The following is a 113481-nucleotide window of genomic DNA, read 5'->3' as shown; positions in this document are numbered from 1 at the left end:
CCGGCCTCCGCCCGCATTCTGCGTAATCTGGGGTTTCAGCGTGAAGAGGACGCAATGGTGCCCTCGCTTGGCCGGGATGCCGCCGCTGCCGCCGGGATATATCGCTGGCGCCGAAAGCGTTGACCGGCCTGGGGTTAAGTTCACAGCTTGTCGGAATCGGTCAGTGACGATGGATGCAGGATCCTGCCGCCCGGGATAACCGGTGTGAACTTCGTTCCGGTCAGGTCAAGGCGCTGTGGCCTCGTGCCGCCTGTTCCTTTCATGACCAGACAGCCAAGCGCCCGAGTCACATCGTCCAGATCGGATCGGAGCGGCAGCAGCAGCATGCTTCCTTTCATACCCGGCCTCTCTTCGGCGGGGGAGGATAGTTTCAGCTTGGCGATCTGCGGGGCCCGGAACACGGTTTCCGTTACATGGCACATCCGCTTGCGCGAATCCCGGTTTAGCAGGGAGCATAACGGCATTCCGCGCAGTTCCATCCCCATCAGGTCGATCAGATGCTGCCCCACCAGTCGGAACCGGGCCATTCCCGGCGCGAGCCGCTCGACGAGAAATGCGTATTCCAGCAGCGTCGGAATATCGTCTGCCGAGACATCCGCACGCAGCGGGACCGACCCGTTCCGGCGCAGGCTTTGCCAGTAGTTGCGCAATTCCCCGATGATGTGGTCGGCACTGGGGCGCGTCGAATTAACTATATACAGGACATTGCCCGTCCGTGTGACGCGATGCGTGGTTGTTGGTGTTTTCACGTCGAAGCTGTCCGACATGCGATATCCCCGATAAGCAGATGGCCGTTGCGTAGCTCGGCGCGCCGTTGTCATTGAATACATCATCAGGTTATGCCGATGATCGTTCCCCGCCGAGTCATTTCCTAATAAGTGGTTAAGGGATGTTCCGGGGCTTGACCCCCCGGAAACGCTGGTCCATCCCGTCCGCAAAGCTGATCTCAGAGGATAGTGCCGATGGACCGCACCGGATTGCTGATCATCCTGTCATCGCCTTCCGGTGCCGGGAAATCCACGCTGGCGCGGCGCTTGATGGAGTGGGACCCGGCGCTCGGCTTTTCGGTCTCTGCCACGACACGTTCTCCGCGACCGGGAGAGGTGGATGGCCAGCATTACCATTTCACCTCCCAGCAGGAGTTCCGTGCCATGGTCGAGGCGGGGCAAATGCTGGAACATGCCGAGGTCTTCGGTAATTTCTACGGTAGCCCGAGAGCTCCGGTCGAGACGGCGATGCGCGAGGGGCGCGACACGCTTTTCGATGTTGATTGGCAGGGCGGTCAGCAGATACGCGCTTCCGCGCTTGGCGGCCATGTCGTTTCGATCTTCGTGCTGCCGCCTTCCCTGTCCGAGCTGGAACGGCGGCTTCGCGCCCGGGGGCAGGACAGCGCCGAGGTGATCGAGGGGCGCATGGAGAAAAGCCGGGCCGAGATCAGCCATTGGGCCGAATACGATTATGTGCTGGTCAATGACGATCTGGACGAGACCGAGGCCCGGCTGCGTGCCATCCTGACCGCGGAACGATTGCGCCGCGACCGGCAGGGTGGGCTGGGAACATTCGTCAAGAGGCTGATGGAGGAGGATCGCCGATGATCTGGGAACTGGATGGAATTGCCCCGGAACTGGCCGGAAACGCGTGGGCCGCCCCCGATGCGCAACTGATGGGCCGCGTGGTGCTGGAGGAGGAAGCCTCGGTCTGGTGGGGGGCGGTGCTGCGTGGCGACAACGAGGAAATCCGGATCGGGCGCGGCAGCAATGTGCAGGATCTCTGCGTCTTTCATACCGATCCCGGTTTTCCCTTGCTGGTGGGGCCGGATTGCACGATCGGCCACCGGGCGATCCTGCATGGCTGTGAGATCGGCGAGGGCGCGCTGATCGGCATGGGCGCCACCGTGCTGAACGGGGCGAAGATCGGGGCAGGGGCCCTGATCGGCGCTGGCGCTCTGGTTACGGAGGGCAAGGAAATCCCGCCCGGTGCCCTGGTCATGGGCGCACCGGGCAAGGTGGTCCGGATGCTGGATGACGAGGCGCAGGAAGGGCTGCGCGCCACGGCTGCACGCTATCGGGCCAATGCAGCACGCTTTCATGCGGGATTACGGCGGATCGAATGAACGCAGAGACGCAAAGGCGCGTGGCCGCGCTGCTGGACGGCATTCCCATAGCCGTGATGGCAGTGGATGGCCGCGCCCGGATGATCGGCGCCAATCAACCCGCCGAGGCATTGTTCGGCACGGATCTGCTGGATCGGCCCTTTGTCACCGTCGTGCGTCATCCCGCAGTCGTGCAGGCCCTGGATTGGGTGTTGCAGCCCGAGGAACATGATGCCCCGTCGCCCGATCCCGCCTTGCCGACGCCACCCGACGGTGTTGCGACATTGCGGGCAAGCCTTGCCGCCGATGGGCGCGATATCGCTGCGGAAGTGACCGTTTCGCCGCTTCCCGCGGGAATCGGGCGGGGGGCGCTGATCGCGGTGTTGGATCAGTCCGTCGCCGAAGAGGCGGAACAGATGCGCCGCGATTTCGTGGCCAATGTCAGTCACGAACTACGCACGCCCCTGACAGCGATGATCGGCTTTATCGAAACCCTGCGCGGCCCGGCCCGTGACGACGCAAATGCGCGTGACCGTTTCCTCGACATCATGGAGCGAGAGGCGAACCGGATGAACCGCCTGGTCCATGATCTGCTTTCGCTCAGCCGAGTGCAATCCGAGGAACGCCGCCGGCCCTCGGCCGAGGTCGATCTGCCGGGGTTGCTGCGTAGCGTTCTGGCGACGATGCAGCATAGTGCCGACGAGGTGGGGGTCGCGCTGGAGACGGCAGGACTGGACATCGAACTCAGCCTGCCCGGCGATGCCGATCAACTTGTGCAGGTGTTCCAGAACCTGATTGAGAACGCGATCAAATACGGTGCATCGGGTGAACGGGTCCGCATCAGCTTGCAGCGAATCGATCATGAGCCATTGCTGCGCGGTCCCGGTTGGGCGATACGAGTCGAGGATTTCGGCGAAGGTATCGACGAGATGCACCTGCCGCGGCTCACCGAGCGCTTCTATCGTGTCGACACGCATCGTTCGCGCTCACAGGGCGGCACCGGGCTGGGGCTTGCCATCGTCAAGCATATCATCAACCGCCATCGTGGCCGGTTGCGTATCGCCAGCCGCAAGGGCGAGGGAAGCTGTTTTACCGTGATTCTGCCCGAGACTCTGCAACGGAACTAAACTGTCGCAGGAGGGGCGGGGGCCCTCGCTCTCGGGCGGCGCATCGCATATATACTTCGTGAACCGAATACAGGAGAGCCGGATGTCCGATCCAGATCCCGCCAAACTGGCTGCCTCGCGCGCCGCAATCGAACTGGTCCGCGATGGCATGCGGGTGGGGTTGGGCACCGGCTCGACCGCCAGCGTCATGGTCCGTGAACTGGCCGCGAAAGTGCATGCCGAAGGACTGACTCTGCGTTGTGCCGCGACCTCGAAGGCGACGGCGGAGCTGGCCGAGAGCCTTGGGCTGCGAATCGAGAGCCTCGATCAGATCGGCTGGCTGGATATGACCATCGACGGCGCCGATGAGGTCGATCCCGACCTGAACCTGATCAAGGGCGGCGGCGGTGCGCATCTGCGTGAAAAAATCGTCGCCATGGCCAGCGACCGGATGGTGGTGGTCGCCGATCCCGGCAAGGTGGTCGAACAGCTCGGTGCCTTCCATCTGCCGGTCGAGGTGCTCGCTTTCGGTTTTGAATCGACGCGGGAACTGATCTGCCGTGCGCTGGAGGATCTCGATCTGGGCGGACGGCCGATCAATCAGCGCCTGCGCGAGGGTAAGCCCGTTCTGACCGACGAGGGCAATTTCATCCTTGACCTAGCGCTAGAGGCGATACCGGACGCTCCGGCACTGGCCCGTGCCCTGACGGCGATTCCCGGGGTCGTTGAGCATGGGCTGTTTCTCGGCATCTGCGATCTGGCGATCATCGGGCGGGCCGATGGCAGCGTGGTGGAGTTGCGCCGCGAAGGCGACGAAGGGGCGGCGTGATGGGTTTCGATTATGATTTGTTTGTCATTGGCGGCGGTTCGGGCGGGGTGCGCGCGGCGCGGATCGCGGCGGGGCAGCATGGCGCCAAGGTCGGGCTGGCCGAGGAAAGCCGCATGGGCGGCACCTGCGTCATTCGGGGCTGCGTGCCGAAAAAGCTGATGATCTTCGCCTCGAACGCCCCGCTGATGGCCGAGGAAATGCGCGGCTATGGCTGGTCCGATGCGGCGGCGGGCGATTTCAGCTGGCGTGATTTCCGTGCCAAGCTGGATGCCGAGCTGAACCGGCTGGAGGCGGCCTATACCTCGGGCCTGAACAATGCCGGGGTCGAGATTCACCATCAGCGCGCCCGGATCGCCGATCACCACACGGTCGAACTGGCCGACGGCACGCGCATGACCGCCAAGCATATCCTGATCGCGGTGGGCGGACGTCCTGCCAGACCCGAGTTCCCCGGGGCGGAATTGGGGCTAATCTCGGACGACCTGTTCCTGTTGGACGAGTTGCCGAAACGTGCCCTGCTGATCGGCGGCGGCTTCATCGCCTGCGAATTCGCCACGATCCTGAACGGGTTGGGGGTCGAGACCGTGCAGGCCTATCGCGGCGATGCGGTGCTGCGCGGCTTCGATCGCGAAGCGCGCGAGATGGCGACGGCTCAGCTGAAGGATATCGGCGTCGATCTGCGACTGGGACTGTCGCCGGCGGGGCTGGAAAAGACCGGAGACCGGATCACCGCGCGTTTCGACGACGGCAGCGCGGATGAATTCGACGCGGTGTTCCTTGCGACGGGGCGCGCGCCCTATACTTGGGGGCTGGGGCTCGAGAATACCGGCGTTCGCCTCAAGGATAACGGTGCCATCGCGGTCGATGAGTGGTCGCAAAGCTCGGTGCCGTCGATCTTTGCCGTGGGGGACGTGACCGACCGGGTCAACCTGACCCCGGTGGCGATCCGCGAAGGTCATTCCTTCGCCGACACGGTGTTCGGTGACAAGGCCCGGCAAGTGAACCATGATCTGGTCGCCAGCGCCGTCTATCTGCGCCCGCATGAACTGGGCAGCATCGGCCTGACCGAGGAACAGGCGGCAGCGCGGGGCCCGGTCGATGTCTATTCGGCGGTGTTCCGGCCAATGCGCTCCATGTTCGCGGGCTCGGATGCACGGACCATGATGAAATTGCTGGTCGAGCCGCAAAGTGACCGGGTACTGGGCTGCCATATCTTCGGCCCCGATGCCGGCGAGATGATCCAGCTGGCCGCGATCCCCATCACGATGGGCGCGACAAAGGCCGATTTCGACGCGGCCATGGCTGTTCATCCGACCGCGGCGGAGGAACTGGTGACAATGCGCAGCATCACCCGACGCCATGGCGGCGAGGAATGAAACCCGGAGGGGCAGGGTTGACATTTGCCCCCTCGCCCCCAGTTTGCGACTAACGGAATTGACAGGGAAGGAAGGTCGACCACATGGCAAATCAGGGCCCCTGGGGCGGCGGCGGTAAAGGTGGCGGAGACGATGGCGGTCGTGGAGACGACCGCGGCAAGCGCCCGTCGAACCAGCCTTGGGGTGGTCAGAAGCCTCAGAATGATCCCGGTCAGCACGGCGAACAGATGCCCGAGATCGAGGAACTGATGAAAAAGGGGCAGGAGCGTCTACGTGTGCTGATGGGGGGACGCGGCGGCGGAGGCGGCAGGAATGGCGGCGGGCGTGGACCCTCTGGACCGGGTTTCGGCTTCAACCGCACCACCGTGGCCATCGTGGCGCTGGTTGCCATCGGTATCTGGGCCTTCTCCAGCTTTTACCGTGTGCAGACCAACGAAAAAAGCGTCGAATTCCTGTTCGGCCGTGCCGTGGCGGTGGGCACCGAGGGCCTGAATTTTGCCCCCTGGCCCTTCGTGACCGCCGAAGTCGTGCCGGTCACCAACGAACGTGTGACCGAGATCGGCACCGGGCGTTCGGGACCGCTGGATAACGGGCTGATGCTGACCAGCGATCAGAATATCGTGGACATGGAATACCAGGTGGTCTGGAACATTGCCGATCCCGAGAAATACCTGTTCAACCTTGCCGATCCCGCCGATACGATCCGTGCGGTGTCCGAATCGGCTATGCGCGACATCATCGCCCGCAGCGAACTCGCGCCGATCCTCAACCGCGACCGGGGCGCCATTGCCAGCGATCTCAAGGATGCGGTGCAGCACACGCTGGACGCCTACCAGTCGGGCATCAACGTGGTTCGTGTGAACCTTGACCGGGCCGATCCGCCGGAAGAGGTGATCGATGCATTCCGAGAGGTGCAGGCCGCGCAGCAGGAACGTGACCGGCTGGAAAAGGAGGCCGACGCCTATGCCAACCGCGTGCTTGCCGAGGCACGGGGTGAGGCAGCGGCGCGCGTGGAAGAGGCCGAGGGCTATCGCGCGCAGGCCGTCAACACGGCCGAGGGCGAGGCGGCGCGCTTCAATTCGATCTACGAGGAATATGTCAAGGCGCCGGAAGTGACCCGTCGCCGCATGTATCTGGAGACCATGGAGAAAGTTCTGGGCGGCGTCGACAAGATCATCCTGGATGAAGGTGGCGAAGGCTCGAATGTCGTGCCCTATCTGCCGTTGGATCAACTGCGCCGTTCGGGCGGTGACAGCAACAGCAACCCGACCGGAGGGACGAACTGATGGCTGCCCGCAACATAGCTTTGTCCGCTCTTGCGGTTCCCGTCGCCATCGCGGTCGCCGTTGTCGGCCTGTCTGCGCTGTTCATTGTCGACGAACGCGAGAAGGCGCTCGTTTTGCGATTGGGCCGCGTGGTCGCGGTCCAGGAGCAGCCGGGGCTGGGTGTCAAGGTGCCGTTTCTCGACAATGTCGTGAAATATGACGACCGGATCCTCGGCTTGCCGACCACGCCGCTGGAGGTGACGCCTCTGGATGACCGCCGGCTGATGGTCGATGCGTTCGCGCGCTGGCGCATTACCGACCCGGTTGGCTTTCGTCAGGCAGTCGGGGATGGCGGTGTCGAGATCGCGCAGGGCCGGCTGGAACCGATCGTGAATGCCGCGATCCGCGAGGTTCTGGGTTCGGTTCCCTCGACCGACGTGTTGTCGGACGATCGAACGGCGTTGATGAACCAGATTCGTGATGAAGCGCGTAGCAATTCATCCGGGCTGGGGGTCGAGATTATCGATGTGCGCCTGACCCGCACCGACCTGCCCGAGCAGAACCTGAACGCCACCTATGCCCGGATGCGGGCCGAGCGTGAACGTGAAGCGGCGGATGAGCGCGCAAGGGGCGGAGAGGCCGCGCAACGCGTTCGCGCCGCAGCCGACCGGACGGTGGTCGAGCTGCTGTCTGAGGCCCAAAGACGCGCAGAGATCATTCGCGGTGAGGCCGATGCCGTGCGCAACGCGATCTATGCCGATGCTTTCGGCCGCGATCCGGAATTCTTTGCCTTTACCCGTTCGATGACCTCGTATGAGCGGGCACTTAGGGGTGAAAACAGTCAGTTGGTTATCCATCCCGACGGTGATTTCTTCACCTATCTGACCGCGGACGGTTCCAAGACGGCCAAACCGGCATCGGAGCCGGTGCCGCCCGGCTCCCGCGCTTCCGAAGCCCAAAGTCAGAAAGTGCCGGGGCAGGGTGATCAGGAACTGGTGACGCCGCAGGTGACCGATCGCGAGGGCAAGCCCTTGGGTGAATCGGCCGGAGTGACACTGACACCGGTTCCGGAAAGTCTGGTGACACCGCCCGAGGAACCCTCCGCCGTCGTCCCGCCGCCCGCCGAAGAGCAGCAGCCCGCGGAAGGTGATCCGGAATCCGGGCAGCAGGAAGCTGCGGATGAAGATGCCGATGCGGCGGATGAAACCCCGCAAGAGCAGCCTCCGGCGGAAGAGGCCGCACCAACGGATGAGCAGAACCAGAATTGAGACAAGGGCGGGTGGAAACAGGGTTTTCCGCCCGTCTTGCAATAAAAGTCACGATCAGTTCACTCACTGCGAGCGTGGTTTATTTGCAACGAGTTGCGAAATCCGTTTCTTATCAAACCCGTCCCGGCTGCGACCAAGCCGTCGAAATTCTAATCAAATATGAGGACATCCAGCATGAAACCGCTATCTCCTCGGCACCTTGTCACCGCTTCGGTTCTGGCCGTGAGCGTTGGCCTCGGCTTCGCCGCCGCACAGCAGACCAACCCCGGTGTCTCGCCGGAAATCAGTCAACAGGCGCAGGAGGCGGCGAATAACAACGAGCCGCTGAGCGCACCGAAATCCGCTCAATCCGGCCCCGGCGTGATGCCGCAAAGCTTCGCCGATCTGGTCGAGCAGGTCGCGCCTGCAGTCGTGAACATCACCACGACCGCGGTTGTTTCGCAGCCTACCCAGGGCCCGGGCCCGGTTTTTCCCGAGGGCAGCCCGTTCGAGGATCTGTTCCGCGACTTTGGATTTCCCGGGATGCCGGGGCAGAACATGCCTCAGCGATCGAACGCGTTGGGTTCGGGTTTCGTGATCTCGGCGGATGGTTACATCGTGACCAACAACCACGTCATCGAAGGCGCGGACGAGATCGAGATCGAGTTCTATTCGGGCGATACGCTGCCTGCCACGGTCGTCGGCACCGATCCGAAAACCGATGTCGCCCTGCTGAAGGTGGAAAGCAAGGATCCGATCCCCTTCGTGAAGTTCGGCGATTCCGACACTGCGCGCGTGGGCGATTGGGTGCTGGCTCTAGGCAACCCGCTTGGGCAGGGCTTCTCGGCCAGTTCGGGGATCGTGTCGGCCCGCAATCGCGAATTGTCGGGCACATATGACGATTACCTGCAGACCGACGCAGCCATCAATCGCGGCAACTCGGGAGGCCCGCTGTTCAATCTTGAGGGCGAGGTGGTCGGTGTGAACACCGCCATCCTGTCGCCCAATGGCGGTTCGATCGGGATCGGTTTCTCGATGGCTTCCAATGTTGTCTCGAAAGTGGTCGATCAGCTTCGTGAATTTGGCGAAACCCGGCGCGGCTGGCTGGGTGTCAAGATCCAGGACGTGACCCCCGACATGTCCGAGGCCCTGGGGCTGGCGACCGAGGGTGGCGCAATGGTGACCGATGTTCCTGACGGTCCGGCCAAGGATGCCGGAATGCAGGCGGGTGATGTCATCACCGGTTTCGACGGCGGCGAGGTCAAGGATATCCGCGAACTGGTGCAGCGCGTCGCCGATGCGCCGGCCGGTGAGCCGGTCGAGGTGACCGTGCAGCGTGATGGCCAGCCGGTAACGCTGACGGTGACGCTTGGCCGCCGCGAGGTTGCCGAGGGTACCGCCGATCCGCAGGACAGGACGCCTCCGGCCCCCGGCGAAGATCAACTGCTGGGGATGACAATTGCCACGCTGACTCCGCAGGTAGCCGCCGAACTGGGCCTGCCCAATGGCACCGAGGGGCTGGTGGTCCGGGAAGTCGATCCCGAGGGCGCGGCCGCCGACAAGGGCCTCATGCCCGGAGATCTCATCACGGAGGCGGGGCAGCAGCCGGTCACGTCGCTTGCCGATCTGAATGCCCGTATCGAGGAGGCGCGCGAAGCCGGGCGCAAATCGCTGCTGGTTCTGATCCGCCGCGAGGGAGAGCCACGCTTCGTTGCGCTGCCCGTTGACGAACCGTCCGAATAGGACCCGCCTGACACGGCAACAAGAGAGGCGGGCCAGCCGGTCCGCCTCTTTTCATTGCGTTGGCGATGTCTTATTTCCGGCGCAGCAAAGGAAAGCGAGCAAATGGCCAAAATCACCTATATCGAGCATAACGGCACTCGCCATGAGGTCGATGTCACCCCCGGCATGACCGTGATGGAAGGTGCGCGCGACAATGGAATCCCGGGCATCGATGCCGATTGCGGTGGTGCCTGCGCCTGCTCGACCTGTCATGTCTATGTGGACCCGGAATGGATCGACCGCCTGCCTCCGCGTGATCCGATGGAAGAGGACATGCTCGACTTCGCCTATGAACCCGATCCGGAACGCTCGCGCCTGACCTGCCAGCTGAAGGTGACCGACGAGTTGGACGGTCTGGTGGTGCAAATGCCCGAGCGCCAGATCTGACGCCCGGGAAACCTGCCGGTCAGCCTGACACCTCAGCCGCACGGCGGTGATGGAGCGTGAGCCAGACCAGCGCCAGGCCGGCCAGCGCCAGGAACGGCAGCATTGCCAGATTGACCGCATTCCAGCCGGCCTGCGGCGACCCTCCAAGGCAGTTCATCAGCCCGCCCGATGACAGCGAGGCGATGAATACACCGGTGAAGACCACGAAATCGTTCATGCCCTGAACGCGGCCCCGCTCGGCCGGGCTGTGGGATCGGGCGAGCATCGCGGTGGCGCCGATGAAACCGAAATTCCAGCCCAGTCCCAGCAGGATCAGCGCGCCGAAGAAATTCGTCAGTTCCACTCCGGTCAGCGCGACGCCTCCGGCCAGCGCCAGCAGGATCAGCCCCAATCCAACGATGCGGGTTGTCCCAAAGCGATTGATCAGGGGGCCGGTGATGAAACTGGGCGCATACATGGCCAGCACATGCGCACTGACGATATCGGCGGCGTTATTGGCGGCGAAGCCGCAGCCGACCACGGCAAGCGGAGTGGAGGTCATCACAAGGTTCATCAGCGCATAGGAGACCATGGCGCAGATCATCGCCACGACGATGGCCGGCTGGCGCAAAAGCTGTGACAGGGAACGCCCCTGATCCTCACCCTCCTGCGCAACCGGGGGCTTGGGGATGTCCAGGAACATGAACAAGGCCAACCCCAGCAGATTGACCGCGATCACGGCGATATAGCTGCCGAGGAAGGGGATCGTACCCATATCGTTGGTCATGCGTGCGATTGCCGGGCCGATGATGGCCGCCGCCAAACCCCCGGCCATGACCCAGCTGATCGCGCGGGCCTCGAATTCCGGGGGCGCGGTGTCGGTGGCGGCAAAGCGATAGAAACCCTGCGCCGACATGTAGATGCCGGTCATCAGCCCGCCCGCCATGAACAGCCAGAAACTGCCAAGCCAAAGGGCGAGCGCGGAAATCACCGCTCCGAACGCGCCGGCCAGAACCGCCGCCATGAAGCCCGCCCGGCGCCCATGCCGTTGCATGAAACGGGCCAATGGCCGGGCTGTCAGGGCCGATCCAAGGATGATCATCGACAGGGGCAGGGTGGCGAGGCAGGCATTGGGCGCCAATGTCTGCCCAGCCAGACCGCCGAGAATGAAGTTCACTGGCATCTGCGCGCCAAGCAGGGCCTGCGCGGCAACCAGCACCACGACATTGCGCCGGGCGCGGGTCATGGTTTGGGTGGTGTTCAACCGCGTGGCAGGGCTGCGGCGGTCCGCGCCCGGTCCTCGATGGCCTGCCAGTTGCCTGCCTCCATGTCGGCATCGCTTACGATCCAGCTGCCGCCGACGCAGACGACATTGGGCAGGCTCAGGTAATCGCCCGCGTTCGAGGGGGAGACACCCCCCGTCGGGCAAAAACTGATCTTCGGCAGGGGGCCGGCCAGCGATTTCAGGGCCGACGCGCCGCCCACCGCTTCGGCGGGAAAGAATTTCAGCATGTCGAATCCGGCATCCGCCGCCCGCATCACCTCAGAGGCGGTGACGGCGCCGGGCAGCAGTGGCAATTCCAGTTCGGCGCAGGCCATGATCAGTTTGCCCGTCGCCCCCGGCGACACGGCAAATTCCGCCCCGGCATCCTTCGCCCGCTTGGCGTCATCCGGCGTCAGCACGGTGCCTGCGCCGACATGACCGCCCTCGACTGCCGACATCGCCCGGATCGCATCCAGCGCGGCATCCGAGCGCAAGGTGACTTCCAGCACCGGCAATCCACCGGTTACCAGTGCCCGCGCCAGGTCAGCGGCCTTGCCGGCATCCTTGATGACGATCACCGGCACGACCGGGGCCAATTGGCACAACGCGCGGGTTTTCTGCGATTGGAGTTCTGGGGTCATGGCGTCACCTTGGTGCTGGAGATCGCCTGCAAACTGACCCCAATACCACGGCAATGCAAGCAGCTTGCCGTGATTTTATGAATGATGGAGCCGGTCAGTGTGCTGTTGCCCTTATAGCCAGTCGCCGGCGCCGCTGCCCGTCAGTTCGGACAGGGTCAGTCTTTCGCGGGCAAGCCGGGCGTCCAGTTCCTCAGCGATCCGGGTGGCAAGCGAAAAGCCTTCATAGATCAGCGCGGAATAAAGCTGGATCGCCGAGGCCCCGGCGCGGAGCTTGTCCCAGGCCTGTTGCGCAGAGCCGATACCACCGACGCCGATCAGGGGAATCCCGCCTCCGGTTTCGCGGTGAAGGCGGGCGAGGATGGTAGTCGAGCGTTGGAACAGGGGCGCGCCGGAAAGGCCGCCGCTTTCGGACCTGTGCGGATCGCTCAGCCCGTCGCGCGAGAGCGTGGTATTGGTGGCGATGATCGCGTCGATGCGGGCGTTACGGGCGACCGCGGCGATATCCGAGAGCGCGGCATCGTCGAGATCGGGGGCGATCTTGATGAAGACGGGCACGCGCCGGGGCAGGGCGTCGCGGGCGGTCATCACGCCGTCGAGCAGGGCGGCCAGCGCCTCGGCACCCTGCAGGTCCCGCAGTTTCTCGGTATTGGGGGAAGAAACGTTGACGGTCAGGAAATCGGCGGAGCTGCCAGCGATGCGGGTGACCTCGGCGAAATCGGCGGCCCGATCGGTGCTGTCCTTGTTGGCACCGATATTGAGACCCACGGGAATGCCTTTGGGGCGGGCCGCGAGGCGGGCGGCGATGGCCTGCGCACCGTCATTGTTGAAGCCGAAGCGGTTGATGATCGCCCGGTCCGGGGGGAGGCGGAACAGGCGCGGTTTCGGATTACCCGGCTGTGGGCGTGGCGTGGCGGCGCCAAGCTCGACAAAGCCGAAGCCCGCGCGCATCAGCGGGGCGACTGCGCGGGCGTTCTTGTCGTAGCCTGCCGCCAGCCCGACCGGGTTGGGCAGGCTCAGCCCGGCCAGTTCGCTGCGCAGTCTGTCCGAGGTGACGGGCGCGCCGGGCAGGGGGACGAGACCCATGGCGAGCGCCCGGATCGACAGATCATGCGCCTGTTCGGGGTCGAGGCAGTGCAGGGCGCGGAGGCCGAGTTTCTCGATCAGGCTCATTCCAGCGGTCCCGTCTCGTGGCCATCTGTGCCGCGCGTGATCTCGCGGGTCCAGCGGATGTCGGTCATGTCGAGCGGGCGGTAGAGATGCGGGAAGAGGTCGCCGCCGCGCGAGGGTTCCCACCGCAGGTCACCGCCGAGGGCTTGGGCCTCGCAGGCCAGCAGGGTGAGGTGGTCCTCACCCGCGAAATGTTTTGCCAGCGTGCCGGGAAGCTGGGCGGCGGTCGAGAAATGCACGAAGCCGTCGGCGATATCGACCGGGGCGCCGGTTGTGCGGCCTTGCGCCCGCAGCGCGGCCCATTCGGATGCACGGAGGATTTTATAGATCAGCATGAGGGCATTTGCCGCGTGCGGAGGGGCGGGGTCAAGATGCCGGGCGCAATGGCGACGCGTTTATGCGAAGCGGTTTGTCGTATCCCTGTTACGACCGGAGGCTAACCCGCATTCTGGGTTTGACCGCCTGTCGGGCTTGGGTCAATCTGCCCGAGGGTTATCAACAGGGTAGAAGGGAAACAGGAATGGGTATTCGCGTTCTCACGGCGGCTTCGGTCATGGCGTTGTTCGCCGGGGCGGCCCAGGCCGAGACGGTGCTGCATATCCTGCACACCAATGATCTGCACAGCCGGATCGAGCCGATCAACAAATATGACAGCACCTGCGATGCCGAGACCCGCGAGGCCGGGGAATGCTTTGGCGGCGTGGCGCGGGTGGCCACCAAGATCAGGGAATTGCGCGACCAGATTACCGCCGAGGGCGGCAATGTGCTGGTTTTGGATGCGGGGGACCAGTATCAGGGCTCGTTGTTCTACACGACCTACAAGGGCAAGGACGTGGCCGAGTTCATGACCGGGATCGGCTATGACGCGATGGCGCTTGGCAACCACGAATTCGATGACGGCCCGGAAGGGGCGGTGGTGCTGGCCGATGGGGTCGAGTTCCCGGTAATCTCGGGCAACCTGGATCTGTCGCAGTCGAATATCCTCAAGGACAAGATCGGCGACACGCTGACGCTGGAAGTCGGCGGCGAAAAGATCGGGATCGTCTCGGCCCTGGCCATGGACACGCCCGAGACCGCTTCCCCCGGTCCGAATGTCATCTTCATGGACGATATCGAGAGCCTTAAGGGCGATGTGCAGGAACTGACCGATGCGGGCGTGAACAAGATCATCGCGCTGACCCATGTGGGCTATCTGCGCGACCAGGATTTTGCCGCCGAGGTGGCGGGGATCGATGCGATCATCGGTGGCCATTCGCATACGCTGCTGGGCGACATGGAGGGGGCAGAGGGGCCTTATCCGACCATGGTCGAAGGGCCGGAGGGCGCAGAGGTGCCAGTGGCGACGGCCTATGCCTATTCGAAATATCTGGGGCACCTGATCCTGACCTTTGATGACGAAGGTAACCTGACCAAGGCTGAGGGCGAACCGATCCTGCTGGACAATTCGGTGCCCGAGGACGAGGCGATCGCCGCCCGTGTCGAGGAGATGGCCGCGCCGATCGAGGAATTGCGGCAGAAGGTGGTGGCCGAGACCTCGGCCCCGATTGGCGGGGACCGCGTGAATTGTCGCGCAAAGGAATGCGAGATGGGCACGCTGGTAGCCGATGCGATGCTGGATCGGGTCAAGGATCAGGGCGTGACCATCGCGATTGCCAATGGCGGAGGATTGCGCGCCTCGATCGACGCGGGGCCGATCACCATGGGCGAGGTCTATACCGTGCTGCCTTTCCAGAACACGCTGGCGACCTTCGAACTGAAAGGCGCCGATGTGGTGGCTGCGCTGGAGAACGGTGCCAGCCAGTATGAGGAAGGCGCGGGCCGTTTCGCGCAGGTGGCCGGGTTGAAATACACGGTCGATCCCGCCGCCGAGGTCGGGAGCAGGATCAGCGAGGTGATGGTTGCGCAGGATGGCGATTGGGTGCCCATCGACCCGGAGGCGGTCTATGGCGTGGTGTCCAACAATTATATGCGCGGAGGCGGGGACGGCTATGACGTCTTCGCGAACAACGCACAGAACGCCTATGATTTCGGTCCCGACCTGGCCGAGGTGCTGGCCGATTACCTGGCCGCGCAGGGGCCGGATTACGCGCCCGTGCTGGATGGGCGGATCACGGTCAGGTAAACCTGCCGCACCGCCGGGCGGAAAAGCCGGTCACAGGGGCTGACCGACCTTCCGGCCATCCTATGCCCGTTCTGCCGTCTGTGCGATCTCGGCGCCGACTTCGGCCACGCGGCGGGCGCGGGCGCCGTCGGCTTCCGGATCGGCGCTACTGCTGCTGACATTTCCGCGGGCCGCGCGGGCTGCCACGCCCTGCACGATGGCGGCATAGCGGAAACAGGCGAAGGCCAGGAAAACCGGCCAGTCCTCGATGCCGGAAAGCCCGGCCTTGTCGCAATAGCGTGCCAGAATCTCGCTTTCCGCCGGCAACCCCGCACCCACGAGATCGTGGGAGCCGGGCAGATCCGGCGGCAGGCGGTATTGCAGGCAAAGATAGGCGAGGTCGGCGATCGGATGCCCTATCGTCGAAAGCTCCCAGTCCAGCACGGAAATGACCCGGGGCTCGGTGGGATGAAGGATCACGTTGCCAAGGCGGAAATCGCCATGCGCGATGGCGCTGGAATCGGCCACGCCCGCATGCTCGATCAGCCAGTCGCGCAGCCAGTCCATCCGGGAATAGTCGAAATCGGCCGGAAGGTCGGATTTCGCGCCTTCATATTGCGCGGACCAGCGCAGGGTCTGGCGCGTCAGATATCCTTCGGGCCGGCCGAAATTTTCCAGCCCCACGGTACGCCAGTCGATCCGGTGCAGATCCGCCAGCCTGTCCACGAGGTCGAACATTACGGCCGGGCGCTGCGCGCGCGGGATCGGTCCCATGGCCGGATCGGGGACGATCCGCCCATCAACGAAGCGCATCACGAAGAACTCTGCCCCGATGACATCGGGATCGTCGCAATAGGCCACCATCTCGGGCACCGGGACAGCGGTCGGTCCCAATGCATTCATCACCCTGTATTCGCGATCCACGGCATGGGCCTTGGGCAGCAGCTTGCCCGGAGGCTTCTTGCGCAGCACGAAACGCGCGCCGGAAAGGCAGGTCAGCATGAAGGTCGGGTTGGACATGCCGCCCTGGAATTGCTGGACCTCGATCCCGCTCGCGGCTTCCGGCAATCTTGGCGCCAGCCAGTCGCGCAGGTCGGAAATGTCGAATTCATGGTTCGGCATCGGCGCGATCAGCACAGGTCCCGAGATGTTTTTTCCTGCCGTCATCGCACCCGGTCCACGTCAATTGCTCCTGAAGTCAATCCTGTCCTCCCGCTCCGATCGGGTTGCCCGCGCCGGGACTGTTCGCGGATCCCCTGTGTTGTCCGGCAAAATGTCTCCGATCTTGGGCTTGGTGAGCATTTCACCATTTTCCTGACGTTTGTCAGTAATGTTTAAATACAGTGGATGGCCAGGTCAATCGGTCGATTGGAAGATTCTCGGAAATTGCAATTCTACTGTTTCGGGACTTGACCTGATTACTGGCCGCACCCTATTACTGACAACTGTCAGTTTTCTGAATTCCTCACTGAAGTGAGTGGGAGGCGATGGGGAAGTGATGGGCGGGAAGATGAATTCAAACAGCTTCTCTCGGTTGGCCGGTTGAGGGCGTGGTGAGGCATGCTGGAGGTCCGGCCGCCGGATATCCGTCATTGACCGGTTGGGAACTATCCGAGGCTCGCAGATGCGGAACCCGGTTGCCGCTTGGATTTGCCCGGTAAGACGAGACGACACACGGAACAGGATCATTCGAGGTAATCAGCATGACACAGGCGAATCCGCATGACGATCTTCACAACCTGGCGATGTCCGAGGCGGCAAGACCCCTGCTTGAAAAGGTCGTCAGACATATCCGGGACAACTGCGATCCCGCGCTGGCCGAATACGAAAGGCTTGGCAAGGATCGCGCAGAGCGGTTTGCCTTTGCGCCGGGTCAGCTGGAGATCATCGAGGATCTCAAGGCCAAGGCGAAGGCGGCCGGATTGTGGAATTTCTTCCTGCCGGATGCCGAGACCGGCGAGGGGCTGTCCAATCTCGATTACGCCTATATCGCCTTTGAGCTGGGGAAGAACCCGCTCGCTCCGCAATCGATGAACTGCGCGGCGCCCGATACCGGCAATATGGAAGTGCTGGAGCGGGTCGGCACCCGCGAACAGAAAGAGCAATGGCTCAAGCCCCTGCTCAATGGTGAAATCCGTTCGGCATTTGCCATGACCGAGCCGGATGTCGCGTCATCGGATGCCAGGAATATCAGCACCCGCGCCGTGCTGGAGAACGGCCAATGGGTCATCAATGGCGAGAAATACTATATCTCGGGGGCAGGGGATCCGCGCTGCAAGATCATGATCGTCATGGTCAAGACCTCGCCCGATGCCGAGCCGTTCCGGCAGCAAAGCCAGATCCTTGTCCCGATCGACACGCCGGGCGTCGAGATTCTGGGGCCGATGAACGTGTTCGGGCATGACGATGCCCCGCATGGCCATATGCATATCCGGTTCACCGATGTCCGGGTGCCCGAGGAAAACATCCTGTGGGGAGAGGGGCGCGGCTTCGAGATCAGCCAGCTCAGGCTGGGGCCGGGCCGGATTCATCATTGCATGCGATCCATCGGTGCGGCGGAGAAGGCGCTTGACCTGATGATCCACCGCGGATTGACGCGCGAGGCATTCGGCAAGAAGATCATCGACCTGGGCAAGAACATGGAGACCATCTCGCGCAGCCGGATCGAGATCGACGCGATGCGGCTGATGGTTCTCAAGGCCGCCAAGGCGATGGATGTGCTGGGCAACAAGGAGGCCCGGATATGGGTGTCCAAGGCCAAGGCCATGGTGCCGGAGAAATGCTGCAAGATCATCGACGACGCGATGCAGATGCACGGGGCCACGGGGATCAGCCAGTGGTCGGAACTGCCCGAGATGTATATGAAGCAGCGCACCCTGCGCTTTGCTGACGGGCCCGACGAGGTGCATCATCATGTCATCGCCCGCGCCGAACGGCAGGCTTTCGAAAACTCGAATGACCGTCAGGCCGCGATCCGAGTCCGGGGCGGAAGGGGATAGTCATGGAGGTCAGGGGCCGCATCGTCGTCGTAACCGGCGCCGCCGGAGGGATCGGACGATCCCTGGCGCTCCGGTTCCACGAGGCCGGGGCAAGGCGGGTGATCTGCGCCGATCGGAACGAAGACGGGGTAATGAAAACCGCGCGAGAGATCGGCGGGATAGGGCGCCGGGTCGACGTGACCGTCGAGGACGATATCAAGGCGCTTGTCGAAGAGGTGGAGGCCCGGCATGGCCCGATCGACCTGTTCTGCTGTAATGCCGGGATCTCGCTGCGCGGCGGTCCCGAGGTGCCGGATGAGCAATGGCAGAACATATGGGAGATCAATGTCATGTCCCATATCTGGACTGCGCGTCATCTGGTGCCCCGCATGATCGAACGCGGTGGCGGGTATTTCCTGAATACCGCCTCGGCTGCCGGGTTGCTCAGCCAGGTCGGCTCTGCTCCTTACGCGGTCACCAAGCATGCGGCTGTCGCATTCGCCGAATGGCTGGCCCTGACCTACGGCGATGACGGGATCAAGGTATCGGTCCTTTGCCCGCAGGCGGTCAATACCGACATGATCAGGGGCAAGGAGGATGGCGTCGCCAGCGTCAACGGCCTGCTGGAGCCCGATGTCGTCGCCGCGGAATGCCTGAAGGCGATCGAGGCCGAGACATTCCTGGTGCTTCCCCATAAGGAGGTGCTGGAATACATGCGCCGCAAGACGGATGACTATGATCGCTGGATCGGCGGAATGCGGCGGCTGAACCGAAAATACAACCCGATGAACCGAAAGGCCTGATCGACCGGGAATTGCTTCGAGAGGGCAATTTCGGCAGGTCGGCGATGACAATGCGGAAAGTTCCGGCAAATGTCGCTTCCACAACCTGAAGCCTCCGTCATTTCCCCCGTCCCCCGCGCGGCCGCCGCCAGCTTGAAACGGGCGGCCCGCACGCGCCTGTTCCTTGAGGGGCCGGTGGGATCGACATTGGCAAGGCTCGCGGCGCCCAATGTCATCGCGATGTCCGTTCAAAGCGCCATGAGCGTCTCGGAGGCCTATTTCGCGGGACGGATGAGCGTGACGGCCCTTGCCGGACTGGCACTGGTGTTTCCGCTGGTCATGCTGACGCAGATGCTGTCCGCCGGGGCGATGGGAGGTGCCATCTCTTCCGCGGTCGCCAGGGCCCTGGGTGCGGGGAATACAGAACGGGCCGGGGGGCTGGTGGTGGCTGCGTGGTTGCTGGCCTTGGCCATTGCCATGCTATCGGCGCTGCTCATGGCGCTGTTCGGGCGGGAAATCTTCGCCCTGCTGGGCGGCGAGGGCGGTGCAGTCCAGGCCGCCATGACCTATGCCGCGGTGTATTTTCCCGGCTGCGTTTCCCTGTGGGTCTGCCATTCTACCCTCAGCGTCATCCGTGGCACCGGCAATATGGCAACCCCTGGCCTCGTGCTCGTGCTGGTCTCGATGGGGGCCATTCCGCTTTCCGGGGCGCTTGGCCTCGGGTGGGGGCCGTTTCCGGCGCTCGGATTGCCGGGGCTGGCGCTTGGCATGGTGCTGGCCTACGGCATCGGAGCGCTCGCGGCACTTTGCTACGTGTTGACAGGGCAGGCGGGCCTGTCGCTGCGTGATCGTCCCGCCCGGCTGGATCCCGGCCTGTTCGCCGATATCCTCAAGGTCGGGCTGTCGGCCTCCTTCAACTCTGTCCTGACAGCCCTCACGATCGTGATGATGGTCGGGATCGTCGGCCGCTTCGGCGAGGCGGCGCTGGCAGGCTACGGCCTTGGCGCGCGGCTGGAATTCCTGATGATCCCGGTCGTCTTCGGCATCGGCTCGGCGATGACCAGCATGGTCGGGGCGAATATCGGCGCCGGACAGAGAGACCGGGCGCTCCGCATCGCCTGGACCGGTTCGCTGAGCGCCGCCACGATCATCGGTGGAATCGGTATCGTTCTGGCATTCATGCCGGATCTTTGGCTGCGCATCTTCCTTGATCCCGAGCAGGCCGATGCGCTCGGGATTGGCCGTGCCTATATGCGAACCGTCGCCCCGTTCTATTTCTTCTTCGGCCTGGGGCTTGCGCTTTACTTTGCCTGCCAGGGAGCCGGGCGCATGAGATGGCCGGTCATCGGCAGCATCTGCCGCCTCGGGTTCGCGATCGGCGGCGCGCTGATTCTTATCAGCCAGACCGATCTTGGCGTTCGCGGGGTGTTCATCGCTATTGCCGCCGCGATGCTGGTTTATGGCACTGTGACCGGCATTGCCGTCAGGCTGACGCGCTGGCGCTGACGAAATCGCATCCTGACAGTTGTCATTCGCGCTGACCTCTGCGATGAACGGTATGATTTCAAAGGACTGCTCCGATGACAGATGCTGCGCGCAAGCTTCTTGATCTGCTCGATATCGAAAGGCTCGAGGTCGATTTGTTCCGTGGCATCGGCTATCGGGGACAAGGGGCCGCACGGATATTCGGAGGTCATGTCATCGCGCAGGCGCTGATGGCGGCATACCGGACCGTGGCCGACCGGGCCTGCCACTCTCTTCATGCCTATTTCATCAGGCCGGGGGATCCCGAGATCCCCGTCATCTATCAGGTCGACCGCGCCCGCGACGGCGGCAGCTTCACCACCCGCCGCGTCGTTGCCATCCAGCACGGCCAGCAGATCCTGAACCTGTCCGCGTCGTTCCAGATCGCGGAAGAGGGCTGGGATTACCAACACCCGATGCCAAAGGTGGAGGATCCGGAAAACCTGGTCGACCAACACGAGCTGCGCGCCGCCTATGCGGACCGGATTCCCAGGAACAAGCTGCCGGATTTCCTGCGCGAGCAGCCGATCGATATTCGCGAGGTCGCGCCTCGCGATCTGGTCGATCCGCCCAAGACCGACGACCGGAATTACCTGTGGTTCCGGATGTCCGGCGCCAAGGGGCAGCCGCCCGAGATGCAGCATTGCCTGCTGGCCTATGCCTCGGACATGAGCCTTCTCGGCTCGTCGCTGCGCCCGCATGGCCTGACATGGCTGCAAGGCACGGTCATGAGCGCCAGCCTCGATCACGCCATGTGGTTTCACGCGCCGATCCAGATCGAGGATTGGCACCTCTATGCGCTGGACGCTCCGTTTACCGGGGGTGCGCGGGGCTTCAACCGAGGGCTGATCTATGACCGGGCCGGGCGTCTGGTCGCCAGCGTCGCCCAGGAAGGGCTGGTGCGTCCGCTGAAACGCAAAAGGTAAGGCACTTGCCGTCGCCGGACACAGGATCTGTCACAAGGAACAATCCGGCAAAGCCGCATTTTCCGCAAATCCGGGCCCGCGCGCATTGCGGCAGGGCAGATCACGAAATATCCATCTTCCGGGGCGCCCGCGATATTCCCTAGCCGAAATTTTCCGGTTATCGCAGGGATATGGACATCGTTCTTCTGACCACCATCGCAGCTTCGCTTTTCGTCGTCATCGGGCTGGCCGAGCCCCTGGCGGCGCGATTAGCCTTGCCCTACAGCGTGATTCTCGCCGTGCTGGGCACGCTGATCGGGGCAGGGGCGATCTTCTTTCTGCGCACCGAGCTGACCGATGCGCTGAACCCGGTGGCCGAGGCGATACTGTCGCTGCCGATCCGTTCGAACGTGTTCCTGTATGTGTTCCTGCCGACGCTGATCTTTCAGGCGACACTGGGGATGAATGTCAGGCGGATGGTCGATGACTGGGTGCCGATCCTCACGCTGGCGGTGGTGGCGGTCTTTGTCGCCACGGTGACCATTGGCTATGCTCTGTCATGGGTCAGCGGGCTGCCGCTGGTGGTATGCCTGCTGGTCGGCTCGATCGTTTCCACGACGGATCCTTCTGCGGTGGTGGGGATCTTCCGCTCTCTCTCGGCCCCGCGCCGGCTGGCAAGGATCATCGAGGGCGAAAGCCTCTTGAACGACGCTGCCGCCATCGCGCTGTTCGGCCTGTTCATGGGCTTCGTGATGCTGGGCCTGCCCGATCCCGGTCTGGGCGAGGCGATCAGCGGTTTTCCCATGCTATTTGCTGGTGGAACCGCCGCGGGCTGGCTGACCGCGCGCATCGCCGTGGCAATGATGGTCCTGTTCGCTCGCTTCGAGCTGGCGCAGATCTCGGTTTCGGTTGCGGTGCCTTACCTGGCCTATATCATTTCGGAGCAGCTTTTCGGAGCCTCCGGCGTGATCGGTGTGGTGGTCGCCGGGCTGACCATGAACATCATCGGACCCGGTCGGCTGTCGCCAGCCTTCTGGGCCAATCTGCGCGAGGTCTGGGACCTGCTGGCGCATTGGGCCGGAGCGCTGATCTTCATCCTTGCCGCGCTGTTGATTCCCCGCCTTCTGGGCGAAACGCGGCCCGGCGATTTCGCACTCGTTCTGGTGGTCATCGGTGCGGCGATGTTTGCCCGCGCCGTCGTGCTGTTCGGCCTGATGCCCCTTTTGTCGGCACTGCGTGTTTCTCCGCATGTGGACGGGCGCTATCGCGTCGCGATCCTGTGGGGCGGCCTGCGCGGGGCGGTCACGCTGGCGCTGGCGCTGGCGGTGACGGAAAGCCTGCGCGTGCCGGTCGAAACCAAGCGGCTGGTGGGTATTCTGGCGACCGGTTTCACCCTGTTCACGCTGCTGGTGCAGGGCACGAGCCTGCGTTGGGTAATCGGCAGGCTGGGGCTGGACAAGCTGTCTCCGCTGGACGTGGCCCTGTCCAACCAGGTAATTGCCGTTTCCCTGCAGACAGTGCGTGAAGAGGTCGCCGAGACCACCGAGAATTACGAACTGACGCGGGAGACCGTCCGGTCCGAGGCCAAGCGCTTTGCCGAACGGCTGGACGAGGCGGTGGAGCGCGCCGAGGCCGAGGACAATACCGAGATACTCGACCGTGACCGCATCACCCTCGGGCTGATTGCGCTGGCGGGCTATGAGCGCGGGGTGATCCTCGAACGTTTTCGCGAACGCGCCATCAGTGCCCGGCTGTCCGAACAGATGCTGTTCGATGCTGACAGGCTGATCGAAGCGGCGCGAACCGGTGGACGAACCGGCTATCAGCGGGCGGCAAGGCGCAGCCTGCGTTACGGCACCGATTTCCGGCTGGCGGCGTTCCTGCGCAACCGGTTGCGGATATCCCGGCCATTGGCGCGGATGACGGCGGATCGTTTCGAGATGCTGTTGGCCAAGCGGCTGATCCTGCGCGATCTGCATGGCTTTATCGATCATCGCATTCGCCGCATTCATGGCCGACGGGTAGCGGAATTGCTGCATGAGCTGCTGAACCGCCGGGTCGAGGCCGTGGGCACGGCGATCGAGGGGCTGAGGCTGCAATATCCCGGCTATGCCGAAAAGCTGGAGCGCCGGTTCATCCGCCGCACGGCGCTGCGGCTGGAAGAGGGCGAATACAATGCCATGCGCGAGGACGGGTTGATCGGGGCCGAGCTGCACACCGCCCTGATGCAGGATATCAGCCGCCGCCGCACGGAAACCGAGGGTCGCCCGCATCTGGATCTTGCGTTGCGCAAGGAGGAACTGGTGCGGCAATTTCCGCTTTTCGCAGATCTGGACGAGGCAGAGCTGCGCCGGCTCGGTCGCGCCTTGCGCACCCGCTATGTCAACGCGGGCAAGATCATTTCGCGCAAGGACAGCCCGTCCCGCAGCGTGTTCTTTGTGGCTTCCGGTGCTGTCGAACAGGAGGTTGCCGGTCAGACCACGCGCCTTGGGCGCGGTGACATGTTCGGCCAGATCGGAGTCCTGACCGGCAGACCGCGGCGCGCCGAGGTCAGGGCGATCACGCCGACCAGCCTGCTGGAACTCAACGAGACCAGTTTCCGCAGGGTGCTGAAACGTTCCCGCGCCTTGCGCGAGGCGGTGCGTGACAGCGTGGGCGACAAGGCCCTGAAGGAGGAGGCGGCGAATATGCCGGAGTTGCAGCTTGATTAGGTGCTTGGCGCGGATGCCCGGCAGGGCTAAGACTTCGATCCCGGAATGAGAGAGGATCATATGGACTCAGCCCAACGCATCGCCCGCATCATCGCCACCGAGATCAATGCCAGCCCTGCGCAGGTGACGGCGGCGGCCGAATTGCTGGACGGCGGGGCGACGGTTCCCTTTGTTGCGCGTTACCGCAAGGAGGTGACGGGTGGACTGGACGACACGCAGTTGCGGAACCTTTCCGACCGGCTGGCCTATCTGCGCGAGATGGAGGCGCGGCGCGAGACGATCCTTGCTTCGATCCGCGAGCAGGGCAAGCTGACCGACGAATTGGCCGGCGCCATCGCCGGAGCCGGGACCAAGGCCGCGCTCGAGGACATTTACCTGCCCTTCAAGCCCAAGCGCCGCACCAAGGCGATGATAGCCCGCGAGAACGGACTGGAACCCCTGCTGCGCGCAATCCAGAACGAGCGCGCGGCCGATCCGCAGGCGCTGGCGCAGGGCTATGTGACCGGGGCGGTGCCGGACGTGAAAGCGGCGCTGGATGGCGCCCGCGACATTCTGGTCGAGGAACTGTCCGAGAATGCCGCGCTGCTGGGGGCCTTGCGCGACTTCATGCGGGCGGAAGCCCATATCGCCGCCAAGGTCGTCGCGGGCAAGGAGGAGGCGGGGGCGAAGTTCTCGGATTACTTCGACCATCGCGAGAAATGGGCCGATATTCCCGCGCACCGGGCCCTGGCGATCCTGCGGGCCGCCAAGGAAGAGGTCGTGACCATCGACATCTCGCCCGATCCCGACACCGGTGCGGCGCGGGCCGAGGGGATCGTCGTGCAAGCCATGGGCAGGCTGGGCGATCAGCCGGGGGATCAATGGCTGCGGCAGGTGGCGGGCTGGACATGGCGGGTGCGGCTGTCCAACACCATGTATATCGACCTGCTGACCGAGCTGCGGCACCGCGCCCATGACGAAGCGATCCGGGTTTTCGGCCGCAACCTGCGGGATTTGCTGCTGGCCGCGCCCGCCGGGGCCAGGGCGACCATCGGACTCGATCCCGGCATCCGCACCGGCGTCAAGCTGGCCGTGGTGGATGCGACCGGAAAGCTGTTGGATACCGCGACGCTGTATCCCTTTCCGCCCAGGAAAGATGTCGCGGGGGCCGAGGCCACGCTGCTAGCGCTGATCGCGCGCCACGATGTCGATCTGATCGCCATCGGCAACGGCACCGCCAGCCGCGAGACCGAACGGCTGGTTGCCGATATGCTGAAACGCCTGCCCAAGAGTGTGAAGGCGCCGACCAAGGTGGTTGTGTCCGAAGCGGGGGCCTCGGTCTATTCCGCCTCGGAGCTGGCGGCGAAGGAATTCCCCGACCTGGACGTGTCGCTGCGCGGCGCGGTCTCGATTGCCCGGCGCTTGCAGGATCCGCTGGCGGAACTGGTTAAGGTGCCGCCCGAATCCATCGGCGTGGGGCAGTATCAGCATGACGTGGACCAGCGGCAGTTGACCAAGGCACTGGAAGCGGTCGTCGAGGATGCGGTGAACGCGGTCGGCGTCGATCTGAATACGGCGTCGAGCGCCTTGCTCGCCCATGTGGCCGGGCTGGGGCCGCGGCTTGCCGAGTCCATCGTGGCGCATCGCGACGGCAATGGCGCGTTCCGCTCGCGCGCGGCGCTGAAGGATGTGGCGGGCCTTGGCCCCCGCGCATATGAACAATGCGCCGGTTTCCTGCGCATCCGGGAAGGCGACGAGCCGCTGGATGCCTCGGCTGTTCATCCCGAGGCTTACGGTGTGGCCCGCCGGATCGTGAACGCCTGCGGGCGCGATATCCGTGCGATCATGGGCGATGGTTCGGCACTGAAGGGCCTCAGGGCCGAGGATTTCGTGGATGCGCATTTCGGCCTGCCTACCATCCGCGATATCCTGACCGAGCTGGAAAAGCCGGGCCGGGATCCGCGCCCCAGCTTTGTCACCGCGTCATTCGCTGACGGGGTCGAGGATATCAAGGATCTGCGTCCGGGCATGTCGCTGGAGGGCACCGTGACCAATGTCGCGGCCTTCGGGGCCTTTGTCGATATCGGGGTGCATCAGGATGGGTTGGTGCATATCAGCCAGCTTGCCAACCGCTTCGTCAAGGACCCGGGAGAGGTCGTCAAGGTCGGTGATGTGGTGAAGGTGCGCGTGACCGAGGTGGATATTCCGCGCAAGCGCATCGGGCTGACCATGCGCAAGGATGGCGGCGGGCAGACGGAACGTGGAGGTCCGGCGAAGAAGGGCGCCCCCATGCAGAACGGCAAGCCGGGGCGGGGCGGGCCAAAGGGTGGAAAAGCGGCCCCGCGAGCCGAAAATGGCGGGCAGGGCTCTTTCGGTGCCGCGCTCATGGACGCCATGCGCAAACGTTGAATATGGAGGAACGGATGACCGACGGACCCGGTAATGCCGAGGCGCAAACCCATTGGCTGGAGGATCCGGCTCATCGTGCCTGGCTGGTCCGGGACGCGCATCTCGCGCTGGATTTCTTCGATTCCAGCCCACGTGACGGTGGCGGCTTTCATACGCTGGATCTGGCAGGCAAACCGCTGGCCGGGGATGTGCAGGAGTTGCATACCACGACGCGGCTGGTGCATTCCTATGCCCTGGCGCGGATGGCCGGGCGCGAGGACCGCGCCGGGATCATCGACCGGGGCATGGACTTCCTGTGGAACGGGCATCGCGATCTGCAGCATGGCGGCTATCTCTGGTCGGTGGATGGGGATGGAGCGGCGGATGGCATTAAGCTGGCTTACGGCCATGTCTTCGTGCTGCTGGCCGCGTCCAGCGCGAAAATGGCAGGCCATCCGGATGCCGACCGGCTGCTGGCCGATATCGCCGAAGTGCTGGACCGGCACTACTGGGACGAGGAGCAGGGACTGTTCCGCGACGAGTTCACCCGCGAATGGCAACCCTTTTCGACCTATCGCGGCATGAACGCCAATATGCACGGGGTCGAAGCGCTGCTGACCGCCCATGAGGCGACGGGCGAGGGGGAATATCTGGCCCGCGCCGGGCGTATCCTTGATTTCTTCATTGCCGGGCAGGCGGCCGCAGAGGATTGGCGCATTCCCGAGCATTATGACCAGAATTGGCGGCCTGATCGCGGCTATGCGGGCAATCCGATGTTCCGGCCCGCCGGGACCACTCCGGGCCATTCATTCGAGATGGCGCGGTTACTGCTGCAATACTGGGACCTCGCGGGGCGGCCTGACGGGCAGGCGCCTGCGCGGGCTCGGGCGCTGGTCGAACGTGCCCTCGCGGATGCGTGGGACGAGGAAAGGCAGGGCTTCGCCTATACGCTGAAATTCGGCGGAGAGGTCGATAACCCGGCGCGTTACTGGTGGCCGGTGACCGAAGCTATCGGGGCGTTGGCCGTGCTGATCAAGCTGGAACGGCGGGATGACGACGAGGGCTGGTATCGGCGGCTCTGGACATTCGCCGATGCATATCTGGTCGATCACCGGCACGGCGGCTGGTTCCCCGAACTGGACGATGCCAATCGCCCGACGGCGACGCAATTCGCGGGCAAGCCGGACATCTACCACGCGCTGCAGGCGGATCTGCTGCCATTGGCACCCGGTCTGTCGCGAGCGGCAGAGGCATTGCAGGCGGAACGGCCTTTGGAACGCGCCGGATCCTGACGGAAACAACCGGGCGTCACGTTCATTCTTGACCGCTATGAGCCTTGGCCCATGGCGCTGAATTGACGCGGCAAGCCCGCGTCATCGCCTACGCCCGTTCGGAGAGCAGAGACCGCGCTGCTGTCAGCCTGCGACCCCGGCAGATCACCCGGGTGATTTCCAGCCAGGCCCGGTATGGCAGCACGGTCAGATAGCGCCATCGCGGCAGCTTGCAGGCACGGATGGTGGATTGTATCTGCGTCATGTGATCGGATCGTTGCGTCGCTGGCAGCGGATCGACAAAGCAGGCGCGCAGCCCATGCAGATATTCCAGGTCGAACGCGATATCAAAGGCAAGCCGCATCGGCATCATGTCCGATATGAACCATCGGCCTGCGGTTCTGTCGATCACATATGCCCCGGCCCCCTTTTCACGGGTCAACGCAATCGCCAGAAAATGCCCGTTGCCCAGGTTGCGCACACGAAACTTGCGCCCCTTGTTGACGGTGGTCAGACGCAGCAGATTCCATTGATCCCTGTGCTGTGCCGCGCGATCCAGGCATTCCAGGAAATCACCGTCAAAAGATACGTCGTCCTCTAGGATCAGCGCCAGATCCGCATTGCTGCGAAGAAACTCCTTCGCGCATTCGATATGGCTGAGATAACAGCCGATCTCGGCGGGAGATGTCCGGCGGCCATGCAGCAGCCGGTAGGATCGTTCGCAGAATTCGGGGATCGGGAATTTCAGATTTCGTCCGTCGATCCCCCGGATACGCTGAAAAGCCAGCCCCGCTTGATCCAGCTTGCGCTGCATCGCGATCCGCCGTTCGTCAGCGCCGTCCATGTTGATCAGGTAGACCGCGAGCCTCTGACGGCTCTCCGGCAGCACCACCAGCTCCGGCCCGGTCATTGTCGGCCTGCCTCCGGGGCCGCCTTTTGCAATGCGATTTCGTGATCAGCCATCGCAACACCTCGAATAAACACAGACCCGGCCCTTGCCGGGCCGCGCTTCAGACAACGTAAACAAGCCAGATCACAGCGGGTTCCGTCCGCCGCATAACTCAACCTAAAATTGAATATTCCTTGCAGTCAATCCCTGTTTTCATGACCTCCCACAACCGGGTGGGAATGGCGGCGGACTCAAGGGGATCAGGTTTCACGATTGCCGGGAACGGCTCGATCCATCAAGGCGGCATGGCTGTGCTGCGGGGCGGCAAAGAAATCCCCGGCGCCCCCAAATCGGCAATCGTTCCAGGAAAATGGTGCGGTCGAGAAGACTCGAACTTCCACTCCGGTTAGGGAACAGCGACCTCAACGCTGCGCGTCTACCAATTCCGCCACGACCGCATCCGGGCAGTGCCGCGGGTCATAGCCGAGAGCGCCGGAAATGGGAAGAGGGATTTTTGCATAACCTGCCGTTCGTGGCGTGGATGCGATTTGCCCCGCGACCGGAGCTGCCATGCATGCGCCGGGTTGACGTCGCCGCTGCTTCGGTTCAGATCGCAACATGGTGGAATGGATCATCAGCAGCGGCCTGACCGGCTATGAAGAAGCCGTGGAGTTCATGGAGACGCGAGTCGCCGCGATCCATGCCGGAACAGCGGACGAAGCGATATGGCTGGTCGAACACCCGCCTCTCTATACCGCCGGAACCAGTGCCAGGGCTGCCGATCTGCTGCAGGCCCGCTTTCCGGTGTTCGAGACCGGGCGCGGCGGGCAATATACCTATCACGGTCCGGGGCAGCGGGTTGTCTATGTGATGCTGGATCTCAATCGCCGCGGCCGTGATATCAGGCGCTTCGTGGCCGGGCTGGAGGCATGGGTGATCGCGGCGCTGGCCGAGTTCGGTGTAACTGGTGAAATCAGGAAGGGGCGTGTCGGGGTCTGGGTTCCGCGCCCCGAAAAACCGCCCTTGCCCGATGGCACTCCGCGAGAGGACAAGATTGCCGCCATTGGAATCAAGCTGCGCCGCTGGATCAGCTTTCACGGCATCTCGATCAATCTCGAACCCGACCTGTCGCATTACGACGGCATCGTCCCTTGCGGCATCAGCGGGCACGGTGTCACCAGCCTTGTGGACCTGGGCCTGCCGGTGACCATGACGGATCTCGATTCCGCGCTGAAGGCCACGTTTCCCGCGCGTTTCGGCCTGGACGAGGTCAGAAACATTCCTTCTGGGGGCGAATGAAAGGGTAGATTTGCTTGGGCACTTCGTCCCAGGGCAGGAAAGCGGGCATGCGCGCCGCTTCCAGCATGCCCGGCAGACCGCCCTCCACCTTCATGACGAGGCAGCGGGTGATCCGGTTTCCGAATTCCTGTTCGCTGCGGGCCAGTACCGAAATGCCTGTCGCAGCAGACATCAGCCCCAATTCGATGGTGCGAAGGTGCATCAGTGAAATGGCCCGGGACGGTTCGCTATGGAAAAACAGTATCGTATAGCCTTCGCGCTGCCGCAGCACCATTCCGCGAAACTCGCGTTTCCGTCCGAACCCGCGAAGATGGCGCGGGCTCAGATCGCGCGAGGTATAACCCCGCACCACCCGCGCCGCAGCAAGCGTGTGCACGCGCATCAGCAATTGCGTCGCACAGTCGCGGCGTGAATTCGCGCCACGCCATATCTGGTAAATTCCGTCGGGAAACTCGTTGCTGCCGTGAAAATAGTCCTGATCCGGCGCGCAGAAACCAACCGCCTCCTGCATGGCGGCGATTTCCGGCGGCATCGTCGCGGTCTTATAGAGCCCTGCCGAGATCAGTTCGAGCTGCGCGGGCGTCAGAAGATCTGTCAGGATCCGTGCGTCCACGCCGAAATAGTCGCATATCTTCCGAAGGACATTTGGCTTAGGGAAGGATTCCGAGCGCAGGTAGCGCTGAAACTGGATGCGATTGATATCCAGATCCTGCGCGATCGAGGTCTGAGACCCCCGGAGGGCCGTCAAATTCCGCAAGTTCTGGCCAAATACTTCAAGAACAGACATTATACCACTGCTGGCACGACTGGTTATCGCGCCAGCATGGCATATCTGCCGTGTCTCGGCTAGTGTTAACCAATTAAACAAGCCGGAACGGTCTGCCCATCCGTCCCGGCCTAGTTGCATCGGCCATGAGCGAACCAGAGAGGATGCCTCGTATTCCTCATGAGCGATACGTGACAGAACCATGCGTGTTCTTTGGGGGAGCATTGGAAGTATTCTGATCGCTGGCCTGCTCTGTTATGGTTATCTCCTGCTGGTCGTGATTCATCCTCCTTTCTCGTTCATGCCCGTATACAGAAGTTCTGGATTCGGGCTGCAAGTTCCATCAACTCGCCTGTCCGCCCTGCCGGGATACGGTCTGCGACCGCGAAGGCCACCGCTTCGATCTGCCGGCCCGCATCGTCAAGAACACGTTGTTCAAGCTCAAGCGGCGCATGCAGGACATAGGCGTTCCATGATCGTCGGCCGCGGCCATTGGAATTCCGTTGCGACTTGGCGCTATCGATACTATTCAATTTGTACACCATAGGTTTTTTTGCTTGTCGCCATCTCGGCGGTCATTGAGTAATATTAACCAATTAACCAACCTTTTTGCAGACTCGCATTTGTGGCGGTCTGTTACGGAATTGTCGCAGACAAGATATTTTATATACCGTTATGCGGCGTGTCCGGCTCGGAGGGGGCGCGAAACCGGCAAATGCCGCTTAGCCCGCCTCCAGCCCATCCTGCCATGGCGGAGATTCGGCAAAGGCATTGGCCAGATGATCGATGAACAGCCTTACCTTGCGGGGCATCGGTTTGACCGGCGGCCAGACCACGCTGACCGGCAGCGGCTCTTGCGGCAATTCGGGCAGCACCCGGATCAGCCGCCTTTCGCGCAGCGCGTCATGCACGATGAACAGCGGCAAAAGCGCCAGCCCCAACCCGCCAATGGCCAGATCCCGCATGGCCTCGCCGTTATTCGCAGCGATCCGGCCCAAGCGCGGCAGGGGAATACCGGGGCCAAAGGGCCATATTTCGCCAAGGCGCGCATTCAGATAGCCGATCACCTCGTGCCGGGGCAGGTCTGCTGGATCGCTCAGCGGGCCGTGCATCGCCAGGTAATCGGGACTGGCAACCAGGGCGCGCGGGTCTTCGCAGAGGCGGCGGGCCATCAATGTGCTGTCCTTCAGATGTCCGATCCGCAGGCCGACATCGAAACCCGAGCGCCCCAGATCGGTCAGCTGGTCGTCATATTCCAGCACGATCTCCAGACCCGGATGGGCGCGTGCGAAACCGGCGATCACCGGCCCCAGGTGGCGGATGCCGAAACTCATCGGCGCGGCTATGGCCAGCCGCCCGCGCAGTTCGACCTCTGGCCCGGCGACGCTCTCGGTCGCGGCGATCAGCTCGGCCAGCGCGGGGCGCAACCGTTCGGCCAGCGCAAAGGCGCTGTCGGTCGGTGTGATCCGCCCGGCATGACGCGTGAACAGGGGCACGCCCAGGGACGCCTCGAAATCGCTGATCCGCTTGCTGACGACGGATTTGGACAGATCGGCACGCGCCGCCGCGCCCGAGATGCTGCCCGCATCCAGAACCGCCAGAAATGTCTCGATATCACTGATCGACCAGCCCATAATCAGGACAATAGCCCAGTTGTCGCCGTTCGCAATATCCGAACGCCGCTTTGCATAGGCGCCGGGTGCCGCGAACGGCGGCGCTGCGCCATATTGCGTTCGGACAAGGGAAAGGAGCCGCATCATGCAGCTGACAGGAATCCACCATCTGACCGCGATCACCGCCGATGCACCGGAAAACAACCGTTTCTATACCGATACGCTCGGCCTGCGGCGGGTGAAAAAGACCGTCAACCAGGACGATACATCCGCCTATCACCTGTTCTTCGCCGATGGCGCGGGCAGCCCGGGCACCGATATCACCTTCTTCGACTGGCCGGTGGCCCGCGAGCGCCGGGGCACGCATTCGATCAGCCGCACCGGGTTGCGCGTGGCCGAGGCCAGCCTCGACTACTGGGCCGGACGCTTGCGCGACCGGGGTGTCGATGTGGGGCAGATCACGGTGCTGGACGGCCGCTCCAGCCTCGATGTCGAGGATCCCGAGGGCCAGCGCCTGCGCCTCGTCGCCGCGCCCGAGGGCAATTCCGTGGTATGGGAGAAAAGCCCCGTCCCGGCAGAACACCAGATCCGCGGCCTTGGCCCGATCACCATCTCTGTCCCCGATCTCGGCCCGACCGAGGCGGTGCTGACGCAGGTGATGAACATGCGCAAGAGCCGCGACTATCCCAGCCCCGATGGCGAGGGACAGGTGCATGTCTTCGAGATGGGCGAGGGCGGTGCGGCGGCTGAACTGCATGTCGCGGTCCAGCCCGGCCTGCCCGTCGCGCGTCAGGGGGCGGGCGCGGTTCACCATGTCGCCTTCCGCGTGCCCGACAAGCAGGCGCTGACGGAATGGACCAGCCGCGTCTCGGGTTTCCGCGTTCCGAATTCGGGCGAGGTCGAGCGTTATTACTTCCGCTCGCTTTACTTCCGCGAACCGGGCGGCAATCTGTTCGAGATCGCCACGGACGAGCCCGGATTCGACGTGGACGAGCCGCGCGAAACCATGGGAGAAGGGCTGTCACTGCCGCCCTTCCTCGAACCGAAACGCGCGCAGATCGAGGCGGGGCTGAAGCCCCTCGCCTGAGCCGAACCCGCCGGGGGCGCCCCGCCCCCGGCCATCACAGGGAGGAAACCATGCCCGTCATTCTTGGCCTCAGCGGCAGCCTGCGCCGCGCCTCGTTCAATTCCGGCCTGCTTCGCGCCGCCCGAGATGCCGCGCCCGAAGGCGTCGAGATCCGCATCGGATCCATCGCCGAAGTGCCCCTTTACGATGGCGATGCAGAGGCCGCGCAGGGCATTCCGCAGCCGGTTTTGGATCTGAACCGGCAACTGGCCGAGGCCGACGGGCTGCTGCTGGTCACGCCCGAATACAACAACGGCATTCCCGGTGTATTCAAGAACGCCATCGACTGGATGTCGCGCGGCGATGGCGGCAAGAATTTCAGGGGCAAGCCGGTCGCCGTCACCGGCGCATCGCCAGGCAATTTCGGCACTGCTCATTCGCAAAGCCACTGGCTGCCCGTGCTGCGCACACTCGGCACGCGGCAATGGCACGAGGGGCGCCTGCTGGTCTCGCGCGCGGGCGAGCTGTTCGATCAGGACGGCAACCTGACCGACGACAAGACCCGCCAGAAGCTCGCCGATTTCGTCGCCGGCTTCGCCGCCAGCCTGTAATGGACCGTCTCGCCGCCGACCGCATGTTCGCGCAGGTCGTCCGTCTCGGCGGCTTCTCGGCCGCGGCAAAGCAACTGGGCACCTCGCCGGGACAGGCGTCCAAGCTGGTCTCTTGGCTGGAGGCGCATCTGGGAGTGCGGCTACTGAACCGCACCACCCGCGCCATCTCTCCCACCGCCGAGGGCGAGGCCTATTACACCCGCATCAGTGCTATCATCGAGCAGCTCGACGATCTGGATGACAGCCTGCGCGATGCGGGGCAAAACCCGCGGGGGCAAGTTCGGCTGACCGCACCGTTGACCTTTGGCACCGTTCAACTGATGCCCGCACTGGCCGATTTCGCCCGGCAGCATCCGGGCATCGGGTTGGAGGTGCATTTCACCGACAGTTACATGGGGTTGGCAGAACATGGCTTTGATGCAGCGATCCGGATCGGCCAGCCTGCCGATTCCACGCTCAAGGCCCGCAAGCTGGGGGTCATGCGCATCCAGGTCGTCGCCGCGCTCGGCTATCTCAAGGCGCGGGACGTGCCGCGCCGACCCGCCGACCTTGCTGGCCATGATATCGTGACCGACCTGAACTTTGCCCGTCCCGATGCGTGGAACTTTCGCGACAGGGGCGAGCCGGTTTTGCTGGATCTACCCGGCCGCCTGCGCTTCGGCAATGCGGAAGCCTGCGTCATAGCCGCCGAGGCCGGACTGGGCATCACCCGCGTGCCGGATTTCATCTCGGCCCCGGCGATCCGCGCCGGGCGATTGGTCGAGATATTGGCGAAATATCGTGACGGCGAATCCGGGGTCTACGCAATGACGCCTTCGGGCCGGCATATGACCTCGCGCCTGCGGGTGCTGCTGGAATTCTTGCGCGACCGTTGGGGGCCCGATCATGACTGGAGTAACTGATTCCTGTTTGGAATAAATTATCTTCCATTTTCACTGATTATCATCCATTTGGAAAAGGCGCATATTACGCCCATGAACACAGGCAATGCTTTGTGAAAGGGCCGAGTCATGCTGACCGCTTTGAATGAAAAACTGAATGCGCCCGGATTGGCCGCGCTGATCCTGCGGGTAACCCTGGGGGTGCTGTTTCTGGCTCATGCCGGGCTGAAAATCTTTGTCTTCACCCCTGCTGGCACGGCGCAGTTCTTTGGCTCGATCGGCCTGCCGGGGGCGCTGGCCTATCTGGTGATTGCGGCCGAGGTGATCGGTGGTATCGCGCTGATCGTCGGCTGGCAGGTTCGCCTGGCGGCACTCGCGCTGGTGCCGGTGATGCTGGGCACGATCATCTTCAGCCATGGCGCGAACGGATTCTTTTTCAGCAACGAGGGAGGCGGATGGGAATATCCGGCCTTCTGGACCATCGCGCTGATCGTGCAGGCGCTGATCGGGGGCGGTTCCGCCGCCCTTGGCCGCAACTGACGCGATGAGGGATATCATGACCGGAAAATCCATAAATCACGTCGCCCTGACGGTGAGGGATCTGTCCGGCATGGCGACCTTTTACGAGACCATGCTCGGCCTTGCCCCGCTTGGCGGCGAAGGCGGCGTCCGCCGTTTGGGCGCGGGCGGGGACGTGCTGCTGGAACTGCGCGAGGATCCGCATGCCAAGCCGCGCGATCCCGGGCAGGCTGGGTTGTTTCACACAGCCTTCCTGCTGCCCGAACGTGCCGATCTGGGCCGGTGGCTGCGCCATGCTGTCCATGTCGGGCTTCGGCTGAGCGGAGCTTCGGATCATGGCGTCAGCGAGGCAATCTATCTGGATGACCCGGAGGGCAACGGTATCGAGGTATATTGGGACCGGCCCGAATCCGAATGGAAACGCGAGGGCGATCGGGTCGAGATGTTCACCATGCGGCTGGACCTGAACGGCCTGACGGCCTCTGGCATAGGGGAGTGGCGTGGCGCGCCTTCGGGCAGCCGTGTCGGCCATGTGCATCTGCAGGTGGGCGATCTGGTTCCGGCCGATGAGTTCTTTCGCGAAGCCCTGGGCATGACCCGGACTTTCGAAGGGCCGGGTGGGGTGTGGTATGGCTGGAACGGCTATCATCATCATCTTGCGGGCAATGTCTGGAACAGTCGGGGCGCGGGCCCGCGTGACCCTAGGATGACCGGGCTGGCCGAAGTGGTGGTGAATGATCCTGCACGGGCGGGAGAGATCATCACCGATCCCTGGGGCACGCGGTTCAGGATGGTTTGATCCGGATACCTGCCGGTCTCGTGGCGCGGGTCAGATGCAGGCGAAATACAGTCGCCGCGAATCCCCGCGCGGCCCTGGATGGTTGCGAAGGAAAAATGTTTCCGGCTGAAACTATACGTTCAGGAAAATCTTTTTCAGCTCCCGCACCGCGTAGTCGGCAAACATGCGGACCTTGGGATCCTGCAGGCGGCGATGCGGGGTCAGGCTGCCGAACTGGGCGGGCATGGGCGGGGCCTCGGGCAGCACATTCACCAGCCGCCCGGCCTTGATGTCGTCGATCACCTCGTATTGCGGGCGATTCGCGATTCCCTCTCCACCAAGTGCCCATGAGGTCAGCACATCCCCGTCATCGGTGTCGAACCGTCCCGACACCATCATCTTTTTCGGGCCTTCCTCGGTCTGGAGCACCCAGAAATATTCCGGGCTGCGCGGATATCGCAGCAACAGGCAATTGTGATCGGCCAGGTCCTCGGGGCGTTCGGGCGTGCCATGGGCCGCAAGATATTCGGGCGATGCGACCAGCATTCGCGGACAATCCGCGATCTTGCGCCATTTCAGCGCGGAATCGGCAGGCTCTCCCAGAAAAAATGCCAGATCGATGGCGTCCTCGACGATATTCACGTTGCGGTCGGATAGTCGGAGGCGGAATTCCACCCCGGGGTTGTCACGGCAGAAGGGCGGGATCAGGGGCGCGATCAATCGTCGCCCCAGCCCCAGGGGCGCGGTCAGCCGGATTACCCCCTGCGGCTTGCCCGAGAAACTGCTGACCATCGCCTCGGCCTCGTCCAGCGTGTCGATGACGCGGCGGGCATGGTCATAGAAGGCACGCCCGATCTCTGTCGGGGTCAGCTTGCGGGTCGTGCGGTTCAGGAGCCGCACGCCGAAGCGATTTTCAAGATCCTTGATACGATTCGAGGCGACGGCGGGCGACAGCCGCAAGTCCCTGCCTCCGGCGGTGATCGAGCCCAACTCGATCACGCGGACAAAGACTCTCAGACTTTCAAGATAGGACATCGGGTTAGGCCGCTTTCAAGGAATCGTGTAAAGTCTTCCGCGTCGGGACCGATTTCGCAACGATTCTTTCCGGCTTACGCTTCGGACGGTTTCACAGCCAGGAGGATTGCCATGAAGCCCGAGCTGCGCTTTCTGCTGAACGATCAGGAGATCAGGCTGACCGAGGTCGGGGCCTCGGATACATTGCTGGATCATCTGCGTATCGCCCGCCGCCTGACCGGCACCAAGGAGGGCTGCGCCGAGGGCGATTGCGGCGCCTGCACGGTGTTGCTGGGCAAGCTGACCGAGGATGGGCTGGTCTATGAGCCGATCAATGCCTGCATCCGGTTCCTGGCGTCCTGCCATGCCTGCCATGTCGTCACGGTCGAGCATCTGCGCGGCCCGGATGGCGGGCTGCATCCGATCCAGAAGGCGATGGTCGAGCATCACGGCAGCCAATGCGGCTTCTGCACGCCGGGGATCGTGATGTCGCTTTACGGCTTGTGGATGAGCGATCCGCAGGCGGGCGTGACGCAGATCGAAGAGGCGCTGCAGGGCAATCTTTGCCGCTGCACCGGCTATGAGCCGATCGTGAAGGCCGCCCTGGCCGCCGGGCAGCAGGGCGGGCAGGCGATGGATGCGCTGGCGGTCGAACGCGACGCGGTGGCGGCACGGCTGCACGCGATGCGCGAGGGCCGGGTCGAACTGTCCAAAGGCTGCGAGCGCGCGATCATTCCCGCAGATGTCGATGATTTCGCCGCCGTGCTGGAGGAAAACCCCGATGCGACAATCGTGGCGGGCGCCACCGATGTCGGGCTGTGGGTGACGAAATTCCTGCGCGATATTTCCCCCGCCGTCTTCATTGGCCACCTGATGAAGGGCATCGCGGTGAAGGGCGATGAACTCCGCCTTGGCGCGGGCGTGACCTATAGCGAGGCCGCCCCGCTGATCGCCAAGCATATTCCCGCCGCGCATGATTACTGGCTGCGCATCGGCGGCTGGCAGGTCCGCAACATGGGCACAATCGGCGCGAATATCGCCAATGGCTCGCCCATCGGCGACACGCCGCCCCTGCTGATCGCGCTCGGTGCGCGGATCGTGCTGCGCAAGGGTGCGGCTCGGCGCGAGGTGGCGCTGGAGGATTTCTTCATCGATTACGGCAAGCAGGACCGTGCCTCCGGCGAATTCGTCGAAGAGGTCATCATCCCGACGCGCCCGGAGGCGAAACTGGCCGCCTACAAGATCTCCAAGCGCCGCGACAGCGACATCACCGCTGTTGCTGCCGGTTTTTGCCTGAGCGTTGAAAATGGTATCATTACGCAGGCGAAGGTCGCATTCGGCGGCATGGCCGCGATTCCCAAGCGTGCCGCGCAGGCCGAGGCGGCGCTGACCGGGCAGCCCTTTGCCGCTGACAGCTTCGACGCCGCCGCCCGTGCCGTGGCGAGGGATTTCCAGCCCCTGACCGATTGGCGGGCGAGCGCCGAATACCGCCAGGCCATCGCCGCCAACCTGTTCCGCCGCTTCTGGCTGGAGCAATCCGAACCCGATCTGCCCGTGCGGCTGCAATACGCGGTGGGAGAATGAGCATGAAAGACGATATCGCCATCAAGGGCCTCGCCCATAGCGAGACGATCCACGATTCGGCCGTCAAGCATGTGACCGGCCGGGCCGAATATACCGACGATCTGGCCGAACCTCATGGCCTGATCCATGCTTATCTGGGTCTGTCGCAATGCGCCCATGGTCGCATCACCGGGATGGATTTCACCGAGACTCTGGCCGCGCCCGGGGTGATTGGCCTGCTCACCGCCAAGGATATTCCGGGCGTCAACGACGTTTCGCCCAATGGCAAGGATGACGATCCCGTCTTTGCCGAGGGTGAAGTGAAGTTCTGGGGCCAGCCGGTCTTTGCCGTCATCGCAGAGACCCGCGACCAGGCCCGCCGCGCCGCCCACAAGGCCAAGATCAGTTATGAAGAGCTGCCCTTCGCGCTTGACCCCGTTGCTGCGCGCGATGCCGGGATGGATTACGTGACCGAGCCGCTGACGCTGAAACGCGGCGATGCCGGGGCCGGGATGGCCGCCGCTCCGCGCCGCATTAAGGGGCGGTTCGGGATCGGCGGGCAGGATCACTTCTATCTCGAAGGCCAGATCGCCATGGCGGTGCCAGGCGAGGACGAGGATGTCGTGGTCAATGTCTCGACCCAGCATCCAAGCGAGGTGCAGCATATGGTCGCCCATGTGCTGGACGTGCCCTCGCATTCGGTGGTGGTGAATGTGCGCCGCATGGGCGGGGGATTCGGCGGCAAGGAGACGCAGATGAACCTGTTCGCCTGCGTCGCCGCCATGGCCGCGAAGAAATGGAACCGCGCGGTGAAGATCCGCCCCGACCGCGACGACGACATGACGGCCACCGGCAAACGCCATGATTTCGTGGTCGATTACGAGGTCGGCTTTGACGACGAAGGCCATATCCTGGCCGTCGAAGGCGACTGGTATGCGCGCTGCGGTTTCTCGGCCGATCTGTCCGGTCCCGTTACCGACCGGGCGTTGTTCCATGCCGATAACGCCTATTACTACCCCGATGTGCTTCTGCGCAGCCATCCGATGCGCACCAATACCGTCAGCAACACCGCGTTCCGGGGCTTTGGCGGGCCGCAGGGCGTCATCGTGGCCGAGCGGATGATCGAAGAGATCGCCTATGCGCTTGGCCGCGACCCCTACGAGATCCGGCAGAAGAACCTCTACAAGAACGGGCAATTGACCCCCTATCACCAGGAGGTCAGCGACCAGATCCTGCCGCGTATCTTCGAGGAACTCGAAGCCAGCAGCGATTACCAGGCCCGCCGTCAGGCGGTGCTGGACTGGAACGCGAAAGGCGGCGTGATCCGCAAGGGTATCGCACTGACCCCGGTGAAATTCGGCATCAGCTTTACCGCGACATGGTTCAACCAGGCCGGCTCGCTGATCCATGTCTATTCCGACGGCTCCATCGCGCTGAACCATGGCGGGACCGAGATGGGGCAGGGCCTGAACACCAAGGTGGCGCAGGTCGTGGCCGAGGCCTTCCAATGCGATATCTCGCGCATCAAGATCACCCGCACCACGACCGAGAAGGTGCCGAATACTTCGGCCACCGCGGCCTCGTCGGGCACCGACCTGAACGGCATGGCGGCGCTGGACGCGGCCGAACAGATCAAGGCCCGGCTGGTCGATTTCGTCTCCGAGCGCTGGCAGGCCCCGCGCGAGGATGTGCGTTTCGTGCCCGGTCATGTGATGGCGGGCGAGACGGCAATCCCCTGGGACGAGGTGATCCGGGCCGCTTATATGGCCCGCATCCACCTGTCGGCGGCGGGCTTCTACAAGACGCCCAAGATCCACTGGGACCGCGCGACGGGGCAGGGACGGCCTTTCTATTACTTCGCCTATGGCGCGGCGGTGTCCGAGGTTTCCGTCGATACGCTGACCGGCGAATACGTGATCGACCGCGCCGATGTGATCCATGACGTGGGCCGCAGCCTGAACCCGGCCATCGACAAGGGCCAGGTCGAGGGTGCCTTCGTGCAGGGCACCGGTTGGCTGACCTGCGAGGAGCTCTGGTGGGACGACAAGGGGCAACTGCGCACGCATGCGCCCTCGACCTACAAGATCCCGCTCGCCTCGGACCGTCCGCGCATCTTCAACGTGAAGCTGGCCGACTGGTCGGAAAACAGCGAGCGCACGATCAAGCGGTCCAAGGCCGTGGGCGAGCCTCCCTTCATGCTGGGGATCTCGGTGTTCGAGGCAATCAACATGGCCGTTGCGTCGGTGGCGGATTACCGCGAACCGGCCCGCCTCGACGCCCCCGCCACGCCCGAGCGCGTGCTGATGGCCGTGAACCGGCTGAAGGGATGATCCGGGTCCGCGTCATATCGGCCAAGGGCTCGACCCCGCGCGACGAGGGGGCCGAGATGTTCGTCGGCCCCGATTCTGTTGAAGGCACGATCGGCGGCGGACAACTGGAATACATGGCCATCGACCGCGCCCGGCGGATGCTGGAATCCGGCGAGGCGCAGGCCGAGATGGATATCCCCCTTGGCCCCGAGATCGGGCAATGTTGCGGGGGTCGCGTGCGGCTGAGCCTCGACCGGGAGGCCGCAACGCCGCAGGATCATCCCCATGTGCTGATCTTCGGCGCGGGCCATGTCGGCCGGGCACTGGCGCTGGCGCTGCAACCGCTGCCGGTCAACGCCACGCTGATCGACCAGCGCCCCGAGGAACTGGCGCTCGCCGCCCCGGGCATTGAGACCCGTCTTACCCCACTGCCCGAGGCCGAGATCCGGGCCGCCCGGCCAGGCTCCGCCATCGTCATCCTTACCCATGACCATGCGCTGGATTTCATGTTGGTCGCCGAGGCGTTGTCGCGCAGCGACCTCGCCTATATCGGCATGATCGGCAGTGCCACGAAACGCGCGCAGTTCAACCGCTTTGCCCGCGATCGTGGTATCGACCCCACGCCGCTGATCTCCCCCATCGGCGCGGGGTTCTCGTCCGACAAGCGCCCGGCGGTGATCGCCGCCTATACCGCCGCCGAGTTGATGACCCGGCTGACCGCAACTTCTTCTTCAGAAAAATATCCATGCAACAGCTGATCCGGGGCCGAGTGCTCGGCTTTCACGCCGATCCTTCTGAGACTGACGACAACCACCGCTATATCGAGGATGGCGCCATCCTGATCGAGGGTGGCCGCATCCTTGCCGTGGACGAATATGCCGCGCTCGCCCGTTCGGGCGTGGCCGAGATCGACCATCGCCCGCATCTGATCATGCCGGGCTTCATCGATCCGCATATCCATTTCCCGCAGGTTCAGGTGATCGCAAGCTGGGGCGCGCAGCTTCTGGACTGGCTCAATACCTATACCTTCCCCGAAGAGGCGCGTTTCGCCGATCCCGATCACGCCGCCCGCATGGCGGGGCTGTTTCTCGACCAGTTGACCGCCCATGGCACGACGACGGGCGTTGCCTTCTGCTCGGTCCATGCCGCTAGTGCCGAGGCGCTGTTCTCCGCCGCCGAGTCGCGCAACATGGCGATGGTCGCGGGCAAGGTGATGATGGACCGCAACGCGCCTGATTCCGTGCTGGACACGCCGCAGCAGGGCTATGACGACAGCAAGCGCCTGCTGGAGAAATGGCACGGGCGGGGCCGTCAGCGCTATGCGATTACGCCGCGCTTCGCGATCACCTCGACACCCGGACAGATGGAGGCAACCGGCGCGCTGGTCCGTGAGCATCCCGATTGCCATGTCCAGACCCATCTGAGCGAGAATCTCGAAGAGATCGAATTCACCCTGAGCCTTTATCCCGATGCGCGGGATTATCTGGACATATACGAGACATACGGATTGCTTTCGGACAAGCTCCTGCTGGGCCATTCGATCCATCTGCGCGAGCGCGAGATTGCCCGGATGGCGGAAACCGGCAGCCGTGCGGTGTTCTGCCCGACCTCGAATCTGTTCCTCGGTTCGGGCCTGTTCGACGAGGCCGGGCTGCGTGCGGCAGGTATCGTCAGCGGGATTGCCACGGATGTCGGCGGCGGCACCAGCTATTCGATGCTTCAGACGCTGAACGAGGGCTACAAGATCCTGCAATTGCGGGGCCAGAAACTGCATCCGCTGCAGGCTTTCCACTGGGCGACGCGCGGCAACGCGCTGGCCCTGGGGATGCAGGACCGGATCGGCACGCTGGAGCCGGGATCGGATGCCGATCTGGTGGTTCTGGATGCAAGGGCGACCGAGGCGATGGCCTTGCGGATGGAACGGGCGGAGGCATTGGCCGAAGAGCTGTTCATTCTGCAGATCATGGGGGATGATCGTTCTGTCGCGCAGGTCTATGTGGCGGGCAAGCCAAGGAAATAGACATCCACCGTGCAAGGAGCCCGGCAATCGCCTGCGGATATGGCGGGGCGGCATCATCCGGGCGCGATTCTGCGCCCGTGTCTCAATCCGACACTGTTGTGTCGCAAATTGTCCGCACGGAATCACCACCCAATATAATTTAGGTCTACAGGCAGCCTTGTCCCATGCGGCGAGGCGGTCTGTGCCATGTCAAGCAGCGCCAAGAGCGCAATATGGAAGCCACAGGTGCGTGATGACCACAGCCCCCTCCACCGCCGAACTGATCGCGGCCCGTCAGCCCGGTTTTTCCCTGCCGCGTGACCTTTATTGCGGCCAGCAGGCGCTCCAGGACGACCTGGAGCAGATCTGGTACCGCGAATGGCTTTTCGCCGTGCCGGCCTGCGAAATTCCCAAGACCGGAAATTTCGCCACGCTGAATGTCGGGCAATATCCGGTGATCGTCATTCGTGGCGCCGATGGTCGGATCCGTGCATTCCACAATGTCTGCCGCCATCGTGGCCAGCGGCTGTGTCCCAAGGCCTCGGGCAGCAATCCCAAGCTGGTCTGCCCCTATCACCAATGGACCTACGATCTGGATGGCAAGCTGCTTTATGCCCGCGATATGGGCGAGGGATTCGATGCCTCGAAATACGGATTGAAGCCGGTCCATTGCGTCGATATCGGCGGCATGGTGTTCATCTGCATCGCGCAGGTGCCGCCGGCGATCAACGACCTTGCCAAGAACCTGATGACCTATCTGGCCCCAAGCGCCCTTGCGGATGCCAAGGTCGCTTTCAGCTCGACCATCGTCGAGAAGGGCAACTGGAAGCTGGTGCTGGAAAACAATCGCGAATGCTATCATTGCGGCGGTTCGCACCCTTCGCTGTGCCGGACCTATTCCGACGATCCCGAGATGACCGTGATGGAAGGCCCGAACTCGGCCAGCGCAGAGATCCTGGACCATTGGGACCGCTGCGATGCCGCCGGCCTGCCTGCCCGTTTCGTGAGCGCCCCCGACATGCAGTGGCGCCTGGCGCGTGTGCCGCTGATGGATCATCAGGAAAGCTTTACAATGTCGGGCAAGGCGGCGGTGTCGCGGCGCATGGGCACGATTCCGTGGAACGACGCCGGGGCGATGATGTTCTATCACTTCCCCACGAGTTGGAACCATTTCCTGCCTGATCACGCCATCGTCTTCCGCATCCTGCCGATCAGCCCCACCGAGACCGAGGTGACGACGAAATGGCTGGTTCACAAGGACGCGGTCGAGGGCAAGGATTACGACTTGAACAAGCTGACCGAGGTCTGGCTGGCCACCAATGACGAGGACCGCCGCGTGGTCGAGGAAAACCAGGCCGGCATTCTCAGCCCTGCCTATGAACCCGGCCCCTATTCGCCGCGGCAGGAGATGGGCGTGCTGCATCTGGTCGACTGGTATTGCGGCCTGATGTCCAGCCGTCTGGGGCTGCAGGCGGCAGCGGAGTAGGTCATGGCCAAACAGCGTATAAACTGGTCGGGAGAGCCCTGGGACGATTCCGAGATGCTGGAATTCACCCAGATGATCCCCGAGACGGCGGACACCACCACTTTCACCTTCCGTTCGCCGTCCGGGGCATGGTTCGATTACGAACCCGGCCAGTTCGTCACGCTGGATCTGCCGGTGCCGGGCGGGAATGTGCAGCGCACCTATACGCTGTCATCCTCACCCTCGCGGCCTATGCATGTCTCGATCACCGCCAAGGCACAGCCCGACTCGATCGGGACGCGCTGGATGATGGACAATCTCAAGCCAGGGATGAAGCTGAAGGCCTGGGGACCGTCGGGCATCTTCAGCCTGCAGCGGCATCCGGCGAAGAAATATCTGTTCATCTCGGCCGGATCGGGCATCACCCCGATGATGTCGATGACCACATGGCTATGGGATAGCGGGCTGAAGCCCGATGTGGTTTTCGTCCATGCCGCGCGCCGCCCCTCGGATGTGCTGTTCATCGAGCAGTTGCACCATATGGCCAACCGGGAATCGGGGTTGCAGCTGCATATCACCGTCGAGGAGCATGACGAGTTCCGCTCCTGGCACGGATATCGCGGCCGGGTAAGCCAGTTGATGCTGGGGCTTATGGCTCCCGACTATCTCGAACGGGAGGTGTTCTGTTGCGGACCCGAGCCCTTCATGCAGGCTGTCCGGGATATCCTGATCTCGCTTGGCTATGACATGGACCACTATCATCAGGAGAGCTTTGGAACCCCGGTCGAGACCGAGGCGCAGGCTCCTGATCTGGACGATGTGGTTCCCGACGAGGAAGCCAGGGCGGAACTGGTCTTTGCCGCATCGGGCATCAGCGCGCGCTGCCACGAGACCGACACCGTGCTGGCCATCGCCAAGGCCAATGGGCTGAACATCCCCTCGGGCTGCACCTTTGGGCTTTGCGGCACCTGCAAGACCCGCAAACTGGAGGGCGAGGTGCATATGGTCCATAACGGCGGCATCTCGGAGGAGGATATCGAGGAGGGATATATCCTCGCCTGCTGTTCGAACCCGATCGGCAAGGTGGTGGTCGACGTTTAGGCCGGGACTCCCGGGCAAATGCTGCGATCTGCCGCAGGCGTCGTAAGGTATTTGGACAAAGAAGAAGCGGCGCTTCGGCAGGAGCGTCCCCTCCGGGGCGGGTTGTCGAACCGGTCTACTCTCCGTAGGGCACCCATATATTCTTGACCTGTGTCGCTCGCTGCAAAAAGATGCGGCCCTGTCCCCCGGTTCCGATCCAATCCCTTTCGGCACCGTCTTCGATCCAGGTCTGCTTGAGGTTTCCGGCGCTTTCGGTTTCGACCATCCGGCAGCCCTCGGCTGTGCCGAAATACCACATGCCCTGCACATCGTCGTGCTGCGCCAGCGTTCTGGCCAGGTCGTCGCGCGGGCCGGTGACGATATTGATCACACCGTCGGGTATATCCGAGGTTTCCAGCACCTGATAGAAGTCTGTCGCCGCGAGCGGATGGATCTGGCTGGGGATCGCCACGACGCTGTTGCCCATGGCAATCGCCGGCAGCACCGTCGAGACAAGGCCCAGCAATGGATGGGCCAGCGGACAGGCGATGCCGATCACACCAAGGGGCTCATGCATGGCAAGCGTCACATGGGCGCTTTTGGTCTGGTGCACGGCGCCGTCGAACTTGTCTGCCTGCGCCGCATACCAGAAGCAGCGCCGGATGGCGGTTTCGACCTCTTCGGCGGCCTTGCCCTTGCCGGTGCCGAAGCTGCGCAGGCGTTCTTCGAATTCGGCGGCGCGTGCCGACAGGTTCTCGCCCAGGTAATAAAGCACCTGCGCCCGGTTATGTCCCGTGGCCTTGCCCCAAGCGCCGGCCTTGTTCGCGGCCTCCACCGCGTTGCGGATATCCTTGCGGTTGCCGAGCCCGGCCAGCCCGATTCCGCCTTTCGGTCCGTTGACACTGTAGGAATAACCACTGTCGGGACGCGCCTGCATGCCGCCGATATAAAGCTTGGCGGTCCGGTCGATCCCTTCGGCGGCGCCATCCGTTCGGGGCGCCGCTTCGGGTGCGGCAGGAGCAGTCTCGGGCTTTTTCGCTTTTTGCCTGGGAGGGGTAATATACGCCGCCATGCCCTCGCGCCCGCCTTCGCGGCCGAAGCCGCTTTCGCGATAGCCGCCAAAGCCTGCGCCCGCATCGAACACATTGGTGCAGTTGACCCAGATGACGCCCGCCTTGATCCGGGCGGCGATGTCGAGGCAGAGATTGACATTCTCCGACCAGATCGACGCGGCCAGCCCGTAGCGCGTGTTATTCGCCAGTGCCAGCGCATCGGCGGGCGTGCGGAACGGGGTAAGGGTCACCACCGGGCCGAAAATCTCTTCCGTGGCGAGCACCGATGCAGGCTCGACCCCGGTTGCCAGTGTCGGCGGATAGAAGCAGCCCTCGGGCGCCGTTCCCTGGAAAAGCTTTGCGCCTTCGGCCACGCCCTGATCCATCAGCTCGCGGATACGGTCGAGCTGGACAGGATGCACGATGGCGCCGATATCCGTGGACTTGTCCAGCGGATCACCCACGCGAAGCTGCGCCATACGGGCCTTGAGAAGGGTCTCGAACCGCTCGGCAACGGCCTCGGCCACGAGGATTCGGGCTCCGGCACAGCAGACCTGCCCCTGGTTGAACCAGATCGCATCCACGACGCCTTCGACGGCGGCGTCGAGATCCGCGTCGGCAAAGACGACGAAAGGTGATTTACCGCCCAGTTCCAATGTCAGCGACTTGCCGGATCCCGCGGTCTGCCTGCGGATGAGCCGACCGACCTCGGTCGAGCCGGTAAAGGCAACCTTGTCGATATCCTTGTGGCCGGTAATAATGGCACCGGTTTCGCCGTCGCCGGTGACGATGTTCAGCACACCCTTGGGCAATCCGCATTCCGATGCGATCCCGGCAAAGGCCAGTGCCGTCAGCGGCGTATATTCTGCCGGTTTCAGCACCACGGTATTACCTGCGGCAAGGGCAGGGGCGATCTTCCATGCCAGCATCAGCAGCGGGAAATTCCACGGGATGACCTGACCGCAGACCCCGACCGGAGCGGTGCCGGGAAACTCGTCCTCCATCAGCTCGGCCCAGCCCGCATGATGATATAGGTGCCGGACTACCAGCGGCACATCGATATCGCGGCTTTCGCGGATGGGTTTGCCATTGTCCAGGCTTTCCAGAACCGCGAGAAAGCGCGCGTGCTGCTGCACGTGCCGGGCCAGCGCGTAAAGATATTTCGCCCGTTCATGTCCGGAAAGCGCGGCCCATTTCGGTTGCGCAGCGCGAGCGGCCCTGACCGCCGCATCCACGTCAGACTGTGTGCCCTGCGTGACCTTGGCGAGTGTCCCGCCCGTGGCGGGATTGATGGTATCGAAGGTTTTGCCCGGTTTGGTGAAAGCGCCGCCGATGTAATGGCCGAAACCGCCCGAATGACGTTCGAGCCAATCGGTCACGATGCCGGTATCTTCGGGAGCGGGTCCATAATCCATGGTGGCGAGAATATCCGTGATGGTGGTCATGTCGTGCAACGCTCCTTCAGGCGATCGCGTGGCGCGAGGATGCGGCATAGCGCCCGGTGACGTGATGTTCGAGCTGGCGCTCGATATCGCCCAGCATCGATGAGGCGCCGAAGCGGAACAGATCCGGGTTCAGCCATTCGCGGCCCAGTTCTTCCTTCATCAGGATCTGCCAGGCAAGCGCTTCCTTGGCGGCTTTCATGCCGCCAGCGGGCTTGAAGCCGATCCGATAGCCGGTGGCTGCGCCGTAATCGCGCAGCGCCCGGATCATCACCAGGCTGACGGGCAGAGTGGCGTTCACCCCCTCCTTGCCGGTCGAGGTCTTGATGAAATCCGCACCCGCCTGCATCGCCACCATCGAGGCGGCATAGACATTGCGCAGGGTTTGCAGATCGCCGGTCGCGAGGATCGCCTTCATATGCGCTTTACCGCACGCCTCGCGCATGGCGCTGATCTCATCGTGGAGCGCCTGCCAGTTGCCGGTCAGGACATGCTCGCGCGTGATGACGATGTCGATCTCGTCCGCGCCTTCGGTGACGGCATAGCGGATCTCGGCGAGTCTCAGGTCGAGCGGCATGAGACCTGCCGGAAAGCCGGTAGCGACCGAGGCGACGGGCACGCCCGACCCTTCCAACGCCTCTGCCGCATGCCTCACCATGGTCGGATATACACAGACAGCGCCGGTAGTGAGCCTCATGTCGCCAAGGCCCAACCCCTCTTTTATATGTGGAGCGAGCGGGTTGAGCGCCTTGGCGCAGAGCCTGCGGACGCGCGCCGCGGTATCGTCGCCGGCCAACGTGGTCAGGTCGATGCAGCGTATCGCATTGACCAGCCAGGCAGCCTGATGAAGCTTCTTGACCGAACGGCGGGCCGTCAGGGTTGCCGCACGGCGTTCGGCAGCCGAACGGTTTATCGCGTGCCCTTCGAACATCTCGGTGGCAAGCGGCATTCCGGGATTGCGCGCGTGGCCGGATTCCGTGCCGGTGCGAACGGGCACAGGATGCGTTTGTGGCCGGTTCGGTGTTTTCGCCTCAACAGTCATGAATATGCTCCAATGCGAAATGTGCCATGACTTTGCCGTCTCGCCGCGACGGGCTCTTCAGCCGTGGTGGCGCATATGCCGGGAATGCTTGCTTCGGAACACCGTATATGTGGCATATCGTGGCGATCTCCCTGTTCTTTCGCCACATTAGGGGCGGAACCGCGTTATGGGGAGATGAATATCGCGTGCATCGACATGACGGAAGGCCTGGTGCAGCTTGATCAGGACGGGTGACGCGATGCCGTGGCGGCAGCTTCCCCGGAGCAGGGCCAGTATGGGGTATGACTTCGATAGTCCGGCTTTGCTCCGAGCAATGCGAATCAGCCGTATTCGATGATACTCAGTCACCATTCCTTCTGATGGTTGATGTATCTACAGACCGGGTTTGGCGGTTTCCGGCGCATGATTGGCGGCGATGCCGTATTTTCTCTTCTGCAAGCGGCTGGTAAAGGCGGCTCATCAATGATCGGGGAAACGTGATGAGTGTGCAGAGCACCGAACCCTCAGGCCCGGGCCGTCTGGCCGGAGCCGGAACCGCGTGGAATATCCTGTTGGCGATCAGCCTGTGTCACATGGTCAATGACGTGATGCAGTCGATGCTGGCGGCGATCTATCCGTTGCTGCGCACGGAGTTTTCGCTGTCCTATACCCAGATCGGTATCATGACGCTGGCCTTTCAGGTCACCGCCTCGCTTTTGCAGCCGGTCGTCGGGATGGTAACGGACCGGCATCCGCAGCCGCGGTCCCTGTCCCTGGGGATGGCCTCGACCTTTTGCGGGGTGTTGTTGCTGGCATTCGCTCATCAATACTGGGTGCTGCTGACAGGCGCGATGCTGATCGGAATCGGTTCGGCCGTGTTTCATCCCGAAAGCTCGCGCGTGGCGCGGCTGGCGTCGGGCGGCAGGTTCGGCACCGCGCAATCCCTGTTCCAACTCGGAGGCAATTTCGGCCAGTCGCTCGGCCCGCTGCTGGCAGCCTTCATCGTGGTCCCCCTGGGCAGGCCCGCCGTGGCGTGGTTCGCGGTCGCCGCTGCCCTGGGCGTCGCGATGCTCTATCAGGTCGGCAATTGGGCCGAGGGGCGCAGGCGGGCATCGGCCGCCCAACCGGATACAGCGCTGCGATTGCCCCGCAAGGTGGTGGTGCGGGCGATTATCGTGCTCGCAGTGCTGACCTTTACCAAGAATATCTACGGCGCCGCGATGACCAGCTATTTTACCTTTTTCACCATCGAGAAATTCGGGCTCGGTCCGCAGGGCGCGCAGCTCATGCTGTTCCTATTCCTGCTGGGCATGGCCGCGGGTGTCATGCTGGGCGGCATCGTCGGGGATCGTGTCGGGCCGCTGAAGGTCATCTGGTTCTCGATTCTCGGGGTTCTGCCCTTCACCTTGGCCTTGCCGCATGTCGGACTGATCCCGACCGGGATCCTGTCGCTGGTGATCGGGTTGATTTTGGCTTCGGCCTTTCCGGTCATCGTGGTCTTTGCCCAAGAGCTTGTTCCGGGCCGAACCGGCATGGTGGCCGGGCTGTTCTTTGGCTTTTCTTTTGGCATGGGGGGCATCTCTGCCGCTGCGCTCGGGGTGCTGGCCGATGCGCAAGGGCTGGATCTGGTATTCCTGCTGTGTTCGATGCTGCCGGTGCTGGGCATATTGACCATCTTCTTGCCCAAGCAGGATCAGCTTGGGGGTTGACCGGCTCCGATCGTCCAATCCGTGGAAACACTATATAGAGGTTTCGTATTGTTAAGTGCGACAATCGATTTTCCCTCTTGAAATTCGAGCGAATACAACCGGATAAGATTGATTGACCGAGAAATGGCAAAGCCGCTCCACGTCTGTTTCGGGACGTCGAAGCATGGGGCGGCATTCTCGACGAGCGGGGTTTGGCGCGGTAAACCTTTGGCAGGAGGAACCCATAGATGACCACGATCAAGGCCGTGCCGATTACCGCCGAAGCATTTGCCCCCTATGGCGAATTGCTGACCCCGAAGGCGAGCCCCGACAAGCTGATCAACGAGGGGCGCTGCGAACGCCATCACGCGCTTGCCACGGTCGAGCGTGGCGGGGGCGAGGCGATCATCTCGATCTTCCGTTCCGAACCGGTCAGCCTGCCCTATGAATGCCCGATGCTGGAGCGTCACCCGCTGGGCTCTCAGGCTTTCATGCCGTTGGGACCGGATGCCTGGCTGTCGGTTGTTGCACCGGACGAAGGGGGGCGTCCCGGGACGCCTCGCGCCTTCCTAGTGCCTGCCGGGATGGGCGTCAACTTGCGGGCAGGGGTCTGGCATGGCGTGCTGACCCCGCTGGACCGCGCTGCCGATTTCCTGGTCGTGGACAGGGAAGGCGACGGCGTGAACCTTGAAGAGGTCCGGATTCCCGCCGTTACCATTACCGCATGAGCTTGCCGGATTTCAGCTTTGAGCAGGCCGCTCTGGCACGCGGCGCCCGCCATGTCGCCGGCGTGGACGAGGTTGGTCGTGGGCCCCTGGCCGGTCCGGTTACTGCGGCTGCGGTGGTGCTGGAGCCGGGCAGCATTCCCGATGGGTTGAACGATTCCAAGAAGCTGACTCCGGCGCGGCGCGAAACGCTTGCGGAATGGGTAATGGCCCATTGCGATTGGTCGGTCGCCCATATCGGCGTCGAAGAAATCGACCGGCTGAACATCTATCACGCATCGCATCTGGCGATGTGCAGGGCTGTGGCCGGGCTACGCAACAGGCCCGATCATGCCTTGATCGATGGCAATCGCATTCCCCGTGATCTGGCCGTTCCCGCGGAGGCAGTGGTCAAGGGCGATGCCCGTTGCCTGAGCATCGCCGCGGCCTCGATCGTGGCCAAACTGTTGCGCGATCGCATCATGGTGGATTTGGCGCAACAACATCCAGGCTACGGGTGGGAGGTGAATGCAGGCTATCCGACTCCGGCCCATAAACAGGCGCTTCTAGATCTTGGGGTGACCCCTCATCATAGACGTTCCTTCAGGCCCGTCCACAATATCTTGTGTAAAGATAAAACAGCAAGTAATTGATTCAAAAAAGAAATTGACGGCGAATCGTGTCTGAATCATCTTAGGAGCCATACCAGACCGGACCAATCCGGCAACCCAGAGGCTCGAGATGATGAAGATCAAAGAAAAACGTGCGGCTGCCGCGCGGCCCCTTCCGCTGAACCAAATTCTGGCGGGTGACTGCATAGAGATCATGAATTCGCTGCCCGAAGACAGCGTTGACCTGATCTTTGCCGATCCGCCATATAATCTGCAGCTTCGCGGCGATCTTCTGCGTCCCGACAATTCCAAGGTCGATGCCGTCGATGACGAATGGGACCAGTTCGCGGGTTTTGCCGCCTATGACAAGTTCACCCGCGACTGGCTGGCTGCCGCCCGCCGCCTGTTGAAGCCCGACGGGGCTATCTGGGTGATCGGCAGTTACCACAATATCTTCAGGGTCGGGGCCGAGCTACAGAACCAGGGTTTCTGGATCATGAACGACGTGATCTGGCGCAAATCCAATCCGATGCCGAATTTCCGCGGCAAGCGCCTGACCAATGCGCACGAGACGATGATCTGGGCGACCAAATCCGATGCCTCGAAATATACCTTCAACTACGAGGCGCTGAAATCGCTGAACGAGGGGGTGCAGATGCGCTCGGATTGGGTGATCCCGATCTGCAATGGCGGAGAGCGGCTGAAGGATGGCAATGGCGACAAGGCCCACCCGACCCAGAAGCCCGAGGCATTGCTGCACCGCGTCCTGGTCGGCTCGACCAATCCCGGCGACGTTGTGCTGGACCCGTTCTTCGGCACCGGCACGACCGGCGCGGTGGCCAAGATGCTGGGCCGCGATTTCATCGGCATCGAGCGCGAGGCGGCTTATCGCGAGGTTGCCGAAAAACGCCTCTCCCGTATCCGCCGCTTCGATGCCGAGGCGCTGGCCACCACCAAGGCCAAGCGGGCCGAGCCGCGCGTGCCGTTCGGTCAGGTGATCGAACGCGGCATGCTGCGCCCGGGCGAAGAGCTTTTCTCGATCGGCAACCGCCACAAGGCCAAGGTGCGTGCCGATGGCAGCCTGATCGGAAATGACGTCAAGGGTTCGATTCACCAGGTCGGCGCGGCGCTGGAAGGCGCGCCCTCCTGCAATGGCTGGACCTATTGGCATTTCCGGCGCGAAGGCAAGATGATCCCCATCGACATCCTGCGCCAGCAGATCCGCGCCGAGATGGAAGGTGAGGTTTCCCGCCCCAACTGAGTTTCACGACAGTTTCGCCGCAGTTCCGCCGCCAAAAACGCGGCTGGAACCGCCTTGCCCCGCCATGTCTGATTGGCGGGGCCTTTTTGTTGACGGGAAGGGAAGAAAGCAGGGATTTTGAGAATATCACCTAAAGGCGGAAATCCTCGATCCTTTTGTAGGAGCTTGCCTGCATGAAACCTTCGAAATTGAACTTGGAATGATCAGGTGCGATTCCAAGCAAGGAGGAAAATTCTTCCAGGAATAAACCCTTGTGCCGTTCGGCCTTTTCGTAAGAAATCAGGATGGATGGGACGTTGCGCAGTGCCAATAGATTGAGATTTTTCTGCTGACGCAACAGGCTTTCCTGCATAGCCTGAATCTGACCAAAAGGATGCCAGCGATTCAGTCCTTGCCCGTTAGCCACACTATCCCGGAAGACGCAGATGAAATGCGGGTTTCTAAGCTCTGGCCAGACGCGATCGACGTAGTCGGCGGCGTTGGGATCCTTCCAACCCCAAACCTCATGGGCTTCGTTATTGGCCGTGATTATTTTCCTTTTCTGATCCAGATCGCTACTATTGAACTCGGTGAACTCCTGGTTGTTCTCATCCACATTGTTACCCAAGAAAAGACCGAGTGCGCGCATGACACCGGCAACCATGGTGGTGCCCCCACGCATAACCCCGAAAACAATATAGGTTCTCGGACCATTCGTCAGTGGACGGTTCTTGACGATAATGGCGGATTCGCGTTTCGGTTTGCTTTCGTTCATATTTGCTGCCTTGCCAAAGAGTATTGGAACGATATTAGCAGTTTTGGAATGCTATGAAATAGTTGATTTCCCAGAATAATGCGAGATCAACAAGTCGACATGCTCGGCAACACTGGGCATTTTCAGCTCTTCCTCAAAGAAACTTTCGCGCAAGACGCGGTTTCGTACCAAGCGGTCGAGTTTGGCACGGAAGTGCTCGGCGTTTCCGGCCTCGAAGACGAAATCCTCGGGGCGGGTTAACGTTTGCTTCGCACCCACGTGATCCGACACCAGCGAAGGCACACCAAGCCGGGCGAGCTCGACCGTGACCTGGTTGAAGGTTTCCCACCAGATCGATGGAACGATGTTCAGATCGATCATCTGCGAAAGCGGCACCAGTTGGTTGCGCGCGTAGCTGGCGATAACTCGCACGTTCCGGAAACGGGTTTCAAGCTGGGCAAGCTGGCGTTCGCGATGCGGGCTAAGCCGTGCCACGATCAGCAGATCGACATGTTCGCGGTAAAACGGATCGTCTATTCCAGACAGTGCGTCGATGAGGAAGGGGAGGCCCTTCGAGGGGATGTTATAGCCGATGAAGGATAACGTGATCCCGTCGGTCTCTTTACGCTGAGCGCGGAAGGCCTGGCGCTCCGCTGCGGAGACCTCGATATCGATCGGCAAAAGCAGCGTTTCAACCTCGGTTCCTGGCGGGAGGAAGCGCTTGACCGTCGCACCGCAAAGATCCGACACGGCGAATAATCCGTCAACGTTCTGCTGCAGCATTCGACCGTTGCCTTCCCGCCACTGGCGATAGGCAAGGCCGTCCAGTATGCGTTGCCGGGGCGGTAGAGGTGTAGGCGTCCTGGTGTGCGGGCCGGGTCTCCAGGATGATTTGCCGCCGACACTTGTCTTCGGACGAAGGTGCCAATGACGAAAGCGGGTATGCAGGCCATGGCGGATGTCGTTGAACAAGTTGCGTGCCGCACGTATGAACGACCTGATGCCTGCATAGCTGTCGAACAGGAACCCGCCGATCGGATGCCCGGCAAGGCCATAGCCCTTGAGCGTTCCGCCAACCCGCTCGAATGCGATCAGGTCCTGCATCCTGCGATCATGCGAGAGACAGCCGACACAGCGTTCGCCTGCGTGGTAATCGGCACAGGGCAGCCGGTTGTCATAGAGCAGCTCGATCTGCGGGCAGACAGGCATGTAGTTGTGAAACGTATAGAAAATACGGCGCAGCTTATCGTTCTTTGGCAGCGCCAGAACGTTCGAGCCGAGTCCTTCGAGGTTGTGAATATGCACAGCGTCGAATGGACCATGCTCATGGATGAAATCCCGCACGAGCCGCATGGTCACGTCGTCGCGCAACCAACGGTCGACCGCATAGAACGCGTCATGTGCGGGAGCCTTCACCGGTGAGTTGAGCAATGTGAATGTTTTCAGGCGCGGATTGTCATAAACATTGGATGTCTCTTCGATCCGGGGCTTTCGGTTGAAGAAGTTGTATCGATGACCGGAGGACAGGAAGTAGATCTCGATCCCCTCGCGAGTCAGCAGCTCTTCAATCACGTTGCGGAGATACAATGTGACGCCGCCGCCAGCCATGACGGGGCTGTCAAGTTGCGCCCAGTTGTAGAACAGAATCTTCATCGGGTTATGATGCCTAGCAATCGATTAAGAACGGGGTTGAGCCAGCCAAGTCCACTAGCGGCCATGCTGCCTTGAATCCAGCGATCCTCATGCAAACAGCGCAGGAGATCACTTCGCAGGCGCCATGGGCGCACCTCGCGGACCAGCTTGTGCTCGACGATATCGCTGAGTCCGGCCTGATGGGTAAGACTGTCAATCGCATGCAATGTCTTGCGGCGGGGCGCGGCGAAGCTTACGGTGATTGCTCGTCCGATTGCCGCGTCCGCATCGCGTGCCGTCATAGGCGAAAGGCGCAACAGGGCTTCGGCCTTACGGGTCATTTCCAGTATCCGGGCGCGGGTGACGGAACCGTTTTCCTTGGTGTCTTTTGCGAACACCGGCTGCAAGCGGCCACCCTCATCGGGTTGGAAATCGCGCAAGCTGCCGCGGCTTCGGTCTACGGCAAAGGGTTCGAGCCACGCGAAATTGAACGCGGCGGCTCGCTGCCGCCAATGCTTCTGGCTGATCATTACCGGATCCAGCATGATCGCACGAGGGTGCATTTGCCCCAGATTGTCGCCAAAGAAACGGTTTGCGGCGAACATCATCATGGCCAGACATGTTTCAACCTTCTGACCCTTGGCCGCAAGGCGATACATATGCTCCGAGAATGCTTTCAGCACTGTTCCCGAATAGCCGATATCCACCAGCAATATGCGTTGCGTCGGTTCGAACAGACCTTGCTGGTCAAGGTAATCCGCCACCCGCTGCTGCTTGGCTTTCATGGCTGCAGCGAGCGGTTTGAAAAGAGCGGGTTCATCGAGCAGGCGGTGAAAGTCGACATGGCTTCGCCCGTCCGCATCGAGACATGCATCCACCTCGCGGTCGTTCCCCCGCATGCCCTCAAGCTCATCCGGGTGCAGCGCGAAACTACGCATGATTGCACCAAGCGAGGCAAATTCGCCGCGCAGCCAGCCGACATTGTGCCTGATGTAGTCGGGCCATGCAGGGCTATTCGGATCAGGCATGGTCAGCAGAACGCCGGCCCGGCGGCTGAAGGCGAGTTCCCCCATTTCCGGAAGATCCAGGCTGTTTTGCGCGCCCGTATTCTCGATCATCTGCCGGAGGATATGGTGGAAGATCGTGCCATCTCGCGTCAGAAACAGGATGCGGTCATAGTGACCTAGCATCGCGGTCGACAGCACTTGCCGAGCAAAACTGAGGAAGCCTGCTGATATAAGCCGGATGACGGCTTCGGAACTATCATTGGTCTGAACCTGCCGGATCAGCTCTTTTGCGGCGGTATCGCGCTTATGGATGCCAATGCGGCTCAGCCGTTCCAGCCGGTCCTTGCGCATCTCATTTTCGGTATTGAGATAATGCAAGGCGTCCCAGCCATGTTTGCGGGGCTGGACTACATCGTTATTCCAATTGTCGCCAAGGTGGATGCGGCGCAGCCCCGCCGAATTCAGTGTCGCATCGACATGCTGAAACAGCAGACCACTATGCTTGGTCACGCCGACGGTCGCGGAAACGAATACATGATCGAACAGGTCAAGCAACCCGAGCCTGTCGAGCAGCGCCTTGAGCCAGCGCTCCGAGAAATACATGTCCGATGTCAGGATCACGGTTTTTCCGTGGGCCCGCAAATCGATCAGCAACTCCCGCATTGCGGGATCCACGGTGAGAACCCGATGCTCTGTCTCGATCTCGAAGGCAATCGCCGCTTCTACGGCCCGGGCGCGGCGCGTGGTATCAGAGATATAGGGCGACAATGCGCCATCAAACACCTCGGCCAAATCAACTTCGTTGCGATAATTCTGTTTCGAGGCCATCGACATGCGCTTGACCTCGTTCTGATGGCGGCGGCGCGCATGCAGCAGAAGGCCTGATGGCAGGGGGCCATGATCTCCGGGGATGTGATGCTCGGCAAACTCGGCAGTTTTGCGCTGCACATCGTTAAGCGCCATTTCACGCCAGACCAGTGTGTCGAACAGATCAAAGCTGATCAGTTCATATCCACCAAGCAAAGCACGGATCTGATCGGGGTGACTGAAATTGTTGTGATCAAGCTTGAGATGCCCGTATTTTCGCTTGGCAATTGCGTAGGCCGTTCGTTCAGGGGCGAGACTGCTCACGATTCGCCGCACTTGAGATGAAAGCATCATGGGTTCCGTTAAAGATAAAGGCAGACTCGGCAAGATTCGGGCTCAATGAACATGCTTATTAGGTTGCGGAAGTCGTATGATGCAACCTCCCCAACTATATCACGGCGATCTTACGCCCGTTTCACCCGGCGCCTATAAGGATGGGCCCGGAAACCTGAAACGCTTCAGGAGTCGTGGACCAGCGTGCCGGACGCAGGCGAGGGCCGTCTATTGCAAGCCGCCCCCGATGGGCACGGCCGAAAAATCTCTGCCTGCACAGGTCCGCGACCGCATGGTTGCGGCCTTACCCGGCCGTTTTACTACCAGTGGCCTTCTTTGCCGCCGGTTTCTTGGCTGCAGTCTTGCCGGTGCTCTTGCCGGCTGTCTTCCTCGTGGCCTTCCTGGGCGATTTCGCGGCCTTGGCGGCGATCAGTTCCAGAGCCTGCTCCTTGCTGATGTCCTCGGGCGAAAGGTCACGGGGCAGGGTCGCGTTGATCTTCTCCCATTTGACATAGGGGCCATAGCGCCCGCTCATCACCTGGATAGATCCGCCATCCGGATGATCGCCAAGCTCCTTGAGCGGCGCGGCGGCCACGCGCCCGCGGGTCTGCTTGGCGGCCAGAACCTCGACCGCACGATTCATGCCGATGGTGAAAACCTCGTCCACCTCGGGCAGGTTGGCGTATTTGCGGCCATGCTTCACATAGGGGCCATAGCGCCCGATGCCCGCCTCGATCAACTCGCCATCATCTGGATGCGGGCCGACGGGGCGAGGTAGAGACAGGAGTTGCAGCGCCTTTTCAAGATCGATAGCGGCCGGATCCCATCCCTTGGGGATAGAGGCGCGCGGCGGTTTCGGCACCTCCTCGGTTGCCTTGCCGCGCTGGACATAGGGGCCGAAGCGGCCGGTTTTCAGGCTGATCTCGTCGCCACCGTCATGGCCCAGCATCCGGTCGCCGACCGGCTCCTCACCGTCCGGGGCCGAAAGCGGGCGGGTATAGCGGCATTCCGGATAGTTCGAGCAGCCGATGAAGGCGCCACCCGAGCGCGCGGTCTTGAGGTTCAGCCGGCCAGCGCCGCAAAGCGGGCATTCGCGCGGGTCGCCGCCATCGGCACGGGGAGGATAAAGATGCGGTGCCAGCGCATCGTCGATTGCCTCCAGCACCTCGCCGATGCGCAGATCAGAGGTGCCTTCCAGCGCCTTGGTGAAATCCTTCCAGAACCGTCCCAGCACATCGCGCCACATCCGGTCGCCGGCGCTGATCTCGTCCAGCTCGTTCTCCATGTCGGCGGTGAAATCATAGCTGACATAACGCGGGAAATACTTGACCAGGAAGGTCGTTACCAACCGGCCCTTGTCCTCGGGGATGAGGCGGTTCTTGTCCTTACGGACATATTCGCGGTCCTGGATCGTGGTGACGATGCTGGCATAGGTCGAAGGCCGGCCGATGCCCAGTTCCTCCATGCGCTTGACCAGCGTGGCCTCGGTGTAGCGGGGCGGGGGCTGGGTGAAATGCTGGCGTGCGGCGGTCGAGGCCGCCTCATCCGTCAGCAAGCCGGGGGCGGCGCGCTGACCCGCCGGAGCCTCGGGGACGGGGTCGGTCTTTTCCTTCGCCCTGGCGAATTCCGGATCGAATGCCTTGGCGACCAGCTTGGCCACCTCACCCTCGGCAATGGCGGGCAGGCGGGCGCTGTCCTCGCCCTCGTCATCGTCGCGGCCCTGATCGTAAACCTTGAGGAAACCGTCGAAGAGCATCACCTGACCGGTGGCGCGCAGCCCGACCTGACCGTCGGGGCTGGCGATCTCGACCGTCGTGCGCTCCATCCGTGCGGCTTCCATCTGGCTGGCAATGGTGCGCTTCCAGATCAGGTCGTAAAGCTTGCGCTGATCCTCGGCCGAGACCTTCAGCTTGTCCGGGGACAGCATCATGTCGGTGGGGCGGATGCATTCATGGGCTTCCTGCGCGTTCTTGGCCTTGTTCTTGTACATGCGCGGCGATTTCGGCAGGTATTTCTCGCCGAACTTCGCCTTGATCGCGTCGCGGGCGGCCATCACTGCCTCCGGAGCCATGTCGATGCCGTCGGTCCGCATATAGGTGATCAGCCCGGCCTCATACAGCCGTTGCGCCGCCGACATGCAGGCCTTTGCCCCAAGGCCCAGCTTGCGGCTGGCCTCTTGCTGCAGGGTCGAGGTCATGAAAGGCGGCCAGGGGTTGCGGCTGGCGGGCTTGGCGGTGACACCGGTCACGCTGAGATCGCGGGAGGCGACGGCGCTGACGGCCATCGCGGCTTTCTCGGCGTCGGGCAGATCGAAACGTTCCAGTTTGGAACCGGCCAGCGACACCAGTTGCGCGTCGTATTCTGCTCCGGCGGGTGTCGCCAGCCGGGCATGGACGGACCAGTATTCGCGCGCCTTGAATGCCTCGATCTCCATCTCGCGATCGACGATCAGGCGCAGGCAGACCGATTGCACCCGGCCCGCCGATTTGGCGCCGGGCAGCTTGCGCCACAGGACCGGCGAGAGATTGAAGCCGACCAGGTAATCCAGCGCACGCCGGGCCAGATAGGCATCAACCAGGGCCTGGTCGATTTCGCGGGGCTGCTTCATCGCCTCGGTGATGGCGGCCTTGGTGATGGCGTTGAAAGTCACGCGGCTGACATCCTTGCCGCCCTTCAGCGAGGTTTGCAGCGCCTCGAGCAGATGCCAGCTGATCGCCTCTCCCTCGCGGTCGGGGTCGGTGGCGAGGATCAGGCTGTCGTCTTCCTTGAGCGCGTCCCTGATCGCCTTGAGATGCTTCTTGCTGTCGGAGGCGACCTCCCATTTCATCGCGAAATCCTGTTCGGGATCGACGCTGCCATCCTTGGGCGGCAAGTCGCGGACATGGCCGAAACTGGCCAGCACGCGATAGTCACCGCCGAGATATTTCTCGATGGTTTTGGCCTTGGCCGGGGATTCGACGACGACGACGGGCATATGGACCTCGGAACGGACTTCAATGGGGCGGCAACATGGGTGGCCGGAGCGGCACTGTCAACGGCTGGCGGTCAGCGGCAGGACTTCAGGAGCGATGCGCCAGTTCGATCAGGTTGCCGTCCGGGTCACGCAAATAGAGCGACATGATGGGCCCGGTGGCGCCGGTTCGCGGGACCGGGCCGTCTTCGATCGTGACACCTGCTTCGATCAGCTTTGCCGCGCTGTCACGGGCGGTTCCTTCCACCAGGAAGCACAGATCGGCCGAGCCGGGCAGGGGGCTGCGTGCCTTGGGCTCGAATTCGTGGCCTGCGCGGTGGAGGTTGATCTTCTGCTGACCGAAATGCAGGGCCAGACGGTTCTCGCCGAACCGGTGCAATTCCATTCCCAGGAGAGCCTCATAGAACTCGGCTGTGCGCCTCGGGTCGGCAACAGTCAGAACGAGATGGTCGAGCGCGGTGACATTAATCATTGCGGTAATCCGGGGTAGTCGAAAAATTGCCTCAGCAATCCCCGATCATCGAGGGCCGGTCAACTCCTGCCGTCAGAGCAATGCGATCCGCCCACCTGCCAGCCGTGCCACCCTGCCCTGCAATTCCAGTGCCTGGATCGTGGCGTTGACAGTCGAGGCGGGAAGCCCGAGATCCCGGATCAGCTCATTTTCCCCGGTCGGGCTGGGTGACAGCCGTGAAAGAAGCCGGGCTTCCAATGCAACGGGATCGTCATGACCGGGCGCATTCACGGGACCGGGCATGGGGGGATCGGCGGTTTCGGTGACTGGGCAGTATGTGTCGGCCAGTTCCTTGGCATCGGTGGAGGCATTCGCCCTCAACGCCTCGGTAACATCAGCGGCGCTGCGCGCCAGTTGCGCGCCGTCACGGATAAGCTGATTGCAGCCCGCTGCACGGGCATCCATCGGATGACCGGGAATCGCCATGACCTCGCGCCCCTGATCCAGGGCGCATTTTGCCGTGATCAGCGAGCCCGAGCGATGCGCAGCCTCGATGACCACGACTGCCCGCGACAGTCCCGAAATGATCCGGTTCCGAGCCGGGAAGTGCCGCGCCGCCGGCGCCATTCCCGGAGGCTGCTCGGTAACCAGAGCGCCTTTTTCGGCAATCTCACCGGCCAATCCGGCATTCACGGACGGGTACACGATATCCACCCCGCCTGCCAGAACCGCGACGGTTCCGGTTGGAAGCGCCGCCTGATGTGCTGCGGCATCTATCCCGCGCGCAAGCCCGGCGACGACGGTATGCCCCACTCCGCCCAACCCGGCAGCCATTCCGCGGGCCATGCGTATTCCCAGTGAAGAGGCGTTGCGTGCGCCGATCACCGCGATCGGGCTATGTTTCAGCCAGGCGGGATTGCCGCGCACCCACAGGATTGGTGGCGCAGCCTCGATCTGGCGCAGTGCAGGCGGATAGAGCGGCGAATCGTGACGGATCAGCTTTGCGCCAGCCTTGCGCCCGGCAAGTATCTCGGCAACTGCTGCGGCCTCGTGGCAAGGAACGTAATCCGCGACCCCTGCCGCTGCCGCGATTTCCGGCAGAGCCTCCAGCGCGGCGGTGGCGCTGCCATATTCATCCATCAGCCGGTGGAACGTTGCCGGTCCGACCCGGCGCGAGCGGATGAGGCGGAGATAGGCAAGATCATCATCTTTTCCGGCTCTTGGGGGGGACGGTGAACCGAAAGAAACGAACCCGGTATCCATAGCCTGCCTCTACCTCATCCTGAGACAGGCATAACCCGAGAGGGCTTAACAGATCGTTATCGCGGCAGGACCGATCGCAAGAAATCTTCAGTTGGCCGAGCCGCCGACCGTCAGGCCGCCGATCATCAGCGTGGGCTGACCGACGCCGACCGGAACCCATTGGCCCTGCTTGCCGCAATTTCCGATGCCCGGATCAAGCGCCATGTCGTTACCGATCGCCCGGACATGTTGCAGCGCTGTTGCGCCATCCCCGATCAGCGTGGCGCCACGAATCGGATCCCCGACCACGCCGTTCTTGACGCGATAGGCTTCGGTGCAGGAAAACACGAACTTGCCGTTGGTGATATCGACCTGCCCGCCGCCAAAGCCCACGGCATAAATGCCGGCCTTCAGATCCGAAAGGATCGCGGCGGGATCGGCGTCGCCTCCGGGCATATAGGTATTGGTCATGCGCGGCATCGGCGCGTGGGCATAGCTTTCGCGACGGCCATTGCCGGTCGGAGATACACCCATCAACCGGGCATTCTGGCGATCCTGCATGTAACCCACGAGTATCCCGTCCTCGATCAGGACATTGTGTGCCGGGAGCGTGCCCTCATCATCCACGCTGAGACTGCCGCGGCGGTCGGGAATGGTGCCGTCATCGACAACGGTCACTCCGGGCGCGGCGACCCGCTGCCCCATCAGCCCGGCGAAGGCCGAAGCCTTCTTTCGGTTGAAATCCCCTTCCAGTCCGTGCCCGACCGCCTCGTGCAGAAGGATGCCGGGCCAGCCGGGGCCGAGGACGACATCCATTACTCCTGCCGGTGCGGGAACCGAGCGCAGGTTGACCAGCGAAATGCGCAACGCCTCGTCTACGGCGGCCTGCCAGTGCGAGGGCTCCATCAGCCCGTCGAGCGAGACGCGGCCGCCACCGCCAAAGCTGCCGGATTCGCGGCGGTCGTTGTTCTCGACAATGACTGCGACATTCAGTCGCGCCATCGGGCGGATATCGGTGACCAGCCCGCCTTCGGGACGCAGGATCGCCACCTCTTGCAAGGAGGATGCGATCGAGACCGTCACCTGCACCACCCGTGGATCCCGTGTGCGGGCGTAATCGTCGATCTGGCGCAAAAGCTCGATCCGGCGGGCGATCGGAATGCCATCGGCGGGATCGATCGCGGCATAAAGCCCGCACGCTTCCATTGGCGCGGGATCGGCGAGGATTCCCCCGCCCGCGCCGACAGCCAGGCGCGCCGTCTCGGCCGCGCGGCGCAGTGATTTTTCATTGATTTCGGTGGAATGGGCATAGCCCGTCACCTCTCCGCGCACGGCGCGCAGGCCGAAACCCCGGCTGGCGGTATAGCCCGAATTGCGCAGCCGTCCGTCATCGAACACCAGCGTTTCGGCGGTGCTCCGCTCCAGGAACAGCTCGCCATCATCGGCCCCCGCAACGGCGTCGCGCAGGATGCCAAGGGCGATCTCGCGGTCCAGATGCTGGGCGAAAGGGTCGAAACGGTTACGAGTCATGGTTGGCCGGCTCCGTTGGCGCAGGCTGTGCGGCGATGGGTTTTCGGGACGCATGGCCCCCGAAATTCATTTCTAATTCTCATGTATCACTTGCCCGAGAGGTCCAGATATGGTCATAGAACGGACTATGTGAAAGGGAAAGGGGCGGCCTCGTGCGGCCCTTGCGGCCATTTTGGCCTCACCAAACGCGACGGGATGGAATGATGGCAAAAGCGTTGATTCGGCGTGCAGCAGAAGCGGCTATGGGACTCGCAGGGGCGGGGATGTTGGCCGGAACGGCTCTGGCACAGGATGTACTGGGCGAGCTGCCGGTGATCGGCAAGCCGGTTGCAAAGGGGATGGGCTTTCAGCCTGCCGTGACCGAACTGGCGCGCGATCAGCAGTGGCTGGATCATTTCGTTCTGATCATCATTACCCTGATCACCATTTTCGTCTGCGCTCTGCTGCTGATCGTAATCTTTCGCTACAACAGCCGCTCGAACCCGGTTCCCGCCAAGTTCACTCATAACACCCCGGTCGAGATCGTCTGGACATTGGTGCCGGTGCTAGTGCTGGTCGTGATCGGCGCCTTCTCGCTGCCGGCCCTGTTCCGCAGCCAGGAGATGCCACCGAATCCGGACGTGGTGGTCAAGGCCATCGGCAACCAGTGGTACTGGTCCTACGAATATCCCGAGAGCGGGCTTAGCTTCGATTCGATCATGTTGACCAAGGAAGAGCTGGCCGAGAACGGCTATAGCGAGGATGAATACCTGCTTGCCACCGATACCGAGGTCGTCGTCCCGGTCGGCAAGACCGTGCTGGTGCAGGTGACCGCCAATGACGTGATCCATAGCTGGACGGTTCCCGCCTTTGCCGTCAAGCAGGACGGTGTCCCGGGCCGGATCGCGCAGCTTTGGTTCAATGTCGAACAGGAAGGGGTCTACTTCGGTCAGTGCAGTGAACTGTGCGGCATCAACCACGCATACATGCCGATCGTCGTTAAGGCCGTTTCGCCTGAAAAATACATCGCCTGGGTCGAGGAGCAGGGGGGCACACTGAGCGAAGAGCAGCAGGCCGCCCTGCTGGAGTCCGACTCAGGGGTCGAACTGGCCGCGGCCAACTGATCCTTCAGACATAGATACGCGCAGGAATGATAGATACCCACGCATATGAAGGTGCCCCGGAGGCGGAGTTTCGCGATTACGTCGCCTTGCTGAAACCCCGGGTGATGTCGCTGGTGGTGTTCACGGCCTTCGTCGGGCTGTGGGTGGCGCCGGTTGCTGTGCATCCCTTCGTTGTGTTTTGCTCGGTTTTGTTCATCGCCCTGGGTGGCGGGGCGTCCGGCGCGTTGAACATGTGGTATGACGCCGATATCGACGCGGTAATGCGCCGCACGCAGGGCCGCCCGATCCCGTCTGGCCGCGTCTCGGGTGGCGAGGCTTTGGGACTGGGGCTTGGCCTTGCGATCATTGCGGTGATGATGCTGGGGCTGGCCGCGAACTGGTTCGCCGCCGGGTTCCTCGCCTTCACGATCTTCTTCTACGTGGTGATTTACACGATATGGCTGAAGCGCTGGACGCCACAGAATATCGTCATCGGCGGCGCCGCGGGTGCCTTCCCGCCGATGATCGGTTGGGCCTGCGCGACCGGTGGCATCAGTATCGAATCCCTGCTGATGTTCGCATTGATCTTTTTCTGGACACCGCCGCATTTCTGGGCGCTCGCGCTGTTCATGAAAGAGGATTACCACAAGGCCGGCGTGCCGATGCTGACGGTGACCCATGGACGTGCCGTCACGCGCCGCCACATATTCGGCTATACACTGGTTTTGGCACCCTTCGCGATCTGGCTGGGGCTGACCTCTATCGGCGGGCCGATCTATCTTGCCGTAGCCGTCCTGCTGAATGCGCTCTTTATCCTTGGTGGTTGGCGCGTCATGCGCCGGAACGAGGACAGCGCCATCGCCGATGGTTACGCTACCGAGAAACGGGTCTTCAAGCTGTCGCTTTATTACCTGTTCCTGCATTTCCTTGCGCTTCTGGTTCAACATTGGGTGGGAACATGATGATGCCGATACAAACTGAGCACGAGCTGCACCGCCGCCGCCATTCGCGCAATGTGGGGTTAGGGCTGGTGCTGGTCGGCTTTGCAGCACTGGTCTTTGGCCTGACGGTGGTGAAGGTCCGGCAAGGCGATCTGATGGAAGCCTATGATCACCAGCCGCGCGTTTCGCTCACGCCGCGGGAAGAAGCAGTCCCGGCCGGGCGGGAGGTGGGCGAATGAGCCGGGAATCCCGTACAGCCCTGGGACTGGTCGGTGTCGTGCTGACCATGGGGGCACTGGCCTGGGCTGCCGTGCCTTTCTATAACTGGTTCTGCAGAGTCACCGGCTTTGCCGGCACGACGCAGGTTTCAGATGCCGCTCCCGACGAAGTGCTGGAAGAGGTCGTCCGGGTCCGTTTCGACGCCAATGTGGACGAGGAACTGGGATGGACCTTCCGCCCCATGCAGACCAAGATGGATGTCCGGATCGGCGAGAACGCGATGGCCTATTACGAGGCCGTCAACAATACCGACGAGACGATCACCGGCACCGCCAGTTATAATGTCGCGCCGGAGGTGGCGGGATATTACTTCAGCAAGATCCAGTGCTTCTGCTTTACCGAGCAGACTCTGAAACCCGGCGAACGGGTCGAGATGCCGGTCAATTTCTATGTCGATCCCGAACTTCTGGAAGATCGGGATGCAAGCTGGGTGCGGGACATTACCCTGTCCTACACCTTCCACCGGACCGAGCCGAAGCAGGCCGCGCTTGACGCGGTCCCGGCGAATAACGTCAACTGATCTGAGGAGCCGACGGGGACTCACATATGGCGCACGCAAAGAACCACGATTATCATATTCTTCCGCCCTCCATCTGGCCCTTCATCGGTGCGGTTTCGGCCTTCATCATGCTGTTTGGCGCCGTCATGTGGATGCAGGATCACGGCCCCTGGATGTTCCTGATCGGCTTCGTCGGCGTTCTCTATGTCATGTATAGCTGGTGGGCCGATGTGATCCGCGAGGGCGAGACCGGCGATCATACTCCGGTTGTCCGCATCGGGCTGCAATACGGGTTCATCCTGTTCATCATTTCCGAGGTGATGTTCTTCGTCGCCTGGTTCTGGAATTTCATCAAGAACGCGATGTATCCGATGGGACCGGAAAGCCCGCTCAAGGATGGCGTCTGGCCGCCCGAAGGAATCGTGACCTTCGATCCCTGGCATCTGCCCTTCATCAACACGCTGATCCTGCTGCTGTCGGGGGTCGCCGTGACATGGGCGCACCATGCCTGGGTGCATGAGGGGGACCGCAAGACCACCATCAACGGCCTGATCGTTGCGGTCGTGCTCGGCGCATTCTTCACCGTGTTGCAGGCTTATGAATACAGCCATGCGCAGTTCGGCCTGGCCGATACCGCCTATGCCGGCGCGTTCTTCCTGGCCACGGGCTTTCATGGTCTGCATGTCATCATCGGCACGATCTTCCTGCTGGTCTGCCTTCTCCGCTTCAAGAAAGGGCAGATGACGCAAGAGCAACATGTCGGCTTCGAGGCCGCCGCCTGGTATTGGCACTTCGTCGACGTGGTCTGGCTGTTCCTGTTTGCCGTGATCTATATCTGGGGCAGCTGATCTCCCCACCGGTAATAGCTTGACGCGCGGGGTCGAATCCCCGCGCGTTTTCATTTGGGTTTTATCTGCATCGAAGGCTTTCCATCTCCCATGCGCCGCTATCTCTTTCCACTGATCCTTGGCGTGATCGGTTGCGCCATTCTGGTCGGCCTTGGCATCTGGCAATTGCAGCGGCTGGAATGGAAAGAGGAGATGCTGGCCGAGATCCAGGCGCAGATAGACGCGCCGGCAGTGCCCTTGCCGGCGAAGATCGATCCATCAATGAAATACATGCCGGTCACGGTCAGCGGCACCACGACGGGCGATGAGATCGACCTGCTGTCCCACACCAAGGAGCAGGGCGGCGGTTACCAGATCGTCTCGCGCTTCATCACCAATGACGGGCGGGAGATCATGGTTGACCGCGGTTTCGTTCCGCAAGAGGCACGTCAGGTCGAGCGCGGTCCGGTCCGGCTGACCATTCGCGGCAACCTGCATTGGCCAGACGAGAAAAACGGCTCGACCCCGGCACCCAATCTTGACGAGAATATCTGGTTCGCCCGCGACGTTCCCGCCATGGCCGATGCGCTGAAGACCCGGCCCATCCTTGTCGTGGCCAGTTCCGTCGAGGGCGATGCACAGGGGGTCGAACCCATTCCTGTCGCCATCGAGGGGATCCCGAACAACCACCTGTCCTATGCCATGCAATGGTTCATGATTGCCGTTGTCTGGGCAGGGATGACAGCCGCGCTGATCTGGCGTATCAGGCAGCGGACATATTGAAGGATTGGTGATGCGTTACGTCTCGACGCGGGGAGAGGCCCCGGTATTGAACTTTGAACAGGCGATGCTGTCGGGGCTGGCGCGCGACGGCGGGCTGTATCTGCCCGAAACCGTGCCGGTCATGGACGATATCGCCGCGCTGGAGGGGCTGCCTTATGAAGAGGTCGCCTATCGCGTCATCCGCCCCTATACAGGCGACTGCTTTGCCGAGGATGAACTGCGCGGCGCGATTGACCGCGCCTATGCCCGGATTGCCCATGCTGCCCGCGCACCGCTTAAACAGCTCGCCCCCGGCCATCACCTGCTGGAGCTGTTCCATGGCCCGACGCTGGCCTTCAAGGATTTCGCGATGCAACTGATCGCGCAGCTCTTCGAGATCGCGCTGAAGCGGTCGGGGCAGCGGATCACCATCGTCGGCGCCACCTCGGGCGATACCGGCTCGGCCGCAATCGAGGCGTTCCGGGGCATCGGCAATGTCGACGTGTTCATCATGTTCCCGCATGGCCGGGTCAGCGAGGTGCAGCGCAGGCAGATGACCACGCCGGACGCCGCCAATGTCCATGCGCTGGCCGTTGCCGGGCATTTCGACGATTGTCAGGCGCGGCTGAAGGATCTGTTCAACGACCACGACTTCCGCGATTCTGTCGGGCTGGCGGGCGTGAACAGCATCAACTGGGCGCGTGTGGTCGCGCAGGTCGTCTATTACTTTACTGCGGCGGTCAGCCTTGGCGCGCCGCATCGCGAGCTGGATTTCACCGTCCCGACCGGCAATTTCGGTGACATCCTGGCGGGGTCCTTCGCCCGCGAGATGGGGCTGCCGATTCGCCGGCTGATCGTGGCGACGAACCAGAACGACATCCTGCACCGGGCCTTGACCACCGGTGAATACCGGATCGGCACGGTCGAGCCTTCGATCTCGCCCTCGATGGATATCCAGGTCAGTTCGAATTTCGAGCGGGCACTGTATCTGGCCTATGGCAAGGATGCCGGGGCCATCCGGCAGATCATGGAAGAGCTGAAATCGGGCGGCTTCACGATCAGCCAGGGCGCCTTGCAGGCGCTGCGCGAACTCTACGGCTCGGGCCGGGTGTCCGAGGACGAGACGCTGGCGATGATCCACACTATCCGCGAGGAGACGGGCGAGATCCTGTGCCCGCACAGTGCCGTCGGGGCGGCGGTTGCGCGGCAGAATATCGAGCCGGGCGTGCCGATGGTAACCCTGGCAACCGCGCATCCGGCGAAGTTCCCTGACGCGGTCGAGCAGGCGGTGGGTGTCCGGCCGGAACTGCCCTCGCACATGGCGAACCTGTTTGATCTGCCCGAAACTGTGACTCGCGTTGAAAATGATGTAAACGCGCTGAAATCACTGATCCTGGAACGGAGAACGAATTGACCACCGACCCCCACCTGCGCCTGACCACCCTGCCCAACGGATTACGTATCGCGACACGCGAGATGCCGGGGCTGCACTCCACGGCTCTTGGCATATGGGTCAGCGCGGGCGGACGGAACGAGCGGGTCGAACAGAACGGTGTCGCCCATTTCCTGGAGCATATGGCCTTCAAGGGCACCAGAACCCGCAGCGCCTTGCAGATCGCCGAGGCGATCGAGGATGTGGGCGGCTTCATCAACGCCTATACCTCGCGCGATGCGACTGCCTATTATGTGCGGGTGCTTGAGGATGACGTCGATCTGGCCTTCGACGTGATCTCGGATATCGTACTGAATCCGGTTTTCGATGAGCGGGAGATCGAGGTCGAGCGTGGCGTGATCCTGCAGGAAATCGGGCAGTCTCTGGACACGCCCGACGACGTGATCTTCGATTGGCTGCAAGAGGCCGCCTATCCCGATCAGGCCATCGGCCGCCCGATCCTTGGCCCGGCCGAGCGGGTCAGCCGCTTTGGCCGCACCGATCTGGCCGGGTTCGTTGCCGAGAATTACGGCCCTGGCCAGATGATCGTGGCGGCGGCGGGGGCCGTGGATCACGACCGCATGGTCCGGCTGGCCGAGGCGGCTTTCGGTCATCTGGCCCCGATCCTGCAAGCCCCGCGTGAAGGCGCCGTCTGGCAGGGGCGCGAGATGCGGCGGATCAAGAAACTGGAGCAGGCTCATTTTGCCCTGGCGCTGGAAGGGCCGGGATATCTTGCGCCGGATTTCTATGCGGCGCAGATATTCTCGGCGGCGCTTGGTGGTGGCATGTCCTCGCGCCTGTTCCAGAAAATCCGGGAAGAACACGGGCTGTGCTATACGATCTTCGCGCAGTCGGGCTTCCATGACGATACCGGCATGATGACGATTTATGCCGGAACCGGGAGCGAGGATATCGCCGATCTGGCCAATCTCACCATCGACGAGATCAGGCGGGCCGCCGGAGACATCTCGGAGGCCGAGGTGGCCCGCGCCAAGGCGCAACTGCGCGCGGGGCTGCTGATGGGACTGGAAAGCCCTTCGGCGCAGGCCGAGCGGATCGCGCGGGTCCTGGCCATCTGGGGCAGGGTGATGGACCCCGCCGAGGTGGCCGAGCGGATCGCCTCGGTCAGCCTTGCCGATGTCCGTGCCCATGCCGAGCGGCTGATCGGTCAGTCGCGCCCGGCGCTTGCGCTTTACGGTCCCGTCGATCAGGCGCCCTCGCGCGAGGCGCTGGCAGAACGGCTTGCCGCCTGATGTTCCTGCGGCGACGCCCCGTCCGGCTGGAAACCGAGCGGATCGTGTTGCGGCTTCCCGCCCATTCGGATTTCAATGCCTGGTCTGCGCTGCGCATCGAGAGCCGCGATTTCCTGACCCCGTGGGAGCCGGTCTGGTCCCCGGACCACCTGACGCGCAAGAGCTTTACCAACCGCGTCTACTGGGCCGCACGTGCCAGCAAGGGGGGCACAGCCCTGCCACTGTTCCTGTTGCGCCGTGACGGGGTGCTGTTGGGGGCGATCACGCTGGACAATATTCGCCGTGGTCCCGCACAGACCGGGACCATCGGCTATTGGATCGGCAAACCCTTTGCGCGTCAGGGTTATATGCGCGAGGCGATCGGGGCGCTGGTGCATCACGCCTTCACCACGCTGGACCTGTCCCGGATCGAGGCTGCCTGCTTGCCGGAAAATGCCGCTTCACGGGGAGTGCTGGAGCGGTCGGGCTTCAAATATGAAGGCGTCGCGCAAAGCTATTTGCAGATCAACGGACGCTGGCGAAATCACGTGCTCTACGCCAACCTGCGGAGTGACCGGCGAGGGCGCAGCGAGGCGCGTTGACGTGCCGGGAACTGGAAGGAGAAGCAGCAATGACCCTGAACCCCGCCGATGAAAGCCTGGCCGCGCGCCTGCCAAAGGGTGTGCTGCGCGAGGTTTCGCCCGCCTATCTTGAAGAACCGAGGGGGCGCTATTTCGGACAGGCCGGGTTGGTCGCTGCGCCGCGTGATGTCGAAGAGGCGGCGGCGGTGGTGCGCGCCTGTGCGGAGATGCGGGTGCCTGTCGTGCCGCGCGGCGGTGGAACAGGGCTTGTCGGCGGACAGATAATGCCCGAAGGGCCCGCACCGCTTGTTTTGTCGCTGGAGCGAATGACGGCGATCCGTGGGCTTTATGCCGATGAGGGCGTGATGCTGGCCGAAGCCGGTGCGACCCTGCAGCAGGCACGTGATGCGGCGGCCGGGGTAGGGCGGCAGTTTCCACTTTCGCTTGCGGCGCAGGGGACGGCGCAGATCGGCGGGGTGCTCTCGACCAATGCGGGCGGTGTCAACGTGTTGCGTTATGGAAACGCGCGGGCATTGTGCCTTGGTGTGGAGGCTGTTTTGCCTTCCGGAGAAATCATGCATGATCTCAAAAGGTTGCGAAAGGACAATACCGGTTACGACCTGCGCGACCTGTTGATCGGGGCAGAAGGAACCCTCGGGGTGATCACGGCCGCCTCGCTGGCGCTGGCCCCGGTTCCGGCAGAGACCGGGGTTGCCATGCTGGTGGTGGAAAGCCCCGAAGCGGCATTGCAATTGCTGTCTCTGGCGCAAGCCCGCATGGCAGGCGGCGTGACGGCATTCGAACTGATCGCCGGGGAAGGGCTGGACTTTCTGGCCGATCATTTCCCGCAGGTCCGGCAACCCCTCGATCCGCGCCCCGAATGGATGGTGCTGGTCGAGGTGGGGCTTCCCGCAGGCCTGGCAGCCGATGCGGCGCTGGAGGGCCTGTTCGTCGCCGGTGCAGAGGCCGGGCTGGTCAGCGACGGGGTGATCGCTCAATCGGGGCAGCAGGCGGCAGAGTTCTGGAGCATGCGCGAACATATTCCCGAGGCCAATCGCGCTGTCGGAGCCATTGCCAGCCATGATATCAGCCTGCCATTGTCCGAGATTGCCGGGTTCATCCGCGATGCAGGGGCGATACTGGCATCGATGGGGGATATGCGGATCAACTGTTTTGGCCATCTGGGTGATGGCAATCTGCATTACAACCTGTTTCCCGCAAGAGGACGGCATCGTGACGAATACGACGATCTCCGCCGGGAACTGTCCGGACGCATCCACGAGATGGTCGTGACGCGGGGGGGCTCGTTCTCGGCTGAACATGGCGTCGGCCGCCTGAAAACCGGCGATCTGGCACGTTGGGGCGATCCCGCGCGGCTGGCCGCGATGCGGGCGATCAAGCAGGCATTGGATCCTGCGGGTATCATGAATCCGGGAGCAATTTTACCTATGCCCACATAACACACCGTTTTTTTCTTAATCTCCGCCTAGGCTTGAGTCATGCTCGGCCAATAAACGGGAGGAGACCATGCGATTGAAATTCACGAGCGCGGTCGAACGCGCTCGGTATTATGAACGTTACCTGCCTTTCATTATCGTCATTCTGATGATGCCCCTGGGGTTTGCCCTGATCGGGATTGCACCGGTTCTGGGTGTTTTGCTGATCCTGCTGGGACTGACGGGCACCTGTATCGGGATCTACGACCTGAACCAGACCAGCCATGCCTTGATGCGAAACTACCCACTTGCATCGAGAATGCGTTATCTGCTCGAGCATTTCCGCCCCGAGATCCGGCAATATTTCGTCGAGAACGATCACGACGAAACCCCTTTTTCGCGCGAACAGCGTGCCGTTGTTTATCGTCGGGCGAAGGGTATCGAGGGTGTGCGGCCCTTTGGCACGCTGTGCGATGTCTATGGCGACGGCTACGAATGGCTGAACCATTCAGTGGCGACAACACATCTGGGCAGCCAGGATTTCCGTATTCGCATCGGAGGTCCGGATTGCAAGCAACCCTATGACAGTTCGGTGGTGAATATCTCGGGCATGTCCTATGGTGCGCTGTCGCCCAACGCGATCGAGGCGCTGAACCGGGCGGCCAAGGCGGGCGGATTCGCCCATACCACGGGCGAAGGTTCCATCTCGCGCTTCCACAGGATGGGCGGCGATCTGGTCTGGCAGATCGGCTCTGGCTATTTCGGCTGCCGCCATCCCGATGGCAGTTTCAATCCCGAACGGTTTGCCGAGATCGCCGCAGATCATGCGGTGAAGATGATCGAGATCAAGCTGAGCCAGGGTGCCAAGCCCGGTCATGGCGGCATCCTTCCGGGGCCGAAAGTGACAGAGCCCATCGCCGAGGCGCGGGGGATTCCCGTGGGCGAGGATTGCATAAGCCCGTCCTCGCATTCGGTTTTCTCTACGCCGAGAGGATTATGCGGGTTCATCCGCCAGTTGCGCGACCTGTCGGGCGGCAAGCCGGTGGGGATCAAGCTTTGCGTGGGGCATCCGTGGGAATGGTTCGCCATGGCCAAGGCCTTTCGCGAGACGGGGATCACGCCCGATTTCATCACCGTCGATGGTGGCGAGGGCGGCACCGGTGCGGCTCCGGTCGAGTTCGCAGACCACAAGGGCGCACCGCTGCGCGAAGGGTTGATGCTTGTTCATAACACATTGGTTGGGCTTGATATCAGGGATCGGATCAAACTGATCGCCTCTGCCAAGATCATTACCGCATTTGATATCTGCCGGATCTCTGCATTGGGAGCGGACGGTGTGAACATGGCGCGAGGCTTCATGTTTGCCATCGGTTGCATTCAGGCGCAGGCCTGTCATACCGGCAAATGCCCGACCGGCATCACCACCCAGGACAGCGACCGTTATCGGGCGCTGGTGGTTCCTGACAAGGCCGCACGGGCTGCGCGGTTCCATGCGGGAACCATGCATGCGCTGAAGGAGGCCTGTGAGAGTTCGGGGCTGCGGCATCCCGACGAGTTCACACCCCACCACCTGATGATCCGCACCAGTCCGCGCGAGGTCAGGTCGGCGGCCAGCCTGTATGACTGGCTGAAGCCGGGAGAGCTTTTATCCGGAGAGGTGCGGCATCCCGCCTTTGCAAAATATTGGGACAGAGCGCAGATCGACAGCTTTGCCATGGTGCCGAAGGAGAACGGGTGACACCTGTGATGGGTTTGCGGTAAGCAAGCCATATCCGGCCGAACTCATGCAGCGCGCGGTCGTTATCGAGGAACGGCACGGTCATCGACCGGCAGCCGCGCTTTGCCGGGCTTCAGTCGCGTTCCTGAAAAGCACGGCAAAACTGTCAAGCTTCGGGAACAGAGGTCTGATCCCGGCCAGAACCCGATGATTGGCCCCACTCAATACCGCCCGCAAATCGAAATGCTTTCCGCCACCGATGGTCCGCCGAAAATCCTCGCTTGCGCGAGCAACGGCACGGCGACGGATAACCGTGTCAGTCGATTCCCTTCAGGATGCCGGCAAGCTTCGAGAACAGGGTTTCGATTTCGGCCTCGGTGATGATCAGCGGCGGCGACATGGCGATGGTGTCCCCGGTAACACGGATCATCAGACCCTGCCGCCAGGCCTCTTTCATCGCCTCGGTTGCTCGTGCGCCGGGGGCGCCAGGGCGCGATTCCAGTTCGATCGCGCCGACGAGGCCAAGATTGCGCAAATCCTTGACATGCGGCAGCCCCTTGAGGCCATGCACGGCATCCTCCCACCGTTTCGCAAGACCATCGGCACGGGCGAACAGATCCTCCTCGCGATAGGTATCAAGCGAAGCCAGCGCCGCCGCGACGGCGATTGGATGGGCCGAGTAGGTATAGCCGTGGAACAGTTCGATCGGTGCATCGGCATTTCCCATCGCCGAGTTATAGATCCTGCTGTCCACGATGACCGCGCCCATCGGGATGACGCCATTGGTCAGCCCCTTGGCAGTCGTGATGATGTCGGGCTTCACCCCGAAATATTCCGAAGCGCTGGCGCGGCCAAGGCGGCCATAGGCGGTAATCACCTCGTCGAAGATCAAGAGGATGCCATAGCGGTCGCAGATCTCGCGCAGCCGCTGCAAATAGCCCTTGGGAGGCAGCAGCACACCGGTTGAGCCGGCCATCGGTTCGACGATGACGGCGGCGATGGTCGAGGGATCATGCAACTCGGCAATGCGGATCAGGTCATCGGCCAGTTCCGCGCCATGTTCGGGACAGCCGCGCGAAAAGGCGTTCCGTTCCGGGTCATGGGTATGACGGATATGATCCACGCCGGTCAGCATGGTTCCGAAATGCATCCGGTTCTTGACGATACCACCGACCGAGATGCCGCCGAAGCCTACCCCGTGATAGCCACGCTCGCGCCCGATCAATCGGGTGCGGGCGGCGTCGCCGCGCATCCGGTGGTAATGCAGGGCGATCTTCAGCGCCGTATCGACGGACTCCGAACCGGAGTTGGTAAAGAAGACATGATCCATCCCGTCGGGGAACATGCTGGCCAGTCTTGACGAGAGCTCGTAGGCTTGCGGCGTGCCGAAATTGAAATGCGGCGCGTAATCCAGCGTTGCCACCTGCTTTTGCACGGCCTCGACAATACGCGGGGCGTTGTGACCGGCATTCACGCACCACAGTCCCGCCGTGGCATCCATGATTTGCCGCCCGTCATGGCTGGTGTAATACATCCCGTCCGCAGCCGTGATCAGCCGCGGGTCGCTGGCGAAATCCCGGTTGGGCGTGAAGGGCATCCAGAAGCTGCTGGTATCGTTGGGAGCAAGCGGGCGGTTCATCGATGTCTCCGTGATGGAACGCGGGTTCGATGATCAGCTTGCCATTGCTCCTGATACCGAACAATCCCGATTCGTATTGAATATCGATCCCTTGTTAAACATAAGAAATTACCGACACCGCTTTTGATGGAAAGCAGGAAAGCACATGGCCACGCCTTCTGGAACCGATGACGCCATGGTTGCACTGCGGCTGCGCGTCCTGCGCAAGTCGAAGGGCCTGTCGCAGCGCGAACTGGCGCGGCGCACCGGGGTCGGCAGCGGCACCATCTCGCAGATCGAGTCGATGGCGATGCAGCCCTCGGTCTCGGTACTGAAAAAGATACTTGACGGTATCCCGATGGATCTGGCCAGCTTCTTCAGTTTTGAACTGAGCACCGAGAAGGCTCGGGTCTTTCGGCATGGCGATCACGTCAATATCGGCGCGCCGGGCATCAAGTATCTGCTGATCGCGGCACAGCGTCCGGACCGGAACCTGCAAATGCTGCACGAATTCTATCAGCCTGGCAAGGATTCCGGGCGGCGAGCCCTTTCACATGAGGGAGAGGAATGCGGCGTGGTGATTTCCGGCACCCTGGAAGTGACGATCGGCGACGAGGTGCATCTGCTAAGCCGGGGCGACGCCTATTACTTCAGCAGTGCCACGCCGCACCGGTTCCGCAATCCGGGAGAATCGGTTTGCGAGGTGGTCAGCGCCTGCACTCCGCCCAGCTTCTGAGGCCACGGGCGCGGGACCGGCATATGAATGAGGCGAACGCATCTCGGCACGCATCACGGGTTTCCCATTCCCGCCTGGCTTTCGGTTCGGCAGGTCAGAGGCCGAAATAGCGGGGCAGCCACATGGTCAGGGTCGGGAAATAGGTCACGATCAGCAGCGTTGCGAACAGCAGCAGGTAAAAGGGACCAAGTGCGCGAATGCAGGTTTCGACCTTGACCCGGGCCACTCCCGCACCGACGAACAGACCTGTGCCCACCGGCGGAGTGATCGTGCCGATCGCAAGGTTGAAGATCATGATGATGCCGAAATGCACCGGATCATAGCCGACCTTCTGTGCGATCGGTAGCAGGATCGGGGTAAAGATCAGGATTGCCGGGCCCATATCCATGAAACAACCCACCACCAGCAGCACGACATTGATGATCAGCATGACGATGAATGGATCTTCCGATATCGCCAGTATCAGCGAGGTAACGGCTGTCGGAATACCGGTGAAGGCCATGGCAAAGCTCAGCGCGGCTGATGCGGCCAGCAGCAACATGATGGTGCCGGTCATATGGACCGTTTCCATCAGGAACTTCGGCAATTCGCTGATCGGCTTGGTTCGGTGGATTACAAAGGTAAGCAGCATGGTATAGATCACCGCGATGCCCGATGCTTCGACCGCCGTGACGATGCCCAGCATGATGCCGCCGATGATGAGCACGATCAGCATCAGGCTTGGCATGGCACGGCCGATCACGGCCACTGCCTCGGATCTGCTGACCCTGCCTGCCACCGGCCAGCCGCGCCGGCGGGCAACTATGGCGGTCAGGATCATCATCCCCAGGCCCCACAGGCCGCCTGCCACCGCCCCGCCCATGAACAGCGCAGCGATGGATGCCCCGCCCGCTACCAGCGAATAGATAATGAAGGCGGTCGAGGGAGGGATCAGCATCCCGGTCGGCGCTGAGGCGATATTCACCGCCGCCGCGAAGCCGTGATCATAGCCCTCGCGTTTTTGCATCGGCACCATTACCCCGCCGATCGAGGTGGAGGCGGCAATGGCCGAGCCCGAGATGGAGCCGAACAGCATATTACCCGCGATATTGGTCTGGGCCAGCGATCCTGGCACACGGCCCGCGATCAGCTTGGCGAAATCGACCAGCCGCACGGCGATGCCGCCGGAATTCATGATCACGCCCGACAGGATGAAAAACGGCACCGCCAGAAGCGAAAAGCTGTCGAGGCTGGTCATCATCTTCTGGGCCGAGGTGAACAGCGCCATGTCCAGCGGCAGCACCAGCAGAACGGCAGCGATGGCCGCGGCGGTGATCGACAGGGCGATCGGAATGCCGATCAGCGTCATGATGCCGAAAACGGAAATCAGGATAAGGCTTGCGGTGCCGGCCATGGCTCAGCCTCCTTTCGCTTCGACATCGTCGAGATCGACATGATGAGTCGTCCCGCGTGACAGGTCGATCAGGTTCAGGATACTGTAAGCGATCATCAACGCTCCGCTGACCGGCAGCGCCAGATAGACCCAGCTCATCGGGATCTGCATGACGGCGCTGGTCTGGCTTGACGCGATGTTAACCGCCCGCATCCCGCCATAGATCAGCACGGCTGCCGCGAGGCTTATGAAAGCGATGGCGATCATCGCATCCAGCCGCAGCTTGCCCGGCCCGGACAGCCGGTCGCGCATCATGTCCACGGAAAGGTGGCTGCCCTTCCCGGTCGCATAGGCGGCGCCCAGCATCGACAGCCAGATCACGCCGTAGCGCAGGATTTCCTCGGTCGTGGAGGAAGGCTGGTTCAGCGCATAGCGGCTGATCACCTGCCAGGCCAGCACGGCGACCAGCCCGGCAAGCAGGGTGCAGCAGAGAATTTGCAGCGCGAAATCCAGCCCGCGGCGCAGAGCGGACATTACTCGGCCCCGCCCGCGTCCCGGATTTTCTGGACCAGTGCCTTGGCTGCGTCGTCCTGCTCGTCATAGATCGGGGCGACCGCCTCGCGGAACGGCGCGACATCGGGTTCATAGAACTGCACGCCAAACTCGTCGGCGGATTTCTTGCGCTCGGCTTCGATTGCCGCGTCCCAGACACTCTTGTGGAACCCGGTCGATTCCTTTGCGGCTTCCTGCACGGCGGCGCGCTGTTCCTCGGTCAGCCGGTCCAGGGCCGCGGTGCCGATCAGCAGGATATCGGGAATCCGGGTATGCCCGTCATAGCTGTAATGCTTCGCCACCTCGGCATGGCGGGCGATGGTCAGCGCGAACTCGTTGTTCTCCGCCCCGTCCAGAACGCCTTGTTGCAGCGATGTATAGACCTCGGCCTGACCCATGGCGACCGGCGTTGCGCCCAGCAGTTCCATTGTGCGGATCGCGGTCGGGCTTTGCAGCACCCGGATCTTCAGCCCCTTGAGATCTTCGAGAGTTTCGACGGGCGTCTTGGTCGTATAGAAGTTGCGGGCGCCGGAATTGTAATAGGTCAGCCCGACGAAGCTCAGGTCGCGGGTCGATTCATAGACCGGTCCGACAACCTCCGGATCGTCCATCGCCGCGTAGAAATGATCCTGATCGTCGAACAGATAAGGCAGCGGGAAGACCCCGTAGATCGGTGAAAAGCTTTCCAGCAGACCGCCCGAAACCTTGGTCATGTCAAGCGCCCCGCCCTGCAGCATCTCTACCATCTCGCGTTCGCCGCCAAGCTGGCTGTCCGGAAAGAACTGTACCGTGACCTCGCCACCGGTCTTCTCGGCTACGAGTTCGCCGAATTTTTGCATCGCCTCGACGGTGGGCGTGGCGTTCTGGGCATAACCGAAGCGCAGCGTTTCGGCCTGCACCGAACCGGCCGTCAGGATCAGCGCCAGCGCGGTCAGGGTCTTGATCGGTCTGTTCATCTTGTCTCCTCCACAAAAGCGCGCGTCAGATGTAGTCGCGCAGGTATTCGGCAAGCGCAAACATCGCCATCGCCTGCCCGTAGGGCATCGAAGTCAGCTTGATCTGCCGATAATAATCGAGATCGTCCCCCATCGCGGTGCCGAAGGATGTGTTCAGCAATTCGCCATCAGAACTGATATTGGCTATCACACCCCGAATGGCCCGCTCGGCGACCGGTGCGTAATCGGCAGGCAGATAGCGTTTGCGGACGCCCTTCAGCAGCCCATATGCAAAGCCCGCCGTGGCAGAAGCCTCTGGATAGCTGTCCGGATCGTCGATCAGCGTATGCCACAGCCCGCTTTCGTCCTGCGTTTGGCGCAGCGTGGCCGCCTGCCGGTTCAGTAGCGACAGCAAATGCCGGCGCAACGGATCGTCTTCGGGCAGGTTCAGCATCTCGATGAATTCGGGAATGGCGATGGTGATCCAACTATTCCCACGCGCCCAGAGCGCCCGGGCGAAATTGTGACTGCCGTCGAAGGTCCAGCCGTGGAACCACAACCCGGTGGCACTGTCAGCCAGGTATTGGGCGTGGATCAGGAACTGGTATTTCGCCTCCTCGATATAATGCGGGCGGCCCAGCACCTGCCCGATCCGGGCCAGCGGCAGGACGCTCATCATCAGCGTGTCGTCCCATATCTGCTGGTCATTCACATTGTTGTAGACGATATGCTGAAATCCGCCCTCGCGGGTGCGGGGCATGTCATGCATGACCCATTCGGCCCATGCGTCGAGATAGGCTTCCCATTGCGGATTGCGGTCTTTCTCATACAGGTTGGCCAGGGTCAGGAAGGGCGCGACGGTATTGATGTTCTTGGTCGGCGTGCCTTCGGCCAGGCGCGCGTCGAACCAGTCGCGGATGATCGCCATCGCCTTGCCGCTGCCGGTGATCTGCCAGTATTTGAACAGCCCGTAAAGCCCGATGCCATGCGTCCATTCCCAACCGGCCCAACCCTTGGTGTCGATGACCCGGCCATCCTCCAGATGAAGCAGGAACTCCCCTGTCTCGTCGGTGATGTTGATCAGGTTGTCGGCCAGACGCTCGATCAGCGCCGCAACTTCGTCACGCGGAACGAAACGGGCCTTTTGCCGCAGAAGCGGATGCATGGACGGTCTCCTCTCAATGCCGCAAGATTTCCGGAACGGCGTTTCGAAAATGAAGGAACCACAATCCGTTTCAAAAATCAATCATGAAGTTTACACAACTCAGATTTTGCGTGACTTACATTTATATTGCTGTAAATTAATGAAAATTACAAATCTAGAAGAATCCTTGACAGGTCTGTGCGATGAATTCAGAATGACGTTCCATAAATTACTGAACGAACCAATGCCGAAATCCACGCAGAAGACCGAAAACGCTGCCGCCGTTCTGAAAGTGTTCGCCGTGCTCGAATCACTAGCCGAGGAACGTCATGCAAGCCTGGGCGAAATCGCCCAAAAAGCGATGACGTCGAAGACGACGGCACACAGGCTGCTGCAAACCATGGCCGATCTGGGCTATGTCGAACAAGAGCCCGAAACCGAGAAATACGGGCTCACGCTGAAATTGTTCGGGCTGGGTGCCCGTATCCTGCGGGGGCAGGAGGATCTGCTGCGCGCTGCGGACCAGGCAATGGCGCGGCTGTCGCGGGCGACGGGCGAGGCAATCAACCTTGGCGTCATGGACGACTTCGACCAGCGCGTGGCCTATATCCACAAGTATGATTCAGCATACAGCCTGTCGATGCAGTCAACATTGGGCAAGCGCAACCCGCTCTATTCCACTTCGCTCGGCAAGGCGCTGCTGGCCTTTCGCGACGATGCAGAGATCCGTGAGAGACTGTCACAGATGGAAATGCGCAAACTTGCCCCGCGCACGATCACCGACCCGGACGAGTTGTTTGCGCAGTTGCAACAATTTCGCGCGCAAGGCTATGCCGAGGAAATCGAGGAAAGCGAGGCCGGCGTGCGTTGCATGGCCGTGCCTCTGCTGAATTATGCGGGGCGGTCGGTTGCTGCAATCAGCATCGGCTTTCCGCTTGTGCGTTTTGATGAAACTCGCAAGCCGGAATATGTCGGGATGCTGTTGGAGGCCGGCCGGGAGGCGTCCTCGGCGCTTGGCTACGGCTGAGATGTTTCCGCAATCCGGAAGGTTGTCCAAGGGCTGCAGTGTTGTTCGATGGCAGCGCCCCGGGATATCGCAGGATGCAGCTTGCAACTGAACCTGATGAACATGCAACCATGTCACGAGATCTGGATGCGTGCTCTAACTTGAGGATGGAACTGGTCTCTTCAGTAACGCGACATCAGCTGTTCGTGGCGTGAGAAAATTCTAACCACGTAATCGCGCGTCTCGGGATAAGGCGGAACACCGCCGTATTTCCGCACTGCCTCCGGTCCGGCGTTATAGGCCGCCAATGCGAGTATCGGGCTGCGGAAATTCTGAAGCTGTGTCAGAAGGTATCGCGCACCACCGTCCAGGTTCTGCACCGGATCGTTTGGATCGACGCCGAGCATTCGGGCGGTGCCCGGCATCAATTGGGCCAAACCTATCGCGCCCTTATGGCTGCGGGCATTTACCACAAAACGGGATTCCTGCCAGATCATGGCCTGGAACAAGGCCGCCCATTCATTCCGCGTGAGCCCGGCCGCCTTGATCGCGGGATGATATTGATATCTGGCTGCTGTCGCACGGACATTTCGCAAGGCATCCCCGCCGTGTATGGTCGGCTCGTTTCTCACGACCAGTTTCATGCGGCCTGCCGTCGATCGGGAGGCCGTTTCAAGACCGGTTTGCTTCGTCTCTCTCCCTCGTTTTGGAAGAATGATCAACTTGCCGGCAACATCCTGACGCGATTTCGCGGATAAGCGCATGCCGGTATTTGCCGGAGATTTTATCAGGAAACCGACATTGCTTTGATCCGCGTATGCGGATGCTGATGTTAAGGGGAGAAAGAGCGTCATCGCCAGAATCGCGGTCCGCAGCACCATGCCGGGGAGTAGTATTCTGTCAGATCGGGCCAATCTTCGTGTCATCGTCCCGCCCGTGGGAATTACGTTGGACATCCTGTCCGCACCGGAACGCAAAATTGCTGACGCCCAGGACGCCGTGGTTGTGGGCTCTCTCATGATTTGACCAGTTATCAATAGCTTAGTTTTATATCGTTCCGGATGGTATCCTTGGGATATGTCGGTTTGATGTCTCACCTCGTGTGGAGAGCTCTCAAATATGGGGCGATTGCCTGGATGTGTTCGTCATCCACGACATAGTCGCCGACCGGAATCTTTGCGATCAGGGCGACGGCCGAGGCGGCGTCATTGACGGGCACCTTCGCCCCCCGCAGCAATCGCGACACCGATGCGCGCCCCTGTGCCCGAAGCACGATCAAAGGAGCGGGTGTATCCCCTTCGACATAGCGCAGGCCGATGGCCAAATCCGACGCGGCATGGATGATCACCGTGGCCTGCGCAAGGCCGGTGGGGCGTTCGACCATGGCTCGCTGATCCGACCGCATCTGACCTTTCAGCAGCGGATCGCCATCCTGATCCTTCATCTCGCGTTTGAACTCGGTGATGGACATGCGCTGTTCGCGCATGAAGCCGGCCCGCTGGACCAGATAATCGAACAATGCCGCCAGGATCAGCAGGGCCAGAATCGCTCCCAGAACCGGAATGATCATGGCGTGGATCGCCCCGCCGGCGCAGCTCATGCCGCAAGGCGGTGCGGCGATCAGTATCCCGAGTTGCTGCCACAGCAGCAGCCCTGGCACCACGATCAGCGCTACCAGACGGAGTACATGCATCAGAAAGCCCATAAGCGCGCGCCGGCCAAGGATTTTCTTGAAACCGCTTGCGGGGTTCAGCTTGTTGAAATCCGGGATCAGCGGATGCGTCGAGAATACCGGCCCGCCGGAGATCGTCATCCCCCCCAGCACCGCAACGGCAATCACACCGATCAGGATTGGCAGCAGGAGGCGAAGCACCAGCTCCAAGCTGTCGCGTGCCTTCCCGGCCAGTTCCGTGGTGAAGTTCATTGCCGGATCCGCGGGAATGGTGAACAGGGCTTGCAGATCGGCGCCGATGGTCTCGCGTCGCATGAACAGATAGATCAGGACGAGCGCGGTCGTGACAGAGGTCAATGACTCGCGCGAGGTCACAACCTGCCCCTTCTCGCGAGCCTTTCGCAGCTTGTGCTGGCTCGGCGGAAGGTTCTTTTCCTCGGATGACTCATTGCTCATTCCACCACTCCGCGAAGAAACGGTCCGAGCGCACCGGCAGAGAAGGGCCCCCGTCCGATCTCGTCCATGACATAACGGGCCAGAACGGTGGCATAAATCAGCATCAGCACCGCGTTCACCGCTTGCTTGACCGACATGGCAAGAAACATCGCGTTTATCTGCTGCATATATTTGGTTGCCACCACCAGGACGAGCTCGGTCAGCAACAGGGGAATGATGATCGGCAGTGCCAGCAACAAGCCGGCGCGGAAGAGATGATCCAGCAGTTGCAGGACCAATGCGCCCTGGCGCGGATCCGGCAGGGAAAGGCCCGACATGACCGGGAACAGCCTGTAGCTTTCCATGATCGGGCCGAAGACCACGGGAAACAGCACATTCTCGGCGGCCAGCACCAGCAGGCAACACAGGAAAAGCAGCGTTCCGGTAATGCTGCTCTCGGTCGAGGATTGCGGATCGAAAAGATTTGCCATCGCGGCGCTGCGCTGGTTATCGATGAAGTCTCCGGCAGCCAACGCCGCCCAGAAGGGCAGTCCGGTCAACAGCCCGAGAAGCGCGCCGATCAAAAGCTCGCCCAGGATCAGCCCGGGCACGACGGTAGGCGAAAGAATCAGGGGGTTCTCTGCGGCCTGAACGGCTGCGGCCGGCAGAACCGGTGAGAGAAGGGCGATCATCACAGCGCCGCGCAACAATCCGCTGCTGATGCCGAAACGTCCGAATACCGGGTTGAGCATGACAAAGCCCATCGGGCGCGCGCCCACGATGGCCAGCAGCAGCAGGACTCCGGCCAAACCGCCCGGCAGTGGCCCGAATATGCCATCCGCCCCGCTCATCCCGAGGCGATTCTTGAAAACATCTCGGTCGCGAAAGACACCAGCCGCATCGACAATCCGGCTCCGAGGATGATGATAACCCCCGCTGCCGCCAGCAATTTGACCGCATGGGGCAGTGTCTGGTCCTGTATCTGCGTCAGCGCCTGGATCAGCCCGATGATCAGCCCGACCGCCGTTGCGGCGATGATGACCGGCAATGACAGTTGCAGCACAAGGATCATCGCATGGTTCAACGCCTGGTATAGCTGCATTCACCCCCCCGAAACATAGCTCATGACCAGCCCGTGGGTCAGCCGCGACCAGCCGTCCACGGCGACGAAAAGCAGCAGTTTGAAAGGCAGCGAGATGACCATCGGAGAGACCATCATCATTCCCATCGCGGTCAGGATATTGGTGATGACCAGATCGACCACGATAAAGGGCAGATACAGCAGCACGCCGATCTCGAAGGCCCGGGTCAACTCGGCCGTGACAAAGGCCGGCGCGAGGATGAAGATATCCTGCTCGGTGGGGCTGACGGTGGTTGCCGCGTGCATTTCCTCGGCTGCGGACAGGAAGAAGGCGCGGTCCTCCGGAGTGGTGAAACGGGTCAGGAAATCGCGTATCGGTCCCAGTCCCCTCCGGATTATCTCGGGCCATTCCGAGGGGGCGGGCAGCGTGGTTATCGTGCCGCCATCAGTCATCGCAGAGAATGAAGCGGCTATGACGGGCGACATGACATAGCCGGTCAGAACTATGGTAACCCCGTAAAGCACAAGATTCGGAGGAGTCTGCTGGATACCAAGCGCGCTGCGCACAAGGAAAAGCACGACCGCGATCTTGACGAAAGCGGTCAGGCTGACGACCAGGAACGGCACGATCATCAGTCCGGCGGCAGCGATCAGCAATGGAAAGGGGCTTTCCATGGCAGCCGTCACTCGTTGCTGAACAGGCTGCGAATCTCGACCGCTCGCTGCCCGGCGACCGAGATGACCTCTCCTGTGCCGATCAACTGCCCATTGGCGACGATATCGACCATCGCCCCGTCCGGGCGATCCAGGGTGACAATGGTCCCGGGGCCGGCCCGCCGCAACTCGGCCAATGACATGAGGCGTTCGCCGAGCCGGAATGAAAGCCGGATCTCCAGCGCATCGAAACTACCGGCAATTGCCAGGGAGTGCCGGGGTGCGGGTTCCGGTGATCCGGTCTCCGGGCGTTGCTGATCGTCATGCGAGGGGTGCTGCTCTTGTTCTGACATGAGTTCCTTGGTTCCCGTTTGAAATGGCTTGCCGGATTGTCGCGGGCGGAACCTGCCGGTCATTCTCCACATCGTTGGCAGGAGGCCGTCGCCGGCGGCTTGGGCGGATGCGATGAACTGCTCTTCGAGAACCAGGCTTGCGGTTGAGGGAAGGTCGGCAAGGACCAGTGCGTCACCGGGGTTCAGACTGCGCAGTTCGACCATGCTCAGGCGCGTTGTCTCTATCTCGACGGCAAGGCGAAGATACAGGGGGAGCGTCTCCGGGCGGATGGTATTCCACCGCGACAATACGGGTGCCAACGAATTGGCGGCCGGTTCAGACAGGATCAGGGGCATGTGCAGGTGGATCGACCTTGCGGCGGGGCGCTGGACGACCTCGGCACGCAGGCCAAGCCGCAGGGCCTCGCAAACGGGTTCTGCGTGGGAGAATCGCCGAAACCGGACAGTCAGGCCGGTCTGCTCTTCGATCCCGTCCAGCCATGTTGAAAGCGCCTCTTCAAACAGGACCGCAGCGTCGACCGGATCGGCGCTTTCCAGAGGCAGGCCCGTCATTCGCCGCACAGTCCCCCAGGAAAGGCCGATATGTGCGGGATGCCCGTCTATCTCCAGTTCAAGCCATGCACCTTGCGCAGGCGAATCCACCGCTTCTGTCAATGCCGCCTGTATCGCGGCACCACCGACGCGTAACGAGATGGGAGTCCGGTGCCCGCAAAGCCGGTTCTGGGCGGTTGCCAGTGCAAGGCTTTGCCGTCGTCGGGACAGCACCGCCGGACCCGAAGCGACCTCCGGAGGCACAACTCGATGCGCATCTTCCAGAACCAGCCGGCCGGTGGACAGGAACGACATCTCGGAGGGATCGGTCATCATTATTCCCCCGCAGAATTCGGGCGGTGCCTGAAACCGCGGTTTTCCTCCATTTCGGTTTCATCCCGGCGATCGGCGGCCCTGATGAGCGCATCGGCCAGCGGAATTCGTATCCGGTGGCGTTTTTCCGTCTGCCGTCTGGCCCGCAGCAGACCGCGGCGTGCATCGACCAGTTCTGTTTCTGCCTCGCGCCGCCTTGTCTCGGCCTCTTGCAGAGCCAATTCCGCCTCGCTTTCGCGTTGGCGGTCCGCCTCGAACGTGGTCAGAACGGCGGCCAGGGAGCCGCGCAGTTGTGCAGAACCGATCATCGGATTACGCAAGGTCTCCCGACGCTCGGCCTGAATATGGGCCAGTTTCCGGGCCTCGGCCTCCCGGGCCGCCACATCCTGCGCACGATCCGACAGCACGGCAGCCGCTGCAGCGACCTCGCGTTGCGCCAATCCTTCGCGCAGTTCGGCTAATTGTAAAAGCTTGTTTGCCTGCCGCAGTTTCGCCTTCATGATTGTCGTCCAAGCTCAGCCAGCGCCGCCAGCGTGACCTCGAGAGAACTGCGTTCGGCCACCGTCTGCCGCAAAAACGCATCGGTCCGCTCGCGCATTTGCAGCGCCTCGTCGGCCAGCGGATCGGAACCCTCGCGATACTCGCCGACCTGCACCAGGATTTCGATTTCTTCCAGCTTGGCTAGCCGGGTGGCAACGCGCTGGCTATGCGCAAGCTGTTCAGGGGTTGCGACGGCGGACACGACGCGACTCTTGCTGCGCAGAATATCGATGGCCGGGTAATGGCCGCGCGCCGCAAGATCGCGCGACAGGATGATATGCCCGTCTAGCAGGCTGCGCATCTCGTCGGCGACCGGATCAGAGGCGTCGTCGTCGCCTTCGACCAGCACTGTATAGATGGCGGTGATGACACCCTCGCCGGTCCGCCCGGGGCGTTCGACCAGACGTGGCAGATTGGCGAATACAGAAGGGGGAAAGCCTCGCCTGACGGGTGGCTCGCCTGCAGACAGGCCGATTTCGCGCAGGGCGCGGGCGACCCGTGTGACGCTGTCGATCAGCAGAAGCACACGCATTCCCCGACGGCGGAATTCCTCGGCGCAGGCCGTCGCCGCAAGTGCCGCGCGCAGCCGTTCGGTCGCCGGGCGATCCGAGGTCGCGACGAAGACGGCAGCGCGCCGGCGGCCTTCGCTGCCAAGGTCGCGTTCCAGGAATTCGGCCACCTCGCGGCCGCGCTCGCCGATCAGGCCCAGAACGATGGCATCGGCCCCGGCTCCGCGGATGATCTGCGATAGCAATGTCGATTTGCCGACCCCCGCCGCACCGAAAATGCCCATGCGCTGACCTTCTCCCATGGTCAGCAATCCGTCGACAGAGCGCAGCCCGGTCACGAAGGGAGTATCTATGATCGGGCGTGACAGGGGTGGCGGAGGCCCGGCATTCAGGGGGACACGGCCTGCCACGGCGGGGCCGCCATCCAGCGCGTTGCCAAAGCCGTCCACCACCCGGCCCAACAGATCCGGTCCTGCCGGTCCGAGCGGTTCGGCGCCCGTCGGCATGACTTCGGTTCGGGAGGACAGGCCGCGTATGTCACCCGCGGGGGCGAGGATGGTTTCTTCGCCGTCGAAGCCGATGATCTCGGCCGTGGTTTCAACCTTGCTTACCGGATCGCGCAGCAGGCATTCCTCGCCGATGCGGCCATCGGCCATGCGGGCATGCAGGACGCAGCCCGAGATGCGCGTGATACGGCCACGCAGTTCGATCGTTTCGATACGTTCGGCGCGCGCACGAAGCTGTGCCAGCAGAGGATCGGTGACGCTTTCGTTCACGGCTCGTGGCCTTCTCGGTCCGGGGGCAATGAACGGCCGTCCGCATGTTCTTCCCATGGACGCAGTGCACGGTCGGTCAATGCGGCAGGGCCGATCTCGGCGCTGCCGTGATCGCTGGTCAGGAACGCGCGGCCCGGTTCCAGGGCGGGATCGGGGATGACCGAAAGAATCTCGGGTCCCTCGGTGCCGACCTCCTCCACCGCACGGCGCACCGGGCCAACTGTGTCGGGCGCGGCAAAGACACGCCCCCGCCGATGATCGCGCAATTGCCGGAGCGCTTGCAAAGCCGTGCGATAGGATAGTTCCTCGGGTTCGAAAGCGCCCAATATGCTGCGCACCGTCTGGGCCACCAGCCGCGCAAGCTCGGGTTCCATGTTGCGCAGGCGGGTCTGGGCGGCTTCTTCTGCCTTGGCGATCAGCCGTGACGCGGTGCGGGTCGACTCGCGCAAGGCCTGCAAACGCGCCTCGCCGACAATGCTCTTTTCCAGCCGGGCCGCGTCCTCATGGCTGGATCTTCGGGTTTGCTCGGCCTCGTGCAGGATCCGGTCCGCCTCGCGCAGCCTTCCGATCTCTTCACGGCGAAGAATGCGGCTGGCGGTCATGGTGATGCCTCCTCCGAAGAGGTGATGGCGGCCATCGCTGCGGTCAGGGCCGCGGCATGCCGTCGGGACCGGGCAGGCGCATTCGCCAGAGGCAGGGTAACGGATCCATTCCGGTTTTGGCCGCCAGACAGAGTTAGTTGCGGGAGGGTTTCCTCGGCCTCCGGCTGCTCCGGGGTGGCGGCGGATGGAGCATATTCCCGGTCGAGCGGCGCCGGCAGTTCCCTAGCCCAGATCGATACGAGTTCCTGAACGATCTGTTCGAACTCGCTTGTGGGCCGGTCAAGGGACAAGGAACGATGGCGAAGGGCGAAATCCCGGGCCTCCCCGCTGACTGGTAGCGCCGCGATCTGTTCGGGCCTTATGGCACGGGCGATTTCGTCGGCCATCAGAGCCGCCGCGGCGGCCTCGAACACCCGCGCTGCCAGTTCCGGTTCGGGAATCAGGGACAGATGAGGGTTGCCGCAATCCATGGCCGGATCAAGTGGTTCAAGGCCGGCACCCAGCCTGCCCGCAACCCGGCCAGAGCTCGAAATTCCGGAAAGTTGCCGCGCCGCCCGCGCCGCCACGATCCTTGCGCGCAAGCGTGCCACGCGGCTCCGCGCGGGATCGATCCGGAGGCGGGCGGCAGGCTGATTCATACTCCTCCCTCTTCACCGAACTCGTCCGCGACGGCTACCGGGCCGCGTGGCGACCGCGAGATTCTGGTGCGCAGAACCGGTAGCAATGCCAACCCCACAGCAACGATTACCGCCGCTGCCAACCCACCCAGGGTTATCCACAATCTCTGGGCGGAGCCGGGGTGAACCCAAATTCCCAATACCTGTGAAAACCTGACCGGCTCTTCAGCGGATTGTTGATCGGCGGCCGCGGGAACCATGACCACGGTGATGTTGTCGTAGAGTAGTCCCTCGATCGAATTGGCGACCAGGAGCTTGATATGCGAGGCATAGTCGCTGACGTTCGATCCGCGCGCATAGCGCACGAAAACCGAGGCAGAGGACGGTTTGACATCGCGTCCCAGCATGTCCGATTCCGGTAAGACGACATGAATCCTTGCCGACAGAACCCCGTCGATCTCGGCCACGGTGCGCGATAATTCCTGGCTTAGCGCATAGATCATCCGGGCGCGTTCCTCGGTGGGCGACGAGACCAGCCCCTCTTTCCTGAAGATATCGCCCATGCTTTCATATTTGCGCGACGGCAGGCCACGCTCGTCCAGAAGTGCCATCGCTTCGGGAAAACGCGCTTCATCGACCATGACGGTGACGCCTTCCGCGCCGTTGATTTTGGATGCGGGGATGCTAGCTCCGAGAAGCGCGGCAACCATTTCGTTGGCTTCGCGCTCTGTCAGGCCGCTATAGAGTTCGGCCTTGCAGGCGGCGATAACGCAAAGCACGCAAAGCGCGGTGACAAGACGGATACAGCGCATGTGAATGATCGGACCTTCCGGGCCTCAGGTCCCTTTCAGAAAGCTGTTGAGATTGCTGCCGAGACTTTGCGAGATCGACGTTGCCATCGAGAACTGTACGATCTGATTCTGGATCTGGGCGGCTGTGTGGAAGGACTCACCGAAGGATTCCAGCGCATGGGCCAGACTGTCGGCTTCGTTTCCAGCCGCTGGCCGGACCGCCGGTCCGACATGGCCTTCCAGCGTTTCGGCGCTTTGGTTGAATTCCATGTGCATCTGGCCCAGGCGTTCAAGCGTGGCTTGTGCCATCTCGCTCAGCACCGGCTCTTGCGGCATCGTCGCGTTACCGGTGGTGTTGCCTGTCGCATTGGCAAAAGCTGTAACTGCGGTGACCATCTGTTCGGCCTTTCGGTAAACGGAAAATCGGGGCTCAGCCCTGTCCGGGCATGGATGTCGCTATCTCAGACCGTGGCCGCGGATCCGGGACTACCGCCGCCACCACCTGCAAGGCCGAGGCCAAGGGCGGAAAAGGGGGTCGGTCCAAGGGTCATGCGGATGGTCAGGGAGCGACGTTCCGGGTTGCAAAGCCGGAACCTTTGCGCCTTGCGGGCGCAGCTTACCGCCCGGGAAAGGCGGATAAGGGGATTGGCCAGACGACCGCCCGCGCGCATCACCATCCGGCGGCGCAGCCATGCCATCATCGCCGCGGCAACGCGCGGACGAAACTGGCATGCAACAGGCTGATCGTTTCTCATCGGAATCTTTGGTCCTTCAGTGTGATCGCGGGGCTTTGTCCCTGCGAATGGCGGGAAAAGCGGAGGAAGTTGCTGGCGACCATCCCCTTTTCCCGCACGGTCGTCAGTAGTTCGCGCCGCCGCCGATGCCGCCGGCAAGATTGCCCAGCATGCCAGCGAAATTCATGGCTCCGCCAGCCAGAGCAAGCGGCGGAAAGGCCATTTTCAGCAGCGAGCCGAACGGCGAATTCAATAGTCCGGTGATCCCTTTCAGCGCCTGAGTGACGCCGCCAAGCAGCTTGCCGACGCCGCCAAGGGCATTGCCGATTCCGCTAAACAGTCCCATGTTATGTCTCCATCCTTGTCATGCCCGCTCTGCATCCTGACCGTCACGTGCGGGCGTCGCTTCGGTCTCCAACGCAAGTCCCTGATTTTCCTGCGTGGTCTCGGGTGCGCCATTCACCAGCAGGTCGGTGAAGGCTTCGGCCGCGCCGCCCGTGCCGGAAAGATCCTCCTGCAGGCGGCGTGCCTCGTCATGTTCATTCTCAAGCGCCTTGCACATGGCCAGTATGGCCCGCGCTTCGTCGCGCCCCTCGCGGTCGGATGCGAGGATTGCCGTCAGCCGCTCATCCGCGGCGGCAAAATTGCCCGTGGTCATTTCCTGTAGCGCGATCCCGATCTCGCCAGCAGCATATTGCGGCATCCATTCGTTGATGGCCTGAAAGATCGCACCCAGATCGGTGGATATGCCCCGCATGACGCCGGAATACCCCGCCTCGATCAAAAGCTTCATATCGGCCCGGTCGAGTTGCATTGTCATCCCCTCAACCCGCCAGTTCGGGCAGATCCTGCGCGAGCGATGCCAACACTTCGCGTGCCTGATCGGCCCGAGAGGTAGCTGTCTCGGCTGCTTCGACGATCAATCGGTAGCCGGCCTCGGCATTGCCATTGCCGATCATGAAAAGCCCGCGGCCAATATTGGCCATGGCGTCCTGCGGGTAATGATTGGCCCAGCAATCGAAAACAGGCATGAGGTCGGTTTCAACCCCGCGCTGCCCGCAGAGAATCGCGGCTGCCATCAGCAGATGGATATCGTCGATCTGGTCCGCATCAGCTCCGTTCCGGGTCATTCCCTGTCCTTTCCATTTTTACTGTGTGCGACCGTGGCGCCATCCATTGCCGCGTATGATCGTTGGAAGCCCTTTCGATTTCGCATCCGGGGCGCTCGCGGCGGCCATATGTTCGACCAGTTCCGACACGGCATCGATATAGCCCTGTGGTGCGACAACACGGATCATCCCGGCCTCTGCACCGGCGCGTAGCGGATAATGCGGATCGCTCAGGCCGAGCTCGCGCATCTGGTTGCGCAATTCATCAACCGGGACACCGTCAAGACCGATCAGCCGGCTGACCACGGTTCCGGCAGGTTCGACATGCACGGCGACGCCATCGAACCACCAGACCATGTGTCCCTGGCTCGCCATGTCGTCCAGGGCGTCGCGCAAGCTGCCATCGGGATTGGATATTGTGACCCTGCCCCCGACCCCTTCGGCGGCAATCACAGGTATATCCGTCTTTTGCGTCATCTCTTGCAAAACCGCCTCGATCTGCACGTCGTTGGCCCGATAAGGAAATGGGTGCGCCAATATGTCCTTTTGCATCACCAGCACCCCCTGTCCCGCGACAGGCAGGACAAGAAGTGCCAATATCGTCAGGCAAAGCGGTATGGACCGGAAAACCGGCGCCATTTGCGGAGTTCTTGCGCCGATACTTCTTTCCATTCTCGCCACCTCACATAAGAAAACCCGGGTTTCACGACAAAAACGTAACGATTGCGCGGAGTTTTGACGAAATTTGGCTGGGCATATCGATGCCGGCGGAATATCGCCCTCCCGCAACGCCGGTCATCCCTGTGTTACCTGTGGCGGGCAGATTGACGGGGACCATTGCGAATCCGTGTGAGGAAGGTGCTCTGATGTCCCGCATCCCGATATATGCAGCTGCAATCGCAGCTCTGACCGGTTTTTCGGGTGCTGCTGTGGCCGGTCCCGCCGATCCCGAGATCTGGGCCCCGCGCATGGCCGAAACTTATGTCACGATGATGGGAATGGATGCCGAAACGGCCGATCTGGACGCTGTAGGGGCGGATATGCGTAGGCTGATCGCCGCTTTCGGGCAGGAGCCGCTTTTGGCCGAAAAGGGGCCGCCCGCATTCGTTCAAGCGGTGGAGCTGGCGCAACATGGCAGCGTATCCGCCACCCGCGGCGCGATGTATGACCTTGCGCGCGATATCCTGCTGACTGCTGCGAAGATGTCGGGGCAACCTGCGGACAGTTTCATTCCACTGGATATCTGGAGCGATGTGGACCCGTTTCACGCGGAGCTGACGCTGGGCCTGGGACTGGCCGCAAGCGATATAGCCGCGATGGACAAGCTGAAGGCGCTTGAGGCGCAGTCGGGGCTGCAGGTCATCCCGGCAGCGCCGTCCGAGGAACTGGTGATGAAAGCCTGGCGCCAGCAGGAGGACGAGCCGGTGAACAATGTCCTGCCCACAAGGCTGCAGGCATGGGCCGACGGTGTGGAAGCCGCCTGGCCCGAGTTGAATGACGGCGAGCGCGAGGCGGCACTAGGCGCGCTCTTCCGCTCGGAGGTTCCATCGCAATCGTTGCTGAGGAAGGTCCTGGGAACGGAAGACATCGTTCATTGGCTGGCCGGGGTGGACCTGCCGATGAGTGAAACCGAGCGGCAGCAGAGCCGCGAACTGGTTCATTTCATGGAGATGGGTGCCTTTGCCGGCCCACTGAAGCAGCCGTTGATCGAAATCGCCCAGATGCGCGCCGCGCAGGGCTCGGCCGCAGGCCTGGGCGCGGCGGCGACCCAGCTGATGCGCCTGAACAACTGGAGCGCCATGACCGGCGAAATGCATAGCTGGGAATCCTACCGCTACATGACGCAGGGCTATTGAACGGATGCACGGCCCGGGAATGTTGCCGGGCCGTGATCGGAACGCCATCGCTATCGGGGATGGCGTCTATTCACTCAGTTCCAGTGCCGTATAGGGTCCGGGATCGTCCGAGATAACGGTCAGCGTAGCGTCCGGGCCAAGAAAATCAGGCTTGGCTCCATGCACCCAGACAGGCGGGCTTATCACCAGTTCTTCGACGACCTCCCCTTCATATCCGAATACGAGAAGGACCGAATCATCGGTCATTTGTGAAGTGGTTTCATCACTCAGGCGATATGACTCACCAAACATCGCCTTGTAGACATCCAATGAGGTGGATGCGGGGAAGCCTTGTACCGTGTCCCATTCGAAATCGGTAATATCGGCCAGGCGAAGTTGCGCGCCTTTGGGCCCCGCCTCGGTAAATTCGGTAATCTTGTCGAGCATTGCGGTTTCATCTTCGGATTGGCCGGCGCCTGAAACACTCCACCCGGCGAAGAGGATCGCGCAGAGCGTCAAGGCGGCGGCAGGTTTTCTCAGGTTCAAGGTCATGTCAGGTCTCAGCTCGATTCATAATCCGGTGGTGTCTGTGTTCCGGGCATGACATCGCGGCGGGCGTCGCCCGTCTGTCCGACCTCGACCTGATTCGAATAGGCCAGATCGCCATTCTCGTCGATCACCAGCATCTCACCGTTCTCGACGGCATCGTAAACCAGCTCCGCGAGTTCCTCATCGGACGCGTCCGGGTTTTCGCTGGCGATGCGGCGGCCGACCTCGTTATTATACAGGTCCATCGCCTCCTTGGCCGCGGGATTGCCCTCGACACCCTCGTGCGCGGTGCCGAACGAGGTTGCGAAATCTTCTCCGAAACGGTCGGTCATCAGCGCGTTCCAATAGGCATGTCGGAACGCATCGTTGTGACCGTCTTCAGAGCCTTTGACAGGCTCGCCATTCGCGCCTACCTGCGGGTAATATTCGTCGGCAGTGCGATAGGCCAGTCCCGGATCATTCGGGTTGTTCGAGCTGATCTTCTCGAATTCCCGCAGGCCCAGCAATCCCTTGCGCGAGCCCAGCTCATCCAGAAGCTCGGCCTCGGTCCTGGTCATCTTCTTGCTGTCCATGAAGGGAACGTCGATAGGAATTGGCCCCAGATCGGGTGTATATTCCACCGTTTCGTCGTCCTTGACCTGGTATTCCTTCAGGATACGGTCCAGTTCATTCCGACCTGCCGGAGGATCGGCGGGGGCGTTTTTCCCGGGCTGCGGTGCGGGATCCGGTTGACCGCTTTCCGTCTCAGGCCTGTCGGAAGGTGAAGTCTCGGGCCCGCTCTCCGGCGCTGATCCGGTATCGGGCCTGGACCCGCTTTCTTCGGGCGCCGAGGGCGGGTTCGGCGACGATGGCGCCGGACCGGACGGCGCCGGGGTGGAATCCTGTGGTCCGCTGTCCGATGGTTTTCCGGGCTTGGTCGGCTCTGCCGGCACTTCCACGGTTTCGGGCTTGGGACCGCGCGCGGTGCCGGGCAGGTAAACCGTGTCACCCTTGAAGACCAGCGAGGGGCTGTGCAGGTGGTCGCGGTTCAACTCCACCATCTCCATAGGATCGACGCCATGCTGTTCGGCCAGATTCCACAGATTGTCGTCCTTCGCGACCGTTATCATATCGTGACGCTCATATTCCAGCGTCGGATTGATGCGCCCGGTCTCGTCCATCGCGCCGGTGGCGCTGCTATGCGCTTGCACCGTGTCGGCCCGGACCCAACCCGAAACGGCTTCATCATTCACATCCGTTCCGTTTACCTTGAGCCACTCCTGCCCTCCGGCATCGGTGCGGCGCTCGCCCTCATCGCGCAGGAAGGTGCCGTTCTGTAGGATTCCGGTCCGTGCGCCATCTGGCGCGTCGCGCACGGTCGCCCCGGTCCAGGGAGTCACGGTCAGTGTCTTGCCGTCGTCTTGCGGAGCCGGTGGGAGACGGGTTTCGGTTCGAGTTTTGGGATCGTCGGGCTGCTGCTGACTGGGGGCGATGGTGACATGGCCCTTGTTCGTGACATCATCCAGCCCGGATTCGAAGATCACCGTTGCCTCGGCCTCTGCCACGCCCAGATTGACCTTCGCCCCTTGCTGAGTGTTCACGCCGCTGCGCAGGATCGTCTGACGTTCCAGGTCGATGCGGGCGCCGGCCTCCTGAGCGGCACCGGGGAAATTGCCGTCAAAGAACGCCCCGGCGGCCTTGTCCAGCCGGTCCGGATTGTCCAGCGTGACCGTGGATTTCAGTAGTTGCGAGTCCCCGCGCGAGGGATCGGCAAGGCTCTGGTCGCGATATTCCAGTTGCTGGCCCAGCGTGATCGAGTCGAGGCGCATCCCCTCCGTGCCTGACAGGGCGCTGCCTTCCGGAAGCGGACGGCCGCCTGCCGAATTGGCCAGCTCGGTCCCCTTTGGGATCGTGAAGTTCAGGCTGATATCGGCAGTCGCATTGGCCAGTTCGAGCCGGTTCTCGAATTTCGGTTCGATTGGCAGGCCGTTGAGGTTAAATCCCTTTTGCACCTTTTCCTTGGCCGATAGCCGAAGGCCGCCCTCAAGGGTGTAGGACACGCGGCCATCCTTTTCTGCGGTCGGCAACTCGACCCGGCGCGATATTTTCTGCGTGCCATCGAGACGGCCTTCTCCGGCGATATTGAGATATTTCATATCGCCTTTCAGTTCGGCAGCCAGACGGCCCCGCGTGCCGATGGTGGATTCATAGGCGGTGACGTTGTTCTTCAGGAAGGACAGGTCTTCCTCGCTTACACCGGCAATTGCGCGCGATACATGCCCAGGTGCGCCGTCCTCGTTCAGCGGATTGCCAAGCGGGTTGTCGCCGCCACCGGATGCGGCGCCTGCTGCACCGTTGATTGCCACGCCTGCCGGTCCCAGGCCAAGCAAGGCCAGATCGGCACCGTCGCCCACGGCGTCGGCCATGTGCAGCTTCTGAACCGTTTCGGCGGCACGGATGGCATCTTCCTTGCTGTCGAAACTCATTTCGACGGCATCGAAGGTCTGTCCACCGGCCTCGGCCTTAAGCCGGCCATTGACGCTGTTTCGCCCGGCCCCCGCCTTGCCGCCCTTGCCGACAGTGTCCGTGCCGACCTCTCCGGTCAATGCGCCGAGCGATTGCTTGTCGTAGCGCAGCGTATAGCTGGCATCATTTCCTTCGCCCTTCTGGGTAATGCGCATGTCGGCGCCAAGCTGGGCCTTGCCGCCCACCATGACGCCCCGCAAATTCCCCTGGGCCTTGATCTCGGGCGTAATCCGAAGATAGGCGGAGTCGCCGTCGCCATTCAGCTTGTTCACGCCATCGCGGATGAGAACGCCGTCCTTCGCTCCCGCACCCGCGTCGGCAATCCCTGAACTGACATCACCCTTCTCGGCCGGCGGCGTGCTGGAGACCGGACCGCCATTGCCCTTCTCATCCGCCGGATTGGACGGAGCGGTAACCGGCTTGCGCGGAATGCTGGAGACATGATCGGTGGTCGTTTTCTCACGAATTCCTTCAAGAAGCATGCTCGAATCCATCCTCAGATATCCGGCACTGAACAGGGCGGTGCCAATTGCAAGCGCGCCGCACACATCAAGGGCGTGCGGGCGAAGTCACGATTATCCCGAGCATGCGGGCAGAGCGTAACCGTTTTTTGTCAGTGCTGCCCGTATCGGAAGGCATTTCCCGGGTCGGCGATAAATCGCCACCCATACGGTAATGGAGCGAGCGATTTTCGGGATGACTTCTCGGGGTTCGCCAGATTTCATGATTTCGTCAATTGACTGATACCTTGCCGCATTAGTGTCGGGCAAAATCGCCGTTCATTTCCAGCGAGGTGACAGCAGTGACCCGTATTTTTGGCCCCGATTCCAGAACAGCCATATCCGTGCCGCGCCCCGTCCCGGCAGAGCGGCAGATATCGGAGCCTGAAGCCGCCGAGGTAACGCAGCAACCTCGCGAGATGCCGCCGCCCGTTGCCCATCCGGGCACCGTTCCCGCGCCGGAGCCGGAAGTCACCCCCGAGCGGGAAACCGAGATTCAGGCCTGGGTGGATGATAACGCCAGGGCCAAGACCGGGATGATCTTCAAGGACAGTGAAGGCGGTTCGCGTATGGCAGAGGCAATGCGCGGGGAAGCGTCGTTAGGGGCGATGAACAGCGCGGAGCGGCAGGTGCTTGCTGAGGCGGCGGTTTCGGCCTGGAGCGGTCAGGATTCCGGTGAGCGTCAGGAGAATATGCGCGAGGCCGCCGAGGGCGTGGCCTCGGATCCCTCCATGCGCAGAACCATGGCACAGGCATTGGCCGCACCGGAGTTGCGGGCACAGCAGGGCATCGCCCAGGCCGGGGCGATCATCACGACACCAGAGGCTCGGGAGGCCGCTTGGGACGGCTTGGAGCAGGCGATCAAGCTGGATGCGGCCGCGGTGGTGTCGAGCTTCGGCGGGCTTGAGCCGCAGCTTGCCAGGATAATGCAGAACCGTCCGGACATCCGCGAAGCGGTCTGGACCGCGCTTGGCGATCGCGGCTCGGTTCCGGCGGATCAGGCCGAGCGCATGACAACCGCGCTCTTCATGTTCGAGGATGGCTCGGGTATTTCGTCAACGAGTGGCCGCGCGGGATTTGCCGCCGCGATTGCGAATGCCCGCCGTCCCGGCGAAAGCGCCGCCGATCCGCTCGCGCGTGACCAGATTACCGACAATCTGACCGACGTGCTCGAAGATGGTGACGCGAATCATATGATCTTCGACCAGGAAATTCCTCCCGAACAGCGCCTCTGGGCACTTGACCGCGCGGCGGGAGATGGCCGCCGGCAGACCGAGGGCTTCATGCATGGAGGCTGGGAGAACGAAGACGTTTCTCGCGCCTATGCCAATGAGGTCACCAAAGCCTATCGTGGCAGGGGTGCCGTGCCGCAAAACCTGTCGGGCGAGGCGCTTCGCAACATAATCGGGCAGGCCATGGGCATTCAGCCGGATCAGTTGCCGCAAGGCGAGCTGTCCGAAGAATTCCTGGCGCGCGGTCTCGACAATACCTTCTATTCCCATGGCGAACAGAACGCGGCGCTTGACCGGGTGGCCGACCGGATCACCGAACTGGGCGGCGAGCAAGCCCAGGTCAGCGTCGTTCCGGTCACCATCACTTCCAGTGACGAAGGCGCGGCGGCCGTTCCGGTTTTCCGGGTTGAGACCGGCGAGGGGGTCAAGTTCGTCGATCATACCGGGCGAAGCTATTCCGATCTTGAGGATTGGGAGCAAAACAACACGCTGCCCGACGGCAAGATGACCTATGCCAAGGGGCTGGATCTGAGTTCGCAAGACCTGACCCATCGCAATACGCCTGGCGTCGTCGACAGCTTTGCAGAGGGTTTCGGGCGGGTGGTTGACGGCGTGGCCATCGCCGCCGGTGCGGTCGCCGGAGTCGCGATCGTCGCCGGTTCTGGCGGGACGGCGGCGCCCCTGGTTGCGGCGGGGGCCGGGTTGTGGATGGCTGGGCGTGCCGGGCAGAATCTTCATGACATGCAACAGCATGGGCAGGATATCGGCGATCTGTCCGACCCGGGCGTGCGCGGCGCATGGCTGGAGGTCGCTGCCGGCGCACTCTCGGTCGGAGCGATCGGCGGGGCTCTACGATTGGGCAGCGCGGGCGCGCGGGTTTCCCCCGGCCTGGCACGCAGCATCTCCGGTGTCGGAATGGCCGCCGAAGGGGCGGATATGCTGGCCCTTGCCGATCAGTCGATCCAGCTCGGCCAGAACTGGAACGAACTGTCGGGAGCCGAGCGGGCCGGGGCATTACTCAACATCGCCTTCTGGGGTGGCATGGCGGGCGCATCGCATATGGCTGGCCGGACCGCGAGCGGCACATCCGGGCAGGGCGATTTCGCCGCGCTTGATCTGCGCATCCGCAGCGGCGGTGCGGGGCTGGCGCAGCAGGACTTTCCGCTGGATGTTTCCGTGCCAGGGCTTGCACCGGGTGAGATGCGCGTAGCCTATGACATGCAAAAGGGTCGTGCCACGAATATTCGTATTCAATCGGGTTCGGCCGAGCCTGACGCGGCGCAGTTGGAACTGCACATGCGGGTCGCTGCCCAGATGGAAGAAGCCGGCGGGCTGCGCAGTCGTTTGGGCGGTCTGCTTGGCGGGCGGAATGATCCGCCGGTGGGGTCGGATGCCTGGGAAGCCCGGCTGGAGATCGACAAGATCGCCACAGAGGCGGAGCAACTGGCCAAGGACGCCGGAGCCGCCAATACCCTGGCGGAACGACAGCGCATCGCGACGCGCCAGCGGGAACTCGACCAGGCGCTCACGCGCGAGACGCTCCGGCTGGATGCGGCTGCAACGGACGGGCAGGGTTTCGTGGCTGCGCCGAGGTCGCTGGACGACATCCTGACGGACAGGGTGGCGAATGGCGAGATCGCTATCGGGTTGCCGGATGGAATGACACCGGTGACGCGTCCGGATGCCAGTGCCCAGGCCGAGGTGGATTACGGATCGATCAACGCGAAAGGGCAGGCACTGGGAATAGAGGCGACACTTACCAAGGAATGGGTGGACAGGGATAGCGGAACCTCGGCAGACGGAGATATTCGTCCACCCGGGTTTCCTCCACCCGGCGTCAAGAATCACCCATTCAGCCGGGGCCACCTGCTTGCGAAACGCTTGGGGGGCAGTGGAGATATTCCGGAAAATCTCGTCACCCTCTACCAGTCTCCCGCGAACTCTCCTGTACATTCGGATTTCGAGCGTGTTGTATATGATGCTGTCCAGGCTGGCGAAACCGTTAGCTACCGCGTAACGCCGATTTATGAAGACGGTGATCTGAAACCGACGGCTCTCGCCATCTCGGCGCGCGGTTCGGAGGGACTCGAATTCGACATTACTCTGTTCAACAAGGGGAACGAATGATGGACTGGATGGAAGAATTGCAAGCTGCGCTCCGCCCGCCTGTCCAGCACGAGATTGTCAGCGCCTCGCACGACTGGTCCGCGACAGAGCGCTTCCTCGGGCGAAGTGTTCCGCAGGATTACAAGCGTTTCGTCGACGTTTACGGTGACGGCAGCTGGCATTCGTTCATTCTGTTCTTTCTTCCGGGTGATGAACAGGAAAGATTTGCACTGCCTCAGGAGGCGGTATTGCAGAACAGGGTCTACAAGGAGCAGAAGGCCAACTGGCCGGACCGATACAGGATGCCGCTCCTGCCCGATGAAGGCAGTCTCATGCCCTTCGCCCGAACCGAGAACGGGGATTTCATAGGCTGGATTGTCGAGCAGGGGGAACCAGACAACTGGAAAATCGGCGTTCTGGCTCATGAAGAAGGCATGGCTGAGCAATTCGATATGAATTTCGCGGAATTCCTGACCCGCCTCACGAAAGGCGAGATTAAGCCCGACTGCTTTCCGGCAAGCCTGGATCGGGCCAGAGCCGAGTTTCATCCGGCCATTCCATGGAACCCGGAAGATGGCTGACGCTGATCAGTAAACATGCAATCAAGCCGGATCGTGCATGGCTTTCATGCCATGCATGGAAACATCCTCTCTCCCGGCCATTGTTTTCAAACTGTTACATTCCTGTGAAAGAAGCTGCGCGACGGCTCGCGGCCCGATAACGAAAGAAAGACAGGATCCGATCAGAGTGTTTGCTTGTATCACGAGGCTTTGCCAAATCCGGTTGCCGATGGGGCTGATCGCGCTTTCATTGATTGCTGGTTGTACAGACGCGGAATTCGGCAGCGATACCTCCCGTCCTACCAGCGAGGCACAACATCTGGCGCAGCTTCGATATGATCTCAAGCAAGATCCCAACGACATCGAGGCGCTGAAGAAAATCGGTGATATGCAGGCCGGTCGGGGGCAATGGAGCCAGGCCATGGGCGCCTATCGCGAAGCCTTGGTGGTTTCGCCGAATGACCGTGACGCGCTGCTGGGATATGGCGAAGGACAATTGGCTCTTGGGGATTACGGCGGCGCACTGGAGACAGTGAAGGCGATTCCGGACCAACAGGTCCGGGTGCTGCTGCTGCGTGCCGGTGCCCTGGCCGGGTTGAACCGATTGACCGAAGCGCGCGCGGTGCTGGAACTGGCCAGAAAGGGTAATCCACGTGATCTGGATGTTCGGAGCAATCTCGCGATTGTCTCGGCGCTCAGCCATGATCCCCAAGCTTATCCAATAGCAAGAGCCGCCGCCTTTGCTCCCGATGCGAGCTATTCACACCGGCGCAACCTGGTGCTGGTTGGCGGCATAGCCGGGCAGGAGGCGGCGGCGCGCCAGGACGGGACGCAACTGGGTATCGGTTCGGACGAGATCACGCAGATCATCGCGATTGGACGGCGGGCCAGAACCGAAGGAATAAGGGCGTTCGGAATCCTCGCAGGTGCCTGAATGATGCGCGCCATCCATCAGGGCGGTTCGTGACGGTGATCGGCAGCTCCGGGCTATCCGTCCGGTGCTCATCAGCGAGGAAGCGTCATGCCGGCATAAGGGTCGTAGGGTGCGGCTTGCTGTGGATAGATGCGGCGCGGGGTGCCGGGTAGGTCCAGGTTGGGGACGGTTGCGCCGGTCCCGGCGGCCGGATCGGGATTGATGTAGGCATCGGCCGCCCGGCCGACAGGACCGGCCGGGCCCGGACCGGGCGACACCGGATCGATCAGATCGGCCGGATTGGCGACCTGCGACGCGAAAACCAGATCACGCTGGCATCCTGAAGGTCGCGATGAATAGCTGGACAGATTCCCCTGGCATGACACCGGGACAATGCCCGCCTCGCCATGGATATAGGCCGGGTCGGCGGCCCTGCGGATCACGTCGGAATCGCGGATCATAGGCTCGGCACAAGAGGCAAGCAGCAGCGGTATCAGGATCAGCGTGTGTTTCATCTGGTAATGAATCCTACGGTTGCCTGCGGTGCGGGCCTCTGTTGGCGCGGCTGCGCTGCATCGCGAGCGTCGGCGAGATAAGGGGTGATGAAAATCATCAGCTCGCGTTCCCGCCGCGAGCGGGTATTGTGACCGAAGATCTGGCTCAGTCCCGGCACGCCGGAACCGCTGTTCTCGGAAAACTGCTCGTAAAGTCCGGCAATGGCGAATGTCTGGCCGCTGCCGACCTCCACGGTGGTGTCGGCCCGGCGCACCGAAACGCCCGGCACCCGGAAGCCTTCGACCTGAACCGATGACGAGGCATCCAGAAAGCTGACCTCGGGCTTTACCTCGATGGCGATACGGCGGTTCGGCAGGACAGTGGGCGTAAAATCGATCGACACGCCGTAATTCTTGAATGCGGCTGTAATCACGCCGTCTCCCTGATTGATCGGATAGGCGATTTCACCTCCGGCTTGAAAACTGGCGCGGCGCCCCGACACTGTGGTCAGGGTTGGCTCTGAAAGGATCTGCACCGCACCACGCTCTTCCAACGCGTCGATCAGTGCATCGATGGTGAAGCTGCCCGAGGTTGCCCGTCCGCCGATGCCCGGCCCGGAAGCCGCGCCGCCATTCACGAAGCCGGTCGGATCGCCAAGCCCGGTCACTACCCGAAGCGGGCCGCCGGCGGATGATCCGAGCGCCGAAAAATCGACCCCGAGGCGCTGCAGGTCCTGACGTGAGGCCTCGACGAAACGAACCCGCAGGGATACCTGTGTGCCGCCACCGGTATAGGTGGTCTGGTCCTGCACGTCGAGATCCTGCTCCTGATAGGCGCGCTGCGCTGCGGTAACGGAACGCGCGGCCTGCACATCATTCGCCTGTCCCGAGATGATTACGGTGTTTCCTCGCTGCTCCGCCGAAAGCCTCGGATCCAGCAACGCGTCGCCACCACCGCCCGAAGGGCGCACCTCGACCATGTATTGAGCGATCTGGCGATCGTTCGCATCGTTCATGATGATGACGGTATTGCCGGGCGAATAGCCCGTTACATAGATCGAGCTGGGCGAGACCGCTTGTGCATCGGCGATCATCGGGTCGGCGACAAAGACGGTTTCTGTCTGGGCGGGCAGCTCGACGGTGCTGCCCTCGCCCGCATCGATGACCAGCCGCGATTGGGCGGTAGCCAGGCCGGGAATGAGCAGCGCCATCAGGATGATCCAAATCAGGCGGGGCAGGCGGGATTGAGTGGTCCGGTTCATTTGAGCGACAGCATTGCGATTGGTTGTACCTTGTAGTTGGGGGCGACTTCCTTGTGCGACATGACGGGGAAATTCATGTCATGGCTGGTCAGGAAACGGCGCAGGAAGCGGCGGATATCCATGCTGGACAGGAACACCGGGGCCGAGACATGCGCATCCATTGCCCCCACCGCCGATTTGAGCGTTTCCAGCAATCTGCGTGATTGTTGCGCCTCGAGCGCCAGGTAAATGCCCGATGGCGCCTGTCTAATGGCGTTGCGGATCGTTTCCTCTATATCGGTTTCGACGACATAGGCGGGTATGAGCCGGTCCGCATCCGCATGCTTGTAGCTGATCTGCCGGGCAAGAGCCGCGCGCACATATTCGGCCAGAAGCTCGGGATCCTTTTCGCGAGGGGCCCAATCGACGATGGTTTCAAGCAGGATCCGCATGTTGCGAACCGAGATTTCCTCTTCGACGAGCCGCCGCATGACCGCGGCGATCTTTTGCGACGACAGCGCCTTTTGTGCCTCGGTCACCAGATTGGCATAGCGGGTTTCGGTCGCGGCGAGCAGGGCGGTCACTTCCTGTACGCCAAGAAACTCTGCAGCATGGCGCGGCAGCCGCGAAGCGGCGGTCCGGGCAAGCGCTTCGGCCGGGGTATGGTAGGGGATCCCGGCGCGGTCCAGCTCAGCCGCGGCACCTGTTGCGCACCACCAGCCCTGTTGATCGCGCGAGAGGCCACTTTCGATGTGCTCGACATCGATTCCCATGATCCGGGCGGCATCGGGCCTGTCGATCAGGCGCAACCGTCCGGCGGGCATGTATCCCTCGGCCACGGGAACGTTCTCGATCCGCAACTGCCATCGATCACCGGGAGCTTCGTGATCGGCGGCCAGCTGCAGGCGCGGGAAAGGAACACCGAGTTCGTCGAAAAGCTTGGTGCGTTCACGCAGGGCAGCCTCGTCGAATGCCGCACGTTCAATACCGGCAGCAAGGGCCGGGCCGATGGCTAGTTGAACTGGCGGCATCGGCATCATCATCAGATCCTGACGGGTATCGCCGGGGCTGCGTGCCGACGCCAGATCGTCATCGGCAGCGGCACGGGCGCGCCGGGCCACCACGAAGCCGATACCGCCGAACAACGCGGAAAGTGCGACGAATGTGAGGGTGGGAAAGCCGGGAATGGCGGCGAAACCCAGCAGCACAAGCGCGGCGACCTGCAATGCCCGCGAACTGCCGCCGATTTGGCCGGCGATGTCCCGGCCCAGGTCATCGGAACCTTCATGCGTGATCCGTGTGATGACGATCCCCGAGCCGATCGCGATGAGCAGTGCAGGGATTTGGCTGACCATGCCGTCACCGACGGTCAGCACCGAATACAGGTGCATGGCGTCGCCAAAGCTCATCCCGTTCTGTCCGACACCGACGCCAAGGCCACCCAGGATATTCACGGCGATGATGATCAGCCCGGCAATCGCATCGCCCTTGACGAATTTCATTGCCCCGTCCATCGAGCCGTAGAATTCGCTTTCCATTTGCAGCGCGGCGCGGCGGCGGCGGGCCTCGGCCATGTCGATTTCGCCCGCCCGCATATCGCTGTCGATCGACATTTGCCGCCCGGGCAGCGCATCCAGCGAAAACCGTGCGGAAACCTCGGCTACCCGTTCGGATCCCTTGGTGATGACGATGAATTGCACGATGGTGATGATCAGGAAGACCACGATCCCGACGACCAGCGAGCCGCCAAGGACGAAGGTGCCGAAGGTTTCGACGATCTGACCGGCATCGGCCTGAAGCAGGATCATCCGGGTGGTCGAGATGCCGATCGCAAGCCGGAACAGCGTGGCGAAAAGCAGAATGGCAGGCAGGGTCGAGAACGAGGTCGGATCGCGCAGGTAGACGACCACGACGAGGATCAGCACCGATAGCGACAGGTTGAAGCCGATAGCCAGATCGATCAGCCATGTAGGCAGTGGCAGCACGATCATGAACACGATCAGGATCAGCAGCGTTACCAGCGCCAGATCCTGGCGCGCGGCCAGCCGGGCCAGCAGGCTGGGCAGCCGATTCATATCCTGTCCTCGACCGGCTTTTCGGGAACGATATCACGCGCCTGCTTCAGCTCTGCCCGCGCCCGCTCGGTTTCGCCGAGCCGGTCATGGATCCGCGCGGCGATGTAATGGCGTGCAGCCCGCTCGGCCTGGCTGGGTGGCGTGGCAAGCCCGTCATCGCGGTCGAACCGGCTCAGCACGGCTGATGCCTGCTGCGGATCGCCTGCCAGCAGCATCGCCTCGCCGATCATCAGGATCGTCTTGGGAGACAGATCCCCCATCGACATGGCGGCAAGGCCTAGAACCATCGCCCGCGCGGGGTCGCCGTGACGCAAATATATCAACCCCAGCGAGGCCAGCACCTCGCCATGCCCTCTGTGCGGGCCTGCCGCCCCCCTGCCGTCCTCATCGGCATCGTTGGTCCCGGATTGCCATGTATCGTAGGCGAATGCCTTGACGCTCTGTCCGGGGGCAAGCGGGCCGTCGAGGTAGCGGTCGGGATCAAGGATCAGCGGTAACCGGGTCAAAGTCGGAGACTCATCTACAGGGCACGCAGGTCGAGATAACGCAGCAACTTGCGCGCCTCATCCTCGATGACCGCTGAAACCAGCTTGCCAAGACCCGGAACGGCTCTGTCGGCCATGTCCGCGTGTTCGCCCGCGGCCTCAAGAGCGGCGACAAGTTCGATCGGGTCGGGTAGATGCGCATGACCCAGCCCCTGATCGAGAATGGCCCCGAAACCGCTGGAGCCGGTGCCGACATCTTCCTTCCGCGCTTCTGACCGGTCTGCCGGAATATATGGTTCCGCCGAGGGCTTCGGCGGTGCCGGGCGCGTTGCGGATATCGAAGGCGCGGTAGTGGCGCTGCGCAATGGCGGGAAAGGAGTTATCTGGTTGGCCATCTACATTCCTCAGAACCGCACCGATATATTCCGCGAATTTCGGCTCATTCGGATTTCACCAACGGAGATACCGCGTATTTCCCAGCCGTCCGGGGTCGTGTCGCCGACGCGAAAGACATTGCCGGATTTGGTGCGGATTTCCGGGACCTTGCCCAGCCAGACGGACGACACCGCGAGCACCGGCTCCGGCGTGCCTTCGCTGATCTCGCTGATCAGGGGCAGGCTTTGTCCGAAATCCGCCTCGAAACGGGCGCGCAAGCGGCGCCATGTTTCGCCTTGCCCTTCTGTCATGGTCCCCGTGACGCGCAACACCCCTTGTTCGGCGACAAGCTGCAGCCCGTCAAGTCCGGCTTCATCAAGCCGTTCGTCGAATGACACTGCGGCTTTTTCGATGCAGTCCTCGATACATTCACGGCGCGGCGAGGTTGCGGTCAGCATTGCTTCGCGTTCCGGGCGAGTCCGTTCCCTGGGGGGTATCGAATCCGCCGGCAAGGAGGCTTGCGCCTGCGTAATCAGTCCCTGCGCAGCCGGGCCGTCGAGTCGCGCACCTATCCATAGCCCCGCCACCATCGCCACCACGGCGACGCCGACCATCATGCGCCGCCCACTGCTGCGTGAGGCCGCGGGCCCAAGCCGGGACAGGACAATCATGGTTTCGTCATTCAGGCGCAGCGTCGCCGGTAAACGAGTCTCGAAGCTTTTTCCATCCGTGGGCAAGGAGTGGGCGAAGCCGGTTGCGCCGTCATGGCAATGGATCCCCTCGGCTCCCGCCTGAACGCGAAGCGTCTCGCCATCGGCACGCAGCGTCATCGCACCGGCAGGCACGCCGGCGAGGATGATCTGGTCCTCGTTTCCGCCGCCGATACGCATCTTTCCGCCTGCGAAACTTGTGCGTGCCCCAGCATTCGGGCCACTCAGCACTGTCAGCAGGAAGGGTTTCGCTCGCGCCGTCATTCGGTTGTCCGGTTCATTCAAACTACCAAAATGCCGCTTCCGCGGGAATGCGGACGGCATAAGGAATGCGTCGGAGAAATGGGCGCGACAGAAGCCGCGCCCTTCCGGGCGGCATCAGCCGTGAACCTTGTCCCAGGCTTTCTTTTGAGCGTCCTTTGCGGCCATAGCCGTGTTGAACAGCATCGACTGCTTGTTGATCTCAGTCTGGGTCTGCAGAGCCTGATTCTGCATCGATTTCATTTCAGCCAGCGACGAACCGATATCCATAGCGTTCACTCTCTTCTATTGAGGATTTGGATCTTCATTGATGGATGCCCACAACTTCGGCAGCGCATCGATGCCAGCATCATATGCCTGAGCGAGAAGAGAGAGCCGGGCATATTCATCTGTGCTCACTCCACGGCCCATTTCCTGGACCACACGCCCTTTACCTGCCGTAAGCCGTTCCGTGAGGCGCTTCAGTTCAACCCCGTCGGGATCAGAGCCGAGGCGCCTATCGAGTTCGACGATTTCGATCGTACGTTCAGACAACACATTTCTCCGTTCGAGCCGAGCGCCGGGGATAAAGCCGCCCCGCGAGTCGCAGGCAAGCTGGCCGACGAATGTAACGCCAGCATGAAGAATCCAGCGAAAATTTTCTGAGGCCCCGGCAGGCGATCTTCTGCCTATGGAAAGGGAGGGGCGGGCGTCAGGAAACCCTGCCATCGTCATATGATTGAAATCTGTTTGCGGCAGACTGGCTTTGCTGGCGACCGAGGTAACTATTCAATCTGAGGACCGTTTCGATGATGAACATCACGAATAACTTCAACATTAACTCTCCCAGACCCGCGCTGCAGGGGCTTTCTGCATTTGCACCTGTGCAGACCGGAATATTCGGCAGTGGCTTCGGTGATCTTTTCGGTGGGCTGGCGCAAGCTCTGCAGGGATTGGCGGATATGCTTGGCGGAAACACGAGCTATCCGGTCGGTGACGGCTCGGGTAATGGTTTTTCCTTTCTGGACCGGCAGCCGGCGTCGCCGATGAAGCCGATCTCGGGTGAAGCCCGGATCTGGGGCGATCCGCATTTCATCGGTGCTGATGGTGGCCAGTATGACGTTCAGGGTGAAGCCGGGAAAACCTACAACCTGTTGTCGGACAAGGGGTTCCAGATGAATGGAACCTTCGAGAAATGGGGTGATGACGGCGCCACCGTCGTCGGCAAGGTCGGCATCACCGCTGGTAGCAACTATGTCCAGGTCGACAAGACGGGTAACACCATCATCAATGGACAGGAGTTGAAAGACGGTGAGCGGGTCCAACTGCGCAATGGAGGCTATGCCGAGCGCAAGGGCAGCGAGATCATCGTCAAGAAAGGGGAATGGGAGGTCAACTTCCAGACTCAGGGCGATCATATCAACATGGATATCAGAACCGACAACGCGGTGTCTGATGGTGTGACGCCGCATGGCCTGATCGGCCAGACTTTCGATGCCGACGATGATGCCCGTAACGGTGACAAGGGAAGCGGCGCGCAGGGTGGCGGTGCGATCGAACGCGCCGATGGCTCGATGTCGCAGGCTGGTGACAAGGACACCGTCAAGTCATATGAGGTCTCGGCCCTGTGGGATACGACATTCCACAATCACAACAGCGACTTCGCGCAGCAAGGCGTATATCACGACCAGGCCCGCGAAACGATGCAGTTCGCTATGATGATGGGCTTTTCGAGCCTGATAAACAACCTGTTCGCCAACAATAACCTGTTCTCCGGCATCGCTACGCCGAATTATCGTTTCTGAACATATACCCTGTTCATCCGGACCCATGGCCTCGCGATTGTCGCGGGGCCTTTTTGATTTTCCACGGATTTGAGGCAATGGGAACCTTCTTCCCCTGCCTCATGTTTCTGTTCCCGGGCGTTTCGATCCATCCTATTTGTAGAATCCGTCGCGCAGCCGGATACCATGCTCCAGCCACGCCTTCATGGCGCAGAGCATCCCGGTCCAGCCTTCGCAGTTCCCGAGGCACGACTTCAGGCCGGTATCCGTGTCGGGCCAGCCATATTCACTGATCCGCACCAATGTGCGGCCGTCATCAAGCGGCTGAAACGTCATCGTTACGGTGGTCCAAGTGTTCGCAGCGCCATCCGCCTCCCATTGCAGGGTGATCTTTTCGTTTGGCACGACTTCCTGCACGCGAACCGGAAACGCGCCGGGAAAATCGTGGAAATCCCAGGTCACCTCGGTTCCCGCAACCAATACCCCCTTGGCGCCGCCGGTGGTGAAGAATTGCGAGAGCCGGTGGGGATTGACCACCGCATCGAACACATCGCCGACAGGTTTCGCGATTCGGCCGCTGACCGTGAATTTCAGTTCCATGATACGCATCCTCCTTGCGCTGATTCCCTACATGTTATATTTTTATAACATGATGACGGAGGATCAGGAAGACATGCTTTTCAAGGCGCTTGGCCATCGTGCCAGACGCCGGATGCTCGATTTGATGAAGGAGGGTCCCCAAACCACCGGCGCCTTGTGCGAGGCATTGCCGGAACTGGATCGCTGCACGGTCATGCAGCATCTCGGGGTGTTGGAGGCTGCCGGGCTGATCATCGTCGAGCGGCAGGGGCGCGAACGATGGAACCATCTTGACGCATTGCCCATCCATGCCGTCCATGAACGTTGGATTGGCCCCTATGCAGCCTATGCGGTAAGCAAGCTGAACCAGTTGAAACATGCGGTGGAAGAGGGGGAGTCACCGCGCATCAGATGATTCAGATCGATTCGTGTCAGACAATGCGCAGATGGTGTCGTGGAAATGTCCCGCTGGCCGGGATTGGAGCCCCGCCCGCGAAAGATGAAGTTTTTCAAATATATCATCTTTTCGATCGCCGCCATCATGATCACGGGATTTGCTGCGGTGTATATTGCCGGTTATCTGGCGCCGGCTGGCGTTTTCGGCTCTTGCTTCGAAGGCGGTTGCGCCTATGGCGCAGTATTCGTTGGCTTCCCCATTGTCTGGATCACGCTACTTGCAATCGCATTGTCCGGATACCTGCTTTGGCGGCCGATCAGGTGACATTCCTCCCGAATTTGCGGGTTGGAGTTCCTGAACGTTCCCGGTCCCGATCGTCAGCGTAAATCTTGCCGCCGACAGGATATGCCGAGTGCCAACGCATCGGGTGGCGGGCAAATACTGAGTATCCCGCTTAACGGGAAAGGGCCGTTCATCATGTCAGGCGCATCCGGACGCAGTTTTCCCGGCTCGTGTTTCACCCACGCAGCCTTTTTCCTTTGGGGTCGAAGGGCGGTTCTTTCAGGATGGTGGCACGATGCGGCTTGCCCAGCACCATGACCTCAACGGCATCGCCGGGTTCAGCATTCTTCACATAGCCGAGCGCCAGCGACATCCCGACGCTGTATCCATAGCTGCCCGAGGTCACCCGGCCGATGCCCTCGCCGTCCCTGAAGATCGGCTCGCCGCCGGTGGCATCGGCATTGGACGCGCTCACATCCGCTTCGTCCAGATGCAGCATCACCAGGTGCTCGCGGGCGGGACGGGAGAGCGTATCGGCAACCGCGTCCCTGTTGAGGAAGTCCTTGCCCAGCTTGCACAGGCGGTCCAGCCCGACCTCCTGTGGCCAGTATTCGGGGCTGTATTCGCGCCCCCAGGAACCATAGCCCTTCTCGATGCGCAGCGACATCAGCGCACGGCTGCCCACCGGACCGGCGCCGTATTCGCGCCCGGCCTCCAGCAGCGCCTCGTAGAGCCGCACCTGATCCGCGCTGCGGCAATGCAGCTCCCAACCCAGATCGCCGGTGAAGGACACTCGCAGCGCCAGCAGATCGACCCCGGCCAAGGTGATCTGTTGCGAGCGCATGAAGGGGAAATCCGCGCTGTCCAGCGAGGCATTGGTCAGGCTTTGCAGCAGCGCCCGCGATTGCGGCCCGGCGATGTTGAAGCCACAGATTTCGTCGGTCAGCGAGGTGAATTCCGTGCCCTCGGGCAGCGGGACCTGCCTGAAGAAGCGTTTATGATAGCGCTCAGCCGTGCCCGAGCCGATGATCCGGAACTCGTCCCCGGCCAGCCGGGTCACGGTGAAATCGCCGGCGATCCCGCCTCGCTTGCCGATCAGCGGCGTCAGACAGGAGCGGCCCACCGCCTCTGGCATGTTATTGGCGAAGACCGCGTTCAGCCAGGCTTCCGCCCCCGGCCCCTTGCAGCGATACTTGGCGAAATTCGAGATATCGATGATCCCCGCCCGCTCGCGCAGCATCCGGCATTCCTGCCCGACCTGCTCCCACCAGTTCTGCCGCGTGAAGCCGTTGGTCTCGTTGGCTCCCGGCGCATCGGCGAACCACAGCGGATGCTCCCATCCGGCGTTCAGGCCGAAGACCGCGCCCATCTGCCGCTGCATCTCGTAGACCGGGCGGGTCCGCGCCGGGCGGCCCGCGCTACGTTCCTCGCCGGGGAAATGGATGGCAAAGCGATGGGCATATTGATCCTGCACCCGCGCCTTGGTGAATTCCTTCGTGGCCCAGCGGTCGAAACGGGCCATGTCCCATGCGAACATGTCGTATTCGGTCTCGCCCTCGATGATCCATTGCGCCGCCATCAATCCCATGCCGCCGGACTGGCTGAAGCCGGGAATGATGC

Annotated in this window: 107 protein-coding genes and 1 tRNA gene (2 of these 108 cut by a window edge); 53 read left to right on the top strand and 55 right to left on the bottom strand. The window is 62.3% G+C overall.

Annotated elements, in window-relative coordinates; translation table 11 throughout:
* Positions 1-123, top strand: partial view of a GNAT family N-acetyltransferase gene (locus C9E81_RS13085; RefSeq protein WP_166461904.1) — the 3' end only. It extends 855 nt beyond the left edge of the window; 123 of the gene's 978 nt are visible here — the last part of the coding sequence; its start codon lies beyond the left edge, outside the window; the stop codon is at positions 121-123.
* Positions 124-140: 17 nt separating this feature from the next.
* On the opposite strand, the gene C9E81_RS13080 is transcribed toward C9E81_RS13085, so the two are convergent.
* The gene (locus C9E81_RS13080) at positions 141-767 is read right to left on the bottom strand and encodes a PAS domain-containing protein (RefSeq protein ID WP_166461903.1); all 627 of its coding nucleotides are present in this window, start codon (positions 765-767) and stop codon (positions 141-143) included.
* 195 nt (positions 768-962) lie between these two features.
* Here C9E81_RS13080 and gmk point away from each other — a divergent pair, with 195 nt between their 5' ends.
* From gmk to C9E81_RS13035, 9 genes are all read left to right on the top strand, one after another.
* Positions 963-1595: a guanylate kinase gene (gmk, locus tag C9E81_RS13075; protein WP_122112787.1), complete on the top strand. Its 633-nt coding sequence runs from the start codon at positions 963-965 to the stop codon at positions 1593-1595.
* Positions 1592-2113, top strand: a complete 522-nt coding sequence (locus C9E81_RS13070; protein WP_122112786.1) for a gamma carbonic anhydrase family protein — start codon at positions 1592-1594, stop codon at positions 2111-2113. The genes gmk and C9E81_RS13070 overlap by 4 nt, the downstream gene beginning before the upstream one ends.
* On the top strand, positions 2110-3219 hold the full coding sequence (locus C9E81_RS13065; RefSeq protein WP_122112785.1) for a sensor histidine kinase: 1110 nt from the start codon (positions 2110-2112) through the stop codon (positions 3217-3219). The genes C9E81_RS13070 and C9E81_RS13065 overlap by 4 nt, the downstream gene beginning before the upstream one ends.
* Positions 3220-3301: 82 nt before the next feature.
* Positions 3302-4027, top strand: coding sequence for a ribose-5-phosphate isomerase RpiA (gene rpiA / locus C9E81_RS13060; protein WP_122112784.1), 726 nt, complete (start codon positions 3302-3304; stop codon positions 4025-4027).
* The gene (gorA, locus tag C9E81_RS13055) at positions 4027-5403 is read left to right on the top strand and encodes a glutathione-disulfide reductase (protein ID WP_122112783.1); all 1377 of its coding nucleotides are present in this window, start codon (positions 4027-4029) and stop codon (positions 5401-5403) included. Before rpiA ends, gorA begins: the two co-directional genes overlap by 1 nt.
* 83 nt (positions 5404-5486) lie before the next feature.
* Positions 5487-6689 (top strand): FtsH protease activity modulator HflK, encoded by a 1203-nt coding sequence (hflK, locus tag C9E81_RS13050; protein WP_122112782.1) that lies wholly within the window; start codon positions 5487-5489, stop codon positions 6687-6689.
* 14 nt (positions 6690-6703) lie between these two features.
* Positions 6704-7936 carry a protease modulator HflC gene (hflC, locus tag C9E81_RS13045; protein ID WP_122112864.1) on the top strand — a complete coding sequence of 411 codons (1233 nt, stop codon included), beginning with the start codon at positions 6704-6706 and terminating at the stop codon, positions 7934-7936.
* Between the two features lie 174 nt (positions 7937-8110).
* Positions 8111-9658, top strand: coding sequence for a DegQ family serine endoprotease (locus C9E81_RS13040; RefSeq protein ID WP_122112781.1), 1548 nt, complete (start codon positions 8111-8113; stop codon positions 9656-9658).
* A gap of 102 nt (positions 9659-9760) precedes the next feature.
* Positions 9761-10084, top strand: coding sequence for a 2Fe-2S iron-sulfur cluster-binding protein (locus tag C9E81_RS13035; protein WP_122112780.1), 324 nt, complete (start codon positions 9761-9763; stop codon positions 10082-10084).
* Between the two features lie 19 nt (positions 10085-10103).
* On the opposite strand, the gene C9E81_RS13030 is transcribed toward C9E81_RS13035, so the two are convergent.
* From C9E81_RS13030 to C9E81_RS13015, 4 genes are all read right to left on the bottom strand, one after another.
* On the bottom strand, positions 10104-11309 hold the full coding sequence (locus C9E81_RS13030) for an MFS transporter (protein WP_122112779.1): 1206 nt from the start codon (positions 11307-11309) through the stop codon (positions 10104-10106).
* A gap of 14 nt (positions 11310-11323) precedes the next feature.
* Positions 11324-11968: a bifunctional 4-hydroxy-2-oxoglutarate aldolase/2-dehydro-3-deoxy-phosphogluconate aldolase gene (eda, locus tag C9E81_RS13025; RefSeq protein ID WP_122112778.1), complete on the bottom strand. Its 645-nt coding sequence runs from the start codon at positions 11966-11968 to the stop codon at positions 11324-11326.
* Positions 11969-12079: 111 nt separating this feature from the next.
* Positions 12080-13138 (bottom strand): quinone-dependent dihydroorotate dehydrogenase, encoded by a 1059-nt coding sequence (locus C9E81_RS13020; RefSeq protein ID WP_122112777.1) that lies wholly within the window; start codon positions 13136-13138, stop codon positions 12080-12082.
* The gene (locus tag C9E81_RS13015; protein WP_122112776.1) at positions 13135-13470 is read right to left on the bottom strand and encodes a DUF952 domain-containing protein; all 336 of its coding nucleotides are present in this window, start codon (positions 13468-13470) and stop codon (positions 13135-13137) included. Before C9E81_RS13015 ends, C9E81_RS13020 begins: the two co-directional genes overlap by 4 nt.
* A gap of 185 nt (positions 13471-13655) precedes the next feature.
* Between C9E81_RS13015 and C9E81_RS13010 the strand changes: the two genes are divergently transcribed.
* Positions 13656-15257, top strand: a complete 1602-nt coding sequence (locus tag C9E81_RS13010) for a bifunctional metallophosphatase/5'-nucleotidase (RefSeq protein ID WP_122112775.1) — start codon at positions 13656-13658, stop codon at positions 15255-15257.
* A 60-nt stretch (positions 15258-15317) separates the two neighbouring features.
* On the opposite strand, the gene C9E81_RS13005 is transcribed toward C9E81_RS13010, so the two are convergent.
* The gene (locus tag C9E81_RS13005) at positions 15318-16403 is read right to left on the bottom strand and encodes a phosphotransferase family protein (RefSeq protein WP_122112774.1); all 1086 of its coding nucleotides are present in this window, start codon (positions 16401-16403) and stop codon (positions 15318-15320) included.
* Between the two features lie 536 nt (positions 16404-16939).
* Between C9E81_RS13005 and C9E81_RS13000 the strand changes: the two genes are divergently transcribed.
* The 7 genes from C9E81_RS13000 (at position 16940) to C9E81_RS12970 (ending at position 27795) form a co-directional block, all read left to right on the top strand.
* Positions 16940-18235 (top strand): acyl-CoA dehydrogenase family protein, encoded by a 1296-nt coding sequence (locus C9E81_RS13000; RefSeq protein ID WP_122112773.1) that lies wholly within the window; start codon positions 16940-16942, stop codon positions 18233-18235.
* A 2-nt stretch (positions 18236-18237) separates the two neighbouring features.
* On the top strand, positions 18238-19017 hold the full coding sequence (locus C9E81_RS12995; RefSeq protein ID WP_122112772.1) for an SDR family oxidoreductase: 780 nt from the start codon (positions 18238-18240) through the stop codon (positions 19015-19017).
* 69 nt (positions 19018-19086) lie between these two features.
* Positions 19087-20502, top strand: a complete 1416-nt coding sequence (locus tag C9E81_RS12990; RefSeq protein WP_122112771.1) for an MATE family efflux transporter — start codon at positions 19087-19089, stop codon at positions 20500-20502.
* Positions 20503-20576: 74 nt separating this feature from the next.
* Positions 20577-21446: an acyl-CoA thioesterase gene (locus tag C9E81_RS12985; protein WP_122112770.1), complete on the top strand. Its 870-nt coding sequence runs from the start codon at positions 20577-20579 to the stop codon at positions 21444-21446.
* A gap of 170 nt (positions 21447-21616) precedes the next feature.
* Positions 21617-24136: a cation:proton antiporter gene (locus tag C9E81_RS12980; RefSeq protein ID WP_122112769.1), complete on the top strand. Its 2520-nt coding sequence runs from the start codon at positions 21617-21619 to the stop codon at positions 24134-24136.
* A gap of 60 nt (positions 24137-24196) precedes the next feature.
* Positions 24197-26524, top strand: a complete 2328-nt coding sequence (locus tag C9E81_RS12975; RefSeq protein ID WP_122112768.1) for a Tex family protein — start codon at positions 24197-24199, stop codon at positions 26522-26524.
* A 14-nt stretch (positions 26525-26538) separates the two neighbouring features.
* Positions 26539-27795, top strand: coding sequence for an AGE family epimerase/isomerase (locus tag C9E81_RS12970; RefSeq protein ID WP_122112863.1), 1257 nt, complete (start codon positions 26539-26541; stop codon positions 27793-27795).
* Positions 27796-27883: 88 nt separating this feature from the next.
* Here C9E81_RS12970 and C9E81_RS12965 read toward each other — a convergent pair whose 3' ends face one another.
* Positions 27884-28684, bottom strand: a complete 801-nt coding sequence (locus C9E81_RS12965) for a glycosyltransferase family 25 protein (RefSeq protein WP_208021167.1) — start codon at positions 28682-28684, stop codon at positions 27884-27886.
* A 350-nt stretch (positions 28685-29034) separates the two neighbouring features.
* A tRNA-Leu gene (locus tag C9E81_RS12960) sits at positions 29035-29121 on the bottom strand.
* Between the two features lie 160 nt (positions 29122-29281).
* On the opposite strand from C9E81_RS12960, the gene lipB reads away from it, so the two are divergent.
* Positions 29282-29962, top strand: coding sequence for a lipoyl(octanoyl) transferase LipB (gene lipB, locus C9E81_RS12955; protein ID WP_122112767.1), 681 nt, complete (start codon positions 29282-29284; stop codon positions 29960-29962).
* Here lipB and C9E81_RS12950 read toward each other — a convergent pair.
* The 3 genes from C9E81_RS12950 to C9E81_RS12940 all read right to left on the bottom strand — a co-directional run bounded on the left by C9E81_RS12950 (position 29934) and on the right by C9E81_RS12940 (position 32485).
* Positions 29934-30749 carry a helix-turn-helix domain-containing protein gene (locus tag C9E81_RS12950; RefSeq protein WP_122112766.1) on the bottom strand — a complete coding sequence of 272 codons (816 nt, stop codon included), beginning with the start codon at positions 30747-30749 and terminating at the stop codon, positions 29934-29936. The two genes, lipB and C9E81_RS12950, sit on opposite strands and share 29 nt — an antisense overlap.
* Positions 30750-31027: 278 nt before the next feature.
* On the bottom strand, positions 31028-31273 hold the full coding sequence (locus C9E81_RS12945; protein ID WP_122112765.1) for a hypothetical protein: 246 nt from the start codon (positions 31271-31273) through the stop codon (positions 31028-31030).
* Between the two features lie 177 nt (positions 31274-31450).
* Entirely contained in the window at positions 31451-32485 is a 1035-nt protein-coding gene (locus tag C9E81_RS12940) for a LysR family transcriptional regulator (protein ID WP_243698637.1), read from the bottom strand.
* Between the two features lies 1 nt (position 32486).
* Between C9E81_RS12940 and C9E81_RS12935 the strand changes: the two genes are divergently transcribed.
* The 5 genes from C9E81_RS12935 (at position 32487) to C9E81_RS12915 (ending at position 36217) form a co-directional block, all read left to right on the top strand.
* A complete protein-coding gene (locus C9E81_RS12935) occupies positions 32487-33428 on the top strand; it encodes a ring-cleaving dioxygenase (RefSeq protein ID WP_122112764.1) in 942 nt (313 codons plus the stop codon).
* A gap of 50 nt (positions 33429-33478) precedes the next feature.
* Complete coding sequence (locus tag C9E81_RS12930; RefSeq protein WP_122112763.1) at positions 33479-34018, top strand: NADPH-dependent FMN reductase; 540 nt, start codon at positions 33479-33481, stop codon at positions 34016-34018.
* Positions 34018-34920 carry a LysR family transcriptional regulator gene (locus tag C9E81_RS12925; RefSeq protein WP_122112762.1) on the top strand — a complete coding sequence of 301 codons (903 nt, stop codon included), beginning with the start codon at positions 34018-34020 and terminating at the stop codon, positions 34918-34920. Before C9E81_RS12930 ends, C9E81_RS12925 begins: the two co-directional genes overlap by 1 nt.
* Before the next feature lie 108 nt (positions 34921-35028).
* Positions 35029-35439, top strand: a complete 411-nt coding sequence (locus tag C9E81_RS12920; RefSeq protein WP_122112761.1) for a DoxX family protein — start codon at positions 35029-35031, stop codon at positions 35437-35439.
* A 16-nt stretch (positions 35440-35455) separates the two neighbouring features.
* A complete protein-coding gene (locus tag C9E81_RS12915) occupies positions 35456-36217 on the top strand; it encodes a VOC family protein (RefSeq protein ID WP_243698636.1) in 762 nt (253 codons plus the stop codon).
* Positions 36218-36328: 111 nt separating this feature from the next.
* On the opposite strand, the gene C9E81_RS12910 is transcribed toward C9E81_RS12915, so the two are convergent.
* Complete coding sequence (locus tag C9E81_RS12910; protein ID WP_122112759.1) at positions 36329-37231, bottom strand: LysR family transcriptional regulator; 903 nt, start codon at positions 37229-37231, stop codon at positions 36329-36331.
* A 111-nt stretch (positions 37232-37342) separates the two neighbouring features.
* On the opposite strand from C9E81_RS12910, the gene xdhA reads away from it, so the two are divergent.
* From xdhA to C9E81_RS12880, 6 genes are all read left to right on the top strand, one after another.
* Positions 37343-38794, top strand: coding sequence for a xanthine dehydrogenase small subunit (gene xdhA, locus C9E81_RS12905; RefSeq protein WP_243698635.1), 1452 nt, complete (start codon positions 37343-37345; stop codon positions 38792-38794).
* A 2-nt stretch (positions 38795-38796) separates the two neighbouring features.
* Positions 38797-41103: a xanthine dehydrogenase molybdopterin binding subunit gene (xdhB, locus tag C9E81_RS12900; RefSeq protein WP_122112758.1), complete on the top strand. Its 2307-nt coding sequence runs from the start codon at positions 38797-38799 to the stop codon at positions 41101-41103.
* On the top strand, positions 41100-41840 hold the full coding sequence (gene xdhC / locus C9E81_RS12895) for a xanthine dehydrogenase accessory protein XdhC (RefSeq protein ID WP_122112757.1): 741 nt from the start codon (positions 41100-41102) through the stop codon (positions 41838-41840). Before xdhB ends, xdhC begins: the two co-directional genes overlap by 4 nt.
* Positions 41828-43102 carry a guanine deaminase gene (guaD, locus tag C9E81_RS12890; protein ID WP_122112756.1) on the top strand — a complete coding sequence of 425 codons (1275 nt, stop codon included), beginning with the start codon at positions 41828-41830 and terminating at the stop codon, positions 43100-43102. Before xdhC ends, guaD begins: the two co-directional genes overlap by 13 nt.
* A 232-nt stretch (positions 43103-43334) precedes the next feature.
* Positions 43335-44567: an aromatic ring-hydroxylating oxygenase subunit alpha gene (locus C9E81_RS12885; protein ID WP_122112755.1), complete on the top strand. Its 1233-nt coding sequence runs from the start codon at positions 43335-43337 to the stop codon at positions 44565-44567.
* 3 nt (positions 44568-44570) lie between these two features.
* Positions 44571-45647, top strand: a complete 1077-nt coding sequence (locus C9E81_RS12880) for an FAD-binding oxidoreductase (protein ID WP_122112754.1) — start codon at positions 44571-44573, stop codon at positions 45645-45647.
* Between the two features lie 115 nt (positions 45648-45762).
* On the opposite strand, the gene C9E81_RS12875 is transcribed toward C9E81_RS12880, so the two are convergent.
* On the bottom strand, positions 45763-48123 hold the full coding sequence (locus C9E81_RS12875; protein WP_122112753.1) for an aldehyde dehydrogenase family protein: 2361 nt from the start codon (positions 48121-48123) through the stop codon (positions 45763-45765).
* A gap of 16 nt (positions 48124-48139) precedes the next feature.
* Positions 48140-49069 carry a deoxyribose-phosphate aldolase gene (deoC, locus tag C9E81_RS12870; RefSeq protein ID WP_122112752.1) on the bottom strand — a complete coding sequence of 310 codons (930 nt, stop codon included), beginning with the start codon at positions 49067-49069 and terminating at the stop codon, positions 48140-48142.
* Positions 49070-49641: 572 nt separating this feature from the next.
* Here deoC and C9E81_RS12865 point away from each other — a divergent pair.
* The 4 genes from C9E81_RS12865 (at position 49642) to C9E81_RS12850 (ending at position 53405) form a co-directional block, all read left to right on the top strand.
* A complete protein-coding gene (locus tag C9E81_RS12865; RefSeq protein WP_122112751.1) occupies positions 49642-50850 on the top strand; it encodes an MFS transporter in 1209 nt (402 codons plus the stop codon).
* A gap of 227 nt (positions 50851-51077) precedes the next feature.
* A complete protein-coding gene (locus C9E81_RS12860) occupies positions 51078-51557 on the top strand; it encodes an ureidoglycolate lyase (protein WP_122112750.1) in 480 nt (159 codons plus the stop codon).
* Entirely contained in the window at positions 51554-52186 is a 633-nt protein-coding gene (locus tag C9E81_RS12855) for a ribonuclease HII (protein ID WP_122112749.1), read from the top strand. Before C9E81_RS12860 ends, C9E81_RS12855 begins: the two co-directional genes overlap by 4 nt.
* Before the next feature lie 91 nt (positions 52187-52277).
* Entirely contained in the window at positions 52278-53405 is a 1128-nt protein-coding gene (locus tag C9E81_RS12850) for a site-specific DNA-methyltransferase (RefSeq protein WP_122112748.1), read from the top strand.
* A gap of 130 nt (positions 53406-53535) precedes the next feature.
* Here C9E81_RS12850 and C9E81_RS12845 read toward each other — a convergent pair whose 3' ends face one another.
* The 7 genes from C9E81_RS12845 to tldD all read right to left on the bottom strand — a co-directional run bounded on the left by C9E81_RS12845 (position 53536) and on the right by tldD (position 64111).
* Entirely contained in the window at positions 53536-54159 is a 624-nt protein-coding gene (locus C9E81_RS12845; protein ID WP_122112747.1) for a hypothetical protein, read from the bottom strand.
* A 51-nt stretch (positions 54160-54210) separates the two neighbouring features.
* Positions 54211-55791, bottom strand: a complete 1581-nt coding sequence (locus C9E81_RS12840) for a glycosyltransferase (protein ID WP_122112746.1) — start codon at positions 55789-55791, stop codon at positions 54211-54213.
* Positions 55788-57935, bottom strand: a complete 2148-nt coding sequence (locus tag C9E81_RS12835) for an HAD family hydrolase (protein WP_147457594.1) — start codon at positions 57933-57935, stop codon at positions 55788-55790. Before C9E81_RS12835 ends, C9E81_RS12840 begins: the two co-directional genes overlap by 4 nt.
* Before the next feature lie 286 nt (positions 57936-58221).
* Positions 58222-60891, bottom strand: a complete 2670-nt coding sequence (gene topA, locus C9E81_RS12830) for a type I DNA topoisomerase (RefSeq protein WP_122112744.1) — start codon at positions 60889-60891, stop codon at positions 58222-58224.
* A gap of 85 nt (positions 60892-60976) precedes the next feature.
* On the bottom strand, positions 60977-61360 hold the full coding sequence (locus tag C9E81_RS12825) for a VOC family protein (RefSeq protein ID WP_122112743.1): 384 nt from the start codon (positions 61358-61360) through the stop codon (positions 60977-60979).
* A 72-nt stretch (positions 61361-61432) separates the two neighbouring features.
* A complete protein-coding gene (gene dprA / locus C9E81_RS12820) occupies positions 61433-62602 on the bottom strand; it encodes a DNA-processing protein DprA (RefSeq protein ID WP_122112742.1) in 1170 nt (389 codons plus the stop codon).
* 87 nt (positions 62603-62689) lie between these two features.
* The gene (tldD, locus tag C9E81_RS12815) at positions 62690-64111 is read right to left on the bottom strand and encodes a metalloprotease TldD (RefSeq protein WP_122112741.1); all 1422 of its coding nucleotides are present in this window, start codon (positions 64109-64111) and stop codon (positions 62690-62692) included.
* Between the two features lie 200 nt (positions 64112-64311).
* On the opposite strand from tldD, the gene coxB reads away from it, so the two are divergent.
* From coxB to C9E81_RS12760, 11 genes are all read left to right on the top strand, one after another.
* Positions 64312-65214 (top strand): cytochrome c oxidase subunit II, encoded by a 903-nt coding sequence (coxB, locus tag C9E81_RS12810; protein ID WP_122112740.1) that lies wholly within the window; start codon positions 64312-64314, stop codon positions 65212-65214.
* Between the two features lie 26 nt (positions 65215-65240).
* Positions 65241-66155: a heme o synthase gene (cyoE, locus tag C9E81_RS12805; protein WP_122112739.1), complete on the top strand. Its 915-nt coding sequence runs from the start codon at positions 65241-65243 to the stop codon at positions 66153-66155.
* A gap of 2 nt (positions 66156-66157) precedes the next feature.
* On the top strand, positions 66158-66373 hold the full coding sequence (locus tag C9E81_RS12800) for a hypothetical protein (protein ID WP_122112859.1): 216 nt from the start codon (positions 66158-66160) through the stop codon (positions 66371-66373).
* The gene (locus C9E81_RS12795; RefSeq protein ID WP_122112738.1) at positions 66370-66933 is read left to right on the top strand and encodes a cytochrome c oxidase assembly protein; all 564 of its coding nucleotides are present in this window, start codon (positions 66370-66372) and stop codon (positions 66931-66933) included. The genes C9E81_RS12800 and C9E81_RS12795 overlap by 4 nt, the downstream gene beginning before the upstream one ends.
* Positions 66934-66959: 26 nt before the next feature.
* Positions 66960-67760, top strand: coding sequence for a cytochrome c oxidase subunit 3 (locus C9E81_RS12790; protein ID WP_122112737.1), 801 nt, complete (start codon positions 66960-66962; stop codon positions 67758-67760).
* Between the two features lie 90 nt (positions 67761-67850).
* Positions 67851-68522 (top strand): SURF1 family protein, encoded by a 672-nt coding sequence (locus tag C9E81_RS12785; protein WP_122112736.1) that lies wholly within the window; start codon positions 67851-67853, stop codon positions 68520-68522.
* Positions 68523-68532: 10 nt separating this feature from the next.
* Complete coding sequence (gene thrC, locus C9E81_RS12780; protein ID WP_122112735.1) at positions 68533-69915, top strand: threonine synthase; 1383 nt, start codon at positions 68533-68535, stop codon at positions 69913-69915.
* A complete protein-coding gene (locus C9E81_RS12775; RefSeq protein ID WP_279432713.1) occupies positions 69912-71186 on the top strand; it encodes a M16 family metallopeptidase in 1275 nt (424 codons plus the stop codon). The genes thrC and C9E81_RS12775 overlap by 4 nt, the downstream gene beginning before the upstream one ends.
* Entirely contained in the window at positions 71186-71767 is a 582-nt protein-coding gene (locus C9E81_RS12770) for a GNAT family N-acetyltransferase (protein WP_122112734.1), read from the top strand. Before C9E81_RS12775 ends, C9E81_RS12770 begins: the two co-directional genes overlap by 1 nt.
* A gap of 29 nt (positions 71768-71796) precedes the next feature.
* A complete protein-coding gene (locus C9E81_RS12765) occupies positions 71797-73206 on the top strand; it encodes an FAD-binding oxidoreductase (RefSeq protein WP_122112733.1) in 1410 nt (469 codons plus the stop codon).
* Between the two features lie 67 nt (positions 73207-73273).
* Entirely contained in the window at positions 73274-74920 is a 1647-nt protein-coding gene (locus tag C9E81_RS12760; protein WP_208021166.1) for an FMN-binding glutamate synthase family protein, read from the top strand.
* A 295-nt stretch (positions 74921-75215) separates the two neighbouring features.
* Here the strand turns inward: C9E81_RS12760 and aptA are convergent, their stop codons facing one another.
* Positions 75216-76538 carry an omega-aminotransferase AptA gene (aptA, locus tag C9E81_RS12755; protein ID WP_122112732.1) on the bottom strand — a complete coding sequence of 441 codons (1323 nt, stop codon included), beginning with the start codon at positions 76536-76538 and terminating at the stop codon, positions 75216-75218.
* Positions 76539-76683: 145 nt separating this feature from the next.
* On the opposite strand from aptA, the gene C9E81_RS12750 reads away from it, so the two are divergent.
* Positions 76684-77253, top strand: coding sequence for a cupin domain-containing protein (locus C9E81_RS12750; RefSeq protein WP_122112731.1), 570 nt, complete (start codon positions 76684-76686; stop codon positions 77251-77253).
* 94 nt (positions 77254-77347) lie between these two features.
* Here the strand turns inward: C9E81_RS12750 and C9E81_RS12745 are convergent, their stop codons facing one another.
* Genes C9E81_RS12745 through bglB form a run of 4 tightly spaced genes read right to left on the bottom strand, consistent with a single transcriptional unit; the run spans position 77348 to position 81277 of the window.
* A complete protein-coding gene (locus C9E81_RS12745) occupies positions 77348-78646 on the bottom strand; it encodes a TRAP transporter large permease (RefSeq protein WP_122112730.1) in 1299 nt (432 codons plus the stop codon).
* Positions 78647-78649: 3 nt separating this feature from the next.
* Entirely contained in the window at positions 78650-79159 is a 510-nt protein-coding gene (locus C9E81_RS12740) for a TRAP transporter small permease (RefSeq protein WP_122112729.1), read from the bottom strand.
* Positions 79159-80133 (bottom strand): TRAP transporter substrate-binding protein, encoded by a 975-nt coding sequence (locus C9E81_RS12735; RefSeq protein WP_122112728.1) that lies wholly within the window; start codon positions 80131-80133, stop codon positions 79159-79161. The genes C9E81_RS12740 and C9E81_RS12735 overlap by 1 nt, the downstream gene beginning before the upstream one ends.
* Positions 80134-80158: 25 nt before the next feature.
* Positions 80159-81277 (bottom strand): beta-galactosidase BglB, encoded by a 1119-nt coding sequence (gene bglB / locus C9E81_RS12730; protein WP_122112727.1) that lies wholly within the window; start codon positions 81275-81277, stop codon positions 80159-80161.
* Here bglB and kdgR point away from each other — a divergent pair.
* Complete coding sequence (gene kdgR, locus C9E81_RS12725) at positions 81276-82283, top strand: DNA-binding transcriptional regulator KdgR (RefSeq protein WP_243698634.1); 1008 nt, start codon at positions 81276-81278, stop codon at positions 82281-82283. The two genes, bglB and kdgR, sit on opposite strands and share 2 nt — an antisense overlap.
* 161 nt (positions 82284-82444) lie before the next feature.
* Here kdgR and C9E81_RS12720 read toward each other — a convergent pair whose 3' ends face one another.
* The 17 genes from C9E81_RS12720 to C9E81_RS12640 form a co-directional block, all read right to left on the bottom strand.
* The gene (locus C9E81_RS12720) at positions 82445-83143 is read right to left on the bottom strand and encodes a lytic transglycosylase domain-containing protein (RefSeq protein ID WP_243698633.1); all 699 of its coding nucleotides are present in this window, start codon (positions 83141-83143) and stop codon (positions 82445-82447) included.
* 212 nt (positions 83144-83355) lie between these two features.
* Entirely contained in the window at positions 83356-84390 is a 1035-nt protein-coding gene (locus C9E81_RS12715) for an EscU/YscU/HrcU family type III secretion system export apparatus switch protein (protein ID WP_122112725.1), read from the bottom strand.
* A complete protein-coding gene (locus tag C9E81_RS12710; RefSeq protein ID WP_122112724.1) occupies positions 84387-85220 on the bottom strand; it encodes an EscT/YscT/HrcT family type III secretion system export apparatus protein in 834 nt (277 codons plus the stop codon). The genes C9E81_RS12715 and C9E81_RS12710 overlap by 4 nt, the downstream gene beginning before the upstream one ends.
* Entirely contained in the window at positions 85217-85471 is a 255-nt protein-coding gene (locus C9E81_RS12705; RefSeq protein WP_122112723.1) for an EscS/YscS/HrcS family type III secretion system export apparatus protein, read from the bottom strand. The genes C9E81_RS12710 and C9E81_RS12705 overlap by 4 nt, the downstream gene beginning before the upstream one ends.
* A complete protein-coding gene (sctR, locus tag C9E81_RS12700; protein ID WP_122112722.1) occupies positions 85472-86125 on the bottom strand; it encodes a type III secretion system export apparatus subunit SctR in 654 nt (217 codons plus the stop codon).
* Between the two features lie 8 nt (positions 86126-86133).
* A complete protein-coding gene (locus tag C9E81_RS12695; protein WP_166461901.1) occupies positions 86134-87321 on the bottom strand; it encodes a FliM/FliN family flagellar motor switch protein in 1188 nt (395 codons plus the stop codon).
* 2 nt (positions 87322-87323) lie between these two features.
* Positions 87324-87821 carry a hypothetical protein gene (locus C9E81_RS12690; protein WP_122112720.1) on the bottom strand — a complete coding sequence of 166 codons (498 nt, stop codon included), beginning with the start codon at positions 87819-87821 and terminating at the stop codon, positions 87324-87326.
* The gene (locus tag C9E81_RS12685; protein ID WP_243698632.1) at positions 87818-89146 is read right to left on the bottom strand and encodes a FliI/YscN family ATPase; all 1329 of its coding nucleotides are present in this window, start codon (positions 89144-89146) and stop codon (positions 87818-87820) included. The genes C9E81_RS12690 and C9E81_RS12685 overlap by 4 nt, the downstream gene beginning before the upstream one ends.
* Complete coding sequence (locus C9E81_RS12680; protein WP_122112718.1) at positions 89143-89748, bottom strand: hypothetical protein; 606 nt, start codon at positions 89746-89748, stop codon at positions 89143-89145. Before C9E81_RS12680 ends, C9E81_RS12685 begins: the two co-directional genes overlap by 4 nt.
* Positions 89745-90386: a hypothetical protein gene (locus tag C9E81_RS12675; protein WP_122112717.1), complete on the bottom strand. Its 642-nt coding sequence runs from the start codon at positions 90384-90386 to the stop codon at positions 89745-89747. The genes C9E81_RS12680 and C9E81_RS12675 overlap by 4 nt, the downstream gene beginning before the upstream one ends.
* Complete coding sequence (gene sctJ / locus C9E81_RS12670; RefSeq protein WP_122112716.1) at positions 90383-91177, bottom strand: type III secretion system inner membrane ring lipoprotein SctJ; 795 nt, start codon at positions 91175-91177, stop codon at positions 90383-90385. The genes C9E81_RS12675 and sctJ overlap by 4 nt, the downstream gene beginning before the upstream one ends.
* Positions 91178-91201: 24 nt before the next feature.
* Positions 91202-91552 carry a hypothetical protein gene (locus C9E81_RS12665; protein ID WP_122112715.1) on the bottom strand — a complete coding sequence of 117 codons (351 nt, stop codon included), beginning with the start codon at positions 91550-91552 and terminating at the stop codon, positions 91202-91204.
* Between the two features lie 65 nt (positions 91553-91617).
* Positions 91618-91911 carry a hypothetical protein gene (locus C9E81_RS12660; RefSeq protein WP_122112714.1) on the bottom strand — a complete coding sequence of 98 codons (294 nt, stop codon included), beginning with the start codon at positions 91909-91911 and terminating at the stop codon, positions 91618-91620.
* 103 nt (positions 91912-92014) lie between these two features.
* Complete coding sequence (locus tag C9E81_RS12655) at positions 92015-92236, bottom strand: hypothetical protein (protein WP_122112713.1); 222 nt, start codon at positions 92234-92236, stop codon at positions 92015-92017.
* An 18-nt stretch (positions 92237-92254) separates the two neighbouring features.
* On the bottom strand, positions 92255-92704 hold the full coding sequence (locus tag C9E81_RS12650; protein ID WP_147457593.1) for a hypothetical protein: 450 nt from the start codon (positions 92702-92704) through the stop codon (positions 92255-92257).
* Between the two features lie 10 nt (positions 92705-92714).
* Entirely contained in the window at positions 92715-93020 is a 306-nt protein-coding gene (locus C9E81_RS12645) for a hypothetical protein (RefSeq protein WP_122112711.1), read from the bottom strand.
* 18 nt (positions 93021-93038) lie between these two features.
* On the bottom strand, positions 93039-93671 hold the full coding sequence (locus C9E81_RS12640) for a hypothetical protein (RefSeq protein ID WP_147457592.1): 633 nt from the start codon (positions 93669-93671) through the stop codon (positions 93039-93041).
* A gap of 194 nt (positions 93672-93865) precedes the next feature.
* Here C9E81_RS12640 and C9E81_RS12635 point away from each other — a divergent pair, with 194 nt between their 5' ends.
* Complete coding sequence (locus C9E81_RS12635) at positions 93866-94855, top strand: hypothetical protein (protein WP_122112709.1); 990 nt, start codon at positions 93866-93868, stop codon at positions 94853-94855.
* Positions 94856-94921: 66 nt separating this feature from the next.
* Here the strand turns inward: C9E81_RS12635 and C9E81_RS12630 are convergent, their stop codons facing one another.
* Together C9E81_RS12630 and C9E81_RS12625 are read right to left on the bottom strand one after the other, a co-directional pair.
* Positions 94922-95386, bottom strand: a complete 465-nt coding sequence (locus C9E81_RS12630) for a hypothetical protein (protein WP_122112708.1) — start codon at positions 95384-95386, stop codon at positions 94922-94924.
* A gap of 8 nt (positions 95387-95394) precedes the next feature.
* Entirely contained in the window at positions 95395-98370 is a 2976-nt protein-coding gene (locus tag C9E81_RS12625) for a LysM peptidoglycan-binding domain-containing protein (protein WP_147457591.1), read from the bottom strand.
* Positions 98371-98690: 320 nt separating this feature from the next.
* Here C9E81_RS12625 and C9E81_RS12620 point away from each other — a divergent pair, with 320 nt between their 5' ends.
* From C9E81_RS12620 to C9E81_RS12610, 3 genes are read left to right on the top strand one after another with little or no spacing between them, the layout of a single operon-like run.
* A complete protein-coding gene (locus tag C9E81_RS12620; protein WP_147457590.1) occupies positions 98691-101747 on the top strand; it encodes a DUF4781 domain-containing protein in 3057 nt (1018 codons plus the stop codon).
* Complete coding sequence (locus C9E81_RS12615; RefSeq protein ID WP_122112705.1) at positions 101744-102307, top strand: SMI1/KNR4 family protein; 564 nt, start codon at positions 101744-101746, stop codon at positions 102305-102307. The genes C9E81_RS12620 and C9E81_RS12615 overlap by 4 nt, the downstream gene beginning before the upstream one ends.
* Positions 102308-102344: 37 nt before the next feature.
* Positions 102345-103220: a tetratricopeptide repeat protein gene (locus tag C9E81_RS12610; protein WP_122112704.1), complete on the top strand. Its 876-nt coding sequence runs from the start codon at positions 102345-102347 to the stop codon at positions 103218-103220.
* A 71-nt stretch (positions 103221-103291) separates the two neighbouring features.
* Here C9E81_RS12610 and C9E81_RS12605 read toward each other — a convergent pair whose 3' ends face one another.
* The 8 genes from C9E81_RS12605 to C9E81_RS22900 all read right to left on the bottom strand — a co-directional run bounded on the left by C9E81_RS12605 (position 103292) and on the right by C9E81_RS22900 (position 109374).
* Entirely contained in the window at positions 103292-103714 is a 423-nt protein-coding gene (locus tag C9E81_RS12605) for a hypothetical protein (RefSeq protein ID WP_122112703.1), read from the bottom strand.
* Positions 103711-104904, bottom strand: a complete 1194-nt coding sequence (locus C9E81_RS12600; RefSeq protein WP_166461900.1) for a type II and III secretion system protein family protein — start codon at positions 104902-104904, stop codon at positions 103711-103713. The genes C9E81_RS12605 and C9E81_RS12600 overlap by 4 nt, the downstream gene beginning before the upstream one ends.
* A gap of 47 nt (positions 104905-104951) precedes the next feature.
* Entirely contained in the window at positions 104952-107009 is a 2058-nt protein-coding gene (gene sctV / locus C9E81_RS12595; RefSeq protein WP_122112701.1) for a type III secretion system export apparatus subunit SctV, read from the bottom strand.
* Complete coding sequence (locus C9E81_RS12590) at positions 107006-107515, bottom strand: tetratricopeptide repeat protein (RefSeq protein ID WP_122112700.1); 510 nt, start codon at positions 107513-107515, stop codon at positions 107006-107008. Before C9E81_RS12590 ends, sctV begins: the two co-directional genes overlap by 4 nt.
* Before the next feature lie 14 nt (positions 107516-107529).
* Entirely contained in the window at positions 107530-107889 is a 360-nt protein-coding gene (locus C9E81_RS12585) for a hypothetical protein (RefSeq protein WP_122112699.1), read from the bottom strand.
* Between the two features lie 9 nt (positions 107890-107898).
* Positions 107899-108843 (bottom strand): SctD/MshK family protein, encoded by a 945-nt coding sequence (locus C9E81_RS12580; RefSeq protein ID WP_122112698.1) that lies wholly within the window; start codon positions 108841-108843, stop codon positions 107899-107901.
* Positions 108844-108957: 114 nt separating this feature from the next.
* Positions 108958-109110 (bottom strand): hypothetical protein, encoded by a 153-nt coding sequence (locus C9E81_RS22905; protein ID WP_166461899.1) that lies wholly within the window; start codon positions 109108-109110, stop codon positions 108958-108960.
* 15 nt (positions 109111-109125) lie between these two features.
* Complete coding sequence (locus C9E81_RS22900) at positions 109126-109374, bottom strand: EscE/YscE/SsaE family type III secretion system needle protein co-chaperone (RefSeq protein WP_166461898.1); 249 nt, start codon at positions 109372-109374, stop codon at positions 109126-109128.
* A 254-nt stretch (positions 109375-109628) separates the two neighbouring features.
* Here C9E81_RS22900 and C9E81_RS12570 point away from each other — a divergent pair, with 254 nt between their 5' ends.
* Positions 109629-110624 (top strand): hypothetical protein, encoded by a 996-nt coding sequence (locus C9E81_RS12570; protein WP_122112696.1) that lies wholly within the window; start codon positions 109629-109631, stop codon positions 110622-110624.
* A 132-nt stretch (positions 110625-110756) separates the two neighbouring features.
* Here C9E81_RS12570 and C9E81_RS12565 read toward each other — a convergent pair whose 3' ends face one another.
* Entirely contained in the window at positions 110757-111203 is a 447-nt protein-coding gene (locus C9E81_RS12565) for an SRPBCC family protein (RefSeq protein WP_122112695.1), read from the bottom strand.
* 31 nt (positions 111204-111234) lie between these two features.
* On the opposite strand from C9E81_RS12565, the gene C9E81_RS12560 reads away from it, so the two are divergent.
* Positions 111235-111597, top strand: a complete 363-nt coding sequence (locus C9E81_RS12560) for an ArsR/SmtB family transcription factor (RefSeq protein WP_243698631.1) — start codon at positions 111235-111237, stop codon at positions 111595-111597.
* A 499-nt stretch (positions 111598-112096) separates the two neighbouring features.
* Here the strand turns inward: C9E81_RS12560 and C9E81_RS12550 are convergent, their stop codons facing one another.
* Positions 112097-113481, bottom strand: partial view of a GcvT family protein gene (locus tag C9E81_RS12550; RefSeq protein ID WP_122112854.1) — the 3' portion only. Its footprint extends 1036 nt past the window's final position; 1385 of the gene's 2421 nt are visible here — the last part of the coding sequence; its start codon lies off the right edge, out of view; the stop codon is at positions 112097-112099.

This window comes from Paracoccus alkanivorans (assembly GCF_003697785.1).
Classification (GTDB): domain Bacteria; phylum Pseudomonadota; class Alphaproteobacteria; order Rhodobacterales; family Rhodobacteraceae; genus Paracoccus; species Paracoccus alkanivorans.
Note: the sequence above shows the minus strand (reverse complement) of the source record. Positions and strands in the feature narration are given on the sequence as shown.

What these genes read in the sequence shown, in the direction of transcription:
- C9E81_RS13080 (WP_166461903.1), bottom strand. Translation starts at nt 767, where the DNA reads ATGTCGGACAGCTTCGACGTGAAAACACCAACAACCACGCATCGCGTC.
- gmk (WP_122112787.1), top strand. Translation starts at nt 963, where the DNA reads ATGGACCGCACCGGATTGCTGATCATCCTGTCATCGCCTTCCGGTGCC.
- C9E81_RS13070 (WP_122112786.1), top strand. Translation starts at nt 1,592, where the DNA reads ATGATCTGGGAACTGGATGGAATTGCCCCGGAACTGGCCGGAAACGCG.
- C9E81_RS13065 (WP_122112785.1), top strand. Translation starts at nt 2,110, where the DNA reads ATGAACGCAGAGACGCAAAGGCGCGTGGCCGCGCTGCTGGACGGCATT.
- rpiA (WP_122112784.1), top strand. Translation starts at nt 3,302, where the DNA reads ATGTCCGATCCAGATCCCGCCAAACTGGCTGCCTCGCGCGCCGCAATC.
- gorA (WP_122112783.1), top strand. Translation starts at nt 4,027, where the DNA reads ATGGGTTTCGATTATGATTTGTTTGTCATTGGCGGCGGTTCGGGCGGG.
- hflK (WP_122112782.1), top strand. Translation starts at nt 5,487, where the DNA reads ATGGCAAATCAGGGCCCCTGGGGCGGCGGCGGTAAAGGTGGCGGAGAC.
- C9E81_RS13040 (WP_122112781.1), top strand. Translation starts at nt 8,111, where the DNA reads ATGAAACCGCTATCTCCTCGGCACCTTGTCACCGCTTCGGTTCTGGCC.
- C9E81_RS13035 (WP_122112780.1), top strand. Translation starts at nt 9,761, where the DNA reads ATGGCCAAAATCACCTATATCGAGCATAACGGCACTCGCCATGAGGTC.
- C9E81_RS13030 (WP_122112779.1), bottom strand. Translation starts at nt 11,309, where the DNA reads ATGACCCGCGCCCGGCGCAATGTCGTGGTGCTGGTTGCCGCGCAGGCC.
- eda (WP_122112778.1), bottom strand. Translation starts at nt 11,968, where the DNA reads ATGACCCCAGAACTCCAATCGCAGAAAACCCGCGCGTTGTGCCAATTG.
- C9E81_RS13020 (WP_122112777.1), bottom strand. Translation starts at nt 13,138, where the DNA reads ATGAGCCTGATCGAGAAACTCGGCCTCCGCGCCCTGCACTGCCTCGAC.
- C9E81_RS13015 (WP_122112776.1), bottom strand. Translation starts at nt 13,470, where the DNA reads ATGCTGATCTATAAAATCCTCCGTGCATCCGAATGGGCCGCGCTGCGG.
- C9E81_RS13010 (WP_122112775.1), top strand. Translation starts at nt 13,656, where the DNA reads ATGGGTATTCGCGTTCTCACGGCGGCTTCGGTCATGGCGTTGTTCGCC.
- C9E81_RS13005 (WP_122112774.1), bottom strand. Translation starts at nt 16,403, where the DNA reads ATGACGGCAGGAAAAAACATCTCGGGACCTGTGCTGATCGCGCCGATG.
- C9E81_RS13000 (WP_122112773.1), top strand. Translation starts at nt 16,940, where the DNA reads ATGACACAGGCGAATCCGCATGACGATCTTCACAACCTGGCGATGTCC.
- C9E81_RS12995 (WP_122112772.1), top strand. Translation starts at nt 18,238, where the DNA reads ATGGAGGTCAGGGGCCGCATCGTCGTCGTAACCGGCGCCGCCGGAGGG.
- C9E81_RS12990 (WP_122112771.1), top strand. Translation starts at nt 19,087, where the DNA reads ATGTCGCTTCCACAACCTGAAGCCTCCGTCATTTCCCCCGTCCCCCGC.
- C9E81_RS12985 (WP_122112770.1), top strand. Translation starts at nt 20,577, where the DNA reads ATGACAGATGCTGCGCGCAAGCTTCTTGATCTGCTCGATATCGAAAGG.
- C9E81_RS12980 (WP_122112769.1), top strand. Translation starts at nt 21,617, where the DNA reads ATGGACATCGTTCTTCTGACCACCATCGCAGCTTCGCTTTTCGTCGTC.
- C9E81_RS12975 (WP_122112768.1), top strand. Translation starts at nt 24,197, where the DNA reads ATGGACTCAGCCCAACGCATCGCCCGCATCATCGCCACCGAGATCAAT.
- C9E81_RS12970 (WP_122112863.1), top strand. Translation starts at nt 26,539, where the DNA reads ATGACCGACGGACCCGGTAATGCCGAGGCGCAAACCCATTGGCTGGAG.
- C9E81_RS12965 (WP_208021167.1), bottom strand. Translation starts at nt 28,684, where the DNA reads ATGACCGGGCCGGAGCTGGTGGTGCTGCCGGAGAGCCGTCAGAGGCTC.
- lipB (WP_122112767.1), top strand. Translation starts at nt 29,282, where the DNA reads ATGGTGGAATGGATCATCAGCAGCGGCCTGACCGGCTATGAAGAAGCC.
- C9E81_RS12950 (WP_122112766.1), bottom strand. Translation starts at nt 30,749, where the DNA reads ATGTCTGTTCTTGAAGTATTTGGCCAGAACTTGCGGAATTTGACGGCC.
- C9E81_RS12945 (WP_122112765.1), bottom strand. Translation starts at nt 31,273, where the DNA reads ATGGTGTACAAATTGAATAGTATCGATAGCGCCAAGTCGCAACGGAAT.
- C9E81_RS12940 (WP_243698637.1), bottom strand. Translation starts at nt 32,485, where the DNA reads ATGCGGCTCCTTTCCCTTGTCCGAACGCAATATGGCGCAGCGCCGCCG.
- C9E81_RS12935 (WP_122112764.1), top strand. Translation starts at nt 32,487, where the DNA reads ATGCAGCTGACAGGAATCCACCATCTGACCGCGATCACCGCCGATGCA.
- C9E81_RS12930 (WP_122112763.1), top strand. Translation starts at nt 33,479, where the DNA reads ATGCCCGTCATTCTTGGCCTCAGCGGCAGCCTGCGCCGCGCCTCGTTC.
- C9E81_RS12925 (WP_122112762.1), top strand. Translation starts at nt 34,018, where the DNA reads ATGGACCGTCTCGCCGCCGACCGCATGTTCGCGCAGGTCGTCCGTCTC.
- C9E81_RS12920 (WP_122112761.1), top strand. Translation starts at nt 35,029, where the DNA reads ATGCTGACCGCTTTGAATGAAAAACTGAATGCGCCCGGATTGGCCGCG.
- C9E81_RS12915 (WP_243698636.1), top strand. Translation starts at nt 35,456, where the DNA reads ATGACCGGAAAATCCATAAATCACGTCGCCCTGACGGTGAGGGATCTG.
- C9E81_RS12910 (WP_122112759.1), bottom strand. Translation starts at nt 37,231, where the DNA reads ATGTCCTATCTTGAAAGTCTGAGAGTCTTTGTCCGCGTGATCGAGTTG.
- xdhA (WP_243698635.1), top strand. Translation starts at nt 37,343, where the DNA reads ATGAAGCCCGAGCTGCGCTTTCTGCTGAACGATCAGGAGATCAGGCTG.
- xdhB (WP_122112758.1), top strand. Translation starts at nt 38,797, where the DNA reads ATGAAAGACGATATCGCCATCAAGGGCCTCGCCCATAGCGAGACGATC.
- xdhC (WP_122112757.1), top strand. Translation starts at nt 41,100, where the DNA reads ATGATCCGGGTCCGCGTCATATCGGCCAAGGGCTCGACCCCGCGCGAC.
- guaD (WP_122112756.1), top strand. Translation starts at nt 41,828, where the DNA reads ATGCAACAGCTGATCCGGGGCCGAGTGCTCGGCTTTCACGCCGATCCT.
- C9E81_RS12885 (WP_122112755.1), top strand. Translation starts at nt 43,335, where the DNA reads ATGACCACAGCCCCCTCCACCGCCGAACTGATCGCGGCCCGTCAGCCC.
- C9E81_RS12880 (WP_122112754.1), top strand. Translation starts at nt 44,571, where the DNA reads ATGGCCAAACAGCGTATAAACTGGTCGGGAGAGCCCTGGGACGATTCC.
- C9E81_RS12875 (WP_122112753.1), bottom strand. Translation starts at nt 48,123, where the DNA reads ATGACCACCATCACGGATATTCTCGCCACCATGGATTATGGACCCGCT.
- deoC (WP_122112752.1), bottom strand. Translation starts at nt 49,069, where the DNA reads ATGCCGCTTGCCACCGAGATGTTCGAAGGGCACGCGATAAACCGTTCG.
- C9E81_RS12865 (WP_122112751.1), top strand. Translation starts at nt 49,642, where the DNA reads ATGAGTGTGCAGAGCACCGAACCCTCAGGCCCGGGCCGTCTGGCCGGA.
- C9E81_RS12860 (WP_122112750.1), top strand. Translation starts at nt 51,078, where the DNA reads ATGACCACGATCAAGGCCGTGCCGATTACCGCCGAAGCATTTGCCCCC.
- C9E81_RS12855 (WP_122112749.1), top strand. Translation starts at nt 51,554, where the DNA reads ATGAGCTTGCCGGATTTCAGCTTTGAGCAGGCCGCTCTGGCACGCGGC.
- C9E81_RS12850 (WP_122112748.1), top strand. Translation starts at nt 52,278, where the DNA reads ATGAAGATCAAAGAAAAACGTGCGGCTGCCGCGCGGCCCCTTCCGCTG.
- C9E81_RS12845 (WP_122112747.1), bottom strand. Translation starts at nt 54,159, where the DNA reads ATGAACGAAAGCAAACCGAAACGCGAATCCGCCATTATCGTCAAGAAC.
- C9E81_RS12840 (WP_122112746.1), bottom strand. Translation starts at nt 55,791, where the DNA reads ATGAAGATTCTGTTCTACAACTGGGCGCAACTTGACAGCCCCGTCATG.
- C9E81_RS12835 (WP_147457594.1), bottom strand. Translation starts at nt 57,935, where the DNA reads ATGCTTTCATCTCAAGTGCGGCGAATCGTGAGCAGTCTCGCCCCTGAA.
- topA (WP_122112744.1), bottom strand. Translation starts at nt 60,891, where the DNA reads ATGCCCGTCGTCGTCGTCGAATCCCCGGCCAAGGCCAAAACCATCGAG.
- C9E81_RS12825 (WP_122112743.1), bottom strand. Translation starts at nt 61,360, where the DNA reads ATGATTAATGTCACCGCGCTCGACCATCTCGTTCTGACTGTTGCCGAC.
- dprA (WP_122112742.1), bottom strand. Translation starts at nt 62,602, where the DNA reads ATGGATACCGGGTTCGTTTCTTTCGGTTCACCGTCCCCCCCAAGAGCC.
- tldD (WP_122112741.1), bottom strand. Translation starts at nt 64,111, where the DNA reads ATGACTCGTAACCGTTTCGACCCTTTCGCCCAGCATCTGGACCGCGAG.
- coxB (WP_122112740.1), top strand. Translation starts at nt 64,312, where the DNA reads ATGATGGCAAAAGCGTTGATTCGGCGTGCAGCAGAAGCGGCTATGGGA.
- cyoE (WP_122112739.1), top strand. Translation starts at nt 65,241, where the DNA reads ATGATAGATACCCACGCATATGAAGGTGCCCCGGAGGCGGAGTTTCGC.
- C9E81_RS12800 (WP_122112859.1), top strand. Translation starts at nt 66,158, where the DNA reads ATGCCGATACAAACTGAGCACGAGCTGCACCGCCGCCGCCATTCGCGC.
- C9E81_RS12795 (WP_122112738.1), top strand. Translation starts at nt 66,370, where the DNA reads ATGAGCCGGGAATCCCGTACAGCCCTGGGACTGGTCGGTGTCGTGCTG.
- C9E81_RS12790 (WP_122112737.1), top strand. Translation starts at nt 66,960, where the DNA reads ATGGCGCACGCAAAGAACCACGATTATCATATTCTTCCGCCCTCCATC.
- C9E81_RS12785 (WP_122112736.1), top strand. Translation starts at nt 67,851, where the DNA reads ATGCGCCGCTATCTCTTTCCACTGATCCTTGGCGTGATCGGTTGCGCC.
- thrC (WP_122112735.1), top strand. Translation starts at nt 68,533, where the DNA reads ATGCGTTACGTCTCGACGCGGGGAGAGGCCCCGGTATTGAACTTTGAA.
- C9E81_RS12770 (WP_122112734.1), top strand. Translation starts at nt 71,186, where the DNA reads ATGTTCCTGCGGCGACGCCCCGTCCGGCTGGAAACCGAGCGGATCGTG.
- C9E81_RS12765 (WP_122112733.1), top strand. Translation starts at nt 71,797, where the DNA reads ATGACCCTGAACCCCGCCGATGAAAGCCTGGCCGCGCGCCTGCCAAAG.
- C9E81_RS12760 (WP_208021166.1), top strand. Translation starts at nt 73,274, where the DNA reads ATGCGATTGAAATTCACGAGCGCGGTCGAACGCGCTCGGTATTATGAA.
- aptA (WP_122112732.1), bottom strand. Translation starts at nt 76,538, where the DNA reads ATGAACCGCCCGCTTGCTCCCAACGATACCAGCAGCTTCTGGATGCCC.
- C9E81_RS12750 (WP_122112731.1), top strand. Translation starts at nt 76,684, where the DNA reads ATGGCCACGCCTTCTGGAACCGATGACGCCATGGTTGCACTGCGGCTG.
- C9E81_RS12745 (WP_122112730.1), bottom strand. Translation starts at nt 78,646, where the DNA reads ATGGCCGGCACCGCAAGCCTTATCCTGATTTCCGTTTTCGGCATCATG.
- C9E81_RS12740 (WP_122112729.1), bottom strand. Translation starts at nt 79,159, where the DNA reads ATGTCCGCTCTGCGCCGCGGGCTGGATTTCGCGCTGCAAATTCTCTGC.
- C9E81_RS12735 (WP_122112728.1), bottom strand. Translation starts at nt 80,133, where the DNA reads ATGAACAGACCGATCAAGACCCTGACCGCGCTGGCGCTGATCCTGACG.
- kdgR (WP_243698634.1), top strand. Translation starts at nt 81,276, where the DNA reads ATGGACGGTCTCCTCTCAATGCCGCAAGATTTCCGGAACGGCGTTTCG.
- bglB (WP_122112727.1), bottom strand. Translation starts at nt 81,277, where the DNA reads ATGCATCCGCTTCTGCGGCAAAAGGCCCGTTTCGTTCCGCGTGACGAA.
- C9E81_RS12720 (WP_243698633.1), bottom strand. Translation starts at nt 83,143, where the DNA reads ATGGTGCTGCGGACCGCGATTCTGGCGATGACGCTCTTTCTCCCCTTA.
- C9E81_RS12715 (WP_122112725.1), bottom strand. Translation starts at nt 84,390, where the DNA reads ATGAGCAATGAGTCATCCGAGGAAAAGAACCTTCCGCCGAGCCAGCAC.
- C9E81_RS12710 (WP_122112724.1), bottom strand. Translation starts at nt 85,220, where the DNA reads ATGAGCGGGGCGGATGGCATATTCGGGCCACTGCCGGGCGGTTTGGCC.
- C9E81_RS12705 (WP_122112723.1), bottom strand. Translation starts at nt 85,471, where the DNA reads ATGCAGCTATACCAGGCGTTGAACCATGCGATGATCCTTGTGCTGCAA.
- sctR (WP_122112722.1), bottom strand. Translation starts at nt 86,125, where the DNA reads ATGGAAAGCCCCTTTCCATTGCTGATCGCTGCCGCCGGACTGATGATC.
- C9E81_RS12695 (WP_166461901.1), bottom strand. Translation starts at nt 87,321, where the DNA reads ATGACCGATCCCTCCGAGATGTCGTTCCTGTCCACCGGCCGGCTGGTT.
- C9E81_RS12690 (WP_122112720.1), bottom strand. Translation starts at nt 87,821, where the DNA reads ATGAAGGCGAAACTGCGGCAGGCAAACAAGCTTTTACAATTAGCCGAA.
- C9E81_RS12680 (WP_122112718.1), bottom strand. Translation starts at nt 89,748, where the DNA reads ATGACCGCCAGCCGCATTCTTCGCCGTGAAGAGATCGGAAGGCTGCGC.
- C9E81_RS12675 (WP_122112717.1), bottom strand. Translation starts at nt 90,386, where the DNA reads ATGAATCAGCCTGCCGCCCGCCTCCGGATCGATCCCGCGCGGAGCCGC.
- sctJ (WP_122112716.1), bottom strand. Translation starts at nt 91,177, where the DNA reads ATGCGCTGTATCCGTCTTGTCACCGCGCTTTGCGTGCTTTGCGTTATC.
- C9E81_RS12665 (WP_122112715.1), bottom strand. Translation starts at nt 91,552, where the DNA reads ATGGTCACCGCAGTTACAGCTTTTGCCAATGCGACAGGCAACACCACC.
- C9E81_RS12660 (WP_122112714.1), bottom strand. Translation starts at nt 91,911, where the DNA reads ATGAGAAACGATCAGCCTGTTGCATGCCAGTTTCGTCCGCGCGTTGCC.
- C9E81_RS12655 (WP_122112713.1), bottom strand. Translation starts at nt 92,236, where the DNA reads ATGGGACTGTTTAGCGGAATCGGCAATGCCCTTGGCGGCGTCGGCAAG.
- C9E81_RS12650 (WP_147457593.1), bottom strand. Translation starts at nt 92,704, where the DNA reads ATGCAACTCGACCGGGCCGATATGAAGCTTTTGATCGAGGCGGGGTAT.
- C9E81_RS12645 (WP_122112711.1), bottom strand. Translation starts at nt 93,020, where the DNA reads ATGACCCGGAACGGAGCTGATGCGGACCAGATCGACGATATCCATCTG.
- C9E81_RS12640 (WP_147457592.1), bottom strand. Translation starts at nt 93,671, where the DNA reads ATGGAAAGAAGTATCGGCGCAAGAACTCCGCAAATGGCGCCGGTTTTC.
- C9E81_RS12635 (WP_122112709.1), top strand. Translation starts at nt 93,866, where the DNA reads ATGTCCCGCATCCCGATATATGCAGCTGCAATCGCAGCTCTGACCGGT.
- C9E81_RS12630 (WP_122112708.1), bottom strand. Translation starts at nt 95,386, where the DNA reads ATGACCTTGAACCTGAGAAAACCTGCCGCCGCCTTGACGCTCTGCGCG.
- C9E81_RS12625 (WP_147457591.1), bottom strand. Translation starts at nt 98,370, where the DNA reads ATGCTTCTTGAAGGAATTCGTGAGAAAACGACCACCGATCATGTCTCC.
- C9E81_RS12615 (WP_122112705.1), top strand. Translation starts at nt 101,744, where the DNA reads ATGATGGACTGGATGGAAGAATTGCAAGCTGCGCTCCGCCCGCCTGTC.
- C9E81_RS12610 (WP_122112704.1), top strand. Translation starts at nt 102,345, where the DNA reads ATGGCTTTCATGCCATGCATGGAAACATCCTCTCTCCCGGCCATTGTT.
- C9E81_RS12605 (WP_122112703.1), bottom strand. Translation starts at nt 103,714, where the DNA reads ATGAAACACACGCTGATCCTGATACCGCTGCTGCTTGCCTCTTGTGCC.
- C9E81_RS12600 (WP_166461900.1), bottom strand. Translation starts at nt 104,904, where the DNA reads ATGGCGCTGCTCATTCCCGGCCTGGCTACCGCCCAATCGCGGCTGGTC.
- sctV (WP_122112701.1), bottom strand. Translation starts at nt 107,009, where the DNA reads ATGAATCGGCTGCCCAGCCTGCTGGCCCGGCTGGCCGCGCGCCAGGAT.
- C9E81_RS12585 (WP_122112699.1), bottom strand. Translation starts at nt 107,889, where the DNA reads ATGGCCAACCAGATAACTCCTTTCCCGCCATTGCGCAGCGCCACTACC.
- C9E81_RS12580 (WP_122112698.1), bottom strand. Translation starts at nt 108,843, where the DNA reads ATGACGGCGCGAGCGAAACCCTTCCTGCTGACAGTGCTGAGTGGCCCG.
- C9E81_RS22905 (WP_166461899.1), bottom strand. Translation starts at nt 109,110, where the DNA reads ATGGATATCGGTTCGTCGCTGGCTGAAATGAAATCGATGCAGAATCAG.
- C9E81_RS12570 (WP_122112696.1), top strand. Translation starts at nt 109,629, where the DNA reads ATGATGAACATCACGAATAACTTCAACATTAACTCTCCCAGACCCGCG.
- C9E81_RS12565 (WP_122112695.1), bottom strand. Translation starts at nt 111,203, where the DNA reads ATGGAACTGAAATTCACGGTCAGCGGCCGAATCGCGAAACCTGTCGGC.
- C9E81_RS12560 (WP_243698631.1), top strand. Translation starts at nt 111,235, where the DNA reads ATGTTATATTTTTATAACATGATGACGGAGGATCAGGAAGACATGCTT.